Genomic DNA, 111908 nt, shown 5'->3' with positions numbered 1-111908 from the left:
GCCCAGACGCTCCAGCTGAGCCGGCATCTGGCCCTGGCGGCCGTAGCGGATGGTCTGCTGCAGCTGGGCGAAGCTCGAACCGTAGATGAACGCGGCCGGGTGGGTCAGGTTCGGCGCGCCCATGGCGGCAGTACCTTTGCCTTCAGCACCGTGGCAAGCCACGCAGTTGGTCGCGAAGATCTTCTGGCCATTGGCTACCTGATCGTCGGTCACACCTTCGGGCAGCTTGCGGCCGTCCAGCTTGGTGGTGACGAAGGCGGCCACATCGTGAACGCCCTGGTCGCCGATGACTTCGCCCCAGGCCGGCATGGCCGCGTGACGACCGCCTTCGATGGTGGCGATGATGTCCTTCGGCTCGCCGCCCCAGCGCCAGTCGTTGTCGGTCAGGTTCGGGAAGCCGTGGGCGCCCTTGGCGTCGGAGCCATGGCAGACCGAGCAGTTGGAAGCGAACAGGCGGTTACCCATTTTCAGGGCCTGCTCGTCCTTGGCCACGTCCTCGATCGGCATGGCGCCGAACTTGGCGTACAGCGGGCCGTACTTCTCGTCGGCCTTGGCCATTTCCTTTTCCCACTGGTGCACACCGGTCCAGCCTTGTTCGCCGTTGGCGAATTCGGCCTTGTCCTGGTAGCCCGGCAGCAGGCCCTTCCAGTTGCCCAGGCCCGGGTACAGGACCAGATAGCCGAGGGCGAAGATGAAGGTGGCCACGAACAGCATGAACCACCACTTGGGCAGCGGGTTGTCGTATTCCTCGATGCCATCGAAGGCATGGCCGACGGTTTCATCGGTGGCTTCGTTGCGCTGACCGCGACGGGTGGCGAACAGCAGCCACGCCAGGGCGAAGATGGTGCCCAGGGTAAGTACGGTGACGTACAGACTCCAGAAGGTTGTCATTCTTTGTTGCTCCTAGAAGCTTGCTCTTGCTCGACGTGCTTTTTGGCGACCGGGTCATCCGCGAAGGGCAGCAGGGCGTCCTCGTCGAAGCGCTCCTTGCGTTTGCCGCCATAGGCCCAGAGCAGGACGCCGACGAAGGCGACCATCACTACTACAGTGCCGATACCGCGAATGGTCCCGATATCCATCACTGTCACCGTTTGCTCTTGATGATGGTGCCGAGGCCTTGCAGGTAGGCGACGACAGCGTCCATCTCGGTCTTGCCTTTGACGGCGTCACGGGCACCGGCGATGTCTTCGTCGGTGTAAGGCACGCCCAGCGTCCGCAGGACTTCCATTTTCTTCGCCGTGTCCTTGCCGTCGAGCTTGTTCTCCACCAGCCAGGGGTAGGAGGGCATCTTCGATTCCGGCACCACGTTGCGCGGGTTGTACAGGTGCGCGCGGTGCCAGTCGTCGGAGTAGCGGCCGCCGACGCGGGCCAGGTCCGGACCGGTACGCTTGGAGCCCCACAGGAACGGGTGATCCCAGACGCTTTCGCCGGCGACGGAGTAGTGGCCGTAGCGCTCGGTCTCGGCGCGGAACGGACGGACCATCTGCGAGTGGCAGCCTACGCAGCCTTCGCGGATGTAGATGTCACGGCCTTCCAGTTCCAGCGCGGTGCGCGGCTTCATGCCTTCCACCGGCTTGTTGGTGACGTCCTGGAAGAACAGCGGAACGATCTGGGTTAGACCGCCGATGCTCACCGCAATGACCATGAAGAAGGCCAGAAGGCCGATATTCTTCTCGACTACTTCGTGCTTCATCAGTGAGCTCCTACAGCGGGGATCTGGGCAGCGGCATCGGCATCAGCCTGTTTGAAGCCGCGCACAGTACGGAAGGTGTTGTAGGCCATCAGCAGCATGCCGGAGGCGAAGAAGGCGCCGCCCAATGCACGGACGATGAAGCCCGGGTGGCTGGCCTGCAGGGCTTCCACGAAGGAGTAGGTGAGGGTGCCGTCGGCGTTGATCGCACGCCACATCAGGCCCTGGGTGATGCCGTTGACCCACATCGAGGCGATGTACAGCACGGTACCGATGGTAGCCAGCCAGAAGTGCGCGTTGATCAGGCCCACGCTGTGCATCTGCTCGCGACCGAAGACCTTCGGAATCAGGTGGTACAGGGAGCCGATGGAGATCATCGCCACCCAGCCCAGAGCGCCGGCGTGTACGTGGCCGATGGTCCAGTCGGTGTAGTGCGACAGGGAGTTGACGGTCTTGATGGCCATCATCGGGCCTTCGAAGGTGGACATGCCGTAGAAGGCCAGGGACACCACCAGGAAGCGCAGGATCGGGTCGGTGCGCAGCTTATGCCAGGCGCCCGACAGGGTCATCATGCCGTTGATCATGCCGCCCCAGCTCGGAGCGAGCAGGATCAGCGACATCACCATGCCCAGGGACTGGGCCCAGTCCGGCAGAGCGGTGTAGTGCAGGTGGTGCGGACCGGCCCAGATGTACAGGGTGATCAGCGCCCAGAAGTGCACGATGGACAGGCGATAGGAGTAGATCGGACGCTCGGCCTGCTTCGGAACGAAGTAGTACATCATGCCGAGGAAGCCGGTGGTCAGGAAGAAGCCCACGGCGTTGTGGCCGTACCACCACTGGATCATCGCGTCGGTGGCACCGGCGTAGACCGAGTAGGACTTGAACCAGCTGACCGGCAGTTCCGCGCTGTTGACGATGTGCAGCATGGCGGTGACGAGGATGAACGCGCCGTAGAACCAGTTGCCCACGTAGATGTGCTTGGTCTTGCGCTTCATCACGGTGCCGAAGAACACCAGTGCGTAGGTGACCCAGACGATGGCCAGCAGGATGTCGATCGGCCATTCCAGCTCGGCGTACTCCTTGGAGGAGGTGTAGCCCAGCGGCAGGGTGATGCCGGCCAGCACGATCACTGCCTGCCAACCCCAGAAGGTGAAGGCGGCGAGGCTGTCGGAGACCAGGCGGGTCTGACAGGTGCGCTGTACGACGTAGTAGGAAGTAGCGAAGAGAGCACAGCCGCCGAAGGCGAAGATCACCAGGTTGGTGTGCAGCGGACGGAGGCGGCCGAAACTGGTCCAGGGAAGGTCCAGGTTCAACTGGGGCCAAACCAACTGTGAGGCGATGTAGACACCAACCCCCATTCCAAGTATCCCCCAGACCACCGTCATGATGGCGAACTGGCGGACGACCTTATAGTTATAAGCAGTCGGACTGATTGCTGTGCTCATTCTAAGGTTCCACGGTTTTTGGATTTTATGGACAAAAAAACGGCGGCAAGTATGTAGAAAGCAGGTAGCCAATGCAACGCGCCGGCCCTTGGCGCGGAGCCGGTTTGGCGCCTGTTGCAGAGCGCTTTGCGCCCTGATCTGCCGCTCGTTTCGGGTCGCTCGTACCAACCTGGGAAGTGGGTCAGGTTAGTCGTATTGCAGGTTTGCGAATGGAATCCAGCTTAGACGCGAACGGGGAGGGTGTGAAGAAAGGGGAGAGAGAGGGTGCGACACTTCGTCGCGATAATGCGGGGGAAGAAACTCGCGCCCGTTTCAAGGGGCGCGAGTCGGGGCGGGAGTTTACTTCGCCTGGCCGGAGATGTTGTAGATGTAACCGGCAAGAATGTGCACTTTGTCTTTACCCAGGTACTGCTCCTGCGCCGGCATCTGGCCCTGGCGGCCGTGGCGGATGGTCTGCTGCAGTTGCGCGTAGCTGGAACCGTAGATGAAGGCGGCCGGGTGGGTCAGGTCGGGGGCGCCCATGATCGGGTTGCCCTTGCCTTCCGGACCGTGGCAGGCGACGCAGGTGGTGGCGAACAGCTTGCCACCGTTGTCGACGTTCTCGGCGGTCACGCCTTCGGGCAGCTTGCGGCCGTCCAGTTGCGCGGTGACGAAGGCGGCGACGTCCTGTACGCCTTTCTCGCCCAGCACTTCACCCCAGGCCGGCATCGCCGCGTGGCGGCCACCGAGGATGGTGGTCTCGATGTCCTGGGCGGTGCCGCCCCAGCGCCAGTCGCTGTCGGTCAGGTTGGGGAAGCCGACGGCGCCCTTGGCATCGGAGCCGTGGCAGATCGAGCAGTAGGTGGCGAAGAGGCGCTCGCCCATTTTCATGGCTTGCGGGTCTTTCGCCACTTCTTCCACCGGCATGGCGGCGTATTTGGCGAAGATCGGCCCGTACTTTTCCTTGGCCAGGGCTTCTTCGCGCTCCCACTGCTTGTCCTGGGTCCAGCCGCCGTCGTAGCCCGGCAGGACGCCTTTCCAGTTGCCCAGGCCCGGGTAGAGCACCAGGTAACCGGCAGCGAACACGATGGTGCCGACGAACAGCAGGAACCACCACTTGGGCAGCGGGTTGTCGTATTCCTCGATGCCGTCGAAGGCGTGACCCATGGTCTGGTCGGTGGTGTTCGAGGACTGTCCGCTGCGGGTGGCGAAGACCAGCCACAGCAGGGCGATCAGCGAACCGACGGTGAGGACGGTGATGTACAGACTCCAGAAGGTAGTCATGCGTTGTTGCTCCTAGAAGCTTGCTCTTGCTCAGCGTGACGCTTGGCTGCCGGGTCATCCGCGAAGGGCAGTAGCGCGTCTTCGTCGAAGCGCTCCTTGCGTTTGCCGCCGTAAGCCCAGAGCAGTACGCCGACGAAGGCCACCATCACGATGACGGTGCCGAGGCCGCGAATGGTCCCGATATCCATGCTGTCACCGCTTGTTCTTGATGGAGGTGCCGAGGACCTGCAGGTACGCGACCACCGCGTCCATTTCGGTCTTGCCTTTGACGGAATCGCTGGCGCCAGCGATGTCGTCGTCCGTGTAGGGCACGCCCATGACACGCATCACTTCCAGTTTCTTCGCGGTGTCCTTGCCGTCGAGCTTGTTCTCGACCAGCCAGGGGTAGGCCGGCATCTTCGATTCCGGCACCACGTTGCGCGGGTTGTACAGGTGCGCGCGGTGCCAGTCGTCCGAGTAGCGGCCGCCGACGCGGGCCAGGTCCGGGCCGGTACGCTTGGAACCCCAGAGGAACGGGTGGTCCCAGACGCTTTCGCCGGCGACGGAGTAGTGGCCGTAGCGCTCGGTCTCGGCGCGGAACGGACGGATCATCTGCGAGTGGCAGCCCACGCAGCCCTCGCGGATGTACACGTCACGGCCTTCCAGTTGCAGCGCGGTGTAGGGCTTCATGCCTTCCACCGGGGTGTTGGTGACGTCCTGGAAGAACAGCGGGACGATCTGGGTCAGGCCGCCGATGCTGACGGCGACGGCCATGCACAGGGCCAGCAGGCCGACGTTTTTCTCGAGTACTTCGTGTTTCATGTCGGTCTCCTCAGGCCATCTGCGCCGCGGCTTGCATTTCAGCCGGCTTGGCGGCGGCTACGGTGCGCCACACGTTGTAGGCCATGACCAGCATGCCCAGCAGGAAGATGGCACCACCGATCATCCGCACGATGAAGCCGGGGTGGCCGGCGGCCAGGGCTTCGACGAAGGAGTAGGTGAGGGTGCCGTCGGAGTTCACGGCGCGCCACATCAGGCCCTGGGTGATGCCGTTGACCCACATGGAGGCGATGTACAGAACGGTGCCGATGGTGGCCAGCCAGAAGTGGGTGTTGATCAGGCCCACGCTGTGCATCTGCTCGCGACCGAAGACTTTCGGGATCATGTGGTAGAGCGAGCCGATGGAGACCATGGCAACCCAGCCCAGGGCGCCGGCGTGTACGTGGCCGATGGTCCAGTCGGTGTAGTGGGAGAGGGCGTTGACGGTCTTGATGGCCATCATCGGGCCTTCGAAGGTGGACATGCCGTAGAAGGCCAGGGACACCACCAGGAAGCGCAGGATCGGGTCGGTGCGCAGCTTATGCCAGGCGCCCGAGAGGGTCATCATGCCGTTGATCATGCCGCCCCAGCTCGGCGCCAGCAGGATCAGCGACATCACCATGCCCAGCGACTGCGCCCAGTCGGGCAGCGCGGTGTAGTGCAGGTGGTGCGGACCGGCCCAGATGTAGACGGCGATCAGCGCCCAGAAGTGCACGATGGACAGGCGGTAGGAGTAGACCGGACGCTCGGCCTGCTTGGGTACGAAGTAGTACATCATCCCCAGGAAGCCGGCGGTCAGGAAGAAGCCCACGGCGTTGTGGCCGTACCACCACTGGATCATGGCGTCGGTGGCGCCCGAGTACAGCGAGTAGGACTTGGTCAGGCTGACCGGGATTTCCAGGTTGTTGACCACGTGCAGGATGGCCACGGTCAGGATGAAGCCGCCGAAGAACCAGTTGCCCACGTAGATGTGCTTGGTCTTGCGCTTCATCAGCGTGCCGAAGAAGACGATGGCGTAGGAAACCCAGACGATGGTGATCAGGATGTCGATCGGCCATTCCAGCTCGGCGTACTCCTTGGAGGAGGTCATGCCCAGCGGCAGGGTGATGGCGGCGCAGAGGATCACCAGCTGCCAACCCCAGAAGGTGAAGGAAGCGAGCGGGCCTGCGAACAGGCGGGTCTGGCAGGTACGCTGCACCGAGTAGTAGCTGGTGGCGAACAGTGCGCAGCCGCCGAAGGCGAAGATCACCGCGTTGGTATGCAGCGGACGCAGGCGGCCGAAGCTCGTCCACGGTAAGCCGAGGTTAAGGTCCGGCCACACCAGTTGAGCGGCGATCAGGACACCGACGGCCATGCCGACGATCCCCCACACCACTGTCATAATGGCGAATTGGCGGACCACCTTATAGTTATAAGCGGTCTGATTGGTTGTGCTCATTTATGGGCTTCCATCCACGGTTATGGGCTATGCCCATCCCGGCAGGTTTTTTACGGCTTACGGCGTATGCCGCCCCTCCCCCTTGGGATAGGTACTAATTCGGAATTAGCGGAGTGAAGGATGGATAAAGGCCCCTCGCGGAATATTGATTCGGATCAATTGCCACCTGAGACCCCTGTCGCGGGCGCCTGCGGTGCTTTGTCGCTGCTGCGGAACCCGGCCCTGGGCGAGGTGTCGGCGACGCTGGTCCTGGCGCATGGCGCGGGCGCGCCGATGGACAGTCCATTCATGGACGACATGGCCGCGCGCCTGGCCGAACGAGGTATCTCGGTGGTGCGTTTCGAGTTCCCCTATATGGCTATGCGCCGCGCGGACGGAAAGCGCCGGCCGCCCAATCCGCAGAAGCAGCTGCTGGAATGCTGGCGACAGGTCTATGTGCAGATTCGCGCGGAGGTGCCGGGCAAGCTGGCCATCGGTGGCAAGTCCATGGGCGGGCGCATGGCCAGTTTGCTGGCGGACGAGCTGGGCGCCGACGCGCTGGTGTGCCTGGGCTATCCGTTCTACGCCGCCGGCAAGCCGGAGAAACCGCGGGTGGCCCACCTCGCCGAGCTGAAGACGCCGACCCTGATCGTTCAGGGTGAGCGTGATGCACTGGGGGATCGGCCGACGGTAGATGGCTACAAATTGTCCTCCGCGATCCAACTGCACTGGTTGGTCGCCGCCGATCACGATCTCAAGCCGCTGAAGGCATCGGGGCTGACTCACCAGCAACACCTGGAAAATGCCTCTGCGAGGATCGAAGCTTTCCTATTGTCCTAATCGGTCCTTAATGCTGGCCCGCCTATCTTCGCCGGCGTCGACTCCCCGCAGTCGACGCCCCGCTTCCCGAAGACAGGCCGAACGCTGCCATGAATCCCGATTACGCTGTACGCATTGCCACCCAACCCTCTCGCTTTTCCCCCGGCGCCGCGCACAGCCTGCTGCTGACTGGCGCCACCGGATTCCTCGGCGGCGCCGTGGCCGCTCACCTGATCGCCGACGGGCATACGGCGGCGCTGCTGTTCCTGGTGCGCGCGGAATCCCCCGCCCAGGGCCTGGAGCGCCTACGCGACAACCTGCGCCTGCACGACGTGCAGGAGACGGCGCTGGAAGCCCTTCAGGACAGCCAGATTGTCTGCGGCGATCTGCTCGACACCGCCTGGATGCAGGGCGAGCGCGCCCGCCTGATGCGCGTGGAGCAGGTGATCAACTGCGCCGCCGTCGCCTCCTTCTCGAAGAACCCGAGCATCTGGCCGGTGAACGTCGAGGGCACCTTCGCCTTCGCCCGACTGCTCAGCCAGTCGCGCAACCTCAAGCGTTTCCTCCATGTGGGCACGGCCATGTGCTGCGGTCCGCAGCGCGAGTCGCCGGTGCGCGAGTCGTGGGACTTCCCGGACAGCGAAGAGCAATTGGTGGACTACACCGCCTCCAAGGCCGAGATCGAACGGCGCATGCGCGAAGAGTTGCCGACCCTGCCACTGGTGGTGGCGCGTCCGTCCATTGTGGTCGGGCACAGCGAACTGGGCTGCCAGGCATCGGGCAGCATCTTCTGGGTGTTCCGCATGGGCTTTGCGCTGGAAAGCTTCACCTGCGGCCTGGACGAGCAGATCGACGTGATCCCGGTGGACTACTGCGCCGAAGCGCTGGTGGCCCTGGCACTCAAACCGACGCTGGGCCACAGCCTCTACCACATCTCCGCCGGCCACGGCTCCGCGTGCACCTTCGGTGAGATCGACCGCGCCTACGCCGACGCCCGTGGCGAGGAACCGGTGGGCGAGCGCTACCGCAAGGTCAGCAGCGAGGACCTGCGCGAGCTGGCCGGTAGTTTCGAGAGCCGCATCGGCAAGGCCAACCCGCGCCTGGTGCTGCGGGCGCTGCGCCTGTACAGCGGCTTCGCCGACCTCAACTACCTGTTCTGCAACCAGCGTCTGCTCGACGAGGGCATCGCCGCGCCGCCGCGCTTCACCGATTACCTGGACGTGTGCGTGCAGTCCTCGCGGGATGTCAGCATCCCGGCGCAGATGCAGTGGGATTTCAAGTAGCCCGTTGATCCAGGCCGTCGCGGCCGGATAGTCCGCGGATGGCTCTCAGCCCCTTGCCGGAAGGGAGCGGGGGATGGTTCGGGGCGTGATGGGGCACAGGCACGCAGCCCCGGTCTGGTTAATGGCTTTCCAGATCGGGGCCGTACTTTGCCGATGGCTTCGTACGCCCCCCTTCCTTCCGGGAAGGGGCTGGGGGCAGCGATTGAAGGAGCGTAGGGCGAATAACGCCCCAGGCGTTATCCGCCATTGCGGCGGATAACCCGTTCCGGGTTATGCGCCCTACGCGCTGAATACCGTGCCGGGGCGCTCCCTCTCCCTCCGCCCTGGCTGCGCGCCCCGCTCCAAAGGGAGAGGGAGCTGTCTGTGCCGGCTGACGCCATCGTTTCAACTTGCACCGAACGGTCCCCTCTCCCTTCAGGGAGAGGGTTAGGGTGAGGGCGAACCAGGCACAGATTTCCGCAACAAAGACAGTTGCTCCTGCATTCGGCTCCACGCGATCCAGGAGGAGCGTAGGGCGAATAACGCCTCAGGCGTTATCCGCCATTACGGCGGATAACCCGTTCCGGGTTATGCGCCCCACGTGCTGCGCATCCGAATCAGCGGTTGAACCGCTCCACCAGCGAATACTGGCGCTGCGCGGTGTGGGTCAGTTCTTCGCTGAGCAGGGCGGTGCGCTGGGCTTCGCCGGAGGTCTGGTCGGCGAGGTTGGCGATGGTGCTGATGTTGCGGTTGATCTCCTCGGCCACGGCGCTCTGTTCCTCCGCCGCCGCGGCGATCTGCGTGGCCATCTCGGTGATGTTGGCCACCGCGTCGCTGATGCCCACCAGGGCGTTGTCCGCCTGCAGTACGCGATCCACGCCTTCGTCGGCCTGACGGCGGCCGGACTCCATGGCGCGCACCGCCTCGGTGGCGGTGTTCTGCAGGTTGGCGATGAGCTGGTGGATCTGCCCGGTGGACTCGGTGGTGCGCTGGGCCAGCTGGCGAACCTCGTCGGCCACCACGGCAAAGCCGCGACCCATCTCGCCCGCCCGTGCCGCCTCGATGGCGGCGTTGAGCGCCAGCAGGTTGGTCTGGTCGGCGATGCCCTTGATCACATCCACCACGCCGCCGATCTGCTCGCTGTCGCGGGCCAGTTGGCTGACCGCTTCACCGGTCTCGCCCACCGAGCTGGACAGGCGCTGCATGGCTTCGCGGGTCTCGGCGGCGATCTGCCGGCCCTCGGTGGTCAGGTCGTTGGCCTGGCGGGTGGCGTCGGCGGTGCGCTGCACGTTGTCGGCCACTTCCTGGGTGGTGGCAGCCATCTGGTTGACGGCGGTGGCCACCTGCTCGGTTTCCTGACGCTGGCGGTCCAGCCCGGCGGAGCTGTGGTGGGCCAGCGAGTCGGCTTCGCGGGCCTGTTCGGTGAGGGTTTCGGCGGTGTCCTGCAGACGGGTCAGGCAGGTCTTCAGCCGTGCTTCCTGGCTGAGAATGGACATTTCCAGGCGTGCCTGGGCGCCACGGCTGTCGGTGTACATCTGTGCGATCAGCGGGTCGGAGGTGGTCTGCTCGGCCAGGCGCAGCAGGCGCTTCAGTCCTCGCTGCTGCCAGCCCAGGCCGGCGAGGCCCAGGGGGATGGAGAGCAGGGCGGCGAGTGCGAAGCCCCAGTGCGAATTGAGCCACACGCCGATGAGGAAGCCGATCTGGCCGATCAGGATGAACGGCAGCCAGTCCAGCAGCACCGGCAGCCAGCGGTCGCGGGCGGGAACAGCCGGCTTGCCGGCGTTGATCCGTGCGTACAGCGCTTCGGCGCGGCGCACCTGCTCGGCGGTGGGCTTCACCCGTACCGATTCGTAGCCGACGATTTCGTTGCGTTCATAGATGGGCGTGACGTAGGCGCTGACCCAGTAGTGGTCGCCGTTCTTGCAGCGGTTCTTGACGATGCCCATCCACGGGCGGCCTTTCTTCAGGGTCGTCCACATGTGCGCGAACACCGCCGAGGGCACGTCCGGGTGGCGCACCAGGTTGTGCGCCGCGCCGACCAGTTCCTCGCGGGAGAAGCCGCTGATGGCGGTGAAGGCTTCGTTGACGTAGCTGATCACCCCACGCTCATTGGTGGTGGAGATCAGCCGCTGTTCGGCGGGGAAGGTGCGTTCACGCTGGGTGATCGGCTGGTTGTTGCGCATCAGGCTGGCATCTCGGAAAAAAGGCGAATTGGCACGTCTGTCCAGCTTATCGGCCGCCAGATCGGAAATTTGATGGCAATCACAGAAAAATGTCAGAAGAGTGACGCCGGGAGAATGACGATAGCGTATCGCCATCGGTCACGGAAATGAAACCGGAGAAGGAGGGCGGCGGCCCGTTGCAGGCCGCCGCACCGCTTTAGATCAGGCTGCGCAGCACGTAATGGAGGATGCCGCCGGCCTTGAAGTACTCGACTTCGTTCTGCGTATCGATGCGGCAGAGGACTTCGAAGCTGTCCTGGCTACCGTCCTCGCGCTTCACTGCGACCTTGAGGTTCATGTGCGGTTTCAGCTCGCCGGACAGGCCGCTGATGCTCAGCACCTCCTTGCCAGTCAGCTTCAGCGCCTTGCGGTCCTGGCCGTCCTTGAACTGCAGCGGCAGCACGCCCATGCCCACCAGGTTGGAACGGTGGATACGCTCGAAACTCTCGGCGATCACCGCCTTCACGCCCAGCAGGTTGGTGCCCTTGGCCGCCCAGTCGCGGGACGAGCCGGTGCCGTATTCCTTGCCGGCGACGATGACCAGCGGCGTGCCGTCCTGCTGGTAGCGCATGGCGGCGTCGTAGATCGCCAGCTTCTCGCCCTTGGGCACGTAAAGCGTGTTGCCGCCTTCCTCGCCGCCAAGCATCTCGTTCTTGATGCGGATGTTGGCGAAGGTGCCGCGCATCATCACCTCATGGTTCCCACGGCGCGAGCCGTAGGAGTTGAAGTCGGCGTAGGCTACGCCGTGCTCGCTGAGGTAGCGCCCGGCCGGGCTGTCCTTCTTGATGTTGCCGGCGGGGGAGATGTGGTCGGTGGTCACCGAGTCGCCCAGTACCGCAAGGATGCTGGCGCCCTGGATGTCGGCGACTTTCGGCGGTGCCTCGGCGATGTGCTCGAAGAACGGCGGATGCTGGATGTAGGTGGAATCGTCCTGCCAGGTGTAGGTCTTGCCGTCCGACACCTGGATCGCCTGCCATTTCTCATCGCCCTGGAAGACTTCGGCGTATTCCTTGTGGAACATCGCCGTGTCGACTTTCTGTACGGCGTCGGCGATTTCCTGCTGGGTCGGCCAGATGTCCTTCAGATAGACCGGCTGGCCATCCTTGCCGGTACCCAGCGGATCTTTCGTCAGATCGGTGCGGACGGTTCCGGCAAGGGCGTAGGCGACGACCAGTGGCGGCGAGGCCAGCCAGTTGGTCTTCACCAGTGGGTGCACGCGACCTTCGAAGTTGCGGTTGCCGGAGAGCACCGAGGCGACGGTCAGGTCGGCCTGCTGGATGGCCTTCTCGATGGGCTCCAGCAGCGGGCCGGAGTTGCCGATGCAGGTGGTGCAGCCGTAACCGACCAGGTCGAAGCCCAGTTCGTCCAGGTAGCGGGTCAGGCCGGCGGCCTTGAAGTAGTCGGTAACCACCTTGGAGCCGGGGGCCAGCGAGCTCTTCACCCAGGGCTTGCGCTGCAGGCCCTTCTCCAGCGCCTTCTTGGCCAGCAGGCCGGCGGCCATCATCACGCTGGGGTTGGAGGTATTGGTGCAGGAGGTGATGGCGGCAATGACCACGGCGCCATTCTTCAGCCGGTGGGTCTGGCCCTCGTGCTGGTAATCGGCTTCGCCCTTGGCCGCGGAAGCGCCGACCGCGGCGCCACCGCCCCCTTCGCTGAGCAGGCGGCCTTCCTCGGTAGAGGCGGGTTTGATCTGCAGGCCGAGGAAGTCATCGAAGGCCTCGCTGACATGACCCAGCGCCACGCGGTCCTGCGGGCGCTTGGGCCCGGCGAGGCTGGCTTCCACTTCGCCCATGTCCAGCTGCAGGGAATCGGTGAACACCGGCTCGTGGCCTTTTTCGCGCCACAGGCCCTGGGCCTTGCTGTAGGCCTCCACCAGTTTCACCGCATCCTCCGGGCGGCCGGACAGGCGCAGGTAGCCCAGGGTGATCTCGTCCACCGGGAAGAAGCCGCAGGTGGCGCCGTATTCCGGGGCCATGTTGGCGATGGTGGCGCGGTCCGCCAGGGGCAGGTCGGCGAGGCCGTCGCCGTAGAATTCGACGAATTTCCCTACCACGCCCTTCTTGCGCAGCATCTGGGTGACGGTCAGCACCAGGTCGGTGGCGGTGATGCCTTCCTTCAGCTTGCCGGTGAGCTTGAAGCCGATCACCTCGGGAATCAGCATCGACACCGGCTGGCCGAGCATGGCCGCTTCCGCCTCGATGCCGCCCACGCCCCAGCCGAGCACGCCCAGGCCGTTGATCATGGTGGTGTGCGAATCGGTGCCCACCAGGGTGTCAGGGAAGGCGTAGGTGCGGCCGTCCTCGTCCTTGGTCCACACCGTGCGCCCCAGGTACTCCAGGTTGACCTGGTGGCAGATGCCGGTGCCCGGCGGCACCACGCGGAAGTTGTCGAAGGCGTTCTGGCCCCAGCGCAGGAAGGCGTAGCGTTCGCCGTTGCGCTCCATCTCTATCTCGACGTTCTGGGCGAAGGCCGACTGGCTGGCGAACCGGTCCACCATCACCGAGTGGTCGATGACCAGGTCGACCGGCGACAGCGGGTTGATCTTCTGCGGGTCGCCGCCGGCCTTGGCCATGGCGTCGCGCATGGCGGCCAGGTCGACCACCGCCGGCACGCCGGTGAAGTCCTGCATCAGCACACGGGCGGGGCGGTACTGGATCTCCCGCTCGGAGCTGCGGGTCTTCAGCCAGCCGGCCAGGGCCTTGAGATCGTCGCCGGTGACGGTGTTGTCGTCTTCCCAGCGCAACAGGTTTTCCAGCAACACTTTCAGGGACATCGGCAGCTTGCCCAGGTCCCCCAGGCTCTTCGCCGCTTCGGGCAGGCTGTAATAGTGATAGGTCTTTCCGGCGACCTCCAGGGTGCGCAGGCTGTTCAGGCTATCCACTGCGGGCATGACATTCTCCTCAGGCTTGGATTCTGCTCGTGATCGGCAGCGCGCCGGGTAGGCGTGCGCTAGCGATACTTGGCGAAGGCGGGCGCTAACGTCCTGATCCATCGCAGGCTTACTCCATTTGGGCAGGCCGCGACGGGTGGCAATCTTCGCCCTGCAGGGCAATCACCGGGCAGTCTTCCGGCGGGCTGGGCCGGAACACTCAAGCTAGACCGCCCGATGGGGTCTTGCCATCTGTTCTGGACCGTTCGTCCTGCCGGCGGGTTCAGATCAAATGCCTTCGACCAATGGATGATTCTTGCGAATTTGTAGGAACCTTCTCGGGTTATCTCTATAGTGCGCGGCCGAGGAGACACCCCGATGAATACCCTGTTACTGCACTGCCGCCCGGGCTTCGAGAACGAGGTCTGCGCCGAACTGTCCGAGCACGCCGCGCGCCTGGACATTCCCGGCTACGCGCGAGCCAAGCCGGCCACTGCCTATGCCGAGTTCATCTGCACGGATGCCGACGGCGCCGACCGCCTGATGCGCCAGCTGCGCTTCTCCGAGCTGATCTTCCCGCGTCAGTGGGCGCGTGGTGCAGGCTTCACCGCGTTGCCGGAAACCGACCGTATCGGCGCGATCCTCGAAGCGCTGGCCGACTTTCCGCCGTGCGGCAGCCTCTGGCTGGAGGTGTTCGACACCAACGACGGCAAGGAGCTTTCGACCTTCTGCCGCAAGTTCGAGAAGCCCCTGCGCGCTGCGCTGGTGAAAGCCGGCAAGCTGGTCGAAGACCCCAGCCTGCCGCGGCTGCTGCTGACCTTCCGCTCCGGCCGCGAGGCCTTCATCGGCCTGGCCGAGTCGCGCAACTGCGCCATGTGGCCGATGGGCATCCCGCGCCTGAAGTTCCCCCGCGAGGCGCCCAGCCGCTCGACGCTGAAGCTGGAAGAGGCCTGGCACCATTTCATCCCGCGCGCCGACTGGGACCGCCGGCTGGCGCCGGACATGCTCGCCGTAGACCTGGGCGCTTCTCCCGGCGGCTGGACCTGGCAACTGGTGAACCGTGAGATGCGCGTGGTCGCCGTGGACAACGGGCCGATGGCGGAGAACCTGATGTATTCCGGGCTGGTCGAGCACCAGCGCGTCGACGGCTACGCCTTCCGCCCGCGCCAGCGCATGGACTGGATGGTCTGTGACATCGTCGAGAAGCCGGCGCGCACCGGCGCCATGATCGAAACCTGGATCGGCGAGGGGCTGTGCCGCGAGGCCATCGTCAACCTCAAGCTGCCGATGAAGCAGCGCTACGCCGAGGTGCGACGCATCCTCGATCGTCTGGAAGAGGCATTCCGCGAGCGCGGGCTGAAGGTGCAGATCGGCTGCAAGCAGCTCTACCACGACCGCGAGGAAGTGACCTGCCACCTGCGGCGCCTGGAGAAAGGCGAGCGCTGACGACTCGGAAGCGTCTGGCAGCGCCACCCGACCTTCGGTGACTTGTCGTGCCGCCCGGCTTTGCCCATGCTGTGCGGCGCGAGATCTTCCGGAGACCTTCGTGAAGCGAAAGTTGCCCTCCCTGCTGGGCAGTTACAGCCGCATGCTGCTGCCGCGCCGTGGCCTCGGCCAGGGCGAGCGCGTGCCTTACCTGGCAATGGACAGCCGGACCCTGAAGTTCGACCTGCGCCACCTGCGCGCCTACCGCCAGCACTTCGGCCTCGATCCGGCGCTGGGCGTGCCGCTGCTCTACCCGCAGGTGATCAGCCTGCCGCTGCACCTGCGCCTGCTCAGTCGCTCGCGCATGCCTCTGTCGGTGGTCGGGCTGATCCACCTGCGCAGCCATATCCAGCGCTACCGCATGCTCGACGAGCACGAGCCGCTGCAGTTCGATTGCCGCATCCTGACCAGCCGGCGCAGCGCGCTGGGGCTGGAGGTGGACGTGGTGACCGAGGCCTGGCACCACGACATGCTCTACTGGCAGTCGATCACCACCTACCTGCGCCGCGGCGATTTTCTCGACTCCGGAACCGAGGCCGACCCGCTGCCCGAGCGTGCCCAGTGGCACACCCTGGAAGCGCCGGTGCATTCCGGCGTGCAGTGGCGCGTGCCGAAGATCGTCGGCTGGCGCTATGCCGGGCTGAGCGGCGACTTCAACCCGCTGCACCTGTCGCGGCTGATGGCCTCGCACTACGGCTTCGGCAAACCCTTCGCCCATGGTATGTGGGGCCTGGCGCGCAGCCTGACCGGCCGCCGCCTGGCCGAGAACGTGCGCCTGGATGCCCACTTCAAGGCGCCGCTGCCGCTGGGCAGCCAGGTGAAGCAGAGCTATCGCCGGCTTGGCAGCAAGGAGCAATGGGCATTGCTGCCGGCGGAGGGCGATGGCCAGCCGATGCTGCTGGCGCAGCTGGATGAGGCGCCGGTGAGGCCGTTGCGCTGATTGCCGGCTTCGGAGCCGATTCTGTTCGCGAGCAAGCTCGCTCCTGCAGTCTGGCCGGGCGCCGCGCTGAATGAACGCCATGCTCGGGTTGCACGGGTAGGTGCGGAGAGGCTCCGCTCCTACGAAGAGCGAACGGGCGCGCTTTTCGTAGGAGCGAGCTTGCTCGCGAACCGCACGGCAGAGCAGTCAACGGTTCGCGGCGACGCGCGGCTGCAACGGTAAGAGGCTGGGCAGTTGCACTGCACCCTGCAACGTCACCGGCGCAAACCGCCAGGAGCTGTTGAACAGGTATTGGTCGCTGAATCCACTCACCAGCAAGCCAATCTCATCCCCCGGCACCAGGCTGGCGCTGACCGCGCTCAGTCGCGTGGCACCGTGGTTTGCCAGCGGCTTCACCTGTTCGTCCAGGCGCCGGGTGCGGCCGTCGGCGCTACGGATCGCCAGGGCGGCGAACACCTGGGCGTCGGGGCGTTCGGTCAGGGGTTGATCCAGGCGTACTTTGGCACTGCCCAGCAGGGCGCTGTGCTCGCTGACGCGCTGTAGCGCAATGAAGCGGGACGGTTGCAGCAGGCCGCTGACTGCCGGGCGGAGGGTCGTCGTCGGTAGCGCCACGGTGGGGCCTGGCGGTGGCAGGTCGTCCAGCGCCACGCCCTGGTCGAGATCCAGGCTGATGCACAGGTCCGGCACGCCGTCGGCGGCGCCAGGGCGCTTGCGCAGCTTCTCCTCGTACCAGGCGATGATGCCGGTGTAGAGGTTGATCGCCCGCGATCCACAGTGGATCACCGGCTCATTGTTGAACGGTGGCAGCCCGCTCCAGGCCTGCATGGGCGGCGGCAATATATGCCCGCCCTGCATGCCCAGCAGGCGCACGTCGGCCGGGCCCTGTTTCAGACACTGGCGGATCTGCAGGCCCTGGTCCAGCGGGAACAGCGTGTCGCGCAGGCCCTGGATCAGCAGGGCGTCGGCGTGGGGCAGGCGGCCGGCCGCGCAATAGCTGGCCAGGCTGTTGGCGTGCAGTTCGGCCTGTACCGGCGCGGCCATGCGCCCGCCGGTGGTGTGCAGGTAATCGGCCTGGACGAACTTGCCCAGGTCGTAGCCGGTGGCCAGCCCCAGGCTGACCAGCACGCCGCCCCAGCCGATCTTCAGCTGGCCGTCCGGCGCCAGGGCGTCGGCCAGGTCGTACCAGGTGGCGATGGGCACGATGGCGTCGATGCGCGGGTCGTCCGCCGAGGCCAGCAGTTGCACGGCGCCGCCGTAGCTCTCGCCGAGCATGCCGACGCGCGGATCGTTCGGACCGTCCATGTCCAGCCGCGCGAGGTGGGTGGCCGCCCAGCCGATCACCGCGCTGGCGTCCTGCACCTCGAACTGCGGGTTCATCATCTCGATGCGCCCGTCGCTGCCGCCCCAGCCGCGCTGGTCGTAGCTGACCACCCAGAACCCCGCCTTCCAGGCGCGCAAGGCGGCGCGGCCGGACATCATGTTCCTGCCGTAGTAGCCGTCCGGCCCGGTGACCCGCCAGCCGCCCCAGCCGTGGGTGTGGACGATCAGCGGCGCGGTTTCGCCGGCTTTCAGCGCGGGTTGGAACACGGTGGCGGAGAGCTTGGTGCCGTCGCGAGCGGTGATGACGGCTTCGAACCAGGTGGCCGGCAGGTCCTGGCCCTGGGTCGCCTTGAAGTCGGGGACCTGGTCGCGGGCGGCGCAGCCGGTGAGCAGCACGAGGCACAGGCAGAGTAGGGCGCGCATCGTCATTCCATCTGAGGCAGGCAAGTGCGCCAGCATGCCCGGCGCCTGCAGCGCCCACCCCCAACCAAGGTTCGGTGACCCGGACGGACGCGGGGTGACCGCGCGGTGCGCTTTGCGCGAGAATACGCCATTGGTTTTTCTGGAGTGACGTGATGTCCCAGCCTGTCGATGCGATTCTCGACGCCACCGGCCTCAACTGCCCCGAGCCGGTCATGATGCTGCACAACAAGGTCCGCGACCTGCCGGCCGGCGGCCTGCTCAAGGTGATCGCCACCGACCCTTCCACCCGCCGCGACATCCCCAAGTTCTGCGTCTTCCTCGGCCACGAGCTGGTGGAACAGCAGGAAGAGGCGGGGACCTACCTTTACTGGATTCGCAAGAAGGCGGAGTGATCGTCCTGCCGATATCGGAATGTGCGTAGGAGCGGACTCTGTCCGCGATGTCTTGGCTCCGCTCCATTCTTGCCGGGAGTGGCCGGTGCGCGATCGCGAACGGAGTCCGCTCCTACCGAATGGGATACTCCTCTGTGATGCAGCCCCTCACCCTAACCCTCTCCCGGAGGGAGAGGGGACTGGTCGGTGCAGGGGGAGACCATGGCACAACTGGCAGGCTCTGCTCCCTCTCCCTCTGGGAGAGGGCTGGGGTGAGGGCATTCAGCCGCACCGAAGTTTCAGACAGTCTTCTGGGTCAGCTGCCGACCGGCCGCGCCGCGATACGCTGGGCGATCATCCGCCCGATCAGCGCAACGAAGGTCAGGGCGATCAGCACCACCGAGATGGCCGCTACGGCCGGGTCGATGTTGTCGCGCAGGCCGGACCAGATCTGCCTGGGCAGAGTGTTGACCTCGGTGCTGGTGACGAACAGGGTCACCGCGATCTCTTCCCAGCTCAGCGCAAAACACAGCAGCGCCGTGCTCGCCACGCCCAGCTTGAGGTTCGGCAGCACCACCATGAAGGTGGTCTGGCCCAGGCTTGCGCCAAGGTTGCGCGCGGCCAGTTCGATGCGCCGGTCCAGTTGGCTCAGCGCCACCAGCATGGTCACCACGCCGTAGGGCACCACCATCACGATGTGCGCGATGGTCAGGCCGAACAGGGTGTCGTAGCCCAGGCCGGGGGCGAACTGGCTGACCTTGGTCTCCATGAAGTACAGGACCATCGCCGAGATCATCGGCGGGATCGCAATGGGCAGCAGCACCAGGCCGATCAGCAGAGTCGCCATGCGCGAGCGCAGGTACCAGATGCCGAGGCTGAAGCTCACCGCCAGGGCGGTGGCGATGATGCAGGTGGCGGTGGCGACCATCAGGCTCTGGCCGATCGCCGAGAGCCATTCGGGGCTGTCCAGCAGCGCCTGGTAGTGGCGCAGCGACCAGTTGCCGTTGGGCATCGAGAGGAAGCGCTTGCTGGTGAAGGACACCGGGATCACCGCCAGCAGCGGGAAGACCATGAAGATCATCGCCATGGTCGCCAGCAGGCGGCTCGGTGCCTTGGTTTCGTGTGCGTTCATCGTTGAGTCCTCAGCCGACCAGCTTGTCGACGCGGGTCATGCGCAGCAGCGCCCAGATCATCCCGCTGACCAGCGCCAGCAGCACCACCGAGAGCGCCGCGCCCAGGCCCCAGTTGCTGGTCTGGAACATCTGCAGGTAGACGTATTCGGCCACCATCACGGTCTGCCCGCCGCCGAGGATCGCCGGGGTGATGAAGAAGCCCAGGCAGAACACGAAGACGATGATGAAGGCGCCGAGGATGCCGGGGATGGTCTGCGGCACGAAGATGCTCCAGAAGGTGCGCATCTGCCCGGCGCCCAGGCCGCGGGCGGCCAGCAGTACGCGCGGGTCGAGGCGACGCATGGTCGACACCAGCGGGAACAGCGCGAAGGGCACCATGAAGTGGACCATGCCGATCACTACGCCCATTTCATTTCGCGTGAGCTGCAATGGCTCGCTGGTGATGCCCAGGTACTGCAGCCACTCGTTGAGCAGACCGTTGCTGCGCAGGGCGATCAACCAGCCGAAGGCGCGCACCAGCACCGACAGCCAGAACGGGATGAACACGCAGATTTCCACCACGCGCTGCCAGAACGGCGGGCTGTAGACCCAGCAGTAGGCCATCAGGTAGGCGATCAGCAGGGAGATCACGCTGACCGTGGTGCACAGGCGGAAGGTCCGCCAGAGCACGTCGTGGATCGCCGGGTCGGTGATGATCCGCTGGTACTGCTCGATCCCCGGCTCCGGCAGGGTCACGCTCCAGCCGAGCACGCCGAGGAAGGGCAGTACGTAGAAGACGATCAGGACCACCGGCAGCGGCAGCAGCAGGGCGCCCAGCTTGAGCCGCGAGGGGGCGTTATCGGCCATGACCTGCGCTCCGCGTCACTTGGAAATGTGGGTCAGGTACTGCTCCAGGGTCGCCGCGTAGTGGTCGGTGTACCACTCGTGGCTGAGCATCACCTGCTTGGGCAGGTTGGCCGGGTCGGTGCAGTTCAGGTGCTTGCGATCGTCCGGGATCAGTGCGGCGGCGGCGGGGTTGGCCGGGCCGTTGCCGAACATCTTGAACAGCTCGACCTGGGACTGCGGGTCCTGGGCGTAGGCGATGAACTTCATCGCCGCCTCGGTGCCGGCCGGGTTGCCCTTGAGCACGCCCCAGTTGCTGCAGCCCAGCAGGGCGTTGTCGAAGGTCCACTTGATGCGGCCTTCGCTGTCCTCGGTGATCACCTGGGCGCGGGTGTTCCAGATCGCCCCCATGGACACTTCGCCCTCGATCAGCAGTTGCTGGGTTTCCGCGCCCGAGCCCCAGAAGGCCAGCACGTGGGGCTTGAGCTCGTCGATCTTCTTCATGGCACGCGCCACGTCCAGCGGGTAGAGCTTGTCCGGCGCCACGCCGTCGGCCAGCAGCGCGGCCTCGAGCATGCCGTTCATCCATTTGTAGAGGGTGCGCTTGCCGGGGAAGGTCTTCACGTCCCAGAAGTCGGCCCAGGTCTTGGGCGCCTTGTCGCCGAAGCGCTCGCTGTCATAGGCGATCACGTAGCTGAGCATGTAGTCGGCGATGCCGTATTCGTAGGCGAAGCCGGGCAGCACTTTGTCTTTCGACACGACGTTGTAGTCGATGGGCTGCACCAGGCCTTCCTTGCCCAGGTTCTGCAGGATCGAGCTTTCCGCGTCGACCACGTCCCAGCTCACCCGGCCGCTGGACAGCTGGGTGCGGATGGCGCCCTCGGTGGGGCCGCTGCCGTCGATCTTCACCGGGATGCCGGTGGCCTTGCTGAAGCCCTCGGTCCAGGCCTTGCCGAACGCCTTGATCGCATCGCCACCCCAGTTCACCACCACCAGCGGTTTATCGCCGGCGGCGAAGCTCACGCCGTTGCGCAGCGCCAGCGGCAGGGCGGCCATCAGGCCCATGCCCTTGAGGAAGGTGCGGCGGTCGATCTGCCCGCGGCGGGCTTTTTCGATGAGGGTTTCGATGCAGTCTTGCTGGTGCAGATTGAACATGGAGGCAGCTCCCGATCAGGTGGGAAAGCAAAAAAGGGACGAACGCGTTCGGCGACTCAGGCGATCAGCAGGCTTTTTTCGATGGGCCAGCTCAGCCAGACCTTGGCGCCCTGCTCCAGGCGCGAGGCCTGGTGGTCGGCGTGCACGGCCAGGCTCATCGGCTGCTTGCCCTCGCTGCCGGCGCCCAGGCACAGCTCGGTGCTGGCGCCCTGGTAGGTCTTGGCGGTGAGTACGGCCTGCACCACGTTGTGGCCGCTCACCTGCGGCGGGGCGCTGTGCAGCTGCATGTGTTCCGGGCGCACCGCCAGCAGCGGCGCTTCGGCCTGCATGGCGTTGGAGTAGCTGGCGCGCAGCTCGGCCTCGCCGAAGCGCCCGCAGGCCAGCTCGCCGGCACGGCCCACCTGGCTCAGCGGGAACAGGTTCATCTTGCCGAGGAATTCGGCGACGAAGCGGTTGCTGGGCTGGTTGTAGATGGTCTGCGGATCGTCCACCTGGGCCAGTTGGCCGCGGTTGAAGATGGCGATGCGGGTGGACAGGGCGAGGGCTTCGTTCTGGTCGTGGGTGACGAAGACGAAGGTGGTGCCGACCTGGCGGTGGATGCGCTGCAGTTCCGCCTGCAGCTGCTCGCGCAGGTTCTTGTCCAGCGCCGAGAGGGGTTCGTCGAGCAGCAGCATGTCCGGCTCGAACACCAGCGCTCGGGCGATGGCCACGCGTTGCTGCTGGCCGCCGGAGAGCTCGCCGGGGCGTTTGCCCAGGTGCTCGCCGAGGCCGACCACATCGAGCATGTGGCGCACGCGGCGGTTGCGCTCCTCGGCCTTCACGCCACGGATCTTCAGCGGGAAGGCGACGTTGTCCTCGATGCTCATGTGCGGGAACAGGGCGTAGCCCTGGAACACCATGCCGAAGTTGCGCTTCTCGGCGGGGCGTTTGGTGATGTCGGCGCCGCCCTCTTCGAGCTTGCCGCGGGATGGGTCCTGGAAGCCGGCGAGGATCATCAGGAAGGTGGTCTTGCCGGAGCCCGAAGGGCCGAGAAGGGTGAGGAACTCGCCCTGCTGGATGTCGATGGACACATTGTCCAGCGCGTTGAAACTGCCGTAGCTCTTGCCGATGCCGATGGCACGTAGTTGGGGCTGTCGCTCCACTGCACTTACCTCGATTTCTTGTTCTTGTTCGAGCGGCCGCCGGGTGAGGATCGGGGTAAAAATCAGCGGCCTTTTTTTAACGCAGTATTGTCAAATCTCTCTCCGCTTCAATCGCGTTTTTTCGCCCTCATTGTTCGAATTCACTCACCAATCAGTGCGTGGCGTGCATTCTGGCGGAACTGCTCGGACATCCGCAGCTCGGCCTTCATCCAGGCCTTGAAGGCCCGTACGTCGGGGCGTTCGGACTTGGCCGGGTCGGTAACGAAGTAGTAGCGGTTGGGCGGTTCGATGGCGACGTTGAACAGCCGCACCAACTGCCCCTTGGCCATGGCGTCGCCGCTGACCAGCGCATCGCCCATGGCCACGCCTTGCCCGGCGATGGCCGCCGACTGCACCAGGTGCGCGTCGGAGAAGACGATGCCGTTGCGCACGTTGAGGTTCTTCACCCCGGCGGCGGCCGTCCACAGCAGCCAGTCGGAGTGATCGACCATGTGCAGGAACGGCAGGCTGGCGAGGTCCTCCGGCGAGTCGAGGCCGCCCACCGAGTTGATCAGCGACGGGCTACAGACCGGGAAGGTGTCCAGGGTGGCGATCAGGTCGACGTGCAGGTCGGTCCAGTCGCCCACGCCGTAGGCGATGAACAGGTCGACGTCGCGGTCGCTGACGTCGTCCGGTACCCGTGGCGAGACCAGGTTCAGCTCCACCTGCGGGTGGGCGCGCTGGAACTTGCCGATCTGGTGGCACAGCCAGTAGGTGGCGAAGCCCGGCGTGCAGCTCACGCACAGGCGGCCGGAGACTTCCTCGGCATTGGCGAAGCGCCGCGCCTCGTTGAGGATCGCCAGGGCGCGCTGGGTCTCGCGGGCGAAGCATTCGCCGTGGTAGGTCAGCGCGATGCCGCGACCGACCCGCTCGGTGAGCGGGATGCCCAGGCAGTCTTCCAGGCTGTGCAGCTGGTGGCTGACGGCACTGCGGGTCAGGCTCAGCTCGCTGGCCGCACCGGACAGGCTGCCCAGGCGGGCAACGGCGTCCAGCACGCGCAGGGCGGTCATCGAGGGGAAACGCATGGCTCACTCCCAGGGCGAGGAGGAGCCTTTATCCCTGAGCGCGGCTGTGGTGTCGAGTGGCTGCGGGTACGGGCGGAGAGGGTGGGTGTTTCGGGGCGTTTCGTCGTGGCGCTGCGGCTGGCCTGTAGGAGCGAGCTTGCTCGCGAACCACATGGGAGCCCACCAATGGCTTGAAAGCCAGCTCGTGGGGTGATGACGCGCCAGCTAGTAGGGCGAATAACGCGCCAGCGTTATCCGCCGTTGAAGTGTCGGCGGATAACCTGTTTCGGCTTATGCGCCCTACGGTCTGCAGAACGCCGGCGTCGGCGCCTGCGTAGGAGCGGACTCTGTCCGCGATGTGTCTGCCTCGCTCCGGGTTTCCCGCGCCGTTTCAACGAGGCCTCCTGAATGGGGCGTTCGGAGTGCGCGGATGTTTCTCTGGAAGACTTTTTAAAGCCAAGGCCAAGGACAGATTCAGAGCCAGATTGGCGCAGCAGGTTCTTCGTAGCAGCGGACTCCGTCCGCGATCAGAGCTCCAACCCGCATCGATATCTCGCCGGTGCACGAACGTAGGATGGGTGGAGCTTGCGATACCCATGCTGCCCTCACGCGGGAATCGATGGGTGCCGCAAGACCCAAGCGTTCATCGGGAGTGCCGGCAGAGTGCGGTTCGCGAGCAAGCTCGCTCCTACAATCGGGCGCTGTACATCGGTGTTACCTGGGAAGATTGAATTCTGCCGCGAAGGATTTCGCGGACAAGGTCCGCTCCTACGCCACCGGGAAAGTCTTGACCTCGTAGGGTGCATAACGCGCCAGCGTTATCCGCCGGGAGGGAAACGGCGGATAACCCGTGCCGGGTTATGCGCCCTACGTTCTGGCTCTGGCTCTGGCTTTGAAGTCTTCCAGCGAAACATCCGCACGCGCCGAAGTGCCCCTTTCAGGAGGCCGAAGGTGATCGGAGTTTCAGGGGGAGAGCGGCATGGATGCCGCGCAAGCCGCGACTGGCCATGGATGGCTCTTCGCGGCGGCCCCCTGAAACTCCGAGGAACCGAGGGTACTTCTCGCGAAGCGAAAAGCCGGATGGCTGGGGCAAGCCTTCTTGGTTACTTCTTTGGCGTTTGAAAGAAGTAACTCGCCCGAGGGGGCGAAACACGAGGCCCGCGCGCACGCCGAAGCGACGCTGAAACACCCAACTACAAGCAAGAGCATCGCGGACAGAGTCCGCTCCTACGTAAAGTTCTTCGCGGGGACTGCCCTCTCCCTAACCCTCTCTCTGAAGGGAGAGGGGAAATCCGAGGCATGAAGTTGCTCCTACCCAGCCGGAAATGCCGGTGCAGATTCGCAGGAGCGCCCCGAGGGTGCGCTCCTGCAGGTCGGTCTGCAGCTGCCTGTCAGCGCAGCTTCTCCATCATCTGGTAGTACCACATGCCCGCCGCCAGCATCGGGTTGCCGAACACGTCGCCCATGGGCACGCGGATGTGCTTGCACTGGGCGAAGGTGTCGAACTTCTCCAGGTCGCCGGTCATCGCGGTGGCCATGATCTCGCCCATGATGTGGGTGGTCGCCACGCCGTGGCCGGAGTAGCCCTGGCAGTACCAGACGTTCTCCGACAGCTTGCCCAGCTGCGGGATGCGGTTCATCACGATGCCCATGGCGCAGCTCCACTGGAACTCGATGTCCACGCCCTTGAGCGCCGGGAAGGTGCGCTCGATGCACGGGCGCAGCTCGCCGGCGATGTCGCGCGAGTCGCGGCCCGAGTAGTTGGCGCCGCCGCCGAACAGCAGGCGGCCGTCGCCGGTCATGCGGTAGTAGTCGAGCACGAAGCGGCAGTCGTAGACCGCCAGGTCCTGCGGGTTGATGCGCTTGGCCAGCTCGCCCAGCGGCTTGGTGGTGACGATGCCGCCCATGGCCGGGAAGATCATGCCCTTGAGCTGCTTGCGTTCGAGCTTGTGGTAGACGTCGCCAGCCAGCATCACTTGCGCTGCATTGATCCGCCCGCCCGAGGTGACCACTGCCGGGCGCGGGCCGTGGATGATGTCCAGTACCTCGGAGTGCTCGAAGATCAGCGCGCCCAGGCTGGCGGCGGCCTTGGCCTCGCCGATGCACAGGTTGAGCGGGTGCAGGTGCATGTTGCGGGTGTTCTTGATGGCGCCGCAGTAGAGATCGCTCTCCAGGTGCGCGCGCACGCCGGCGCCGTCCAGCAGGCTGATCTCGTCGCCCATGCCGCGGCGCTTGGCATCATCGAAAGTGGCTTTCAGCTCGTCCATGTGCGACTGCTTCATGGCCGCGTGCAGGTGACCGAACTTCAGGTCGCACTGGATGCCGTATTTCTCCACGCGGCTCTTGATGATCTCGTGGCCGCGCCAGCGCAGGTGCCAGATGAAATCTTCGACGTCGTCGCCCAGCCACTGGCGCATCTGCTTCTCCATGGCGGAGTCGCCGGAGAGGCTGCCGGTGACCTGGCCGCCGTTGCGCCCGCTGGCGCCCCAGCCGACCTTGTTGGTCTCGACGATGGCCACCTTGTAGCCGCGTTCGGCCAGCTCCACGGCGGTGGCGACGCCGGTGAAGCCACCGCCGATGATGGCGATGTCGACGTTCACCTCGCCTTGCAGCGTGGGGTAGCTGGTCTCTTCGTTGAGGCTCGCGGAGTAGTAGGACTTCGCGCGCTCGGGGGCGGGGGTGGCGGGGTTAAGTGCAGCGTTCATTTTTCGTGTTTCCTTGTTGTTCCTTTCCCTCTCCCTAGCCCTCTCCCTGAAGGGAGAGGGGACTGTTCGGAGCGGGTCGATAAATCGTCGTTTGCCGGTGGCCATGATGTTTCCAGGAGCTCCGGAATAGTCTCGGCACGGGCGGCCCCCTCTCCCTTCAGGGAGAGGGCTGGGGAGAGGGGCTCTTGAGCGGCACCCATCTGTCACGCCTGCGTCAGATACCAGCGCCAGTCCTGCTCGCCGACCTCGCCCATGAACTGGCGGTATTCGGCCTGCTTGACCTTCAGGTAGACGCCGAGGAATTCGTGGCCCAGCGCATCGCGCGCCCAGCTGGAGCGCTCCAGTGCGCGCAGCGAGGTGAGCCAGTCGGTGGGCAGCAGTTCCTTTGCCTGGGCGTAGCCGTTGCCTTCCACCGGCGCGCCCGGATCGATCTCCTCGCGGATGCCGCGATGGATGCCGGCGAGAATCGCCGCGGCGGCCAGATAGGGGTTGGCGTCTGCGCCACAGATGCGGTGCTCCACGTGGCGGGTATTGGCCGGGCCGCCGGGCACGCGCAGGCTCACGGTGCGGTTGTCGCAGCCCCAGGTCGGTGCCAGTGGCGCGTAGCTGTTGGCCTGGAAGCGGCGGTACGAGTTGGCGTTGGGGCAGAACAGCAGCAGCGAGTCGAGCAGGCTTTTCAGCATGCCGCCCACGGACTGGCGCAGCAGCGGAGTGCCGGCGGGGTCTTCGCTGGCGAACAGGTTGTTGCCCTCGGCATCGGCCAGGGAGACATGCATGTGCATGCCGGTGCCGGCGAGATCGTCGAACGGTTTGGCCATGAAGCACGCCTGCATGCCGTGCTTGTGCGCCACGCCCCTCACCAGGCGCTTGTAGCGCACGGCCTGGTCCATGGCGAGCAGTGCGTCGCCGTGTTCCAGGGTGATTTCCACCTGGCCCGGCGCATATTCGGAGATGGCCGTGCGCGCCGGAATGCCCTGGGCCTTGCACGCGGCATAAAGGTCGGCGAGGAAGGGTTCGATCTGCTCCAGCTCGCGCAGGCCATAGACCTGGGTGGCGCGCGGGCGGCCGCCGTCGGCATCCAGCGCTGGTTGCGGGCGGCCGTTGGCGTCGCGCTTGGCGTCCAGCAGGTAGAACTCCAGTTCGCAGGCCATCACCGGGTGGTAGCCGTCGGCCTTGAGGCCGTCGATCACATGGAGCAGCACATGGCGCGGGTCGGCGATGTCCGCCGGCTTGCCTTCCTCGGGGTGCATGCTGACCTGCACCGCCGCCGTGGGAATCTGCCGCCAGGGCAGGCGCACCAGGCTGCCGGCCAGCGGGTAGGCGCGGCAGTCGATATTGCCGACGTCCCAGACCAGTCCGGAATCCTCCACATCCTCGCCATGCACGGTGAGGCCGAGGATGGTGCTGGGCAGCGGGCGGCCCGACTGGTACACGGCGAGCAGTTCCTCGCGGTGCAGCAGCTTGCCGCGCGGCACGCCGTTGGCGTCGAGGATGAACAGCTCGACCATCTCGATGTCGGGGTTCTGGGCCAGGAAATACTGGGCTTCTTGCACGGAGGCGAAATTCATGGGGCTCTCGTTAGCATCCACGCGGATGCGCTGACGACCTGCAGGCCAGGGCCGCGCCGAAAGGCACGGGGATAAAGGCAGGCAAGCGATGCAACGGGCTGCGTCTTGTTCTGAAGGCGCGCGGCCTAGAGTGAGCGCAGCTCCGTCGGGCGAGTGCGGGCGGGGTGCCCGGTCAGCAGCTGGCGCTATCGGGCGGGCGCGCGTGGCGGCAATGCCAGAGCGCCCAGAAGGCCAGTTCGAGAGGAAGGGTCAGCGGTTGCAGATCGAGCCAGCGGGCATGTTTGCGCGGCAGGCGGACGACGCTGCCGGCCTTGCGGGCGGCGACGGGTTCCAGCGGTGCGGGCGAAACGAGCAGGTGCATGTCGAAGGTTTTGGCTGACGATTGGAGCAGCCTCGCACGGCGTATGGGTTTGTTAAATGTGATTTTCACGACCTTTGGTTTTGCCGAATCGAAACTGAATGCCGGGCGCTGATCGCCGCGAAGGCCGTTGCAGAGCCTTTCCGACTACCCTGGATGCCGTGCTACCAACGTCCGGCTCCTGCCGGTGGTGGAGCGTGGCAAGCCGGCGAAGCGGCCTGCCGCGCTTTTCTATACTCATCGGCGATTCCTGCGAGCCTGGCTCGCCGACAGCCGGGAGACAGCATGAGCGTTCGCATCCAGCCATTCTTCGATGAAGCCACCTCCACCTACAGCTACGTGGTGGCGGATCACAGCACCGGTCATTGCGCGATCATCGATCCGGTGCTGGATTACGATGCCGCCGCCGGTCGCATCGGCAACGCCAGTGCTCGGCGCATCCTCGACTACGTGCGCGAGCAGGCGCTGGCGGTGGAGTGGCTGCTGGAGACCCACCTGCATGCCGATCACCTGTCGGCGTCGGCCTGGTTGAAGAGCGAATTGGGCGGCAAGCTGGCCATCGGCGCGAGCATTGCCCAGGTCCAGCGGACCTTCGCCGGCCTGTTCAACCTGGGAGAGCGCTTCCCCTGCGACGGCAGCCAGTTCGATCATCTGTTCGAGGACGGTGAGCACTTCCGCATCGGCGAACTGCAGGCCCAGGCCCTGCACACGCCCGGCCACACGCCGGCCTGCATGACCTACCTGATCGGCGACGCGGCTTTCGTCGGCGACACGCTGTTCATGCCCGATTACGGCACCGCCCGCTGCGATTTTCCCGGTGGCGATGCGCGCCAGTTGTATCGCTCGATCCAGCGGCTGTTCGCGTTGCCGGACGGGACGCGCCTGTTCCTCTGCCACGACTACCTGGCGCCTGGGCGTGACGAGCACCAGTACCAGACGACCGTGGCACGTGAGCGCGAGGCCAACGTGCATGTGCATGCAGGCGTGGACGAGGAGGCTTTCGTCAGCATGCGCAACGCGCGGGACGCGACGCTCAGCGCGCCGGCGCTGATCTGGCCGTCGATCCAGGTCAACATGCGCGGCGGTGTGCTGCCGGAGGCGGAGGACAATGGCGTGCGCTACCTGCGGATTCCGCTGGACCGGATGTGAGGCGGGTTCGTTCCTGCGCGGGCGCTGGACGATGGTGTTGACCGGTGGCAACCCATTCATTCGCGCAGGATTTCGCGGACAAGGTCCGCTCCTACAACACCTGACGAATCGGTGTGCGTCGGTAGAAGCAACTGTCTTTCTCTGACAGACCGTGCCTGGGATTTCCCCTCTCCCTAACCCTCTCCCGCAAGCGGGAGAGGGGACCGTTCGACGCAGGATGAAACCGTGGCGTCAGCCGGCACGGACGGCTCCCTCTCCCTCCGGGAGAGGGCTGGGGTGAGGGGCATTCAGAGGCACGGACTCAGCCCGAAGATGATGGTTAGTCCTGTGTGAAATCCCGCGCAAAGGCCTCCTTAACCCACCTCCCTGACGGGAAAGAGGAAATCCCGGATACGGACTTTCGGAAAGGTGACAGCTGCTCCGACAGGTGCCCCGCCGGGCGAATAACCCGGAACGGGTTATTCGCCACGCGGGCGGACAACGCCTCCGGCGTTATGCGCCCTACGTTGCGTCAGGGCCTACAGCAACAGACTGCGGATATCCTCCAGTACTTCCCCCAGCCGCCGGGTGAATCTGGCCGCTGCCGCACCGTTGATCACCCGGTGGTCGTAGGACAGCGACAAGGGCAGCATCAGCCGTGGCTGGAAGACCTTGCCGTCCCACACCGGCTGCATCGCCGCCTTGCTCACCCCGAGGATCGCCACTTCCGGCGCGTTGACGATCGGCGTGAAGCCGGTGCCGCCGATGTGCCCGAGGCTGGAAATGGTGAAACAGGCGCCCTGCATGGCATCGGCGGAGAGCTTCTTGGTCCGCGCCTTCTCCGCCAGTTCGGCGGCTTCGAGGGCCAGCTGCAGCAGCCCCTTTTTGTCGACGTCGCGGATCACCGGCACCAGCAGGCCGTCCGGGGTGTCCACGGCAAAGCCAATGTGTACGTACTGCTTGCGGATCAGCGCCTTGCCGCTGGGTGCCAGCGAGCTGTTGAAGTCCGGCAGTTCGCGCAGCAGGTGGGCGCAGGCCTTGAGCAGGATCGGCAGGATGGTCAGCTTGGTCCCGGCCTTTTCCGCGGCGGCCTTCTGGGCGATGCGGAAGGCCTCCGCCTCGGTGATGTCGGCGGACTCGAACTGCGTCACGTGGGGCACGTTCAGCCAGCTGCGGTGCAGGTTGCTGGCGCCGACCTGCATCAGCCGGGTCATCGCCACTTCTTCGATTTCGCCGAACTTGCTGAAGTCGATTTCCGGAATCGGCGGGATGCCCGCGCCGCCGGTTGTCCCCGTCGGCGCGCCAGACTTGCTGCGTTGCAGCTGCTCTTTCACGAACAGCTGCACGTCTTCCTTGAGGATGCGTCCCTTGGGCCCGGTCCCGGTCACCTGAGCGAGGTCGACGCCGAATTCACGGGCAACCATGCGCACCGCGGGGCCAGCGTGGACCTTGCTGCCATCGCGGCTGGGCGCGCCCACTGGCGCGGCCTGCGGCGCCTTGGCCGGCTCGGTCTTTGCGGTGGGCGCGGCGGGTGCGGCGGCGGGCTGCTCGGTCGATGAGGCGGCCGCCGGGGCGGCGCCCGCCACTTCCAGCTCAAGGATTTCGTCACCCTCCTTGAGCGTGTCGCCGATCTTCACCTTGATCGCCTTCACCACACCGGCTTTCGGTGCGGGAATCTCCATGCTGGCCTTGTCCGACTCCAGCGTCAGCAGGCTCTGGTCGGCCTCGATGCTATCGCCCACCTTGACCATCAGCTCGATGACATTGCCCTGGCCGTTGCCGATATCCGGCACGCGGATGGTTTCCACACCACCGCTGGCTGCCGGCGCGGCAGCGGGCCGTTCAGCTGCCTTCGCCGGTTCCGGAGCAGGGGCGGCGGCTGCCGGCGCACTGGCCGGCGCAGCGCCGCCTTCGGTTTCCAGTTCGAGGATGTCGTCGCCTTCCTTGAGCGTGTCGCCGATCTTCACCTTGATCGCCTTCACCACGCCCGCCTTGGGCGCGGGAATCTCCATGCTGGCCTTGTCGGATTCCAGGGTCAGCAGGCTCTGGTCGGCCTCGATGCGGTCGCCGACCTTGACCAGCAGCTCGATGATCTCGCCCTGGCCGTTGCCGATATCCGGCACCTTGATGGTTTCCACGCCGCCACCGCCGCTTGAAGGCGCGGGTTGTGGTGCAGGCGCGGCGGCAGGCCTGGGGGCTTCGGCAGCGGGTTGGGCCGGTGCTTCGGCCCTGGTCTCGCTGGCACCCTCGGTTTCCAGTTCGAGGATTTCATCACCCTCCTTGAGGGTATCGCCAACCTTGACCTTGATCGCCTTCACCACGCCCGCCTGGGGCGCGGGAATCTCCATGCTGGCCTTGTCGGATTCCAGCGTCAGCAGGCTCTGCTCGGCCTCGATGCGGTCGCCGACCTTGACCAGCAGTTCGATGACTTCGCCCTGGCCGTTGCCGATGTCGGGTACGCGAATGGTCTCGCTCACGGTGCCTCTCCTCAGCAGTCCAGCGGGTTGGGTTTTTCCGGGTCCAGGCCGAATCTGGCGATGGCCTCGGCCACCACCTTCGGCTCGATGTCGCCGCGATCGGCCAGGGCCTCCAGTGCGGCGAGCACCACCCAGTGGCGGTCCACCTCGAAGAAGTGCCGCAGTTTGGCGCGGGTATCGCTGCGGCCGAAGCCGTCGGTGCCCAGTACCTTGTATTCCTTGGTCGGCACCCACTGGCGAATCTGTTCGGCATAGACCTTCATGTAGTCGGTGGAGGCGATCACCGGCCCGCGGCGTCCGCCCAGGCACTGCTCGACGTAGCTGGGCCGCGGCTTCTGGCCCGGATGCAGGCGGTTCCAGCGTTCCACCGCGAGGCCGTCGCGGCGCAGTTCGTTGAAGCTGGGCACCGACCAGACGTCCGCGCCGATGCCGAAGTCCTCGCGGAGGATTTTCGCCGCCGCTTCCACCTCGCGCAGGATGGTCCCTGAGCCGAGCAGCTGCACATGGTGCGCGGCGGCCTTCTTGTCTTCGTCGAGCAGGTACAGGCCCTTGATGATGCCTTCCTCGGCGCCCTGGGGCAGCGGCGGGTGAGGGTAGTTCTCGTTCATCACGGTGATGTAATAGAAGACGTCCTGCTGCTCCTGCATCATCTGCCGCACGCCTTCCTGGATGATCACCGCCAGCTCGTAGGAGTAGGTCGGGTCATAGGTGCGGCAGTTGGGGATGACCGACGCCAGTACGTGGCTCTGGCCATCCTCGTGTTGCAGGCCTTCGCCGTTGAGCGTGGTGCGCCCGGCCGTGCCGCCCAGCAGGAAGCCGCGGGTCAGGCTGTCGCCGGCCGCCCAGGCCAGGTCGCCGATGCGCTGGAAGCCGAACATCGAATAGAAGATGTAGAACGGCAGCATCGGCTGGCGGTAGTTGCTGTAGGCCGTACCAGCGGCGATGAACGAGGACATGGCACCGGCCTCGGTGATGCCCTCTTCGAGAATCTGGCCCTTCTTGTCCTCGCGGTAGAACATCAGCTGTTCCTTGTCGACCGGCTCGTACAGCTGGCCCACCGAGGAGTAGATGCCGAGCTGGCGGAACATGCCTTCCATGCCGAAGGTGCGCGCCTCGTCGGGGATGATCGGCACGATGCGCTGGCCCAGCTCCTTGTCCTTGACAAGCTGCGAGATGATCCGCACGAAGGCCATGGTGGTGGAAATCTCGCGGTCGCCGGAGCCGTCCAGCAGCGCCTTCAGGGTTTCCAGCGGCGGTGCTGGAATGGCCTGGCTGTTGCCGTGGCGATGGGGCATGAAGCCGCCCAGGGCGGCGCGGCGTTCCTTCAGGTAGCGCGCCTCGGCGCTGTCCTCCTCGGGGCGGTAGAAGGGCAGCCCGGCCAGGTCGTCGTCCTTGATCGGGATGTCGAAGCGGTCGCGGAAGGCGCGCAGGCTGTCGACGTCGATCTCGTGGATGTTGTGGGCGATGTTCTTCGCCTCGCCGGTGCCGGTGCCGTAGCCCTTGATGGTCTTGGCCAGCACCACGCTGGGCTGGCCCTGGTGGTTCACCGCCGCGTGATAGGCGGCGTAGACCTTGTACGGGTCATGGCCGCCGCGGTTGAGCTTCCAGACTTCCTCGTCGGAGAGGTCCTTGACCATCTCCAGCAGTTCCGGCCGCGCGCCGAAGAAGTGCTGGCGGACGAAGGCGCCGTCCTTGGCCTTGTAGTTCTGGTAGTCGCCGTCCACCGCCTCGTCCATCCGCGCCTGCAGCAGGCCGGCCTCGTCCTTGGCGAACAGCGGGTCCCACAGGCGCCCCCAGATCACCTTGATGACGTTCCAGTTGGCGCCGCGGAACACGCCTTCCAGTTCCTGGATGATCTTGCCGTTGCCGCGCACCGGGCCGTCCAGGCGCTGCAGGTTGCAGTTGACCACGAAGATCAGGTTGTCGAGCTTCTCGCGCCCGGCCAGGGAGATCGCTCCCAGGGATTCCGGCTCGTCGGTCTCGCCGTCGCCCAGGAAGCACCAGACCTTCTGCTTGCCGGCGGGAATGAAGCCACGACTCTCCAGGTACTTCATGAAGCGCGCCTGGTAGATCGCCTGGATCGGCCCCAGGCCCATGGACACCGTGGGGAACTGCCAGAAGTGCGGCATCAGGCGCGGGTGCGGGTAGGAGGAGATGCCCTTGCCATCCACTTCCTGGCGGAAGTTCTCCAGCTGCTGGTCGCTGAGCAGGCCTTCGATGTAGGCGCGGGCGTAGATGCCGGGCGAGGCGTGGCCCTGGAAGTAGATCAGGTCGCCGGCGTGTTCGTCGGTAGGGCCGTTGAAGAAGTAGTTGAAGCCGATGTCGTAGAGGGTCGCCGAGGAGGCGAAGGTGGAGATGTGCCCGCCCAGCGACGGGTCCTTGTGGTTGGCGCGCATCACCATGGCCAGGGCGTTCCAGCGCACCAGCGAGCGGATCCGCCGCTCCATGAACAGGTCGCCGGGCATGCGGGCTTCGTGGGTGACCGGGATGGTGTTGCGATAGGGCGTGGTGATGGCGTAGGGCAGTTGCGTGCCGGTACGACTGGCCAGCTCGCCGAGGCGGGTCATCAGGTAGTGGGCGCGCTCTTCGCCTTCTTTCTCCAGTACGGATTCCAGCGCGTCCAGCCATTCCTGGGTTTCGACGGGGTCGATATCGTGCATGGTCAGGGGTCCTGGTTACGGGGTCGGCTCTACGCAGTGCCGGCTCCGGGCCAGGTGATCCAGCGGTATGGCGCAGTGGGCGGCAGCCCTCTTGAGGCCGCCGCGCTGCCGCCGGCATGCGCGTGTGGCTATAGAGCTTAGACAGCTCTGACGCCGGCGCCTGTCCGCTTGGTCGAGTCAGGACGTCGCACGGCTGTCAGCGCACCGAATCCCGCCGCAGGTCATCGCCGCGTTCCCACTGCGCCGCCACCAGGCGGTCGCGTCCGGCCTGCTTGGCCTGGTAGAGCAGGCGGTCCACCGCCGCGACGAAGTCCAGCGGACGGTCGCTGGAGGAGGGCACGGCGGTGCCGACCCCCAGGCTGATGGTCAGCAGGTCGGAAACCCCGGACTTCTCATGGACGATGCGTTGCTCGCGCAGTGCGTCGCGGCAGCGTTCGGCGATCTGCTGGGCGGCCTCGTTGTCGGTCTCCGGCAGCACCAGCACGAACTCCTCGCCGCCGAAGCGCGCGATGAAGTCGCGCGGGCGGTGCAGGGCAAAAGCCAGGGCCTTGCCGACGATGCGCAGGCAGTCGTCGCCGCGGATGTGCCCGTAGTGGTCGTTGAACTGCTTGAAGTAGTCGATATCCAGCAGCACCAGCGAGAGTGGCTGGCCACTGCGCTGGGCGCTGCCCCATTCGGTGTCCAGCACCGAGTCGAACATGCGCCGGTTGGCCACGCCGGTCAGGCCGTCCTTATAGGAATACTCCTCCAGCTGGCGCTGCAGCATGATCAGCTGTTCCTCGGCGCGCTTGCGTTCGCTGATGTCGAACATGAAGCCCACCAGCGAGTCCACCTCGCCCTTGTCGTCGCGCACCACGTGCACCACGTCGCGGATCCACACGTAGTCGCCGGTGGTGGTCAGCGCGCGGTAGTCCGCCTCGTGGTCGGTGCCTTCGCGGGACTGCGAGATGCAGAAGTTCACCACCCGTTCGCGGTCCTCCGGGTGCATGCGGTCGGCCCAGTCGTTGGCGCTGACCCAGCTGGCCTGGCTCCAGCCCAGCAGCTCTTCGATCTGCGGGCCGATGTAGGCGAAGGTCATGGTTTTCCAGTCGATCTTCCACGGGATGGCGCGGGTGGATTCGAGCAAGGTCTGGTAGACGGGATTCTCGCTGACGGTGTCGTACGGCATGGACTGACCCCTTGATGGCACTGTGCCTTGTTTCTACCACAGTCGGATGTCACGGCGCCCCGCGCGAGGCGTCAGTTGGCTGCTCTCCTGGCGACAGGGCGACGGACGGTCATCGGCGTGGCCGTACGGATTCTTCAGCAATTCATAACGGGATCTTCACGATTGCGGCGATAGGGTTTGTTCGCCCGCCATCTGACAACCCGCAGTGCGATGGAAAGCCCAGGGATGGGCCGGGTCACCTGCCCTGTGCAGGCCTGGAATGGACGAATGCAGTATCCCCTTGCCGTACGGCGGAGCCCCATGCCGATTATCCCGTCCCTCAGTTCGTTGCCCCGGCGCCTCCTGCCGCTGCTGGCGATCCTGGCCCTGATCGGCCTGCTCAGCGGCTTCCTGCCGCTGGACGGTTCGCGGCCGCAGGACCTGAAGGGCAACGCCGCGCTGCAGGATCAACTGCGCGAGCACTGGCGCCAGGGCGACCTGATCGTGCTGGTGCGTCATGCCGAACGCTGCGACCGCTCCAGTTCCCCTTGCCTGGCGGCGGAGGAAGGCATCACCGTGCGCGGCAGCCAGAGCGCCCGGGAGCTGGGCCGTGGGTTCGCCGCGCTGGGCCTGGGCAATGCCGATGTGCTGAGCAGCGACCAGTTGCGCGCGGCGCAGACGGCGCAGTGGATGTTCGACCAGGCGCCGGTCGAGCAGAACTGGCTGTACCGCTGCCAGGGCTCGATGCTGGACGAGGCGCTCAAGCACAAGGTGGCGCACCGCAACCTGATCCTGGTGACCCACAGCGAATGCATCGAGGACCTGGAACACTCGGTCAGCGTGGCGGACCCGGCGACCCCGGACTACGCCTCCTCGCTGTTCGTGCTCAGCGACGGTAGAACTGCAACCCAGTTGCTGGGCTATCTGGACGCTGATCGTTGGCCGACGCGGTAGCGCGCGGGCTGACCTGGGCCGTCGCGGCGGACAGGCCGTAGCGCTGCAGTTCCGCCGGGGAGAGAACCCGCATGCTGCGCGGATCGATGCCCTGCATGGTATCGGCCAGTTCCACCGGCACGTTCATCTCCCGCAGGTAGCGCCGGGCATCGTAGCCGCCGCTGGACTGCGCCGAATCGCCAGCGGGGTAGTAGGGCCGGTGCAGGCCGACATAACCGCGCACGGTCTTGCGCTTGCCGGCCGCCAGCAGGTAGACGCAGGAGCCCTGGCAGACGCTGTTGGTCGGCACCAGCGTCTCGAAGCCGGCTTCGCGCAGCAGGCGGCCCATGCGGATCGATTCCGCCGCGCTGCCGCCGATGCTGTCCAGCAGTGCCACCTTGCGCGCGTACTTGCCGGGGTTGGCCAGCAGACCCTTGAACAGGCGGTCGTAGTCGCCCGGCGCGATGTCTTCGCTGATCTTCACCGCCAGCACGGCACCGACCTTGGCATGCTGCACCGGTTTCACCTCGACCTGGGCAAGGGCCAGGGGCGTGCAGAGTGCGGTGGCGCAGAGCAGGGCGGCGCGAAGCATGGGAAAGCGATCCTGGGGGCTGGCGGAAAAGGCGTGAAGATAGCACGCCTCCCCGTGCTCCCGGCTACATGCCGTTGGCGTAGGCCGGATCGAAGACCCCGCTCAGTTCGCGCAGCCCGCGGGTGGCGCTGGCGTAATGGCAGAGCATGCGCAGCGCCCAGTCGGCGCGCTCGCGCAGGCGCTCATCGTCCTCGTCGTGGGGCGGGCCGTCGTTGAACATGCATTCCACCCGCCGCACCACCAGTTGCTCGGGCAGGTAGGCGATGCGGCTGTTCTTGTAGCTGGAGGCGCGCAGCTCAGTCAGCGGATAGGCGCCGCCCAGGCCGGCGGAGACGCCCACCGGCAGCGCCGGCTTGTGGCCCAGCTCGCGCAGCCCGGCATAGAGGAAGAAGTTCTTCAGCGCCGGGCAGGCCATGCCGTGCCATTCAGGGGCAATCACCACCAGTGCGTCGGCTTCGCGCAGCAGGTCGCGGTGCTGCGGCCAGGTCTGTTCGGTGTCGGGTGCCGGCCACAACGGCAGCGGCTGGGCGCCGAGATCGATCACCTGCGCCCAGCCGCAGAGGGCCAGGCTTTCCAGGCGCGCGGCGAGGTAGCGGGCGACCTTGGCCGACTGACTGTCCAGCTGGCTGGAGCCGGCGACCAGCACGATATTCGGGCTCATTGTGCGGCCTCCGGCGACGCGCCTTTCTGCGCTGCGCTCTCCGGGGCACGGACCAGCGGCCAGAACAGCTCCTCCTTCCAGCTCGCCGGCGCCAGGTGCTCGATGCCGTAGGTCTCGGGGCGACGGCGGGTGATCTTCGCCGTGCCGAACAGCACGTCCCAGAAGAACAGCAGGTTGCCGAAGTTGCCCTTGTAGTGAGTCACGCCATCCTCGGCGCTCAGGCCGTGGTGCGCGGAGTGGGTGGCGGGGGTGGAGATGGTGCGCTCCAGCAGCCACATCAGCGGACGCAGGGCACGGATGCGATACAGCTTGTCGTCCCAGGCGAGGTTGCTGTGGGCGCCGAAGATCACGCACATCTTCAGGATCAGGTAGACGTAGTAGACGTTCGCCAGGCCCATGTGGATCAGCGCGCCGGAGAACCAGATGCCCGGCATCAGCAGGTAATAGAAGCTGTTGTTGCGGTAGACGATGCGGATGCTCATATACGGCGCCGAATGGTGGGCGCGGTGCAGGGCGTAGAGGAACGGTACGCGGTGGGTCAGGCGATGCCACCAGTACTGGGTCATGTCGTCGAACAGCAGGAACAGCGCAAAGCCCGCCAGCCAGGGGATGCCGGCCAGCGCGCCGTGGGCGGCGGGGGCGAAGGCGTCGAGCAGGGCGCCGCTGGCCCACATCACCAGCGGGAAGGTGACGCCCAGCAGCAGGCTGGAGCCGATCACCTCGATCAGCGCATCGCGGCGCTGGCCGCGTGGTTGGCGAAAGGTGGCGAAGGACAGTTCGAGCAGGATGAAAGCGAGGAAGATTCCCGCGACGATCACGGTTGGATTCTGAAGGAGCATTGTTGTTGTAGTCATGGCACTCTCGGCTCAGGCACGGTGGGCAACGCCTGGCCATCAAACCCCAGCCCTGGATTTCGCCCCATGCTCGAAGCGGACACAATCACCCGAGAATCGGCCAACCTGGCCAGCCGGCGTTTTCACCGCGGTCCGCTCGGGCAGGTGCTGGAGCGCTATCTGAACAGCCAGCGGCCACGCCGGCAGACCGACTACAACCTGGTGGAGCTGGAGCAGCTGTGGATCGAGGCGGCGCGCCTGGAGCCGGCCATCGGGCTGCAGCTGTTCGGTCATTTCACCGCGCAGGACTGGCACGTGATCGCGCACCTGGCGCAGTTCTGCGCGGACGTCCGCCAGGCCATCCACTGCTGGGTGCGCTACGCGCCGCTGGCGTCGGATACCGATGCCTTCGCGCTGATCGAAGAGGGCGGCTCAGTGGCCGTGGAGCTGCGCATCGACGCGCCCGAACCGCTCAACCGCTATCTGGTGGAGCACTACGCGGTGATGGCCGTGACCCAGTTGCGCCGTGGCACCGGAGCGGCCGTACAGCCGCTGCGCGCCTGCTTCACCCATGCACGGCCGGCCTATCACGAGCAGTACCGCGACTGGTTCGGCGAGCGGATCGAATTCGCCAGCGCGCGCACGCGCCTGTACTTCGATGCCGCCACCCTGGAACTGCCGCTGCTGGGGCGACATGCCGGCCTGGTCGACCTGCTCACCCAGGAGCTCGACCGCCGTCTGGCCCGGCTGCGCCAGCTCAGCGGCTGGGCCGCCAAGGCCGCGGCGATCATCCGCCGTCTGCTGGAGCAGGGCGAGGTGCCCGCGCTGGAGAGCGTCGCTGAGCGCCTGCACCAGAGTTCCCGCACCCTGCGCCGACGCCTGGGCGAGCAGGGCATGACCTTCCGCGAGCTGCTCGGTCAGGTGCGCGCCGAACTGGAGCAGCACCTGGAACTGCAGGGCGAAACGCGCACGCGGATCGCCGAGCGGCTGGGCTACGCGGACCTGGCAGCCTACCTGCACGCGCGCAAGCGCTGGAGCTCGGCTGCCGAGTCATGACAATCCCCCGTAGGGCGCATAACGCGCCAGCGTTATCCGCCGGGTTGGCGGATAACCTGTTCCAGGTTATGCGCCCTACGCGGCTGCAGGAGCGAGCTTGCTCGCGAACCGGGATTGCACGGTGCCAAGAGGTTCGCGAGCAAGCTCGCTCCTACAAGGGCTGATGCGTTACGCAGGCGAGGCTGGAGAGGAAAGGCACCAACTGCTGAACAATGACCGTCCATCGTAGGGCGCATAACGCGCCAGCGTTATCCGCCGGGGTTGGCGGATAACCTGTTCCAGGTTATGCGCCCTACGCGGCTGTTTTCTTCTGATCGTTCGTGCCTCGGATTTCCCCTCTCCCTGAAGGGAGAGTGCAGCCCTCGCGAAGAACTTCACGTAGGGCACGAGACTGGGCCCTTCCCATGAGAAGCGCTGGCCGCAGTCAAATGAACGGGATTACGGCGTCAGCCGGCCTCTTTGCTCAGGCAGGAGCGCAACAGGCGGCGTACCGACTTGTTGATGTTGCGTCCCTTGAGGTCATCCGGGCTGAACCAGCGGCAATCGGCGATCTCGTTCAGCGGCGTGGGTTGCTGGGTGGGATCGATGGGCGTTTCGAACACGTAGTGCAGCGTCTGGTACAGCTCCAGCGGAGCGATGTAGCTGAGCTGCACGGTGTTCAGCCCGGTTTCCTCGATCAGCTCGCGCACGGCGGCCTGACCGGGACGCTCGTCGGCCTCGATGCGGCCGCCGGGGAGGTTCCATTTCGACTTGGGCTTGCGCACGAAGAGGATCTTGTCTTCGTGCCGGCAGATCACCGTTGCGCGCTCTTTGATGTTCTTGGCCATGGCGCTAGATCCCCCACCCACCTCGTACAGTTTTCAGCTTAGACATTTACCAATCAATTCCAATCGGAAGAAGCAGTTACGGCTGCAATGTCGATAAATGGTAAGGATCTGTCGGCAAAACGGTCTGTCAGGCAATTCTGAAGAGCACGCCGTCATCCTCCCGACTTATCAGCCGCTTCAGGGTGGACCGGCGGTCCGCAGCGAAGTGCGAACTTTATCGGCCACCGCGCCAGCAGCGAGACGGCCGCGTTGACCGTGCTTCGGCAATCGGGCGTCTCAGCCCGGATAGCGATACTTGCGCGGGCCCGGCGTGATCCAGCGGGTGCCAAGCGACCACTGCGGCACACCGTGCCGGGCCTCCTGCAGCAACTGGAAGAAACGGATCAGATAGCCGGCCTCGAAGCACTGGCGGGCGATTCCCGCGCGGTATTGCTGGCGCGCATGGAACAAGGCGTTCCAGGGGGCCGCACGGGAGTCCGGTGCGAGGCTGTCCTGCGCTTCGAGCATGCCGGCCCGCAGCAGGTCGAGATTGCCGGCCTGGCTCCGCGTCAGGGGAATGCGTCGGCAGTACGGCGTCGCAGCGATTTCCCGCACATTGCTCAGCACCTGCAGGTGGGCCAGCCAGAAGCCGCTCTCGAAGTGGTCCTGCACGCTGGCCAGCAGGCTCAGCAGCAGTGGGTCGTGGTGTTGCCGCAGCAGCGGGCGCAGCGCTTCGATGGCGTGTTGGGCGGCCTGGTAGTGGTCGATAGCCGAGTGGGCGGTGCTGTTCATCGTTCCGTCGGCCCCGCTATGTAGCCGGGGCGCTCCAGGGCCAGTTCATAGAGCTGGCGGGCCTCGCTGACCAGCGGGGCGAGGGCGGCCGCGAAGCGGGCGGTGGCGTGGATAAGCCCAGGGTCGCTGCCGTCCTCCATCAGTTGCAGCAGGTCCTCCACGGCCGTGAGACGGCGCAGGGCGGCTTCGCGCAGATGTTCGGCGGGTGCCAGGGCATTGATGAAGAGAACTTCCTCGCCGAACTGGCCGGTCAGTGCGACGGGCAGGAATTCACGCATGGAGCACCTCCGGAGGGAGGCTGAAGCGGTGATACGGAAGTGGGTGGTGCGCGGGGGAGAAAGGGGGATAGTTCATCGGTTCCTACCTAGTAATGGTGGGAGCCGCCAATCAACCTTTCCTACGGGAAGAGAGGCGACCGTGCGAGGGTAGGAAACGCCGGTACTAGGCACCCGGTAGGCCCGAAAGCCTCCCCGCACGGTCGCCATAGAAACACGACTTCACAAACGGCTTTCACCTGCGAATCGTGGCTACAGAGCGACCGTGACCTAATACGTGTTGCTCGGGTTTCCTACGCCCGACCGCGATGAAACTGCGGCAGACAAAGGCTAGGGACGGCGCTTGTAGGCCCGCAAGGCTAATGACCCGTGAGACTTTTCGGTTGATGGGCGCGATGCCGTGGCAGGGCATTGCCGACAGAATGAAGCGGGTCTCATCCCTTTTCCCAACACCTGGGGCTACCCGCCGCTGTACTCGCGAACCGCCCGGCACGGCTCCCGCGCGATGACAGCATGGGTATCGCGAGCTCGCGGTACGCCGCCCGACGCGTCTGGCAAAGACGTTGACCGGTTGGGGCGGTGGGGTGCGGTCCGCGAGCAAGCTCGCTCCTACAGTCCGGCCGGGGTGGGGATTGCACTACCGCAGGCAGGCGGAGGAGGGGGATGTCCGCCGGGCAATCGGCTGAAACCTTCGGGGCGGCCTCGCGTCCACCGTCATGCCATTACCCGAATCGCTGGAGGTGAACATGAAAGGCCACGGTGAAATCAGACAGCGTCCGACGATTGCCCCCGAGCGCTGGCCGTCGCAGACCGGCCCCGGTGCCAGTCGCGGCTTGCCCGGCTACCCGCAACGCCAGGGGCCGCTCGGCGGTTCGCGCAAGGTGGACCCGGAGTTGGGTTTCGACCCGGATTCGCCGGACCTGGCCGATCCGCAGATCGATCCGCCGCATCCGCCCCACGTGCCGCAGGACGGCCCGGACCCACAGGGGCAGCGTCGCGTGCCGGGGGATCAGTATCCGCCTTACTCGCGCTCCTGAACCGCTGCGCTCAGAGCGCGTCGGAGGCGTTGCACAGGCGGGTGTCCTGCAGGCTGCCGCTGAGGTTGCGGCCATCCCCCAGGCGCACCAGCCGCGCCAGGCACTGGCCGCTTTCCATCAGCAGCAGTTCGTAGTCCTGCCCGGCTTGCGGGGTGAAGGTCATGGACTGCTGGCAGCTGTAGGAGTAGCCGCTGCTGACCATGCCCTGGCTCTGGAAATTGACGGCGAAGGGCTGGCCAGCTGGCACCAGAACTTCGCTGCGGGCGAAGCCGCCCTGGCGCAGTTGCTCGGCCTGGCGGCTCGGTGGCATGCCCAGGCTCTGGTCGTTGCGGCTGGCGAAGCCGGATTGCGCCACGGCGATCACGCCGGCGCCGGCGCGTCGCCAGTCGATGCAGGCGCTGCCAGGGACGCCGCGCGCCATGCCGTTGGTGATGACCCGCAGGCGGGCGGTTTCGCCGCTCGTAGGGGGCGAATACGGTGTCGAATAGGACTGCACGTTGGCAAGGTTGCCGCAGCCGGCGATCAGCAATGCCACCAGCGCCACGGCGCTGGTGTGGGGTAGGCGGATGGCGTGCATGGAGATTCCTGGGTTCAGTGCTGCCCGGCCGCCCTGGGTGGGGCGCAGCAGTTCTGCGTGTCGATGACCTTGCCGCGGCAGGCTTGCAGCATGGGCGGGTTCCTGCACAGCAGGCTGTTGGCCGGCCGGGTGAAACGGAAGCCACGGTCGAGCATGCACAGCTGCGCGGCGGCGATGTCGTTGAGCAGCATGTCGTCGATGGGCTCGATGACCGTGGTGTAGCCGCAGGCCTGCATGGCCTGCTGCACGCTCTGGCTATCAGCGCCAGCTTGCGTCCATTGCGTGTAGGCGGGTGGGCGCTGCGTGGAGCTGCTCTGCGGCGTACTGCCGGCTGTTTTGCAGGCCGCCAGCTGCGGGCTGGTGTCGCAGAGGGTGTAGCGGTCCTGGTAGACGAAACCCTTGCCGAGCATGCACTGCTCGGCGCGGGCGTAGTCGTTGCTGGTGATGCTGTTGCTGTCGACGTAGGCGGCGTCGGGGAAGCCGCAGTCCAGCAGGGCGCTGCGCACGCCCTGCTGGTCGACGCCGGATTTCGCCCACAGCTCGAAGAGCGGTGGCGGCGGCTGCAGGGGCCTGGCCTGGCTGCAGGCAGCCAGGAGCAGGCAGGGCAGGAGCATGGCCAGGGCGCGGTGGCGCTGCAGCGGAGTGCTCATGGGGTCTGCGGGTAGGTCTTCACCGGGGTCAGCTCCGGTTTCTTCTCGGGCATGTCCTGCCAGAACTTCTGGCAGGCGGGGTCGCCGTTGCCATAGCAGTTGTGCACGGTGTATTTGCCGCCCGCCACGTTCTTGATCTCCTTGAGGGTGTTGCTGTCTTCGGGGATGGTGCCGCCGGTGGCGGGGTTCCAGCCGATCCAGCCGCCCACCGGGTCGGTCTTGTGGTTCTGCAGCTGGACGACCATCTCGTTCTTCTTCTCGTCGCTCATGGCATCGCGATTCTGCAGCATGGCCAGCAGGTCGTCAGCCTTGGCGGCATTGTAGGCCGGGCCATAGAAGTTGAGGGTGGTGTTGCTCAGGCTGCCGCTGGGATCGGGCAGGCGGGCGATGGACTCCATGGCGTTGCCGGTGGTCATCGAGCCGCGGCTGTGGCCGTCGATGTGCAGACCTGTCTCGCCATAGCGCAGCAGGGCGTCGCGGGTCTCGACGGTGGCGTTGGCCAGGCCCCAGAAGTCGTTCTCCAGGTACTTCTGGTAGCCGGCGATGAGCAGCTCGGAGACGCTGTTGCTGGCGTCCGGGAACCAGATGAAGTACTGCGGGCCGTCGGCGGTGCTGTGCTGGGCGGCATACCTGGCCGCGCCGTTCTCGTCGTTGAAGATGCCGTTGTTGGCGATGTGCACGCGGCCGTCGGCGCCGGCCTGGAGGTTGGCCTTCTCGCTGTCGTCGAGCTCGCGGCGCAGCGGCACGCCGTCCTTGTCGCGCAGGACGTTGCCCTGGTCGTCGGTGAGGATGACGAACATCCGCGCCTTCTCCAGGAACATCTTGCGGTAGGCGTCGTCGGTGAACTGTACGGCCTGGCGGTAGGTTTCGTTCTTGATCGCCTGCTCGGCCTCGGCGGTGCGGCGCATCTCGTCGACGTCCTGGCGCTCGGCGGCGGTGTGGGCGTTGGCGGTGTCGCGGTTGAGGCCGGCGACGGTGTCCGCCGCGTTGCTGCCGGTGAGCTGCTGCTGCAGGGCGTCGTCGGTGATGACCACGGTGCCGGCGCTGATGGCGCTGCGGGTGTCGCCGGACGAGGAGCCGGAGTCCTTGCCCGAGTTCAGGGCGCTGCCGACGATGGCCTTGCCGACGCCGTACTTGCCCTGGGTGAGCATGTCGCTGCTGAGGTTGACGCCGCTGCTGGTGGCCTTGGCGTCCGCCGCGTTGTGGATGTCCGACTGGGTCAGGGTGGCGGTGCTGAGCCGGTTGCGGCCGGCTTCGATGGCGGCGTCGCTGCTGGCGATCAGGCCGCCCTTGAGGTCGGTGTTGCCGTTCACGCGGATATCGAAACCACCGTCACCGGCCTTGATCCCCGATTGCTCGGTGACGCTGGCGTAGTTGGAGTTCTGCTTGGCGGTGTTGCTGCTGACGCTGCCGCTGGAGGCGCCGTAGCAGAACGGCGGGATGCACAGGCTGACGCCGACGCCCTTGCTCGACTGCTTGGCGTCGTAGGTGCTGGTGTCCTGCAGGCTCTCGATGCTGAGGTTGCCGCCGACGTCGGCGGTGACCTGCGGTGCGCTGACCAGCGCGCCGCGCAGCTGGGTGTCGCCGCCCGATTGCAGGTTGACCTGGCGCCCGCCGTCGACGTGGGTGTTGCTCCAGACCAGGTCCTTGCCGTCGGCGTTGCCACGGCTCTGCGAGGCCCCGGCATTGATGGTGAAGCCGTTCTGCGTGCCGCCCACGGCGAAGCCGATGCCGATGCTGGCGCTGCTGCCCTTGCTGGTGCTGTGCTGCTCGACGGTGTTCTGCGCCGCCAGCAGGGCGATGTCGCCCTCGGCCTTGAGGTTGGCGTCGCGCCCGGCGCTGATCTGGCTGCCCTGCACGGTGATATCGCTGTCCTTGCCGGCGCCGCTGGCGACGATGTTCACATCGCGTCCGGCGCTCACGCTGGAGCCGGCGGCGGTGCTGCCGCGCTGCTCGCTGCGGCTCTCGTTCTTGCTCGCGCCGATGGAGATGCTGATGTTGATGCCGCCGGCCTGGGCCGGGTTGGCCATGACGGCGGAGGCGGCGCCGGCGCCTTCCATGGCGACGTTGGCCGCGGCCAGGGCCTTCATGCGGTTGTCGTCGGTGCGCTCGGCGGACTTCTTCATCTGCTGCGCGGTCTGCACGGCGCTGATGATCGGGTTGGTCAGGGTGACGGAAAGCCCGCTCTGCTTGAACTTGCTTTCCTGGGTGCTGAGGTGGGCCTGCTGCGCCTCGACGATGTCCACCGTGCGGCCTTCGATGTTGACGTCGCCGCTGGGCGCGCTGACCTTGCTGCCGACCTGGCGGTAGGCCTCGCCGGCCTTGATGTTGACGTTGCCGTTGATCGAGCCGACGGTGCTGGCGGCGGCCGTGTCGCCATCGTCGGTGTTCTTCACCGATTGCTGCTGGCTGCCGATGGTGAAGCCGATGCCGCCACCGCTGAACAGGCCGCTCTTCTTCTCGTCGCGGCTGTGTTCCTCGTTGAGGTGGTCGGTGGCCGAGGCGATGGTCACGTTGCGGCCCGCTACCAGGGTGGTGTCGCCGTTGGAGACGACGTTGCTGCCTTCCACCTTGAGGTCATTGCCGGCGCTGACGTAGGTGGTCTCGCCGCTGAAGGTGGTGCCCTGGGACAGGGTCTCGTTGACCGTGTCGCGGGTCACGATGGTCTTGGAGGAGAACCAGCCGGTCTTGCTCTTCACCTTGTGCGCCTCGTCGGCCATGGCGCTGTTCTGGCTGGCGGTGAGGTTGACGTCGTGATCGGCGGAGGCCTGCACCGCGCCCTGTTCGCTGGTCACGCTGGCGCCACGGGCGTTGAGGTCGTGGCCGGCGATCAGGCGCACGTCGCCCTGGCCCTGCACGCTGCTGGCCACTTCGCCGGCGCTGGATTCCTTGCGCCAGTTGCTGCCGTTCCAGGTCATGCTCTGCTGTTCCTGGACGGCCACGGTGCCGAGGTTGATGTCGTTGCCGGCGCCCAGGGTGGTCTTGCCGCCGGCGCCGCTGTTGACCACCTGCGCGGCATTGAGGTTGAGGTCCCGTCCGGCGGTGGCGATCAGCTCGCCGGCCGGGTCGGAGACGAACAGCCCGGCGACCCGCGAGACGCGGGTGGCGCTGCCCTGGGCGCTCTGGGTGTCCTGGGTGCTGGAGGTCAGGTTGATGTCGCGCCCGGCCACCGCGGTGAGGCTGTGGCTGGCGTCGATCAGGCCGCCGAGGTTGTCCAGGTCGCCGCGGGCCTTCACGCCCACATCGGTGCCGGTCAGGCGGCCGCCGAGGTTCTGGATGTTCTGCGAGGTGATCGACAGCACGTTGCGCCCGGCCAGGGTGCCGCTGTTGACCAGGTCGTTCTGGATGTTCAGGTCGACGTTCTGCCCGGCCATCAGTGCGCCGGAGCCGTCGATGTCGCCCTGGCGCACGCGCACGTAGACCTGCGGCACCAGCGCGCGGGTCACGCTGCCATCGGGAAGGGTGACGTCCTTGGCCACCAGCCAGACGATGTCGCTGGTGAGCTGCGCCATCTGCTCGGGGGTGAGGGCGACGCCGGGCACCAGGTTCCAGGCGTTGGCGTAGGTCAGGCCGTTGTCCAGCAGGGCCTGGTACTGGGTTTCGTCATTGCCGTAGCCATCGAGGAAGCGCCGCCCGGTGAGCTGGGCGATCTGCTCGCGGATCAGCTTCTGCTCGTAGAAGCCATCGCCCAGGCGCGTCAGGGTCAGGCCGGGGTCCAGGCTCAGGCGCTGCAGCATGTAGTCCGAGGACAGCCAGGCGCGGTAGTTGGTAAAGCGTGGGTCGCTTTCGATCAGGTAGCCGCTGGTGGCCTGCGGGTTGACGTGGAACAGGCTGTTGTCCGGCACACGGCTGTCGATGCCGCCGGTGCGGATGGTCTCGGCGACGCCGGCGGTGTTCTTGGTCTGCACGGCGGTGACTTCCAGCACCGGGCTGATCACCCGGCCGTTGCCGACGCTGACCTGGGCGGCGCCAGCACCGGAGGCCGGCTGGTCGACACGGCCCAGGTTGAGGTCGCCGACCTGGGTGCCGCTGCCGACGTGGGCGGTGTTCTGCTGGTAGGCGCCGGGCTTGAGGAAGATGTCAACGATGCTGGCCGCCGGGTTGTAGGCGGCGCCGTCGGCGCCCTGCTTGTCGCGCCCCTTCTTCTGGATGCGGTAGAAGTGGGTGACGATGCCGCTCTCGGTGGTGGTGCGCGCACCGGGCTCCTCGGTGTTCTCCAGGCGGCCGAGGTTACCGCTGATGGTGCCGCCGGCGATGATCCGGCTCTTGTCGTTGAGCGCGTCGGCGACATCCAGGCGCAGGTTGCCGCCGGCAAGGATCTGCGCCGGGTCGGAACTGAGGATCTGCGTCTCGCGGGTCACGCGGGTGTAGCTGTAGAGGTTCCAGTCGTCGCGGATACCTTCCGGGGTGACCAGGTGATCGACCTCGGAGTTGTAGATGGAAATCTGCTCGGGCTTGTAGCGGGTGGTGGAGCCGGTGAGCTGGTACTCGAGGACGCTCTCGCGGCCGACTTCCACTTCCTGGGTGCTGAAGTGCTCGTTGGTGTTGCGCAGCACGGCACTGGCCAGGCCCATCTCGCCCAGCGCCTCGATGGTGGCGCTGGCGTTGCGGATCTCACTGGCACTGCCGGTGGCATGGCCGTCGACGTCCAGGGCGCCGCCGATGAAGAGGTCACCGGCGCTGAAGAGCAGGGCGTGCTCGCGGTTGAGCAACGAGCCGACACCGATGTCCAGGCGGTTGCGCGCGGCGATCACCGCGGCCTTGCCGTCCTCCACATCGTTGCGCAGAGTGCCGGCGGAGACCGACAGCTGGTCGCCGTAGATGCGCCCGCTGCCGAGGTTGTTCAGGGTGCCGGCGTTGACGCGGGTGGTCTGGCCGTCGAGCAGGCCGCGGTTGGTCAGGGTGCCGCTGGTGTCGACGGTGAGGTTGGTGGCGCTGAGCTCGCCGGTCGCGGCGTTGTTCACGTCGGCGGCTTTCACCTTCAGAGCCTGGCCCGCGACGAGGCGGGCCTGGTTTTCCAGGTTGCCGGCGGTCTGCAGGTCGATGGTGCCGTTGGCCTGCAGCTGGCCGCTGTGCACGTAGCTGTCGCGCAGTTTCAGGCTGATGTCGCCCAGGCTCAGGGTCTGGCCGTCGCCGCCGAGGTTCCTGGCGTCGATGGACAGCTTCTGCCCGGCGATCAGCTTGCCGTCGTGGTTGAGGATGGCCAGGGACTGGCTGGCCGCACCGTCGAGGATGTTCAGGTCCTTGCTGGAGCTGATCAGGCCTGCGCTGTTGTCCAGCTGGCCGCTGCTGTTCAGGGTGAGGGTTTCGTCGGCACGCACGGCGCCGGACTGGTTGTCGATCTGGCCGGCGGTGAGCGTCAGCCAGTGGCCTTCGAGGCCCTGATCGGCACCCAGGGTGTTGCGGTTGTCGACTGTGCCCGCCGTGACGACCAGCTTGCCGCCGGCGCGCAGCAGGCTGCCGGCGTTGTCCAGGCGCCCGCTGGCGAGGTCGAGCACGGCGTCGCCGAGGGTCTGCAGCTGACCGCCGCGGTTGTCCAGGCCGCTGGCTTTTACCCGCACGTTGCCTTCGCTGGTCAGCAGGCCGCCGCGCTGGTTGGCGATCTGCGCGGCCGTGAGGTCGAGATCGCCCTTGCTGCCGATGAAGCCGCCGCTGTTGTCCAGGTTGCCGCCGGCGAGGATCACCCCAGCCTTGCCGAGCAGGCCGCCGCTGGCGCCGGAGTCGGTGTTGGTGATGGCCTGCCCGTGGCTGTCGATGCGCAGCAGGCCGTCGGCCTGGATCAGTCCGGCCTGGTTGCCCAGCGCGCCGGTCTGCAGCTCCACGCCGTCGGTGGCGATCAGCACGCCGTTCTGGTTGTCGAGGCTGGCGCGGTTGCTGTCGAGCTTGAGGTTGCCGGCGCTGATCAGGCCATTGCTGTTGAACACGCCCTGGCCGGAGAGGGTGAGCTGGTGCTGGCCCTCGATACGGCCGTTGCGGTTGTCGAGGGTGCCCTGGGTGGCATCGACGGCCACGCTGCCGTCCACCGAGCCGAGGGTGCCGCCCTGGTTGCTGATCGAGCCGCCACGGGCGCTGAGGTTGCCTTTGGCGGCCAGGGTGCCGGTGTCGTTGTTGAGCTTGCCGGCATTGACCTCCAGCGTGCCGCTGGCAGTGACCTTGCCCTTGGCGTTGACCAGCTCGCTAGCCTCCAGGCGCGAGTTGCCCGTGGCGGCGAGGGTGCCGGAGCTGTTGTCCGCCTTGGCCTTGACCTTGGCCTGCAGGTCGCCGCCGGCGGCCTGCACGATGCCGGACTGGTTGAGCAGCGTGCCGGCGTCCAGTTGCACGCCGCCGTTGCCGGCAAGGGTGCCGCCGCTGTTGTCCAGCAGGCCAGTGGTGCTGACGCGCAGGGTGCCGGCGCCGGTCTGCAGGATCTCGCCCTGGCGGTTGGACAGCGAGGCGGCGTCGATGCCGATCTGCCGCGCCACGGTGCTGGCGCCGTCGAGCAGGGCGTCGTGGAACTTCGCCTGCAACTGGCCATTGCTGGCCAGCGAGCCGTCGCGGCCGTCGAGGGAATTGGCGTTGACCTTCAGCGTGCCGCTGCCGGCGTGCTCGACCTTGCCGCGACGGTTGTCCAGGTTCAGCGCGTCGAGGCTGAGGTTGGTGGCGTTGCTGGCGATGCGTCCGTCGCTGTTGTCGAGGGTGCCGGGGAGGGCGATCGCCATGTCGCCCGTGCCGGTCTGGATGATCTCGCCCTTGCGGTTGGACAGGTCGTGGGCCTGCAGTTGCACGCTGGCGCCGGCCAGCCTGGCGGAGTCGCTGGTGAGCTTCTGCGAAGCGCTGAGCGCCAGCGCAAGGCTGGCATCCACCTGGGCGCCGCTCAGGTCGGCGTTGCCATTGCCGGCGCTGAGGCGCACGTTCTGCGCGCTGGCCTTGCCCTGTTGCAGGTCGAGACTGGCGCCGGCGATGTCGAGGTCGCCACCGGCGAGGGTCGCGCCCTGGCTCTTCACCTGGTTGCCGGCCTTGATGTCGAGCCGGCCGCTGGTGCCGATGCTGCCGTCGGCCTGGACGCCGGCGGCGAGGGTGGCGGCGCTGTCGTTGACGATGCCGCTGGCGCTCAGGCTGACATTCTGTTGCGCCGCCGCGATGCCGCTGTTGTGGATGTCGCCGCGACTGCTCAGGGCGGTGTCGCCCTTGGCGTAGAGCGAGCCGCTGTTGTCGATGCCGCTGTTGCTGTCCAGGCGCACGCCGGCGGTGGCGTTGATCTGGCCGCTGTTGCCGATGCGGCCGTCGGCGCTGATCACCACGTCGCCGGCGCTGGCGCCGATCTGCCCGGCATTGCGCACGTCGACACCGGACTCGCTGCCCACCAGCATGATCTTGCCGGCGTACATGCCGCCGAGCTGGGCGACGTCGATGGCCACCGAGGGCTTCTCGCCGTCGCCGTCGATGGGCCGCACGCTGCTGTTGTCGGCGTTGACCTGGTTGGCCCCGGCGGTGACGCGCAGGTCCTTGGCCCAGACCCCGGCATTGACCTCCACGGAGCGGGCGATCACGTCGGTGAAGTCGGTCTGGCTGGCGTCCAGGCCCTTGCCGGTGATGGCGATGCGGCCGCCGCGCACCTCGTAGCCCTGCAACTGGCCATCGACGATCTGCGCCGTGCCGGTGGTGAGCGTGGCGCGGTTGGCGTTGATGAAGCCGCAGCCGTCACAGGCAATGCCGGCCGGGTTGGCGATCACCACCTGGGCGCGGTCGCCGGCGACTTCCACGTAGCCGCGCAGCTGGCTGGGGTTGCTGCCGTTGACCTCGTTGAGGATCACCCGTGCGGTGCCGTTGGCGAGGTTCTGGTTGCCGTCGACCCAGCCGCCGAGCTGGGTCTGCACGCTGGTGCGCGAGTTGTTGAGGATCGCGCCCTGCTGGTTCACGTCGAACTGGCTGTAGGTGTTGCGCGAAACACCTGCGGCGCTGGGCGTCTGGATGTTGACCTGGGGCACGCCGTTGGCCGAGTTGATCACCCCCGGCTGCTGGCCGGGCGGGGCGCCATGGTCGGCGACGATATCGGCATGGGCCAGCGGCACGGCCAGGCTGACCAGCCCGAGGGTCGCCATCAGCGCGAAGCGCAGCGGACGCAGGCTGACCAGCAGCGAGGCGCCGCCGCTGCCCTGCGGGCCATCGGTGGTACCCGGCGCCTTGCCCTGGCTGCTGACGTTCTCGGCGACGACCATCAGCTGGCCACGGGCCTTGTTGAAGACGATGCGGTAGAGGTGCTTGTTCATACAAATCCCTTTGTCGGTTCAGGGCGCAGGCCGTGGGGCGCGCTCAGAGCTGGATGGCCAGCGGGTGGTCGGAGAACCATGCGCGCCCTTCGGCGGGCATGACCGCGACACCCTGGAACTTCTTGATCCTCAGGCCGCGTTGTTCGCCACGGTGGTACAGCGCCCGGCCGCAGCGGTTGGCGAAGAAGTGCCGCTGCAGCACGCGCGACACCGGCACGGAGTGGCCGAACGGCGCCACCCAGTCGTTGAACCAGATGCGCTCGCCGCTGTTCCAGTCCTCGGCCGGCATGCAGATCGCCGGTTGGCTCAGGTAGCGCGCCTCGGCCTCCAGGCTCAGGTTGCTGAAGGCGACGTAGAACACCGGTCGGCCGTTCTGCCGGCCGAGGATGAACTGGCGATGGCTGATCGCCGGCAGCAGCAGGGCGTTGAGGGCATGCAGCGGGACGTCGCGGTGGGACGCCGAGTGCAGCCACAGCCAGACCGCCGAACCCAGCGCCTCGGCTTCGCTCCAGGGCTCGTCGATGAAGCCCGGCGCGGTGATGTCGAATCCGTCGATATGCATGGCGCCTCCTCAGAAGGACCAGGTCAGGTTGAAGCCGCCGGTGGTGCTGGCCGTGTCGAAGCCCTTGGGCTTGCTGATCGGCTGCCCGACGAAGACGTCGTAGGACACGCTGCGATAGCCGCCGCGCAGGCCCAGCACGTAGCCGGCCAGGTGGGTGCCGATCAGGTACTTGCTCGACTGCCCGCCGACTTCGCCGTAGTCCATCCCGACGTAGGCTTCCTGGCCGGTCTGGCCCAGCGCCAGGCCGAGGTCGTTGCGGGTCAGCCAGCCACGATCGGCGGAGAGAATCTGTTCGCCATCGAAGCCGCGCACGCTGTAGCGCCCGCCGATGGTGAAGCGGTCCTGCGGCACCAGTGGAGTACGGTTCCACTGCGCGCGCAGCGTGTTGCTGTAGCGCAGGCGCTGGTCGCCCAGGGCGAAGGGCACGTTGAGCTGGGCTTCGGCGGTGATGATCTTGGAGCGCGAGGTGCCTTCGTCGAACGGCTCCTCGGGCGCCGCCAGGGCGTGCCGCGCGCCGGTGCCGCGACGGTAGCCGGTGCTGAGGTAGAGCGTGGAGGCGCCCAGGTATTCGGTGTGGGTCAGGCCGAACGACCAGCCGGCCATGCGCCGGCGCTGGATCTCGATCTCGGTGTCGTCGATGAAGTTCTTCGAGCGCCGGCTCCAGCCGCCCAGGCTGGCCGTGGTCTTGCGCGTGGCATCGCGGTAGAGCATGCGCGTCAGGCTGATCTCGTCGTTCTTGCTCTCGCCGCTGTAGCTGTAGTCCTGGTTCGCCCCGGAGATGGTCTGGTGGTAGTCGTATTCGCTGGAGGTCACCGCCAGTTGCCAGTAACCGAAGGGCACCGAGTAGTGCAGGGTGTGCCCCTTCGAGCCGCGGTCGCCGGAGTCGCCGCCGCCCAGGTCATGGTTGTAGCTGAAGTAGAAGAGGTCGCTCAGGGTCATGAAGTTGTCGAGCGAAACCGAGGTGGTGCCCAGGTACTTGCCGGTCTGGTCGGTCCCGGAGTCGTCCACCGAGAGGCTGAAGCGGATCGGGAACTTCTGCTGCCAGGCGATCACCAGGTCGCTCTCGCCCGGCTGCGCGCCAGCGCCCTCGGCGGCCGTGATCTGGATGTCGGCGTCGGCGCTGGGCACGCGCTTTAAGTTCTCCAGCGCCTGTTCGATGTCGCGCAGGTTGAGCAGGTCGCCCGGCTTGGCCGGCACCGTGTTCCAGGCGTTGGCGCGGTGCGAGGTGCCTTCGGCGAAGCGGATGCTGCGGATGCGTCCCGGCAGCAGGGTCAGCTCCAGGGTGCCGCTTTTCAGGTCCTGGGGCTGCGCCAGCACGCGGGAGGTGACGTAGCCGCGCTCGATGATCGCGTTCTGGATGCGCTTCATCGTCAGGTTGATGCCATTGGCGCCCAGGCACTGGCCGGTGGCCGGGTCATCCTGCGGGTCGGCGGCGCGCAGGGCCCACTGGAAGCGTTCGGCGGCATCGCCCACCAGGGTGATGTGGCGGATGGCGAAGCAGGGCGCTTCGTCGCGGGGCAGGCGATTGGCGTCCAGGCCGTTGGGCGGCAGCTTCAGGCGCACGTCCGGGGAGGGTTCCAGCTGTTCGCGCAGGGCGCGTTCGCGTTCCTGCTGCTGCAGCAGTTGCTGGGCGGGCAACGGATCGGCGGCGAGGGCGGCGCCGCTGCAGGCACTCATCGCCAGGGCGGCCAGGATGGCCAGGCGCAGTGCGTTTCGAGGGGGGAGACCAACGCCCGTCCATGGGGCTTGCGGAGCAACGCCGGCAGCGGCCGGAAGCTCTCTACGGCAAGAGAGAAGAGCCATTTCGCATCCTTGTGAAATATCTTGCAAAAACTCGTCGAATTATGACGACCCGTTCGGATCGAGACCGTGAATCCGTTCTAATCGTTGTAAATCTGCTGATACAGCGCTGTCAGACGTGTAACGCACGCATGACACTTCCGACGGTTCGAGATGAAGGACGGAAAATTTGTTCCGAAGTTTTACCCAGGGCTGACGAACGGTTAAAAATGCTATTGCGGTGATATCATCGGGCCTGCGCCCGGCTCTTTCCCTGCATCACCGGTCGCGGGTTATCCTGCGGCCCCGCTGTTGTCATGAGGCCGTCATGTCGTCCGCTTCCGCGCCTGCCTTGCAGCGAGCCGACCGAGATTCGCGCAACTCCGCCCAGGTGCTCGGCCTGTGCCTGCCCAGCGACGTACTGCTGTACCTGCTGCTGCCGATGTACGCCGCCGATTTCGGCGTGACCCTGGTGGAGGCGGGCATCCTGCTGGCGGCCAACCGGCTGGTGCGCATCGTCGGCTACGGCTGGGTGGTGCGCTTCTACGGCCGCCATGGCGACCGCGCCGCCTGCAGCCTGGCGGCCTTCGCGGCGGCAGCCTGCGCGCTGGGCAACGCCACGCTGTCCGGCTTCGCCGCGCTGCTGGGTCTGCGCCTGGTCTGGGGCCTGTGCTTTGCCACCTTCAACCTCAGCACCCAGACCCTCGCCACCGCCGAGGCGCAGGGCGCTGCCCGGCGCGCCGGGCGCTCGCGGGCGACGCTGTCCATCGGGCCGATGCTGTTCCTGCCGCTGGGCGCGGTGATGGCTCAAACGCTGGGCCCGCGCAGCATCTTCTTCGTCCTCTGCCTCAGCGCCCTGTGCGGCCTTTGGCGCGCCCGCGCACTGCCCGACAGGGGGCACGACATCCCCTCGAACAGCGGCCGCCGTCTGCGCCTGCCGGACAGCATCGCCACCTGGTCCTTCATCGAGGGCGTGACCCTCGACGGCCTGTTCATCTTCGGCCTGTCGCTCTACGCGCAGACTCACCTGGGCGGCACCGGCGTGCTGGTGGCGGGCATCCTGATGGCGGTGCGCTACCTGAGCGAGATGCTCTTCAGCCCCTTCGGCGGACGCCTGGCCGATCGCTTCGGCGCGCTGCGCATGCTGGTGGTGCTGTCGCTGGCTACCTCGCTGGCGCTGCTGATGTTCGGCAGCTACTGGCTGTTCGTCGGCGCCTTCTTCGTGCTGGTCCTGCGCGCGCTGCAACTGCCGCTGGTGGTCACGCTGGTGGCGCAGCGCAATCCGCAGGGGCGCATCCAGGCGCTGGCGGGCAACGCGGTGTGGCGCGACATCGGCGCGGGCCTCGGGCCCATCCTCGCCGGTGTGCTGCTGCCGCAGGTGCCTGCGCTCTGGGCCTATGCGGGGGCGGCTGCAATACTGGCGCTCAGCGCGTTGGGCTGCGCCTGGCGGCGTTGAGCCTTACACGACTCTCATGCAAGGAAGGGAACATGGACAGTGAACGACCGGTTGCCGTCATCGTCGGCAGCTCCTCGGGGATCGGTGCAGCACTGGCGCGGCAGCTGGCTGCCGAGGGCTGGCGGCTGGGTCTGCTGGCACGGCGCGTCGAGCGCTTGCAGGCACTGGCCGGGGAGCTGGGAGAAGGTACGGAAATTCGCGCGCTGGATATCGGCAACGTCGAGACCGCGCGGGAGGAGTTCGAGGGGTTTCTCGCGGCTTTGGGGCGGGTCGATCTGGTGGTGATCAGCGCCGGCACCGGGCAGCTGAACCACGAGCTGGCCTGGGCGCAGGATGACCAGACCATCCGCGTCAATGCGTTGGGATTCGCGGCCATTGCCCAGGCGTCGATGCGCTTTTTCCTCGCTGCCGGGCACGGGCATCTGGTGGGCATCTCCTCGGTCGCCAAGCTGCGCGCCAATGGCGGTGGTGCGGCGTACTGCGCGTCGAAGGCCTTCGTGTCGAGCTATCTCGACGGCCTGCGCGACCTGGCGCGGCATCATGGCAAGGCCATCCATGTCACCGAGGCCTGTCCCGGCTTCGTCGCCACCGACATGCTCAAGGCCAGCAAACCCTTCTGGGTTGCCTCGCCGGAACGTGCGGCGCAGTGCATCCGCCGGGCCATCCAGCGGCGCGCCCGACATGTCTACGTGACCCGTCGCTGGGGGCTGATCGGCGCCGTACTGAAGCTGTTGCCCGCACCGGGCTGAATGCGCGGATTGTTCAAGCGCAACCGGCAGCACGATGGGAACACTGGCGACTCCCACTGCACTGGAGTCGCCCCATGCGCTACCTCTACGCCCCCGCGTTCTTCTTCGGCTTCATCGGCCTGGCCCTGTACCTGATCGGTGCAGGCGTCTCGCTGCTGTGCCTGCCGGCGCTATTGCCGCTGGCGATCCTGCTGGCCTTCCTCGCCGAGCGGTTCTGGCCCTACCGCACGGGCTGGAACCAGGACCACGGCGATGGCGCCCGCGACCTGATCCACGCGCTGGTCAACGAGACGCTGAATGCCCTGGGGATTGCCGCTATTCCCTTGCTGGCCCTGTGGCTGCCGCACTTCGCGCTGTGGCCGGTGGATTGGCCGCTGGCGCTGCAGCTGCTGGCGGCGCTGCTGATCGCCGACCTCGGCATCACCCTGGTGCACTACGCCAGCCATCGTTCGCCGCTGTTGTGGCGGCTGCATGCGGTGCACCACAGCGTCACGCGCATGTATGGTTTCAACGGGCTGATGAAGCATCCGCTGCACCAGATGCTCGAAGCCCTGGGTGGCACGCTGCCGTTGCTGTTGCTGGGTATTCCCGTGGAGATTGCCGCGCTGCTGGCGTTCGCCATTGCTATCCAGCTGTTGCTGCAACACAGCAATGTGGACATGCGCATCGGTGCGTTGCGCCACCTGTTCGCCTGGGCGCCGCTGCATCGCCTGCATCACCTGAAGTACGGCACGGCGGGAGACGTGAATTTCGCGCTGTTCTTCAGCTTCTGGGATCGCCTGCTGGGCACCGCGCTGCACCTGCCGGACTACCACCTGGCGGAGGATGACCTGGGAATCGGCGACCGCCCCGACTACCCGCTGGCGTATCTGGCTCAGCTGGCTGAGCCGTTCCGTCGTACGGCTACGGCGCACCCGCCGGCGCCGTTGCCGACGGAGTTGCGGCGTGCGGGAATTGGTGTGCGCTGAAAATTCGGTTCGCGAGCAAGCTCGCTCCTACAGGTGCGCTCCGTCGTTGCCATCGGCTTAGGAGCAACGGTCTTCTTCTGATCGTTCGTGCCTTGGATTTCCTCTCTCCCTAACCCTGGGGGGGAGAGGGCTGTCCCCGCACAGAACTTCACGTAGGAGCGGACCTTGTCCGCGAAATCCATCGCGGCGGAATCTCCTCCCAACGGGAGATATCGAACGGTAGCCGCCATTTGCAGGAGCGCGCCATGCGTATGAGCGTGGACAGAGTTCGCTCCTGCCAGTCGGCCCAGCCGAAGCGATCCCTAGCTGAGCAAGCGCAGCTTCAGCTGACGCAACGTCAGGTCCGCCCGAATCCCGAACTGGCTGCGCACGCTGCGGGAGAAGTGCGCGGAATCGGCAAAGCCCGCCGCGATGGCGGCGCTGGTCAGGCTGTCGCCGGCCATGGCCAGTCGCAGTGCCTGGCGCAGCCTTTGCCAGAGCACCAGGCGGCGCACCGAGAGGCCCAGCGTGCCGCTGAACAACCGCTCCAGCTGGCTCAGCGAGAGCGAGGCTGCCTCGGCCAGCGCCTGGGCGGGCAGGGCGCCGTCGTCCAGGGCGCGGATGCGTTGCAGGGCTTTCTCCAGGCGCGGGTCGAGCTGGCGCCGTGGCAGTTCGCCCAGGCCGTCGGCCAGCCGTTGCAGGTGCGGCCCGACGTCGTGGCAAAGCCGTTGCAGATCGGCCAGTTCGAAGGCCAGCGGCTCGGCGAACAGGGTGACGACGCGCTGGTCGCTGTCGAGGATCGCGTGGCGCTGGTTGGAGGCGATCACCAGCAGGGAAGCCTGCTGCGGCTGGTCGTCGATCAGCGCTTTCACTTCGCCCTCGCAGGCCATCAGCAGCTGGTGCGCGTAGTGGGCGTGGGCGCGTGCGTGGCCGGTGGTGCCGGCCACCAGGCAGAAGTCCGTGCCCAGCCAGAGTTCGCCGTGCCAGGCCTGCTCGCGCCCGCTCATGGGCGACGACCGAAGGCAGCGCTGGCGAAGTCGAGGAAGCTGCGCAGTTTGGGCGTGAGACGCCGGTCCGGGGCATAGAGGATGTGCATCGGCGAGGTCGGCACGCTGTACTGCGGCAGCAACTGCACCAGCGTGCCGCTGCGCAAGGCATCGCCGACCAGCTCCTGCGGCTGCAGCACCACGCCCAGTCCGGCCACCGCCGCCGCCAGCAGCGGGTCGCCCTGATTGATCGTCAAACGGCTTGTAATCGGCACCTCGATGCGCCCGTCCGGACCGTCGAAGGTCCAGCTGGAGCGGCCGTCGGAAAAGGCGAAACCCAGGCACTCGTGCTGGCTCAGGTCTTCCGGTGTGCGGATCGCCGGGCGCCGAGCGAGGTACGCCGGCGCGGCGCACAACAGCAGCCGGTAGGGCGCCAGCGGCACGGCCTTGAGACGGCTGTCGGCCAGCTCGCCGATGCGGAACACCACGTCGTAGCCGTCGTTGACCAGGTCCACCAGTTCGTTGGACAGGGTCAGGTCCACCGACACCTGCGGGTAGCGCACCATGTACTCCAGCAGGCGCGGCGACAGGGTGCGCATGCCGAAGGTCACCGGCGCATTGATCCGCAACCGCCCGCTGGGCGTGCCGCGGGTAACGGCGGCGAGGTTCTCCGCCGCCTCCATGTCCGCCAGGATCAGCTTGGCGCGCTGGTAGAAGGCCCGGCCGAAGTCGGTGAGGCTCTGCCGGCGCGTGGTGCGGTTGAGCAGCGACAGGCCCAGGTGCTGCTCCAGCATCTTCACCTGCTTGCCGACCAGCTGGGAGGACAGCTGCAGCTCTTCGGCGGCGGCGCTGAAGGAGCCCAGCTCCACCGCCTTGGCGAAGACGGCCATCTGTTCGAGGCGGTCCATTGCAAACCCTGTGTTTCAAGTGTCCGGCCATCCTAGGCCTTTATCCGGCCCCGGCCAACGCCTAGATTTCCCTGCATGTCGCGGACGGTCGAGCACCGTTGCCGGGACTTTCTACACTCCCATTTCGGCCGGCGCCTGGTGCCGGCCCCGAGCAGAAAGAGGTTGCCATGGCCCGCATTGTCAGAATCCACGAATACGGTGACGCCAGCGTCCTGAAACTGGAGGCGCTGGACGTACCCGCCCCGGCGGCGGACGAGGTGCAGATCGCGGTCAAGGCCTTCGGCCTGAACCGCGCCGAAGTGATGTTCCGCAACCACGCCTACCTGCAGGAAGCCGAGTTTCCCAGCCGCCTGGGTTACGAAGCCGCTGGCGTGGTCAGCGCAGTGGGCAGCGCCGTGAAGGAGATCCAGGTGGGCGATGCGGTGAGCCTGATTCCGCCGCTGGATATCGCCCGCTGGGGCACCTACGGCGAAGTCGCCAACGTGCCGGCGTACCTGCTGGTGAAGCATCCGCAGAACCTCAGCTTCGAGCAGGCCGCCGCGTCCTGGATGCAGTACGTCACTGCCTGGGGCGCGCTGGTGGAGCAGGCGAAGCTGTCGAAGGGCGACTTCGTGCTGGTCACCGCGGCCTCCAGCAGCGTCGGTCTGGCCGCGTTCCAGATCGCCCGCATGGTCGGCGCCACCTCCATCGCCGTGACCCGCACCCAGGCGAAGAAGCAGGCGCTGCTGGAGGCCGGCGCCGATCACGTGATCGTCAGCGATGAGGAAGATATCGTCGAGAAGGTCATGGCGCTGACCAGCGGGCAGGGCGCCCGTGTGGTCTTCGATCCCATCGGCGGCCCCGGTTTCGAGGTGCTGACCCAGGCCATGGCGCGCGGCGGCATCCTCCTCGAATACGGCGCACTGAGCCCGGAGCCGACGCCTTTCCCGCTGTTCACTGTGCTGGGCAAGAGCCTGACGCTCAAGGGCTACCTCTACGCCGAGATCGTCGCCGACCCGGCAGCGCTGGAGCGCGCCAAGGCCTTCATCGTCAAGGGCCTGGAGTCCGGCGCGCTGAGCCCGGTGATCGCGCGGACCTTCCCGCTGGAACAGATCCAGGAGGCGCATCGCTTCCTGGAAGCCAACCAGCAGGTGGGCAAGATCGTCGTCACGGTCTGAGAGCGGACGGGCGGAACGGGCGCTCGGCATAGTTGCCGGGCGCCCGTTTTTTTTACCGGTCGATCAGCGTGACGGCCGCTCCCACGGCGCACCGTCGACGAACTGTTCCTCGATCCAGGCCTTGAACACCTCGCCCGTGGCGGAACTGTAGCGCGCTGACGGGCGTACGAAGTAGATGCCGCCGGCGGCGCCCAGTTGCCATTGCGGCAGCACACGCACGAGGCGGCCGGCATCCAGGTCGTGTTTCATCAGCCATTCGCCGCCGGCGAGGATGCCCACGCCCAGGCGGGCGGCGGAGAGCAACGCCTCGTTGTCATTGCTGTGCAGGTTGCCGCTGACCCTGACCGACTGCTGCTTGCCGGCGCTGGCCAGCTTCCAGTCCGGCCAGGAGTGCAGGCCGGTGAAGCCCAGGCAGTTGTGGTCGGCCAGCTCCGCCGGGTGGCGTGGTGTGCCGTGGCGCTCCAGGTAGTTGGGCGCCGCGCAGAGGATGCGCCGCAGATCGCAGAGTCGCCGGGCCAGCAGGCGGCTGTCGGCCAGTTCGCCGATGCGGATGGCGGCGTCGAAGCCCTCGGCGACGATATCCACGAAGCGCTCCGAGTATTCCACCTCCAGCGTGACCTGCGGATGTTCGAGGACGAAGCGCGAGAGGATCGGGCTCAGCCACAGGCGCCCCATGGCTGCCGGGACGGCGACTTTCAGGCGGCCCTGCACCTGGGCGGCGCTGCGAGCGGCCTGGTCCTGGGCCTCGGCGATTAGGCTGGCAGCCTGGCGCAGGCGCTCGCTCAGGCGCAGGCCCTCGTCGGTGAAGCGCAACTGGCGGGTGGTGCGTTCCACCAGGCGCACCCCCAGGCGCTGTTCCAGGGCGCCAAGGCGCTTGGACAGCACCGAGGGATGGCGCTGCAGGGCGCGGCCGGCGGCGGCGAAGGAGCCGTGCTCGGCCAGCGCCAGGAGGGTGGCGAGCTGGTCGGCCTGGTGACTGTCGAACAGATCCATGGAGCTCCCGGTTCGGCGGCTTCGCCCCGGCGGCGGGACGTTCAGGGGATGAGCACGATGGCTCCTTCGGAGCGGCCATCCTGCAGGTCGGCGTGGGCCTGGGCGACTTCCGCCAGCGGGTAACGGCGCCACACGCGAGGCTGGATGATACCTTGGACGACGGCTTGCAGGACGTCCTGCGCGCGCTGCTGGTATTCCTCCACCGTGGCGGTGTGCGCGGCCAGTGAAGGGCGGGTGAGGAACAGCGAGCCCTTGGCGTTGAGCGTGGCCACTTCCACCGCCGGCGGCACGCCGGAGGCCATGCCGAAGCTGACTAGCAGGCCGCGTGAGCGCAGGCAGTCCAGCGAGGCGTCGAAGGTCGCGCGGCCGATCGGGTCGTAGACCACGTCGACCTTCTGCCCGGCAGTGATCTCCAGCACCTGCCCGGCCAGCGTCCCGGCGTCGAATACCAGTACCTCGTTGCAGCCGGCGGCGCGGGCGCGCTCGACGCTGGCGGCTTTCGACACCACGCCGATGACGAAGGCGCCCAGGTGCCTGGCCCAGGGCACCAGCAGCTGTCCCAGCGCGCCGGCGGCGCCGTAGACCAGCACGCGGGAGCCGGGGCCGACCGGCCAGGTGGACTTGATCAGGTACTGCGCGGTAATGCCCTTGAACAGGACGGCGGCGGCCGCTTCGAAACTGACCGCGTCGGGCAGCTTCACCAGCCGTTGCGCCGGGTACAGGCGGGCGCTGGCATAGGCGCCGAGCGGCCCGGTGGCGTAGGCGACGCGGTCGCCGAGCTGCAGGTTGTCCACGCCCGCGCCGATGGCCGCCACGGTGCCGGCGCCTTCCAGGCCGAGGCCGGAGGGCAGGGCGATCTTCACCGCGCCGCTGCGCTGGCTCAGGTCCAGCGGGTTGACGCCGATGGCGGCCTGCTCCAGCCAGACTTCGCCGGGTCCTGGCCGTTGCCGTTCAGCCTGGTCGAGGCGAAGGACCTCCGGGCCGCCGAAGACGTCGAGCGAGATGCGGTTGATCATGGTGTTCCCCTGGCTGGTGATGGAAACGCCAGTCTAGGGATGTGATCGCTGTGCACCAGACGGGGCCAGTGCAGGACATTGCTGCGCCGGGTGCAGCAATGCCGGGCCTGGATCAGGCGCTGGTCGGCTGGGCGAACGCCAGGTGGTAGCCGTTGCAGTCGCGCACGCCGAATTCCCGCGAGCCATAAGTCATGTCCTGCAGCGGCCAGGCGATCTGCGCCTGGTCCTTCACCTGCTCGAAGTAGCGATCGACCCCGCTGATCTGCAGGTACAGCGTGCCCGAGCTGCCGACCCCGGCGGACCACAGATCGTCGACGGTGAACAGCAGTCGGCAGTCCTGCAACTGCACGGTCAGCGTGCCCTGGGCGGAGTCCTCGACGCTGAAACCGAGGACGTCGCGGTAGTGGGCGCGGGTGAGTTCCAGGTCGTGGCAGCGCAGCAGGACGGTAAGCGGCATGGAAAACTCCGAAGGCAATGAAGGGCGGGTCGATCATCACCCGGATCTGCTCACGGCGCCAGATAGGGGCCGATCTGCGCGCTGAACCATTCCAGGAACACCGCCAGGCGCCGCGAGCGCTGGCGGCGGTGGGGGTAGAGCAGCGCTACCGGCATCGGCGCCGGGCGGTGCTCGGCGAGTACTTCCACCAGCGCTCCGGCGTCGAGCAGGTGCTGCACGTCGAACAATGGCACTTGGATCAGGCCCAGGCCCGCGCAGCAGCTGGCGATGTAGCTCTCCACGTTGTTGACGATCACCCGGCTGGGCAACGGGCAACTCTGCTCGCCGGTTGTGCTGGTGAACTCCCAGGGCAGCGCCTGGCCGCCGGGCAGCGGCGTGTAGCCGACGCACAGGTGGCCGACCTGCAGCTCGTCGGGGTGCTGCGGGTGGCCGTACTCGGCCAGGTAGGCGGGGCTGGCGCAGTTCACCAGCAGCACCTGGCCCAGCGGCTTCACCACCAGGCTGCTGCTGGCCAGGCGGCCGAAGCGGATCACGCAGTCCACGCCTTCGCCCACCGGATCGATCAGCCGGTCGCTGGAGCCCAGCCCCAGTTGCAGGCGCGGGTACTGGCGCAGGAACTCCGGCAGCGCGGGGATCAGCAGGCGCCGGGCGATGCGGCTGGGCACGTCGACGTCCAGGCGGCCGCTGACCTGGTGCGGATGGGTCTGGAACAGCTGGTCGACCTCGTCGTAGTCCTGCAGCAGCAGGCGCGCGCGGTCGAGCAGCTGCAGGCCGTCGGCGGTCAGGCTCACGCGGCGCGTGGTGCGGTGCAGCAGGCGCGTGCCGATGCCGGCTTCCAGCTGCTGGACCGCCGCCGAGACCGTGGCGCGCGGCAGCTTGAGCACCCGCGAGGCCTGGATGAAACTGCCCAGCTCGGCGACCTGGATGAAGATGCGGTACTGCTCGATGCGCTCCATCGGGCCCTCAGTGCTGCGCCGGCGCGGCGTTCTGGCGAGCGCGCAATTGGCGGGTGACGCGAGCCTCGATCAGACCCACGGCGAGCAGCACCAGAGTGGTCAGCACGCCCATCATCAGCAGGTCGGTGACCAGGGCCACGGGGATCAGCGCCAGCAGCACCAGCATCCCCGCCAGGTGGGATTTGGCCAGCACCTGGTAGACCACCCGCTTGTAGAGCACGTTGCCCAGCAGGTAGAGCAGCGGCCCGGCGACCAGGGTGAGCGCCTGGGCGCTGGACAGGCGAGCGTCCGGGTGAGCCATCACCAGGTCGTTGCCCACCGCCGTGACGATGATGCCGGCCACCAGCAGCGCGTGGATGTAATGGAACCAGGCGCCGATGCGACCCGGATCGTCGGAGTGGGTGATGCGGTGGGTGGCGTCCTTGCTCGCGGTGCCGAAGTACAGCCACCACATCGCCAGGGTGCCGAGGAAGGTCGCCAGCAGGCCGATCAGCACCGGCAGTGTCCAGTGCTCGGTCTCGGCCAGGGACGCGCCGCTGGCCAGCAGGGTCTCCCCCAGTGCGACGATGACGAACAGCTGGCAGCGCTCGGCCAGGTGGCCGCCCTCGATGGTCCAGTCGCGGGTCCGCGAGCGGCCAAGGCCCGGCAGGGCGAAACCGAACATCGGCGAGACGTACTCGCAGAGCACCGCCGCCAGCCACAGCAGGATGCGCGCGGGGCCTTCGGCGAAGGCGCCGGCGATCCACAACAGTGCGGCGATCGACACCCAGCCGAACATGCGGCGGAAGTTGGCCGCCAGCGGATGGGCCGCCGGCAGCTGCGCGAGGATGAACGCCGTGCGCCCGACCTGCAGGGTGACGTAGGCCAGCGCGAAGACGAGAGCAGATTCGCCGAAGGCATGCGGCAGGCTGGTGGACATCAGCAGCGCCGGCAGCATGATGGCGAACACCAGCGTGCGCACCGCCGGTGTCTCGGGATTGAACCAGTTGGTCACCCAGCAGGTGTACTGCCAGCCCAGCCAGACCGCGAGCCAGAGGATCAGCGTCTGCACCACTCCGAGCAGGTCCAGGTGGTGCAGCAGGGTGTGGCTGAGCTGGGTTACGGCGAACACGTAGACCAGGTCGAACAGCAGTTCCTCGTAGGTCACCCGCGCGTGGTGGCCGTCGCGCTGGCGAAGCAGCGGGTGATGTGCATCGGGGCTGTGGGGCATGGTCGATCCCGGCAGGTCGTGGTGGGCCTACTTGGTGGTATAGCCGCCATTGATCAGCAGCGTCTGCCCGGTGATCCACCAGCCGTCGCTGACCAGGTGGCGGATGAAGGGCACCACGTCCTCGATGTCGGTCAGGCCGGTCTTCGAGAAGGGCGACAGGGCGGCCGCGCTCTTGTGATAGTTCACCGCGTCCTGGCCCTCGGCGGGGTAGAAGAACGGTGTGTCCATCGGCCCCGGCCCCACCGCGGTGACCGATATGCCGCGCTCGCCCAGCTCCTTGGCGGCGGCGCGGGTGAAGTGCTCCACCGGCGCCTTGCCACCGGCGTAGGCGGCGTAGAAGGGAGTGAAGGCGCCCAGCAGCGAGGTGACGATGGTGCAGATCTTGCCGTTGTCGTTGAGGTGCCGGCCGGCTTCCTTGATGAAGAAGAACGCGGTCTTGGCGTTCACCGCCATCATCTGGTCGTACTCGGCCTCGCTGATCTCGGCCATGGGCTTCTTCAGCACCTTGCCCACGGTGTTGATGGCGATGTCCGGCTTGCCGACGGCGGCGACGGCATCGGCGAACAGCTTCTCCACCGCGCCGGCGCTGGTCAGGTCGGCCTGCAGCGCCACGGCGCGGGCGCCCAGGGCCTGGAGCGCGGCGACGGTCTGCTCGGCGTCGGCCTGGCTGGCGGCGCTGTTGTAGTGCACCGCCACCGCGGCGGCCCCTTGCTCGGCGAGGTCACGGGCGATCAGCCCGCCGAGGTTCTTCGCTCCTCCGGCGATGAGTACCACTTTCCCCTTGATCGAATGGTCAGCCATGGCGCTTGTCCTGCTTGGTTGAAGGCAGGACTGAGTCTAGAGCGGGATACGCCCTGGATAATTCCCGCCGGACCGGATGGACTGTCCAGCGCAGCTGGACAATCGTCGGTGGCGGTTGCCCGGAAATTCCTTCCGCGGTTCGGGCGATGCTCACGCAGCCGTTGCGCAGAAGCTTGTAGGAAGCCTCTCCTAGTGCAACACTAATGTTGCTATTTTCTGGTGTGTCCCTAGGCTCGACTCATCCGGTCAGGAAGAGATGAGCTGATGAAGTTCAGCGAATTCAGGCGATGGCTGAAAGCCCAGGGAGTGATCTTCGAGGCGGGCAAGGGCAGCCACTTCAAGCTCACTGCACGCAACGGCAGGAAGAGTACTTTCGCCGACCATGGGGCCAAGGAAATGCCCGAGGGAACCCGCCAGGCCATCATTCGGCAACTGGGCCTGTGACTGCGTCACCAGGCTGGAGGCAACGATGTACGACTACGCCATACGCTTTGAGGCAGACCCGGGTAGGCCCGGCGTCGCTGTTTACTGCCGTGACCTGCCCGAGCTCAACAGCTACGGCGACGACCGGGAGCATGCGATCCGGGAGGCGCTGGATGCCATCGAGACCACCTTGTCGATCCATGTCGACGAGCGCCGCGCGATTCCGCCGGCCAGTGCGGCGCAGCCCGGCGAGCAGGTCGTGTATCTGCCGAGCGTTACCGTCGCCAAGATCGCGCTATGGAACGAGATGCTCCGGCGTGGCCTGCGCAAGGCCGATCTCTGCCGCCTGCTGGACGTGAACCCGGTGCAGGTGGATCGCCTGGTGGACTTCCTGCACGGCTCGAAAATGGAGCAGCTGGAAGCGGCGCTGGCCGCTCTCGGCCTGCGTCTGTCGATCCGCGTCCTTGCCGCTGCGTAACCTGGCCTGGCCCGGGCGTCAGACGCCCCACGCTCCGGTTGAGCTGCGCTTTCGGGGGCTGGTTGCGCGCACAGTCGACCGCACGAACATCCGCCTTGTCCCCGCCGCGACGGCCATTTTTTTCTTAAGGCCGGAGCATATTTTTACTAATTTTCCTCGGCCCCGAGCTCACGCACCATGCGCCCGCATTTCGAGCCATGAGTGAGCCATGAAAAAAACAACAAGCGCTTCCGAAACTTCCTTGCCTGCCCATCCAGCCCACACCGGTTCCCCGTCGTCACGCGGGTTTCGCCAGTCACTGGGGATTCCCGCGCTGGTCCTCTTCGGACTGGCCTACATGGTGCCGCTGGCGGTGTTCACCACCTACGGCCTGGTCACGCGGATGAGCATGGGGCACCTGCCCACGGCCTACCTGTTCACCCTTGCCGCCATGCTGCTGACCGCCTACAGCTACGGCCGCATGGTGCAGGCACACCCGTATTCGGGCTCGGTCTACAGCTACACGCGCAAGACCTTCGGCGCCGCTTTCGGCTTCCTGGCCGGCTGGACGCTGCTGCTGGACTACATCTTCCTGCCGCTGCTCAGCTACCTGCTGATCGGCATCTACATGACCGACTACTTCCCCTCGGTGCCGCTGGCGGTGTGGATCCTCGGCTCCATCGCGCTGGTGACGCTGCTCAACCTGGTGGGCATCGAATCGATCACCCGGGTGAACTGGGTGCTGATCGTCGCGCAGATGGTCTTCGTGGTGGTGTTCATCGCGCTCTCGATCAGCCACCTGGGCGAGCAGGCGCAGCCGGTGGCGCTGGTCCAGCCGTTCTACGACGATCACTTCAGCCTGCCGTTGGTGATGTCCGGGGCGGCGGTGCTGTGCCTGTCGTTCCTCGGCTTCGATGCGGTGTCGACGATGGCCGAGGAGACCCCCGAGCCGCGCCGGCAGATTCCCGCGGCCATCATGCTGGTGACCCTGATCGGCGGCGTGCTGTTCATCGTCATGGCCTACTTCGGCCAACTGGTGTTCCCCGAGTGGCAGGCGCTCACCGATGCCGATTCCGCCTCGCTGGACGTGCTGCGGCGCATCGGCGGCGAGTGGCTGGTGACCTTCTTCACCGCCACCTACGTGGCCGGCTGCTTCGCCTCGGCGATGGTGTCCCAGGCCAGCGTGTCCCGCGTGCTGTTCGCCATGGGCCGCGACGGCGCGCTGCCGCGTGTGTTCGGCAAACTGGTGACGAAGAAGCGCGTACCGGCCACCGCCATCCTGCTGATCAGCGCGCTGTCGCTGATCGCCCTGTTCGTCACCCTAGACACCGTCGCCAACATGATCAGCTTCGGCGCGCTGTTCGCCTTCTCGGCGGTGAACCTGGCGGTGATCAAGCACTACCTGATCGACCGCAGGCTGGCGGGTTCGCGCAACTACCTGTGCTATGGCGCGCTGCCGGCGCTGGGCTTCCTCAGCACCATCTGGCTGTGGTCGAGCCTGTCGGGGCTGTCGTTCACCATCGGCCTGGGCTGGATGGCGCTGGGCTTCGTCTGCCTGCTCAGCGCCACGCGGATGTTCCAGGTGCCGCTGCCGGACCTGCAGATGGCGGAATGATCGCCCGCGGATGGCCGAACGCAGTCTGCGCTCGGTCATCCGCACTCCATCGCCAACTGGCCGAATGGGCATCCTGAGGGTTATCTTGCGCTCCCCTGGCGGCTATCCGCGCCGGGGACCGGATGGCCATGCCGGCCGTCACCAGGCAAAGGAGTGACCTGCCATGAAGACCCTCGATCGCGTCCTGCTGGGAGCCGGGCTGCTGATTCCGTTCTGGTTGTTGATCGGCGTGACGCTGACCGCGCTGGCCTATCCCGGCTACAGCCATCTGGACCAGGCCATGAGCCAACTGGGTGCGCAGGGCGCGCCGACCCAGGGGTTCTCCGCCTGGGTGAACAACTATCCGCTGGGGCTGCTGTTCATCGCCTTCGCCATCGGCGTGGCGCGCCGCTTCGCCGGGTCGCGCCTGGCCCTGCTCGGCGCCGCGCTGATCCTGCTGCACGGGCTGGCCAGTGGCGCCACCGGGCACTTCTCCTGCGACCCGGGTTGCGCCCCGGCGCAGCCATCCGTCTCGCAACAGCTGCACAACCTGGCGGGGCTGCTGATGTTTCTCTCCCTGGCGCTGGCCAGCGCGCTGTGGATCGTGCTCGGCAAGCGGCTGCTGGCCTCAGCGGGCTTCGTCGGGTTCTCCACGCTGTGCCTGGTGCTGTCCATCGCGACCCTGGCGATGATGGCCAAGGCCTTCGCCGACGGGCACGCTTTCGGTCTCTACCAACGCCTCAACTACGGCGTCGCCGTGATCTGGGTCGCCGCCCTGGCTGGCCTGGCGCTACGTCGCGAGCCGGCGCTGTCCGCAACGCTGGCGCAGTGATCGCGACAGCGCGCTGGCCAGCGGACGCTGCGGGCGCTTCGGCCCCGTCCTCGACTGCTGCGTTGCCGAAGACCTGGCGACGCCCAGCGTGTTATCCCGGCAGCATTCCTGGCGCAGCCCGATAAAAGTCTGAACTCGAGGCAGCGGCCCGACTCAACCGCAACGATCGCGAGTTCGTCGCGCCGCGCGTCGTGCTCGCCGGGCCCGCCCCTGGGGCGAGCCATCGTCGACGAGGAGCCGCGAGCCATGGCACATGCATCCACCCTCAAGGAATACGCCCGCAAGCGCGATTTCGGCGGCACCCCCGAACCCAGTGGCGAGGGGGCGCGCGACGCCGGCGCGGAGGCCGTCTTCGTGGTGCAGAAGCATGACGCCAGCCACCTGCACTACGACTTCCGCCTGGAGATCGACGGCGTCCTGAAGAGCTGGGCGGTGCCCAAGGGACCGTGCCTGGACCCCGGCGTGAAGCGCCTGGCGATCCAGGTGGAGGACCACCCGCTGGATTACGCGCAGTTCGAGGGCCACATCCCCGAAGGCCACTACGGCGCGGGGGACGTCATCGTCTGGGACGAGGGTCGCTGGTCGCCGATCGGTGATCCGCGCCAGGGCCTGGCCAGCGGTCACCTGAAGTTCCGCCTGCACGGCAGCAAGCTCGCCGGCAGCTGGAACCTGGTGCGCACCCGCATGCCTGGCCGCCAGCCCCAGTGGTTCCTGATCAAGGGCCGGGACGAGCAGGCGCGGGACTATCCGCGTTTCGACATCCTCGCCGAGCAGCCGCTGAGCGTGCTCAGCGGACAACCGCTGCCCGGCGAAGCCGCCGCGCTGGAGCCGGCGCCGGCCCGGCGTGCCAGGCCGGCAGCGGCGCGCCAGCGCAGCAGGGCGAGCCCCGCTAAGAAAGCCGCCGGGGACGAGTTGCCCGCCGCGCTTTCCCCGCAGCTGGCCACCCTGGTGGACGCTCCGCCGGCCGGCGACTGGCGCTACGAGATCAAGCTCGACGGCTATCGCCTGCTGGCCCGGCTGGAGGGCGGCAAGGTGCACCTGCTGACCCGCAATGGCCACGACTGGTCGAGGAAACTGCCGCAGCTGTGCCAGGCGCTGGCCGCGCTCGACGTGCGCAACGCCTGGCTGGATGGGGAAATCCTGGTGATGGACGAGGAGGGCCGGCCGGATTTCCAGCGGCTGCAGAACGCCTTCGACGCCCAGCTCTGCGACGACATCCACTACACCCTGTTCGACCTGCTCTGGCTCGATGGCACGGACTACCGCCGGCAGCCGCTGGAGGAACGTCGCCAGGCCCTGCAGCAGCTGCTGCGCGGCAATCACAACGAACTGTTGCGCTACTCCGAGGACTTCACCGACGACCCACGCAGCATCCTCGACAGCGCATGCCGCCTGGGCCTCGAAGGGCTGATCGGCAAGCGCGTCGGCAGCCCCTACAGCGAAAAGCGCACGTCCGACTGGATCAAGCTCAAGTGCAAGCGCCGCCAGGAGTTCGTCATCGTCGGCTTCACTGCGCCGAAGGGTTCGCGCGCGCATTTCGGCGCCTTGCTGCTCGGCCTGCACGACCAGGAAGGCGCGCTGCGCTACGCCGGCAAGGTCGGCACCGGCTTCAGTGGCGCCAGCCTGGAAGCGCTGCACCGGCAGCTCAAACCCCTGCAGCGCAAGACCAGCCCATTGCCGGAGCCGCCCCGCGGCGCCGAGGCCCGCGGCGTGACCTGGCTGCGCCCGGAGCTGCTGTGCGAGGTCGCCTTCGCCGAAATCACCCAGGAAGGCCTGGTACGCCAGGCGGTATTCCACGGCCTGCGCAGCGACAAGCCGGCCACCACCATCGTCGAGGAAAAGCCGCAGAAGGCGGTCGGCCGCAAGGCGGCGGGAAGATCGCGGGAAACAGGCGTGTCGGAAAAAGGCGGCACTACCCTCGAAGGCGTCACCATCACCCATCCGCAACGGGTGATCGACGCCACCAGCGGCCTGCGCAAGATCGATGTCGCGCGCTACTACGCCAGGGCGGCCGAGCGCCTGCTGCCCTGGCTGGGCGATCGGCCGGTGTCCCTGGTGCGCGCCCCGGATGGCGTCGGCGGCGAGCAGTTCTTCCAGCGCCATGCCTCGCGCACCGCCATACCCGGCGCCGAGCAGCTCGACCCGGCGCTCGACCCCGGCCACGCCGCGCTGCTGCGTATCGCCAGCGCCAGGGGGCTGATCGGCGCCGCGCAGATGGGCGTGCTGGAACTGCATACCTGGAATGCCGCCATCGATGACCTGGAGAAGCCCGACCGCTTCGTCCTCGACCTCGACCCGGACCCGGCGCTGCCCTGGTCGCGGATGCTCGAAGCCACCCAGCTCACCCTGACCCTGCTGGACGAGCTGGGCCTGCAGGCCTTCCTCAAGACCAGCGGCGGCAAGGGCATGCACATCCTCGTGCCGCTGCAGCGCCACCACGGCTGGGACGAGGTCAAGGAGTTCGCCCACGCCATCAGCCGGCACATGGCTCGGTTGATGCCCGAGCGCTTCAGCGCCGTGTCCGGGCCGAAGAACCGCGTCGGCCGGATCTTCATCGACTACCTGCGCAACAGCCGTGGCGCCAGCACCGTGTGCGTCTGGTCGGTACGCGCCCGCGAAGGGCTGCCGGTTTCGGTGCCGGTGAGCCGCGAGGAATTGCCCAGGCTCACGGGCGCCAATGCCTGGACCCTGGCCAACGTCGACGAACGCCTGGCTGCTGCCGACCCCTGGGCCGCCTGGGCGAAGACCCGGCAGCGCCTCACCCGCAGGATGCGCGAGCGCCTGCAGGGCTGAGGCACGGTACCGGGCAGCGCCGTCGACCGCTGGCGAAATAGCCTGAACTCAGTGCGCCGCAGGCCTGCCTATTCAAGACAGCCGCCAGCCCGCGGGGACAGCGCAGCACAGCACTGCCACCCGGGCTCATTGCGCAGGAGTGACTTGCGCAGGAGTGCCAGCGATGTTCCGAGAGTTTCCCCGCGCCTGCGCCTGGACCGACGCGATGCACGAGGCGGGCCGCTACACCGGCCTGATCGAATACCAGGTGCTGCGCGAAGGCGCCGCCGTGGCGGTGCTGTGGGTCTACGCGCCGGGCTGCCGGAGCATGACCGAGGCGGAGGATGCGGCCCAGCGCATGCTGGCGCGGGTGCGCGACATCGACAGCGACGGCCGCGTGCATTTCGACGACGGCGTCGCCCTGCAGGAGGATTGTCCATGGCCCGTGTGATCTGGAAAGGCGCCATCAGCTTCGGCCTGGTGCACGTGCCGGTGGCGCTCAACAGCGCCTCGCGCTCCAGCGGCACCGACTTCGACTGGCTCGACGAGCGCAGCCTGGAACCGGTGGGCTACCTGCGGGTGAACAAGATCACCGGCAAGGAGGTGCCCAGGGAGCACATCGTCAAGGGCGTGGAGCTGGAGAAGGGCCGCTACGTGGTGATCAGCGAGGAGGAAATCCGCGCCGCGCGGCCGGAAGCCACGCAGACCATCGACATCCTCAGCTTCGTCGATATCGACGAGATCCCGCAGCCGTTCTATGACTCGCCCTATTACCTCACCCCCGAGAAGCGCGGTGAGAAGGTCTACGTGCTGCTGCGCGAGACCCTGAAGAAAACCGCCAAGGCCGCCATCTGCCAGCTGGTGATGCACAGTCGCCAGCACCTGGCGATGCTGCGCGAGGACGGCGACGCCATCCTGCTGATGACCCTGCGCTGGCCGGCGGACGTGCGCGAGGTGGATGAGCTGGGCCTGGCGCTGGGCAAGGTGAAGCTGGACAAGCGCGAGACCGACATGGCCGAGCGGCTGGTCAAGGGCATGAGCGGGCACTGGCAGCCGGCGGATTACCAGGACAGCTTCAGTGAGGAAATCCATCGGCTGGTGGAACAGAAGGCCGCCAAGGGCCAATTGGAGAACGTCCCGCAGGCCCGCGAAGAGGGCGGCGAAGGCGCCGAGATCATCGACCTCACCGAACTGCTCAAGCGCAGCCTCAAGGGTGGCGGCAGGGCGGCGAGCGCCAGGAGCGGCGCTTCCGGCAAATCCGCGAGCAGCGCAGCCGGGAAGAAAACCGCCGCCGGGAAGAAGACCAGCGCTGCCAAGGCCAAGCCGGCCAGCAGGCGCAAGCCAGCGGCCAAGGCCAGCTGAGGCTCAGGCCGGCTCCTGCTGCGCATTGCGTCGGCGCAGTTTCTTCGTGTGGCGTTCCAGCCACAGGTAGACCAGGCACGCCAGCAGCAGCGGGATGAGGAAGTACAGCACCCGGTAGCCGATCAGCGCCGCCACCAGCTCGCCGCGGGAGAACTGCTCGCGCAGCACGGTGATGAACACGGTTTCGATCACCCCCAACCCCGCCGGCACGTGCAGCACCACGCCGGCGATGCTGCTGATCAGCAGGGTCGCCAGCACCGCCGGGTAGCTCGCCGAGTCCGGCAGCAGGCTGTAGATCAGCAGCGCCATCATCGACCAGTTGCTCGCCCCGACCACGCCCTGCAGGGCGGCCAGGCGCCAGGACGGCAGTTTCAGCCGATAGCGCTTCCAGCCCCAGGCACGACGGCGGGCGAAGCGGCACGCCAGCAGGTAGCCGGCGCCCAGCAGCAGGAGCAGCACGCCGATGGCGCGCAGGCCGCTCTGCCCCAGGGTCCAGCTGTCCGGCAGGTTCGGGTAGCCACTGATGAACAGGGCCGCCGCCAGCAGCAGGTAGCCGTACCAGTTGGTGATCAGGCTGAAGGTGAGGATGCGGGTGATGTCGCCGGTGCTCAGCCCCAGGCGGCCATACAGGCGGTAGCGCATGGCGACGGCGCCGACCCAGGAGCTCAGGTTGAGGTTGAACGCGTTGCACACGAAGGCCACGCTCAATACCCGCCGCACCGGCAGCGGATGGCCGATGTAGTAGCGGCTGAGCACGTCGAAGCTGCTGAAGATGGCGTAGCTGGCCAGGGCGATCAGCATGCCCAGGGCCAGGGTGCTCAAGCGGTATTCGCGCAGCAGGCGCAGTACCTCGTGCCAGTCGGTGGCGCGCAGCAGCAGGAACAGCAGTACGGGCAGGGCGACCAGCAGGGCAATGTTGAAGACGCGGTTGGCGCGTTTCCAGAAGCGCTTGTTCTTCATGGCTGCACCTGCGACTGGCCGTTTGGCGTGTCCAGGCTGGCCGGGTGCAGGGTCTGCCGGTGCGCCGGCAACTGCCCGGCGATGGCGGGGAAATGGCGCAGGAAGTGGAAGCTGAGAAATACCAGCGGCGCCCGCCACCAATAGCCACGCCGGGCGTACTGGCGGGTGACGCGACGGCAGCTGTCGAGCGCCAGGTGTTCCAGGTGGTCGTCCAGGGCGCCGGCGAAGGCCGGGTCCTCGATCATCAGGTTGCCTTCCAGGTTCAGCGACAGGCTCAGCGGGTCGAGGTTGCTCGAACCCACGGTGGCCCAGTGGCGGTCCACCACCGCGACCTTGCCGTGCAGCGGGCGGTCGCAGTACTCGTGGATTTCCACGCCGTCGCGCAGCAGGGTGTCGTAGAGCAGCTTGCTGCACAGGCGCACCAGTGGCATGTCCGGCAGGCCCTGGAGGATCAGGCGCACCTTCACGCCCCGCCGCGCGGCATCGCGCAGGGCGCGCAACAGGCGGTAGCCGGGGAAGAAATAGGCATTGGCGATCAGCAGGCGCTCCCTGGCCTGGCCGATGGCGCGCAGGTAATGCTGCTCGATGTCGGTGCGACGCTGCAGGTTGTCGCGGATCGCCAGGCAGGTGCGGCAGCTGCCCGCGCGGCCGCCGGGGTGCACGGCGTCGGCAGCAGGGATGTCGCCGTACTGACTCAACAGCTCCAGGCAGGCCCGGCGGATGTCTTCCACGCTGGGCCCCTCGATCCTCACCGCGTAGTCCTGCTTGGCCATGGGGCCGTAGTCGGCCAGGTGATCGGCGCAGAAATTGATGCCGCCGACGAACGCCACCGCCCCGTCGACCACCACGTGCTTGCGGTGCAGGCGGCGGAACAGGTTGGTGCGCATGCCCAGCAGCAGCGGCTGCGGGTCGAACAGGTGCAGGCGTACGCCGGCCGCCAGCAGGGCGCCCAGGTAGCTCTCGTCGAGGTCCGGGGTGCCGTAGCCGTCGGCGATCAGCTCCACCCGCACCCCGCGCTGGGCCGCCTCGATCAGCACCTGGCGCAGCGTGCGGCCGACCTTGTCGTCGCGGATGATGAAGGTTTCCAGCAGGACCTCGCGGCGCGCGCCGGCGATGGCGGCGTAAACGCTGGGGTAGAACTCCTCGCCGTTGATCAGCAGGTCGACGCGGTTACCCTCACGCCAGCATTCGTTCATAGGCATACCTCGGCCAGCAGGGGCAGGTGGTCGGACAGGTGCGGCCAGGGCTTGCGATGGAGGACCTCGCTCAGCGTGACCTTGAGGTGGCGCACGTAGATGCGGTCCAGGCGCAGCAAGGGCCAGCGCGCCGGGAAGCTGCGCGGTGCCCCGCCCGGTTCCGGGAAGGCCGCCTGCAGGCCGCAGCCGGCCAGCACCGCGCCGGCCCGGCAGCGCCAGTCGTTGAAGTCGCCGGCGACCAGCACCGGCGCGTCGGCAGGCAGTTCGTCCACCAGGCTGCACAGCAGCCGCAACTGCTGCTGGCGCTGCGACTCATGCAGGCCCAGGTGCACGCAGACGGCGTGCAGGTCGCGGCCATCGGGCAGTTCGATCTGCGCATGGAGCAGGCCGCGCTCCTCGGTGCCGGCCACCGACACGTCGCGGTTGTCCCAGCGGCGGATCGGCAGGCGCGAGAGCAGGGCGTTGCCGTGGTGGCCTTCGGGATACACCGCGTTGCGTCCATAGGCGAAGGCCGGCCACATGCTGTCGGCGAGGAATTCGTATTGCGGCCGCGGCGGCCAGTCGGGCTGGCGCTCGGCGTGCAGCTGGTGCTCGCCATGGACTTCCTGGAGGAACACCAGGTCGGCCGAGGTGGCGCGCACCGCGTCGCGCAGCTCGTGGAGGATGAAGCGGCGATTGAAGGCGTTGAAGCCCTTGTGGGTGTTCACCGTGAGCACCCGCAACAGGGTCACCGCCTGGGCTGGCCGCAGCCCGAGCGGCGCGGCTTCGGCGCGGCTCATGCCCAGTCTCCCACTGGTTCGCCGGGCTGCTGGCGGCCCGGCAGGCGCAGGTCGAGCAGCGCCATCAGATGACTGGCATCGAAGGGCGCGCGGACCTTGATGTCATTGTCGAAGTAGCAGAACACCTCGCGCGAATGCCGGTCGCCGCGAGTGGACGCGTCGAGCAATTGGGCGTCGGCGGGTTGCAGCCCGCGCCGCCAGCGACCGATGCGCTCGCGCCAGCGCTGCAGCGCCGCCTCGCCATAGCCACTGGCGTACAGCTGCTGGTCGCCGTGCAGGCGCAGGTAGATGAAATCCTTCGCCGTCAGGTCCTCGGCATAGGGCCACTTGCGCGGCGCATCGGCGAACACCAGGGCGACGCCATGGCGGCGCAGCTGCTCGGCGAATCCGGCGCAGGCAAAGCTGGCGTGGCGCACTTCCATGGCGTGGCGCAACGGCCGCTGCTTCAGCCCTTGCGGCCAGGCGTCCGGCCGGCGGGTCGCGGCGGCCCTGGCCAGCTTCAGCGCCGCGTCGGTGTGCCGGGGCAGCAGGGCGAGGAAGGCTTCGAGCACCTCGGCGTCGTACTTCAGGCTCGGCGGCAGTTGCCAGAGCAGCGGCCCGAGCTTGTCACCCAGCTCCAGCGGACCGGAGGCGAAGAAGTTGGCGAGGCCTTCCTCGGCCTCGCGCAGCCGCTTGATGTGGGTGATGTAGCGCGGCGCCTTGAGGCTGAAGACGAAGCCGTCGGGGGTGTCTGCCGCCCACTGGCGGTAGCGCTGGGGTGTCTGCAGGGCATAGAAGGAGCCGTTCAGCTCGATGCTGTTGAAGGCCCGCGAGGCGTAGCGCAGCTCGTCCTTCTGGCGCAGCCCCGGTGGATAGAACTCGCCGCGCCAGGGCACGTAGCGCCAGCCGGAGATGCCGATGTGCAGTCCCTTCATCGCGCGACGTGGCGGGGTGGCGCCGGTGCTCATGGGGTTCTCCTGGCGGGGCGGTGCGGGGTTCTGGTTCGGGCTACTCAAGGTTCCGACTGGAGGAGCCGGCGGGCGTTCCGCCGCATTCGTCGGCGGCGCCAGGACGCCCCCAGGCCTCGCGGCGGGGATGCTGCTTGCCCTTGTAGTCCAGGTCCTGGGCTCGCTCGATGGGCAAGGACTGGCCCAGGCTTTCCTCGGCCTCCTTCCAGTGGCGTGCCTCCTGGCCGGCGGGTTTGCCTTCGGCGATCCAGAGGTCGTGGGCCTTCTGGCGGATCTGCGCTTCGCGGTCGTGTTGCATGTTGCTCTCCTGGCCGGGCGGCTCTGTTCGTCACCTGTGTAGAACCGATGACCGCCTGGCCAGTCGAGTGTTCATACAGCCTGACCGAGGGATGCCCCGATGCACGACGCTGATCCTTTACGCCTGGTGGTTGCCTGCGCACTGGATGCGCAAGCACAGGCCGCCGACCAGATCACTCACCGAGCGCTGGCCGCCTGGCTGGCGGAAATCCAGGGCCTGGAGTTCGCCAGCCGGGCGCCCGGCGAGTGCGCGCCCGGCCAGCGTCCCTACTGGGTGCCCGACGCCACGGTGGTCGGTCGCGAGCAGGCGGCCGAGCTGGGCATCCAGGGGCCGCTGGACTTCTTCGGGGGTTACGTGGAGCGCGCCTGGCAGGCCGGCAAGGCCATCGTCCACCCGCTGATCGAGCGGCCGACCCTGACCCCGCGTGGCTGGAGCGAGGCGTTCGCCGCACGGGTCAAACCGCTGGTGCTCGACGGTCACAGCGTGTTCTGCCACCACGATGCTCTGCGCGGCGCCAGCGCCCGCCTGCAACGCGGCCCGCAGCGCCTGAAGCCGGCGGGGAGCCGGGGCGGGCAGGGGCAACAGGTGGTCGCCGATACCGAGCAACTGGCCGAGGCGCTGGGCCGTTACACCGAGGCGGATTACCGCGAAGGCCTGGTGATCGAGGACGAACTGGACGATCCGCAGACCCACAGCGTTGGCCAGGTCATGATCAACGGCGTGCTGCTCAGCTATCACGGCGTCCAGCAGCGCAATCGCAACCCGCGCGGGGAACTGGTCTACGGCGGCAGTGACCTGCTGGTGGTGCGCGGCGATTTCGACTGCCTGCTCGCCCTGGACCTGGTGGCGTCGGTGAAACAGGCGATTGGCCAGGGCCGGCAGTTCGACCTGGCCGCGCATCAACTGTTGCCCGGTTTCTACGCCTCGCGGCGCAATTACGATATCGCCCAGGGGCAGGACGCACAGGGCCGCTCCTGTTGCGGCGTGCTGGAGCAGTCCTGGCGCATCGGCGGTGCCAGCGGTGCCGAACTGGCGGCGCTGCAGGCTCTGGTTGCCGACCCGACGCTGTGCGTGGTGCGCGCTTCGACCTTCGAGGTATTCGAGGACAAGCCGCTACCACGCAACGCCCGCGTGCTGTATCGCGGCCCCGATGCGAACGGCGATTTCCTGATGAAGTACGCCATGGTGGAACCCTATGAATTCGGATGACGAGCTGTTTCGGGGCGCGGCCATCGAGGCCAGCGACGAACCCGTCGACATCGATGTCGGCAGCCTGCGCCTGCAGGGCAACTTCCTCAGCCCGCGCACCCACGTGCCGGGCGTACTCTTCGTGCATGGCTGGGGAGGCAGCCAGCAACGCGATCTCCGGCGCGCCCGCGGCATCGCCGGGCTGGGCTGTGTCTGCCTGACCTTCGACCTGGCCGGCCACGGTGCCGGCGAGGCCCAGCAGGCCAGCGTCACCCGCGAGGACAACCTGCGCGACCTGCTCGCCGCCTACGACCGCCTGGCGGCGCATCCGCGCATCGACTCCGGCGCCATCGCGGTGGTGGGCACCAGCTATGGCGGCTATCTCGCGGCGATCCTCACCGAGCTGCGCGCGGTACGCTGGCTGGCCCTGCGGGTGCCGGCGATGTACCGCGACGAGGACTGGCACGTGCCCAAGCGCGAATTGCCGCGCGAGGACCTGATGGCCTACCGTTCGAGCCTGATCCCCGCCGCCAGCAACCGCGCACTGAAAGCCTGCTCGGGGTTCCGCGGCGACGTCCTGCTGGTGGAGTCCGAGCATGACGACTACGTCCCGCACTCGACCATCATGAGCTACCGCGCCGCCTTTCAGCGCACGCATTCGCTGACCCACCGGATCATCGACCAGGCCGATCACGCGCTGAGCAGCGAGACTTCGCAGGCGGCTTACACCGACATCCTGGTGCGCTGGATCACCGAGATGGTGGTGGGCGAGCGGGCCAACCGGCTGGTTGTCGGTTGAGCCTCAGGGTGCCGCGAGCTGGTCGAGGAACTCGCCGAAGCCGTGGCGTGCGCGGCAGTCGCGGCGGGCGCTGGTGGTGACACAGGTCTGGTGCGTCCAGACGATGTGCGCGCCGCTGCGCTCCAGGTCGCGGACCAGATGGACGTCTTCGTCCACCGGCAGCGGGCGGAAGCCGCCGACGCGCCGGTAGGCCTGGGCGCAGACGCCCAGGTTGGCGCCGTGGATATGCCGATGACCTTCACCGGCCTGGTAGTGCTCGGCATGGCGCAGGCGTACCTGTTCCGAGCGCGGCGACCAGTCGGCGACCCGCACCGTGCCGCACACCGCTTCCGCGCCGAAGGCCAGCTGGCGCACCAGCCAGTCGTGGTCGACGCTGCTGTCTGCATCGGTACAGGCCAGCCAGCGCGCGCCCTGTTCCAGCAGCCGGGCGGCGCCGGCGCGCCGGGCATGGCCGACGTTGCGTTGTTCGACCCGCAGCACCGCGACACCGCAGGCGTTGGCCACGGCCTCGCTGTCATCGGTGCAGGCGTCCAGCACCACCAGGATGCACACCGGTTCGGCGTCCAGGCCCGGGTGCAGGGCCGCCTGCCGCAGCGAGGCCAGGCAGGCTCCGAGCAATTGCGCCTCGTTGTGCGCGGGTACCAGTACGCCGATCATCGCGCCTCCTGGTCGAACCACAGTTCCAGGCGGAAATCCCGTTCGACATGACTGACCGCTGGCGGCGCGGCCATTGCCCGTTGCAGCAGCCCGTGCACGGCGTCGCCGGCCAGGGCGCAGCCCTCGATGGGGTGTCGCCAGTGGCAGGCGACCAGCACGCCGTCGGGCGCCAGGCTGGCCGCCGCGCGCTGGCAGGTGTGCAGCCAGTCCCCTGGCGCGAGGTAGTAGCCCAGCTCGCCGAGCACGATCAGATCGAAGCCTCCCGCCGGCCAGTCCGCCGGCAGGTCATGGCGATCGAGGCGCACGTTGTCCAGGCCGGCGAGTCGCTGGCGAGCCAGGGCCAGGGCTTCGGCGCTGAAGTCGCTGCACAGCAGCGTGTCGCTGCGGCCGGCCAGTTCGGCGCTGGTCTCGCCGTTGGCGCAGGCCGGTTCGTAGGCGCTGCGAAAGCGCTCGCGCGGCAGGCTGGCGAGCAGCAGGCCGCGCTTGCGCCGTTCGTACCACGAGCGGCGGAATGCCCAGGGGTCCGGGTCGCCGCGGTACAGTTCGTCGAAGTAGCCGGCCGTCACGGAGTTCACAGGAAGTACACCTCGAAGGGTTGCAGCAGGGTGTCGAGCAGGCGCGCGTCGAGGATCGGCTGCGGGCCTTCGAGCTGGCTGGCATGGGCCTGGATGGCCTGACGCTTGCGCTGCAGCGCGGCCTCGTCGAGGTCCAGCCGCCGTGCCCTGGCCCAGGGCAGGCGCGGGTCGCCGGGCAGGGCCCAGTGCCAGGCCCAGATCGGCGTTTCGAAATGCCGCGCCGAGCAGCGCGCGGCGACCTGGGCGCAGGCCAGCCCGGTTTCCTCGTGGTCGCGATGGCCGTCGCGGCGCCAGGTACTGATCAGCCGGTCGCCGGGGCGCACCCACTGGCCAAGGGCTGCGGCCAGCGGCGCGGCCTGCACGCCGCTGTCGGGCAGGTGCAGGCGCTGCCATTGCCACTGCTGTGCATCGAGCCCGAGTTCGGCCAGCGCCCGCCGGCTTTCTTCCTGACGTGTGACGCGCAGGCGCTCCGGGGTCCAGCGCGGCGAGCCGGGGTGGCTGCCTTCGCCATCGGTGACCGAGATCAGCAGCCCGCAGGCCTGCGCACCGAGGCTGGCGAGCAGGCCGCCGCAGGCCAGTACCTCGTCATCCGGGTGCGGCGCGACCACCACCAGGCGCCGGCCCGGCGGCAGCAGTTCGCTCTTGTCGATACGCGGCAGGCGCTGCAGTTGCACGCAGGTGCGCCAGGCCGAGGCGGGAGTGCCGGTCGCCCCGGCGATCAGGTTGCTCATAGCGCCCACCGCTCTTCCTGGTGCCTGGCCAGGTGCAGGCCGAGATGCGCCAGGTCGCGTTCGCCGTGGCTCTGCCGGAGGAACACCGGCAGGTCGGCGGCGATCAGCGCGAAGCGGCGGTCCCGGCAGAACGGGGTGGCGCCCAGGGCATGGCCGACGTGCCATTGGACAGCCTCGACCGAGCCCTCGACCTGGGCGCGCACGCGTCGCGCGGCGAGTTCCGAATCGGCCGTGGGGTTGTCGTCGATCCACTGCGCGCATTCGCGCAGCGCGCCGGCGGCGCCGGCCAGGGCGGCATCCACGGCCCCCAGGTGGGCCATGGCGTGGGGGTCGTCGGTGCGCCCGTTGCGCAGGTAGCTGGCCAGACGGCTCGCGGCTCCGTACCAGCAGGCGGCGATGCCGGCGCCGCCGTGCCAGAAGCCGGGACGCTGCAGATAGGCCTGCGGGGCACCGACGCACTGCGCCTGGGCATTGTCGAAGTCCACCGTGGCGCTGCGGGTGGCTGCCATGCCGACGGCATTCCAGTCGCCTTCGCCGATGTCCACACCGGGTTGGTCGAGGGTCACGGCGATCAGCTGGGGCCGATCCTGTTCGTCCCTGGCGGTCACCAGGGCGTGCTCCACCAGGGCTGCGCCGGAACACCAGGGCTTGCTGCCGCTGACCCGCACGAAGCCGGCCTCGCGGGCGACGATCTGCACGCTGGCGCCCGGCGGCTCGGCCGCCCACACGGCCCAGGTACCGGGGCGCGCCTGGGCCTGCAGTTCGTCGAGGATGGCCAGCGCGTCGGTGTGCCCCTCGTACAGCTTGAGCAGCGACAGGTCGCTGCCCGCCACCGTCGCCAAAGCTTGCCAGCGGCGCAGGGTGGCGCCGCTGCCCGGGCTGGGCAGCAGGTCCAGCCCGCTGTCGCTGAGGTTGCGCAGGGCCCGGCCCAGCGTGGCTTGTTGGTAGTCGCTGTCCAGCGGCAACTCGAAGTCCTGGACCAGCTCGTGCAGTGCATTGAGGCCGTCTCGGGTCATGGCGGTTTCCAGCGTGGGGGTTATTCATCCGGACTGGCCGGGGGGGCCGCAGGTTCAAACCCGTTGCATGCCGTTGGTAGGAAGCCGTCGCGGAGGTTCCGCTGGCGAATTGTTCTGAACCCGCCCCGGCGCCACCGGTCGGTGCAGACAAGGGGGTCGAGCCGACGCCCATCCCGCCAACGCAGATTCCAGAAGGAGCCAGGCATGTCCCAGACGGTCGCCGATCAATTGCTCGAACGCCTCTCGCAGTGGGGTATACAACGCGTCTTCGGCTATCCCGGTGATGGCATCAACGGGATCATGGGCGCGTTCGGCCGGCGCGCCGAAGACTTCGACTACATCCGTGTGCGCCATGAGGAAATGGCCGCCTTCATGGCCGGCGCCCATGCCAAGTTCACCGGCGAAGTGGGCGTCTGCCTGGCCACTTCCGGTCCGGGCGCCATCCACTTGCTCAACGGCCTGTACGACGCGCGCATGGATCACCAGCCGGTGCTGGCCATCGTCGGCCAACAGGCGGTGACCGCCCTGGGCAGCGACTACCAGCAGGAGGTCGACCTGCACACGCTGTTCCGCGACGTGAGTAACTACGTCGAGACAGTCGCCAGCCCCGGCCAGTTGCTGCACGTGATCGACCGTGCGCTGCGGGTGGCCTGCAGCGAGCGCCAGGTCGCCACGGTGATCATTCCCAACGACGTGCAGCAGATGCCGGCGCAAAAGCCGCCGCACAAACATGCTCACGTCTATTCCGGCGTCGGTTTCATCGTCCCGCGGCCTTACGCGCGTGACGACGAACTGGCGGCTGCCGCCGACATCCTCAATGCCGGGCGCAAGGTCGCCATCCTGGTCGGCGCCGGCGCGCTGGGCGCCCATGCCGAAGTTGCAGCGGTAGCCCAGGCCCTGTCCGCCGGAGTCGCCAAGGCCCTGCTGGGCAAGATGGTGGTGGATGACGAGCTGCCCTACGTCACCGGCTCCATCGGCCTGCTCGGCACACGGGCCAGTGCCGAACTGATGCAGCGCTGCGACACGCTGCTGATGATCGGCACCACCTTTCCCTACAGCGAGTTCCTGCCCAGGCCGGGGCAGGCCAGGGCGGTGCAGATCGACCTGCAGGCGCGCAACGTCAGCATGCGCTATCCCATCGACCAGGTGCTGCTGGGCGATGCCGGCGAGACCCTGCGCCGCCTGTTGCCACTACTCAAGCCCAAGCGCCATGGCACCTGGCGCATCCGCATCGAAAAGGCCGTGGCGGACAGCTGGAAGGAGCTGCGCGAGCAGGCGATGAAGCCCGCCGAGCCGATCAATCCGCAGCGGGTGTTCTGGGAGCTTTCGCCGCAGTTGCCCGCGGACGTGATCCTCGCCGGCGACAGCGGCTCGCACACCAATTGGTATGCCCGTGACCTGCGGGTGCGTCCCGGCATGCTCGGTTCGCTGTCGGGCAAGCTGGCCAGCATGGGCAGCGGGGTGCCTTACGCCCTGGCGGCCAAGCTGGCGCATCCCGGACGGCCGGTGATCGCCATGGTCGGCGACGGCGCCATGCAGATGAACGGCAACGCCGAGCTGGTGACGGTGCAGCAGTACTGCCGGCGCTGGAAGGACAACCCGACCTTCATCGTGCTGGTGCTCAACAATGGCGACCTCAATCAGGTCACCTGGGAGCAGCGCGCGCTGGCCGGTGATCCCGAGTTCGCCGCGGCGCAGGAAGTCATCGATTTCCCCTATGCGCGCTACGCCGAGCTGCTGGGTTTTCGCGGCATTCGTGTGACCGACGCGGCGCACCTGGCTGCCGCCTGGCAGGACGCCTTCGAATCCGACCGCCCGGTGTTGCTGGAAGTACTCACCGACCCGGACGTGCCGCCGCTGCCGCCGCACATCAGTTTCGAGCAGGCGCGCAACCTGCTCGGCGCCTTGCCCGGCGACCCGCGTCGCTGGGGCGTGTTGCGCCAGAGCGCGCGGCAACTGCTCGCGCGCAAGTGATCCCGATCACGAGCTTCAACCTCAGTCAAAACCCAGCCCCACCACAGGAGCCACCCATGACCAGACTCATTTGCCGCAAAGCCGCCCGACCTTTCGCTGCCGTCCTGCTGGCCTGGCTGTCCATCGGCCTGGTTCCGGCCTACGCCGCCGAATCCACCCCGCAGGTGCCGACCAACGAGAAACCCCACGGCCAGAGCCCGGGCCAGGCTCCCACGCCGCCCGCCTCGCAGCAGAAGCAGAAAGACGAGGGCCGCACCGATGACAACAGCCAGGTGCAATCCACGCAGAGCCGCGAGAAACAGCAGCACAAGGATCACGACACCACCCACGGCAAGGGCACCACGCCCGAAGCTGACTAGCCTGACCGGGTGGAGTGGGGCGGCCGCACGCGGGGTTTTCTGAACTTGCCGTACCAGGGCTCCTCTACCCATCAGGCCCCTCGTGGAGTACCTGCCATGTCCCGCTTATCTTCGGCTTGCCCCGGCAAGCCGGGTTCTGCCAAAAGTCCGCGTCGCCAGCCGGGCACCCCGGCCACGCCGCCGCGCGAAGTCACCATCGTCGTTCCGCTGGGCGTCGAGCATGGCCAGCGAAGCGCCTGAGGCTCGCGCGCAACGGCCGGGCAAACAACGGCCAGGCGATAGGCAGCGCCCCGGCGAGCGGCGGACAGAGCAGAAGAGCCCAGCCGAGCAGCAGCCCAGCGCACCGCCACACGGCGGCGCCGGCTTCTCGCGCTTCGCCCAGGCCCTGTCGCAATGGGCCGGACGGCCGCTGACCTTTGCCCTGGCCTGCGTGCTGCTGGTGGGCTGGGCGCTGAGTGGGCCGTTCTTCCACTTCAACGACACCTGGCAACTGGTGATCAATACCTCGACCACCATCATCACCTTCCTCATGGTGTTCCTTATCCAGAGCACCCAGAACCGCGACACCGATGCGCTGCACATCAAGATCGACGAGCTCCTGCGCACCACGCACCACGCCCACCGCGTACTCATGGGGCTGGACGACATGGGTAGCGAGGAGTTGCAGAAGCTGCGCAAGACCTACGAGGAAATGGGCGAGGACAACGCTGGCGAAGGCTCGCCGCAGAGCGTCGCCAACCGCGAGGAGCGGCAGCAGGACGGCGGCCGGGACGATTGAGCGTTGCCTCTGCACACCCATCCACATCCCATCCCAGGACCACCACAATGGAGGACCCGTCATGAGAGACCAAGCCCGAAGTGACCGCATCGCCGAACGCAAGGCGATGGCCGTGCGCGAGATCATGAGCCGCGAGGTGCGCACCGTCAGCCCCGCTACCACTCTGCAGGAAGCCGCTTTGCTGATGCGTCAGATCGACGTCGGTGCCTTGCTGGTGAACGACAACGACCACCTGAGCGGCATCCTCACCGACCGCGACCTGGTCGTCCGTGCCCTCGCCGAGGGCCTGGACCTGCAGACGCCGGTGAGTCGGGTGATGAGCCCGCAAGTGCACTACTGCTTCGAAGACGAATCCGTCGACCACGTGGCCAGAAACATGGCGCAGATCGAAATGCGCCGCCTGGCCGTGGTCAACCGCGAGAAGCGCCTGGTGGGCATCGTGTCCCTGGCCAACGTGGCCAGCTGCAACGCCGACAAGCTCAGCGCCAATCTGCTGCGGGGTGTCGCGCGGGCCCATTGAGGCGCGACGTGCGTCATCTCCCTCTCACCCAGGAAATCGGCGCCGGCGGCCATTCGTGGTCACCGGCGTCGGAGGAGTCATGTTCATGAGTCACGATCTCAAAGGCAGGAACGTCCTGATCATTACCGCCAATACCGGCATCGAGCGCGACGAGCTGCTCGAACCGATGCTCGCGCTGCGCGAGCAGGGCGCCACCGTTACCCATGCCAGCCTCAAGGGCGGGACGGCGCAGACCTGGGTGCACGACAGCGAGAAGGATGTCGCCGTGGAGTCCGACGCCAGGCTGAAGGGCCTGAAAGCTATCGACTACGACCTGCTGGTGATTCCCGGCGGTACGGTGAATGCCGATACCCTGCGCCAGGACAGCGACGCACAGCGTCTGGTGAAGGAGTTCAGCGCGGCTGGCAAACCGGTCGCCGCGATCTGTCATGGTCCCTGGCTGCTGATCGACGCCGGCGTGGTGTCGGAGAAGTCCCTGACCTCCTATGCCAGCGTGCGCACCGACCTGGTGAATGCCGGCGCCGACTGGCGCGACGCCCAGGTGGAGGTCTGCCCGGCCAAGGGCTGGACGCTGATCACCTCGCGCAACCCCGGCGACCTGCAGGCCTTCAACCGGGCCCTGGGCGAAGCATTGCAGGCAGCCTGAACCGCGCGGTGTGAGCGCGAGGTGAGCTGGGCGTCGGGCTTCGCCCGTGCAGGCTGCCCAAGGGGCTGGGGTCAATCGGCCAGGCTCACTGGGGTACCCGCGGAGTGCTCCCCACGCCGGTCAGCGCCAGCGTGCGACGCAAGGTCAGTGCCAGGCCGGCGACCGCCGTGACGTTGGCCCAGTGCTCGGGCTGGATATGTGCGGCGGACAGCAGCATTTCGCGGGTATCGAGCGCCATCAGCCGCACTGTCAGGGTGGTGTCCTGCTCCAGCATGCATTCGCAGTCCAGGTGCGCGAAGCACGCCTCCAGGACGTCTTTGGCCAGCATGAATTCGTGCATCTCTGCTCCCCCTTTCTTGTTGTGCTGTCTTATCCAAGGGTGCCTGCAAGTGAGGCCCTGACTTCAGGCTTCAGCAGTTTTCGGGCCGGGCCTGCGGGCCGCCATCGCCGAACGGCAAAGCCGGTTCTGCTTCGCCGTTGGCGCAGGACTCGGGTGCTGCCGTGCCTAGTCGCTGGCAGGACTGCGGGTGCGGCGCCCGCCCTTGCGGCCGGCCTCCGAAGCGCGCTGCGGATCGTTCCTGAAGTTGCCGCCGCTGTTGGAGCCGCCTTTCCTGCCGGCCTCGGCTGCGCGCTGGGGGTCTTCCGCGAAGTTGCCTTCTCCGCCTCTGTGTTCGGCCATGGTGATTCTCCTGGTGCAGGTGGGAAAGACGGACGGACAGCCCGCCTCGGGAGTGCGTCGCCGCGGCGGCGCCGCTGGCGACGAAGATGCTCGGCGCCTCAGGCGCGCAGCTCGTGGCGTGCGCCGGCGAGGCGACGCAGACGATCGCCGGCCACGACGATCTTGCGTTGGCGATGCTCGCCATGGCCGGGCTGGAAGGTGGGCAGCGGGATGCGCTTGGTGAAGACATCCACCTGCTCTTCGGGCAGGGGGCCGCCCTCCAGGATCAGGTCGCGCTGGATGCGGCCGAGCAGGTCGTCCAGCAGGTGCTGGTGCTGCAGGTCCTGGCGCGGGATGACGCGGTCGAACAGGTGCGCGCCGGCCGGACTGCGGAAGGAACAGAGCAGCCCCTGGTCGGGGCGCTGGGAAAAGCTGATGGTGTAGCCGGGTAGTGCCTGGCAGATCAGGGCCTGGCAGATCAGGTCGCGGGTGGTCTGGCTGTCGCGTTGCATGGGCAGGGTCCTCCTGATGGTTACCTTTCAGGCAGCAACCGGCGGGCCAGCGTCAAGCCCTCGCAAGTCATTGATCTGTCGTCGAGCGCATCGGGAAAATGCACGCGTGGGCGGCTGCGGCCGTGCAATCTGCTACTGGCCAAGTGCTAAGCGCAGCGGCTGGCTCGCGGGTTTGCGCCACTCCGCTGATCGCTTGCGGGGAATCGGCAGGAACATCGCGGCGAGTAATCTTTCGAATCGGGTAAGGGGAGCGTATCTGCGGTTCCGTGCTGGTCGAGCGTTCAGGCCAGCCACTCGCGCCGTGTTGAATGCGGCAGCGACCCCGCCATCCCCGCCTGTAGCGAGGCCCGATCCAGGCCGCGAACCTGACCAACAGAGGAGTGAACCATGGATAGCGACCGTACCGCCGGCAGCTTCGATCTGTTCCCTGGCGAGGGTCGGCGCCAGGCAACCCCAGCCTCTCGCGGCGCCACAACGGCTGGCGGCAGCCTGCAGCCGGTGGCCGACCAGCGCCCGCAGGAAAGCGTCAACCAGGCGCTGATCGATGAACTGGCCCTGCTCCTGGCCGAACTGCAGCGACAGTCCGAGCTCTGAAAGCCGCACCACAGCCCCGCCATTCCCAAGCCTTGCCATTATCGAGGAGGTGCCCATGAGCATCTGGGTGATCAGCTACCACAAGGACAACAACACCAGCACCCTGGACATGCCCCAGGCCACGCAGCCCAGCGTGGAGGAGGCGAGCAGCTTCCTGCTGGCGTGGGTCCGCCGCAACCTGCCGGCGGGCGACTACGGCGCCGCCCAGGACGAACACGGCGACGCGCCGACCACCGAATTGCTGCGCCGCTACGGCATCACCCTCAGCGGTATCACCAGGCAGTGAGCCGGCCCGGTCGCAGACGACAGCCTGACAAGGTGCCGCAGCTTGCCGCGGTCGAGCAGTTTTTCGAACTCTTCGCCCGCTGTCCCGGTCAATCGGCAAACAAGGCCGGGTGGCCCGATCCGACAAGGGAGACGCGAAGGTGAACTGCTTTATCTGTGGAAGCCAGGCGCAGGTTTTCGACGACAGCCATTGCACCCATCTGTCCTGCCCGCAGTGCGGCGCCTACCGGATTTCCCAGGCGGCCGCCCAGGAGATGGCGCGCGACGGCCTGCGCCTGGATGTCGAACTGTCGCGGCGGTGGATTTCCAGCTACCGGGGCAGCGTCAGCACGCCGATGTTCAGCGTGCTGGTGGTACGCCAGCGCGCCCAGGCGGGCTGCGCAGCCCGTCTGTAGCAGGGCGCGCGCAGTCTCCCGATCAGGCTGCGCGGTGACGCAGGCCTCGCGTAGTTTCGCCTTGCGCTCGCCCATCCGGAGATCGGCTTACGCCGTCAAGGCTGCTACTCTTCGGCCTGCCGTCGAACAGGCCGAGTGACTCCAAGGAACCGAGCGCCATGAGTGAAGAAATCCCCGCCGCAGAAGGCCTGAAGCTGAAGGTACAGCCCAGCCATCTGAACTTCCCGGTGATCGGCATCGGCGCCTCGGCCGGCGGCCTGGGGGCCTTGCTGCGGCTGTTCGAGAACATGCCCAACGACAATGGCATGGCTTTCGTGGTGGTGATGCACCTCTCGCCGAATCATGAGAGCAGCGCGCACCATATCCTCCAGAAGGTCACCAAGATGAAGGTGCGGCCGGTCACCGAGCCGCTGCCCATCGAGCGCAACTGCGTCTACCTGATCTCCCCGGCGATGCAGCTGACCATGAACGACGGCTACTTGCGGGTGACCGAGCTCAGCCCCGGACAGCCGCGCCACATCGCCATCGACATCTTCATGCGCACCCTGGCCGACGCCCATGCCGAGCACGCGGTGAGCATCGTCCTCAGTGGCAATGGCAGCGACGGTTCGGCCGGCCTGTCGCGGGTCAAGGAGCAGGGCGGGGTGACCATCGCCCAGGCGCCCGACGACGCCGAGTACGACGAGATGCCGCGCAGCGCCATCGCCACCGGGCAGGTGGATTTCGTCCTGCCGGTGGGCGACATCCCGCAGAAGCTCATCGACCTCTGGCAGAGCATGCGCGAGATGCAGCTGCCGGCCGACGCCGACGTGGCGACGCCGTTCCGCTCCATCGAGGACCCGGAGCAGGCGCGGGCCGCCGAGACCGCGCTGAAGGAAATCCTCAGCCTGCTGCGCACCCGCACCGGCCACGATTTCAAGCACTACAAGCGCGCCACCGTGCTGCGCCGCATCGAGCGGCGCATGCAGGTCAACCGCCTGGCCGACCTGCCGTCCTACCGCGCGTTCCTCCAGGGCGCGCCGGAGGAGACCAAGGAACTGCTGGCGGACATGCTGATCGGCGTGACCAATTTCTTCCGCGACCGCGAAGCCTTCGAGGCACTGGAGCGGGAGATCATCCCGCGACTGTTCGAGATGCCGGTCTCGGGCGATTCGCCGGTGCGCGTCTGGAGCGCGGGTTGCTCCTCCGGCGAGGAAGCCTATTCGCTGGCGATGCTGCTGGCCGAGTACGTCGAGTACCGCGAGAGCGACCGGCAGTTCCAGGTGTTCGCCACCGACATCGACGAGCACGCCATCTCCATCGGCCGCAGCGGCGCCTATCCCGAGGCGATCCTGCCGGACATCACGCCCCAGCGCCTGCGCCAGTACGTCACCAAGGAGCAGACCCGCTACCGGGTGAAGAAGGAGATCCGCGAGCGCGTGCTGTTCGCCATGCACAACCTGCTGCGCGATCCGCCATTCTCCAAGCTGCAACTGATCAGTTGCCGCAACCTGCTGATCTACCTCGATCGCGAGGTGCAGGCCGACATCCTGCAGATGTTCCACTTCGCCCTGGCGCCGGGCGGCTACCTGTTCCTGGGCAGCTCCGAGTCGGCCGACGTGTGCCTGGAACTGTTCACCCCGATCGACAAGAAGAACCGTATCTACCGCGCCAAGGCCGGCGCGGTAATGGGCCGCCCGGCCTCGCCGCTGCCGATCATGCCCCATGCCGATGCGCCGCAGGCCAGCAGCGAGCGGCCGGCCGAGCGTCGCCGCATCTCCTTCGCCGACCTGCACCAGCGCGTGCTGGAGCAGTACGCGCCGCCCAGCGTGGTGGTCAACCACGATTCGAGCATCGTGCACATGTCCGACCAGGCCGGCCGCTACCTGCGCTATGTCGGCGGCGAGCCGTCGCACAACCTGCTGTCGCTGGTCCACCCGTCCTTGCGCCTGGAGCTGCGCACCGCGCTGTTCCAGGCCTTCCAGACCGGCAAGAGCGTCGAGGCGCGACGGGTCAAGCACGAGCGCGACGGCACCACGTCCTACATCAACATGGTCATCCGGCCTTTCCGTGACCAGGATGCCGACTTCGCCCTGGTGATCTTCGACGAAGTCGAGGAGACCATGAGCAGCGACGCCAGCGGCCACCAGCCCAACGTCAAGGACAGCGTGCTGTCGCAGCTGGAGAGCGAGCTGCAGCGCAACAAGGAGCAGCTGCAGGCGACCATCGAACAGGCCGAGACCTCCACCGAGGAGCTCAAGGCTTCCAACGAGGAACTGCAGGCGATCAACGAGGAGCTGCGCTCGACCACCGAGGAGCTGGAGACCAGCAAGGAAGAGCTGCAGTCGATCAACGAGGAGCTGATCACGGTCAACCAGGAGCTCAAGACCAAGGTCGAGGAAACCGGCAAGATCAACGACGACCTGCAGAACCTGATCGCCTCCACCGACATCGCCACCGTCTTCGTCGGCCGCGACATGCGCATCAAGTCCTACACGCCGCGCGCCACCGCGATCTTCAGCATCATCGCTTCGGACACCGGGCGCTCGCTGCTGGACATCACCCACCGCCTGGACTACCCGGACCTGGCCCGCGATGCGGCGAACAGCTTCGAATCCCTGCGCACCCTCGAGCGCGAAGTCGCCAGCCAGGACGGCAGGCGTTACCTGGCGCGGATGCTGCCGTACCGCACCACCGACAACATCATCGACGGCGCGGTGCTGACCTTCATCGACATCACCGAGCGCCGCCTGGCCGAGGACAAGGCGCGGGAGAGCGAGGAGCGCCTGCGCCTGGCAGTGGAAAGCACCCAGGACTTCATCATCGTCACCCTCGACCGCAACGGCCGGATCACCGGTTGGAACAAGGGTGCCGAGCGCGCCTACGGCTTCCGCGAGGCAGAGGTGCTCGGGCAGAGCCTGGACCTGCTGCACAACGAGGAAGACCAGCGCAGCGGCGTGCTTCGCGAGGAGCTGCGCGTAGCCCGGCAGATGGGCCGGGTGGAGACCGACCGCTGGCACCTGCGCAAGGACGGCAGCACCTTCTTTTGCAGCAGCGTGACCACTGCGCTGCCCAATGGTGGGCCCCACGGCTACGCCAAGATCGGCCGCGACGTGACCAGCAAGAAGCGCGCCGAGACCGAGCAGGAAAGCCGCCTGCAGCAGGGGCAGGCGAAGATCCGCCTGCGCGACGAGTTCTTCGCGATGATGTCCCATGAGCTCAAGCACCCGCTGAACATCATCCAGCTCAACGCCGAGCTGATCGCCCGCCTGTCGGCGGTGCGTTCCCATGCAGTGGCGTCGCGCGCCGTCGAAGGCATCCAGAGCTCGGTGCGCAGCCAGGCGCGGATCATCGACGACCTGCTCGACCTGTCGCGGGTCAACACCGGCAAGCTCAAGCTCAACCTGGCGCCGGTGATCCTGCAGAACGTCATCGAGGAAGTGGTCAGCGCCCTGGCCGCCGAGGCCCATGACAAGGACCTGGCGCTCGACCTGCAACTGCCGCCGCGCGGCAGCGACCCGCTGGTGGCTGAGGCCGATCCGGTGCGCGTCGAGCAGATCGTCTGGAACCTGCTGAGCAACGCGGTGAAGTTCACCCCGGCCAGCGGCAACATCCAGGTGCGCCTGGACCAGGACGACGGCATGCTGCGCATCCAGGTGCGCGACGACGGCCAGGGCATCCCCGTGGACGAGCTGCCGCGCATCTTCGAGCTGTTCGGCCAGGGCAGCGAGGAGCGCCAACCCACCCACAAGCCGGGCCTGGGCATTGGCCTGGCGCTGGTGCGCGAACTGGTGGAAGCCCAGCAGGGACGGATCGAGGCCTCGTCCGCCGGGCGCGGGCAGGGCGCGCTGTTCAGTGTCTGGCTGCCGCTCTACCGCCAGTTCGATCTGCCGGTGGACACCGCGCAGGACTCCGCCGGCCCCTTCGCCGGCGCGCGCCTGCTGCTGGTGGACGACTCGCCCGACATCCGCCTGATCATGCAGCAGCTGCTGGAAATGGAAGGCGCCGAGGTCGTTACCGCCGAGGACGGCGCCGCCGCGCTGCAGTGCCTGGGGGCCTCAGCTTTCGACCTGATCCTCTCGGACATCGGCATGCCCGGCATGGATGGCTACGAGCTGATGCGCCGTGTGCGCCAGATGCCAGAGCACGCTGCCACGCCTGCGGTAGCCCTGACCGGCTACGGCGCGGCCGCCGACGCGGAGCTGGCCGGCGAGGCCGGCTACAACGCCCACGTCAGCAAACCGGTCACTTTGGAAACGCTGCAGCGTGTCGCCCGCGAGCTGGGCGTCGGCGCTGGGAAATCCACGCCGGGCGCCTGAGCCCGGCTCAGAGCTGGAGAGCGCCGCGCAACAGCAGGCGCAGGGGTTGCGCGCTGCTCGCCGGACTGTTGCCCAGAGCGACAATGGGCAGCCCCGCGGCCGAGCCGGCGATGCCTTGCGCCGCTTCGCCGAGTAGCGCCAGCGGGCATTCGACGGCCATCTGCAGGCGCTCCAGGCGCCTGAGCGCCTCACCCGGCAGGGCCACCTCGGCCAGCAGTACCAGGGCCGCCGGGCGCACTCCCGCGCAGACCAGCGGCAGTTCATCCAGCGGCATGCCCGGGGCCAGGGCCTGCACCCGCAGATCGTCGCCGCCCAGCAGCAGCGCGGCCGCCAGCAGCTCCAGTTCGTGCAGCGTTCCGCTGGCATCGGCCAGCAGCACGGCGGCACCCTCCGCACGGCTCATCTGCAGGCGCAGGAGCACGCGGGCACGCAGGAAGGCGTCGAGAAATCCCCACTGGCTACGGGCGCCGAAGGCGTTGAGGGTGAGCAGGGAGCGCCACAGCGGCAGGAGGATGTCGTCGAGCAGGGTCGCTCCGGGGAAGATGCTGTAGGCCTGGCCGTAGAGGCGTTCCAGTTCGCCCTGGTCGAAGGCGGCCGTGGCGCGGGAGAACGCCTCGCGCCAGTGCTCGCGCTCATCGTCGCTGCGAGCGGGCTGCGGACGCTGGCGCTGGGCGAGCAGCTCGCCGATCTTGCCCACGGCCATGCCCCGTCCGGACCACAGCAGGATGTCCTGGATGGTCTGCAGGTCCTGGGGCGTGTACAGGCGGTGGCCACCTTCGGTGCGCAGCGGGCTGACCAATCCGTAGCGGCGCTCCCAGGCCCGCAGGGTGACCGGGTTCACCCCGGTCAGGCGCACCACCTCGCGCATGGGCAACAGGTCGCTGGGGGGAGTGTCGAGGATGTCGTTCATGGCGCAGCCAGGCGGCGAAGAAGCCTGGATTGTAAACCACCGCGCGCCGGGCGGACGCGCTAGGCAGCACCGGGTCACCCGTCTACCCTAGGCGGATCGCACCGTACCGGAGGAACCCCATGATCAACGCCAAGCTCCTGCAATTGATGGTCGAAGCCTCCAACGACGGCATCGTGGTGGCCGAGCAGGAAGGAGAGGACAGCATCCTGATCTATGCCAACGCCGCCTTCGAGCGCCTCACCGGCTTTGCCGCCGACGACATCCTCTACCAGGATTGCCGCTTCCTCCAGGGCAGCGAACGGCAGCAGGCGGGGCTCGCGGCGATCCGCCAGGCAATCCGTGCGGGCCAGCCCTGCCGCCAGGTGCTGCGCAATTTCCGCAAGGACGGCACGCCGTTCTGGAACGAGCTGTCGATCTCCCCCGTGCGCAACGAGGCGGACCAGCTGACCTACTTCATCGGCATCCAGCGCGATGTCAGCCGGGAGGTCGAGGCGATGCAGCGGGTGCGCGAACTGGAGGCGGAAGTGGAGGCACTCAAACGCCGGTTGGCTGAGGCGGGCGAGGAAAACTGAATCGTTAAAAATTGTACAAGCCGCCTTGATTTGTACAATTAATGCCGTAGGCTTCGCTTATACCTGTACAAAAAATCTTTCTTGTACAGGATCAGACGGAGCCCGAGATGTCCGCCTTCCTGCAGTCCTTCGCCGAGCGCTTCGCCGCGCTCGACGCCAGCAGCCTCGACCGCCTCGGTGAGCTGTACAGCGCCGACGTGCAGTTCCAGGACCCGCTGCACCGGGTGGACGGCCTGGTCGCCCTGCGCCGCTACTTCGAGGCGCTCTACGCCAACGTGCGCGAGGTGCGCTACGACTTCCACGGCTTCGACGAGGTGGCCCAGGGTCGCGGCTACCTGCGCTGGACCCTGACCTTCCGCCATCCGCGCCTGGCCGGCGGCGCCCCGATCGCCGTGGAGGGCTGCAGCCATCTGCGCTGGGGCGAGCGGGTGGAATTCCACCGCGACTATTTCGACGCCGGCGCGCTGCTCTACGAACACCTGCCGGTCATGGGCGGAGTGATCGGCTGGCTGAAGCGGAGACTGGCATGAGCCGCCTCTGGCTGACCGGCGCCAGCAGCGGCCTGGGCGCTGCCCTGGCCGAGCAGCTGCTCGCCGAGGGCCACCGCCTGGCGGTGACGGCGCGCCAGGCTGCGCCCTTGCACGAGCTGGCCGAGCGGTTCGGCGATCGCGTGCTGGTGGTGCCGGGCGATATCGCGGACAGCGGGCAGGTCCGCGACATCCTGCAGCGCATCGAGCAGGACTGGGGCGCGCTGGACCGCGTCATCCTCAATGCCGGCACCTGCGAATACCTGGAGCCCGGTGCGTTCAGCGCCGCGCTGGTGCAGCGGGTGCTGACCACCAATGTCCTGGGCACCGCGCACTGCATCGAAGCCTGCCTGCCGTTGCTGCGGCGCGGCGCGCAGCCGCATCTGGTGGTGGTCGGCAGCGCGGTGACCTGGCTGGCCTTGCCGCGCGCCGGTGCCTACGGCGCTTCCAAGGCGGCGCTGCGCTACCTGCTGGAATCCCTGCGCATCGACCTGGCGGGCGAGGGGATCGATGTGACGCTGGTCAGCCCCGGCTTCGTGGATACGCCGCTGACCCGGCGCAACGACTTTCCCATGCCCGTGCTCTGGCCGGCGCCGCGCGCCGCCGGACACATCGTCGCGCGGCTGGATTCGCGTCCGCTGGAGATCGCCTTCCCGCGCCGCTTCGTCCTCGCCCTGCGGCTGCTGGGTGCACTGCCGGCAAGCTGGCGCCTGGGCCTGGGGCGCCGGCTGGCGCGCCGGCCGACGGAGGCCTGAAGCATGCGCATCGCGATCATCGGCAGCGGCATTTCCGGGCTTACCTGCGCGTACCTGCTGGCCCGTCGGCACGAGGTGAGCGTGTTCGAAGCCTCCGACTGGATCGGCGGCCACACCCACACCGTGGATGTCGACTGGCAGGGCCGGCGCTATGCGGTGGACACCGGCTTCATCGTCTTCAACGACTGGACCTATCCCTGTTTCATCCAGCTGCTGGAGCGCCTGGGCGTCGCCTCGCGGCCGACCGAGATGAGTTTTTCGGTGCACGATCCGGCCAGCGGCCTGGAGTACAACGGCCACGACCTGGGCACCCTGTTCGCCCAGCGGCGCAACCTGGTTTCGCCGGGCTTCTGGGGCATGCTGCGGGATATCCTGCGCTTCAATCGCGAGGCCCTCGAAGACCTGGCCGCGCAGCGCATCCCTCCCGCCCTGACCCTGGGCGACTACCTGCGCAGCGGTGGCTACGGCCAGCGCTTCGTCGAGCATTACATCGTGCCCATGGGCTCGGCCATCTGGTCGATGTCGCGGGCGCGCATGCTGGATTTCCCGCTGCAGTTCTTCGTCCGCTTCTTCGCCAACCACGGCCTGCTGTCGGTCAGCGACCGGCCGCAATGGCGGGTGGTGGAGGGCGGTTCGCGCAGCTATGTGGCGCCCTTGAGCGAAGGGTTTCGCCAGCGCATCCGCCTGAGTTGCCCGGTGCACCGGGTGAAGCGTGACGGGCAGGGCGTGGAGGTCCTCAGCGCCGCGGGGAGCGAGCGCTTCGACAAGGTGGTGTTCGCCTGCCACAGCGACCAGGCCCTGGCGCTGCTGGAGGCGCCCACGGTGGACGAGCAGGGCGTGCTCGGCGCGCTGCCCTACGCCAGCAACGAAGTGATCCTGCACACCGATACCCGCCTGCTGCCGCGCAGGCGGCGCGCCTGGGCCAGCTGGAACTACCGGCTCGGCGGCCCGGAGCACGCGCCGGCCGCGCTGACCTACGACATGAACCTGCTGCAGGGCATCGACGCGCCGGTGACCTTCTGCGTCAGCCTCAACCAGGGCGAGCGCATCGACCCGGCCAAGGTCCTGGCGCGCTTCGACTACGCCCATCCGCAATTCAGCCTGCCGGGTATCGCCGCACAGGCACAGCGCGGCCAGCTGCAAGGGCGGCAGCACAGTTACTTCTGCGGAGCCTACTGGGGCAACGGCTTCCACGAGGACGGCGTGGTCAGCGCGCTGGAAGTGGCCGACCATTTCGGAGAGCGGCTGTGAACAGCTGCCTCTGTCGTGGTTGGGTGATGCACCGGCGGCAGTCGCCGCGCGTGCACGGCTTCCGCTATCCAGTGGGCATGATCCTGCTGGACCTCGCCGAACAGCAGTCGCTGCTGCGCCTCTCGCCGCTGCTGCGCGCCTCGCGCTTCGCGCCGCTGGGCTGGCGCGAGGGCGACTACCTGCCGGCCTGGACCAGCCAGGGCATGCCGCTGGCCGACGCCGTGCGCGCGCTGCTGGGCGAAGCGCTGGGAGAGGTGCCTGGCGGATCGATCCAGCTGCTTACCCAGCTGCGCAGCTGGGGCCTGTGGTTCAACCCGGTGAGCTTCTATTTCTGCCACGAACGCGACGGCCGGCTGGCGGCGATCCTCTGCGAAGTGCGCAATACGCCCTGGCGCGAGCGCTTCTACTACGTGCTGCCGGTGCAAGCGGACGCGCCCCGCGAGTTCGCCGTGGCCAAGGCCTTCCATGTCTCGCCGTTCCTGCCCAGGGACATGGAATACCGCATGCGTTTCCACCTCGACGCCGAGCGCGTGCAGGTGCACATGGAGAACTGGCGTGACGGTGAGCGGGTGTTCCAGGCCAGCCTCGATCTGCGCCGCCAGGCGCTGAACGCCCCGTCGTTGCGCCGGCACCTGCTGGCGTTTCCCTGGATGAGCCTGCGCACCGCCGCGGCCATCTACTGGCAGGCGCTGCGCCTGCTGCTCAAGCGCATTCCCCTGCACGATCACCAGGCGAGCGAGCAGCGCCTGAGTGTCGGCCAAGCCATTGCCGAGGAGCCCGACCATGTCCGATCCCACCCTGAGCGCGGCTAAGGCCGGCGCCGCCGCGCCGCTGGCCGGCAACCTGTTCCGCCAGGCGGTGATCGCCCGCCTGCGCCAACTGCGGCACGGCTGCCTGCAGGTGCGCCGGGGTGACAGCCAGCTGGAGTTCGGCGATCCGCTCAGCCCGCTGCACGCGGTGATCGATGTGCAGGACGATGCGGTGTGGGCGATGGTCGCCTGCAACGGCTCCATCGGTGCGGGCGAGGCCTATATCCACGGTTACTGGAGCAGCCCGGACCTGGCAGCGGTGACCCGCCTGTTCGTCGCCAACCTGGAGGCGCTGGATGCCCTGGAGGGCGGCCTGGCGCTGCTGGCCAGGCCCGCGCTACGTGCGCTGCACTGGCTCAACCGCAACAGCCGCCGCGGTTCGCAACGCAACATCAGGGCCCACTACGACCTGGGCAACGACCTGTTCGAGCGCCTGCTCGACCCGACGCTGATGTATTCCTCGGCGCTGTTCGAAAGCCCCGCGCAGAGCCTGGAACAGGCGCAGCTGCACAAGCTGGAAAGCATCTGCCGCAAGCTCGACCTGCAGCCCGGCGACCACCTGCTGGAGATCGGCAGCGGCTGGGGCAGCCTGGCCCTCTACGCCGCGACGCATTACGGTTGCCGCGTGACGACCACCACGCTGTCGCAGGAGCAGTACGCCTTTGCCCAGGAGCGCATCCGCCAGTTCGGCCTGCAGGACCGCGTGACCCTGTTGCTGGAGGATTACCGCGAGCTGAGCGGGCGCTACGACAAGCTGGTGTCCATCGAGATGATCGAGGCGGTCGGGCACCGCTACCTGCCCGAATACTTCCGTCGCTGCGCCGCGCTGCTCAAGGACGACGGGCTGATGCTGCTGCAGTCCATCACCATCCGCGACCAGCGCTACGAGCAGGCGCGGCGGTCGGTGGACTTCATCCAGCGCTACATCTTCCCCGGCGGCGCGCTGCCGTCGATCACCACCCTGTTGCAGACCGCCACGCAGCACACGGCGCTGAACCTCGTGCACCTGGAGGACTTCGCCGGCGACTACGCGCTGACCCTGCGGCATTGGCGGAACAACCTGCGCCAGTCCCGCGCCGAGCTGCTGGAGCTGGGCTATGACGAGAGCTTCCAGCGCCTGTGGGAGTTCTACCTGTGCTACTGCCAGGGCGGTTTCGAGGAGCGCGCCATCGGCGTGGCGCACCTGCTCTGGGCTGGGCCGGCGGCGCGCCGGGCGAGCCTGGTGGATCACCTGGAGGCCTGATGCCGCGGTGGCTGCCGCTGCTGGCCAACGCACTGTGGCTGCAGGCGGGCTGGTGGGGCTGCGTGCTGGGGGCGCAGCGGCCGCCGTTGCTGGCTGCGGTGGCGGTCGGGTTGCTGCTGCACCTGGCGTTGTGTCGGCAACGCAGGGCGGAGGGCGTTGCTCTGGTCAGCGTCGGCCTGGCCGGCTGCGCCCTGGATGCCGCGCTGGGGCTGCTCGGGGTGTTCGATTTCCACGGTGCGCTGTTGCCGCCCTGGCTGGCCTTGCTCTGGCTGGTGTTCGCCAGCGGGCTGCGGCACAGCCTGGCCTGGGCGGCGCAGCCGGCGTGGCGCGGTGCCCTGTTCGGCGCCCTGGGCGGGCCGCTGGCGTACGCCGCGGGGGCGCCCTTGGCGGGCGTCGGCCTGCCGTTGGGGCTGGGCCTTTCAGTGCTCCTGCTGGCGTTGCTGTGGGCTGTCTGGCTGCCGCTGATGCTGCGTCTGGCGCTGCGCTGCTGAGCGTCGACAGCGCTCGGAGCAGTAGCGCACTTCTTCCCAGCAGCGCGCCCAGCGCCGCCGCCAGGTGAAGGGGCGGCCGCAGGCGACGCAGACCTTCTGCGGCAGCTGCGACTTCTTCACAGCGACTCGCCGGCGTCCAGCCGTGCCAGCAGGGCCTCGCCGCGTTGCCAGAGGGCGAGGCCGCGCTCGTCGCCCATGCGCTGCAGGTTGCGGTAGGCCATGGCCAGGCGCGGATTGCTGCCGAGCCGGTCGCGGTGGCGCATGAGGAAGTGCCAGTACAGCGCGTTGAAGGGGCAGGCGTCGTCTTCGCTGGCGTGGTCCACCCGGTAGCGACAGGCGCCGCAGTGGTCGGACATGCGCTGGATGTACTTGCCGCTCGCGCAATAGGGTTTGGAACCCAGGTAGCCGCCGTCGGCGTGCATCACCATGCCCAGGGTGTTGGGCAGCTCGACCCAGTCGAAGGCATCCAGGTAGACCGCCAGGTACCAGTCGCAGATGGCCGGCGGCGCGATGCCGGCGAGCAGGGCGAAGTTGCCGGTGACCATCAGCCGCTGGATATGGTGGGCGTAGCCCAGCTCCAGGGTCTGGCCGATCGCCTGGGCCATGCAGCGCATGTCGGTGCGGGCGGTCCAGTAGAACTCCGGCAGCGGCCGGTGGTTGCCGAGGAAGTTGAGCTGCGCGTAGTCGGGCATGCGCAGCCAGTAGATGCCGCGCACGTACTCGCGCCAGCCGATCAGCTGGCGGATGAAGCCTTCGGCGGCGTTCAGCGGCACCTGTCCCTGCTGGTAGGCCTGCTCGACGTCGCTGGCGAGCTGGCGTACGTCCAGCAGGCCGATGTTCAGCGCGGCGCTGATGCGGGCGTGGAAGAGGTAGGGTTCGCCCTCGGCCATGGCGTCCTGGTAATCGCCGAAGGCGGGCAGGGAGAAGTCGAGGAAATGCTGCCAGAGCTCCTCCGCCTGGGCGTGGCTCACCGGGTAGTCGAAGCCGTCGAGCCGGCCGTAGTGGTCGCCGAAGCGGGCGCCCACCAGTTGCATCACTTCGCGGGTGATCGCGTCCCTGCCGAAGCGCGCCGGGAAGGGCCCGCGCAGGCCGCGGGGCAGTGGTTTGCGGTTGTCCGCGTCGAGGTTCCAGCTGCCGCCCACCGGCTGGCCATCGGGTTCCATCAGCAGGCCGGTACGCCGACGCATCTCGTGGTAGAAGTTTTCCATGCGCAATTGCCGGCGCGTGCCGGCCCAGCGGGCGAATGCCTGGCGCGAGCAGAGGAAGCGGGTGTCCTCATGGGTGACCAGCGGCAGCGGTGCTGCGCGCAGCGCTTCCTGCAGCCGCCATTCACCGCACTCGGTGACGTGTACCTGGGGCGCGCCGAGGGCGACCTGCCAGCGCTGCAGTTCACCGACGATGCTGCCACTGTTGTCGGGGTCGTCCAGGGTCACGTAGATCACCCGCCAGCCGCGTTCGCGCAGTGCCTGGGCGAAGTGGCGCATGGCGCTGAAGATCAGCACGATCTTCTGCGGGTGATGCGGCACGTAGCGCGCCTCATCGTTCACCTCGGCCATCAGGATGGCGTCGCAGGCAGGGTCCAGCGCCTCGAACAGGGACAGCTCGAAGCTGAGCTGGTCGCCCAGCACCAGCCCCAGACGGCGGGCCTTGTGCGTCACCAGGGACGCTCCAGGGACAGCGGTATGCGCAGCGGTTCGGGTGCGCTCGCTGGCGCCGCGCCGATTTCGTCATGCGCGCAGTGCTGGACCAGTTCGCAGGGCAGCGGCGCCAGCTCGGCCAGCAGCTCGCGCACCTGGGTGGTGGAGCGCAGGTGCAGCACCCGGCCGTGGTCGTCGCAAACCGGCCGTGTGGCGCTGGCCAGGCGCGCCTGCAGGACGTAGAAGCCGCCCTCCAGCGAGATCACCTCGATGCCCTGCACCTGTCCCGTGGCGGCAGCCTGGGCGAGTTTTTCCAGGGTCATGGCGTGCTCCCGGCCGCGGCGCCGTCGCGGCGGAAGAACAGGGTCACCTCGCCCAGCGCGATACCGAACTTGCTCATGCTCGAACGGTTGATCAGGGTGTCTTCGTCCATCAGGTACATCCAGTCGTCGAGGCTCACTTCCCAGGTGCGGCCGTCCACTTCCAGGTTCAGCCGGTAGCGCCAGCGCAATGCGTTGCCAGCGATCTCGCCCTGGGCTTCACCCACCACGTCGGCGGCGCGCCCGCGCCAGCGCCCGGCGCCGTCTGGCGTGAGGGTCCAGACCCGTTGCTGGCGGGTGCCGTCGCTGTACTGGAAGCGTTCGTCGAGGATCAGCCGCTCACCGTCGCGGCGGCTGCTGATCTGCACCTTGAAGCGCTTGACCACCTCGCCGGAGGGCTTCTGGAAAATGCCCCAGGCCTGTACCGGCCGGGAGAAGAAGGCTGGCAGGTCGAGCGCCGGGCGCTCCTTTGCGTAGTGCTCGACGCCGACATTGCCGCAGCTGCCCAGCAGCAGGCAGGCGGTGAGCAGGAGCAGGCGCGGGTTCAGGCTGAGGTTCATGGTTGGTCTCCGTTCAGGCCCAGCAGCTCGCGGCGCAGTTCGGGCTTGCGCGTGCGCGGGTCCAGCCAGATGGCAAAGAACGCGCGGGCGAAGCGCGCGTCGGTCACCTCATGGCGAAACTGGCCGTCGACGTAGAAGCGACAGCCTTGGTCGGGGTGATAGAGCCCGGTGATCCGCTGGCCCTCGCGCACGTCGACGAAGGCCTGGCGCATTTCCCCGGCCCAGTCGGCCAGCAGCGGTTCATCGTGGTTGCCCAGGCGGCGCATCTCGTCGACGCTGGCCTGGACCAGGGTGTCGCGGGACAGTGCCCTGCGGTAGATCAGTTCCAGGGCGAAGGGCTGTTGCCACTCCACGGGACGCCCGGCGCTCCACAGGCGCGCCTCGTACACCGTCAGGCCGAACCAGGTGAAGCGGCCCTGGCCGATCATCACGGCCCCCGGCAGCTCGCTGCGCCAGTCGGCCTGGCTGGTCGAGGCCCAGAGGCTGCAGAGCAGGGCAATGCTCCAGCAGAGGGCAGTGGAGGTGGTGAATGCGCGCATGGGGACGGCCTGCCGGTATCTGTCCTGATACTTGTACAAAAAATCAATCTTGTACAGTTATTGCTGAGGCCGGTCGTGATGAGGTGGTCGGCAGGGCCGCTGCGAATCTCCCGTTCAGGGCGTACCGGGCGGCTCTCCGGGCACTTCCCAGACGCCGCCGTCGCCGACCACGAACAGGCGCTGGCCGGGCTGCGCGTCGAGGGTCATGGCGCCGGTGAAACTGCCGAATGCAGGCAACAGGCTCAACCTTTCGCCGATGACGAAGCAGGGCAGGCGCACCTGTTGCCGGCCGCGGCCGCGCAGCCGGTAGGCCGGGTGCAGGTGCCCGGCCAGCACGTGGCGGTCGGGGTGCAGGTGGGGTTCGTGCTGCAATGCGAACGGGCCGAGCAGCAGCGGCTCCTCGACCACCTCGATGCCCAGGCCGGGCGGCGGATCGCCGGCGTGACGGTCGTGGTTGCCGCGCACCAGGGTGATCGCCAGGGCGGCATGGCGGCTCCGCCATTCGGCGAGGGCGTCGAGGGTGGCGGCGCTGCGCGCCTGGGCGCTGTGCAGGAAATCGCCGAGGAAGATCAGTCGCTGGCAGGGCAGGCGCGCCAGCAGGGCGTCCAGGCGCTGCAGGTTGCCGGCGGTGGTGCCGGCCGGCACCGGCTGGCCCAGCGCCCGGTAGCTGGCGGCCTTGCCGAAGTGGATGTCGGCGACCAGCAGCACTCCCGGCTCGGGCCACCAGACGGCCTTCTCCGCCAGCAGGCAGAGTTCGCTACCGGCCACGCGGATGCTCAGGCCGTCGGGATGGCAGGGATTCATGGGTTTTCCGGCCGTGGTTTCGCCGGGCGCGGGCGGCCGTCCCTGGTCCGCCGCGGCGCTCGTGGCCGGGCTGGCCGAGGGTCGCTGTCGAGTGTGAGCGGTAGCGTCGGGTCGCTCGCCACGCCACCGGGGCCGGCCGCTTCTTCGAGGTCGGCGAGCATGCGCCGGATGCGGTCGGCGAGCTTTTCCGAACTCAGGCTCTCACGGAAGCGTTCCACCAGCAGCGGGAAGGCGAAGGGTGTGGCGCGGCGGATGGCGTGCACGTCCAGGCGCAGTGCCTGCATGCGTTGCAGGGTCTGCTGCAGGCGCTGCACGTCCAGCTCCTGGCGCAGCACCTCCTGGCGCGCCTGGGTCAGCAGCAGGTTGTCCGGGTCGTACTGGTTGAACACGTCGAAGAACAGCCCGCTGGAGGCCTGCAGCTGGCGGGCGCTCTTCGGCGCGCCGGGGTAGCCGGTGAACACCAGGCCGGCGATCCGAGCGATCTCGCGGAAGCGCCGCCGCGCCAGTTCGCCGGCGTTGAGGCTGGCGAGCACCTCCGGCAGCAGGTCGTCGCTGTCGAATAGAGCGGGGCCCAGGGCCGCGGCGAAATCCACCGGGCTGGCGCTGAGCAGCTCCAGGCCGTAGTCGTTGACCGCGAGGGAGAAGCTCAGCGGCGCCTGCCGTGCCAGGCGCCAGGCCAGCAGGCTGGCGAGCCCCAGGTGCACCGAGCGGCCGGCGAAGGGGTAGAGGAACAGGTGCCAGCCCTCGCGGGACTTCAGGGTCTCGGCCAGCAGCGTCGCCTGGCCGGGCAGCGCCGACCAGGCCTTCTGGATCTCCAGCAGCGGCCGCAGCAGGCGCATCTCCGGGCCGCTGTAGTGCTCCCGGGCGGCCTCGTCGAGCCGCGCCAGCATGGCCTCGGCCAGCTCGCCGGAGAGCGGCATGCGCCCGCCGTTCCAGCGCGGGATGGCAGCCTTGCGGCTGGCGGCGCGGCGGACGTAGACCGTCATGTTGTCCACTTCCACCAGTTCCAGGGTGCGGCCGGCGAACAGGAAGGCATCGCCGGGGCGCAGGCGGGCGATGAAGCCTTCCTCGATGCTGCCCAGCGATCCACCGCCGCCGCGACCCCAGAAGCGCACCGTCAGGCTGGCGTCGCTGACGATGGTGCCGATGCCCAGGCGGTGACGCCGCGCCAGGCGCGCGTCGGGTACCTGCCAGAGGCCGCTGGCGTCGGGCTCGGCGCGGCGGTAGTCGGGGTAGGCGGTGAGCGAGTGGCCGCCGTGGCGGATGAAGGCCAGCGCCCATTGCCACTCCTCGTCGCCCAGCTCGCGGTAGGACCAGGCACTGCGCACCTCGGCGAGCAGTTCCTGAGCGCGGAAACCGCCGCCCAGGGCCATGCTGACCAGGTGCTGGACCAATACGTCCAGCGGCTTTTGCGGGGCCAGGCGGGCTTCCACCCGGCCTTCGGCAACGGCGGTGCGTGCGGCGGCGGCTTCCAGCAGTTCCAGGCTGTGGGTAGGCACCAGCGTGGCCCGCGATGGCCGCCCCGGCGCATGCCCGGAACGTCCGGCGCGCTGCATCAGCCGCGCCACGCCCTTGGCCGAGCCGATCTGCAGGACCCGTTGTACCGGCAGGAAGTCCACGCCCAGGTCGAGGCTCGAGGTACAGACCACGGCCTTGAGCTGGCCCTGCTTGAGCGCCAGCTCGACCCAGTCGCGCACTTCCCGTGACAGCGAACCGTGGTGCAGGGCGAGCAGCCCGGCCCAGTCCGGCCGCGCCTGCAGCAGCGCCTGGTACCAGGTTTCCGCCTGGGAGCGGGTATTGGTGAAGACCAGGCTGGAGGCGCAGCTTTCCAGTTCCTCGACCACTTGCGGCAGCATGCGCAGGCCGAGGTGGCCGGCCCAGGGGAAGCGCTCGATGGCGGCCGGCAGCAGGGTATCGATGCGCAGGTCCTTGGCGGTCCTGCCCTGCACCAGGCGTCCGGCGGGCATCAGCACTTCGCGGGCGTGCTCGAGGTTGCCCAGGGTGGCGGACAGCCCCCAGACCTGCAGCTGCGGTTGCCAGTGGCGCAGGCGGGCGAGGGCGAGTTGCAGCTGCACGCCGCGCTTGTTGCCGAGCAGTTCGTGCCATTCGTCCACCACCAGCATGCGCAGCTGGGCGAAGGCCTGTCGGGCGTCGGCGCGGGTCAGCAGCAGGGTCAGGCTTTCCGGGGTGGTGATCAGCGCGCTGGGCAGGCGGCGCTCCTGGCGGGCGCGCTCGGCGCTGGCGGTATCGCCGCTGCGCACGCCGACGCTCCAGGCGATGCCCAGTTCGTCCAGCGGCGCTTGCAGGGCGCGGGCGGTGTCGGCGGCGAGGGCGCGCATGGGGGTGATCCACAGCAGGGTCAGGGGTGCCATCAGCGGCCTGCGCCGCGCTGCCTGTTGCTCGGCGGCCGGCTCGCTACGGGCGAAGCGGTCGAGGGCGGCGAACCACACCGCGTAGGTCTTGCCGGCGCCGGTGGAGGCGTGCAGCAGCCCCGACTCGCCGGCTTCGACGGCGCGCCAGACTTCCTTCTGGAAGGCGAAAGGCTTCCACTGGCGGGCGCTGAACCAGAGGGCCGACGGGCGCGCGGTGCGGCTCGACGTCGGCGGCATCAGAGCAGGCCCTGCAGGGTGGCCAGGGTGTCGGCCTGTTCCACGCTCTTGTCGGTGCGCCAGCGCAGCATGCGCGGGAAGCGCACGGCGACGCCGCTCTTGTGCCGTTTCGACAGCGCGATACCCTCGAAGCCCAGCTCGAAGACCAGGGTCGGGGTGACGCTGCGCACCGGGCCGAACTTCTCCACGGTGGTCTTGCGGATGATCGCGTCGACCTTGCGCATCTCCTCGTCGGTGAGCCCCGAATAGGCCTTGGCGAAGGGCACCAGGACGCGCTCGCCGGGGCTGGAATCGTCCCACACGGCGAAGGTGTAGTCGCTGTAGAGGCTGGCCCGGCGGCCGTGGCCGCGCTGGGCGTAGATCAGCACTGCGTCAACGCTGAACGGGTCGATCTTCCACTTCCACCACAGCCCCAGGTCGCGGGTGCGGCCGACGCCGTACAGCGAGTCGCGGCGCTTGAGCATCAGGCCTTCGACACCCAGCTGGCGCGAGGCTTCGCGCTGGAGGGCGAGGTCGTGCCAGTCGCTGCCGTGCAACTGCGGGGAGAGTCGCAGGTGCGGCTCGCCGATCTCCGCCACCAGCAGTTCCAGGCGCGCGCGGCGCTCGTCCTGGGGGCGGTTGCGCCAGTCTTCGCCGCGCCATTCCAGCAGGTCATAGGCGAGCAGCGCGGCCGGTACTTCCTCCAGCAGTTTCCGGCTCAGGGTCTTGCGGCCGATGCGCTGCTGCAGCAGGGCGAAGGGCTGGATGCCGAAGATGACGTCACTGCCCGCTGCGGGCTCCTTCCACACCACCAGTTCGCCATCGATCACCGTGCCGTCGGGCAGCTCGGCGCCCAGTTCGTCCAGCTCCGGGAAGCGCTCGGTGATCAGCTCCTCGCCGCGCGACCAGAGCCAGGCGCGACCATCGCGCTTCACCAGCTGGGCGCGGATGCCGTCCCACTTCCACTCCACCAGCCAGTCCCGCGCCGGGCCGAGCAGCTCGGCGAAACGCTCCGGCGGCTCCTGCAGCGGGTGGGCGAGGAAGAACGGGTAGGGCTGGCCGCCGCGCTGGGCGTGTTCCTCGCTCGACTCGGCGGCGATCAGCGCCTGGTAGCGTTGCGCAGTGGGCCGGTGCGACAGGTCGGTGTAGCCGACCATGCGCTGCGCCACGCGCTTGGCGTCGATCCCGGCGAGGGCGGCGAGGGCGCGGGTCACCAGCAGCCTGGAGACGCCGACGCGGAAGGCGCCGGTGAGCAGCTTGATGCTGACCATCAGGCTCTGCCGATCCAGGCGCGCCCACAGGTTCTGCAGGCGTTCGCTCAGCTCCTCGGGTGGCAGGCCGCGCAGGGGCAGCAGCTGTTCCAGCCACCACTGCAGGCCTTCGTCGGAGTCCTGGGTGGATTCGGGCAGCAGCAGCGCGATGGTTTCGGCGAGGTCGCCGACGGCCTGGTAGCTCTCCTCGAACAGCCAGTCGGGCAGGCCGGCCAGGCGCGTCGCCAGCTCGCGCAGCAGGCGCGTGGGTACGACCTGGCGCGGTCGGCCGCCGGCGAGAAAGTACACCGCCCAGGCGGCATCTTCTGCCGGGGCGGCGGCGAAGTAGTCCTGCAGCGCCGCCAGCTTGGCGTTGCTCGAGGTGGTGGCGTCGAGACGGGCGTAGAGTTCGGCGAAGGCTTTCATCGGGCGGGCGGCTCCGGGCTGTCGTCTTCCTCGCCGTATTCGGTCTGGAAGGCGCGGGCGTCCAGGCCTCGCTCGCCCAGGTAGCGCACCAGCACGTTGACCTGACCATGGGTGACCATCACCCGCTCGGCGCCGCTCTGCTCGATGGCCCACAGCAGGCCCGGCCAGTCGGCATGGTCGGAGAGCACGAAACCGCGGTCGACACCGCGCCGGCGACGGGCCCCGCGCAGCAGCATCCAGCCGCTGGCGAAGGCGTCGCTGTAGTCGCCGAAGCGGCGCATCCAGGTGCTGCCGCCGGCCGAGGGCGGGGCGAGGATCAGCGCCTGGCGCAGCCGCGGATCGTTGCGGGCGATCTCGGTGGCCAGGGCGGTGGGCGGGATGTGCACGCCGGCGGCCCGATAGACCTGGTTCAGCGGCTCGACAGCGCCGTGCACCAGGAGCGGACCGATGCTCGCGTCGATGCCGTGGAGAATCCGCTGGGCCTTGCCGAAGGCGTAGGCGAACAGCACGCTGGCGCGCCCGGCGGCGGCGTTGGCGCGCCACCAGGCGTCGATCCCGGCGAACAGCTGCGCCTGGGGTTGCCAGCGGTAGATCGGCAGGCCGAAGGTCGATTCGCTGATGAAGGTGTGGCAGCGCACCGGCTCGAAGGCCGCGCAGGTGCCGTCGGGCTCCACCTTGTAGTCACCGGACGCCACCCAGACCTCGCCGCCGTGCTCCAGGCGCACCTGTGCCGAGCCCAGGACATGCCCGGCGGGGTGGAAACTCAGCGTCACCCCGTGGTGCTGCACGCGCTCGCCGTAGGCCAGGGTCTGCAGGTCGATGTCCTGGCCCAGCCGCGAGCGCAGGATGCCTTCGCCGGGCGCCGCCGCCAGGTAATGGCGATTGCCCCAGCGTGCGTGATCGCCGTGGGCGTGGGTGATGACGGCGCGCTCCACCGGGCGCCAGGGATCGATGTAGAAATCACCGGGCGGGCAATACAACCCCTCTGGGCGAGCGATGACCAGGTCCATGCCAGTACCTTGCGTGGGCGGTTAAAGCTCAGAGCACCTTGGTGGAGCCGAGGTTCCTTGTTTGATTGCGCGGTGCCTGCCGCCGGTGGCTCGCGCTGGATGCCGTGTATGGGCCGGTGCTGGCGCGATGCGGGGCTGTTGCAGCTTTGGCGTGGCGCTTCCAGTGCTTCACGTCACTGCTGAACGAAGCGCTTTGTTTGCAGATAGGACTGTTCGGGGATGCGGTGATACGGAACGGCTTCGCCGACAGCAGGGAGCAAGGTGAAATGACTCAGTTGAGCCACTTCTTCCAGGTCCGCCGAGACGCTGGCTCGGGTTGCGGAGGTGTTGGCAACACCTCTGATCGGCGGTCCTTGAGGGCTGCCCGTACAGCGAAAACTAGCGACTCGCCGCGTGGCCGATTGCAGTCCCAGGCGAGAGTCCACTACCGACCCAGAGCGGGAGCCGGCTCCACTCCGCGCTTGAGGCATCCGAGCAAGATGCCCCACTGGGTGGGGCATCTTTCGCGCTGGAGTGGGGGTTTCTGCCAACCGCGCCTTTCAGGTGCTCAGCTGGTTAAAACTCGTAACGCGTACTCAGCATGAAGTTGCGTGGATCGCCCCAGGATCCGCTGTAGAAGTTCTCGTCGAGTGAGCTGATGTACTTCTTGTCGAACAGGTTGTTGACTGTTGCAGTGGCTGACCATTGGCGGGTGATGTCATAACGGCCCATCAGGTTGACGGTGGCATAGTCACTTTGCTTGACCTTCGCTGGCCCAGGCAGACGCCAGGAATCCACGGTCATGTGGATGCTGCTCTGCCAGTTGACCCCTCCACCGACGGTCAAGCTATCCAGTTCACCGGGTAGGCGGTAGGTAGTGAAGACCTTCACGAGATCGGTGGGAATGGTGGTTTTCACTCGCTCGTGGTCGGCGTCCTTGACCACGCTATGGCTATAGCTGGCTGCCAGATTCCAGCCCGGCAGCAGCTCTCCGCTGGCTTCCAGGTCGATGCCCTTGGTGGTGGTTTTCGAGGCGCGGTAGGCGGTGATCAGATCATAGCCTTCCACGGTACCGTCGGCGATGGCGTCGTTGTCCAGCTTGACCTCGAACAGTGCCGCCGAGGTATTCAAGCGGCCGCCGTAGAACTCGCTTTTCAGGCCGATCTCGTAGTTGTCGCCCCGACGTGGATCGAGCAGCTTCCCGGAGCGATCGCGGTAGGGTTGCGGCTTGAAGATGCTGGTGTAGCTGGCATACACCGAGTGGTTGTCGTTGAGGTCGTAAACGATGCCGGCGTAAGGCGTTACTTCGCCGTGGACGCGCACCTGATCGTCGGTGCCGTACGGCACCAGACTGGCAACGTGGTAGACCAACTCAGCATCGTAACGGTAATCGGAAACCCGAGAACCGAGGATCACCGAGAGGTCGTCGGTGGGCTTGAGCCGCGTCGCCAGGTACACGCCGGTCTGCCACTGGTCGATATTGTCATCCTCACGGTTGAAGTTGTAGCTGGCGGTCGGTGCGTAGTTGTCCCAGGTGTAGATGTTGACCGGCTTGCCGCTGACTCCATTGTTGCTGGTGCCATTGGGCAACAGATTGCCGAAGCCGTTACGGCGGTTCTCGTAGTCCTGGAGGTTGAAGCCGAAGACCAGTTCGTGCTCGCGACCCAGCCATTGGAAGGGGCCGCTGGCCATTACATCCAGCCCTTTCTGCTCCTGGGTGTTGTCGCCCTTGGTCGCGGTATAGGTCAGGCCGTTGCCGGTCTGGGCGTTCACGAATCCGGTGGTGGTGCCGACAATGATCGAGTCGTAATCACGGGTGCCGTACAGGTAGTTGGCTGAAACCTTCAGCTTCCAGTCGTAGGCCAACTTGCGCTCCAGCGAGGCGAAGGCATTGACCGACTCCTGCAGGTTGGTGCTGTCGCGACTGGCAGGGTTCGCATGGCGGGATGCCTTGAACTGGTTGCCCAGGCTGTCCACCACGGGCAGGCCGGTGGTGGAGAAACCACGTGGGTCGCTGCGCAGGTAGTCAAGGCCGACGGTCAGCAGGGTGTCTTCGTCCAGATCGGCTTCGAGCACTCCGTAACCGATGGTCTTCTCCTGCTGCAGATGGTCGGTGAAGCTGTTGCCCTGCTGATAAGCCGCCACCGCGCGACCTCGCACTGATGCGCCGGCGTTGAGCGGGCCGGAGACATCCACCTCGCCCCGATACAGATCCCAGGAGCCGATGCCAGCCTCGATATGTCCCTGGAAGGTGCTGGTGGGTTTCTTGCGCACCAGGTTGACCGTACCGGACGGATCACCACTGCCCGACAACAGGCCGGTCGCCCCGCGCAGTACTTCCACCCTGTCGTAGATGGCCATGTCCGACAGTGCCTGTGGCAACGCCTGGGTAAAGGCGAAGGAAGTCGTTGGCATGCCGTCGTACTGGTAATTGTCCGTAAGCGCTTGATTGACGACGTCCTTGCGATGCGAGTAGGCGCAGTTACTCAGTCGCGTTGAGGATCCAGGGCAGCAGGGCTTCATAGTCCTCGA

At 67.5% G+C, this 111908-nt stretch carries 102 protein-coding genes and 1 pseudogene (1 of these 103 running past the window's edge); 39 read left to right on the top strand and 64 right to left on the bottom strand.

Going from position 1 to position 111908, the window contains the following annotated elements:
• From ccoP (HNP46_RS05300) to ccoN (HNP46_RS05265), 8 genes are all read right to left on the bottom strand, one after another.
• A protein-coding gene (gene ccoP / locus HNP46_RS05300; protein WP_184586514.1) for a cytochrome-c oxidase, cbb3-type subunit III crosses the window boundary here: on the bottom strand, positions 1–891 show its 5' portion. Its footprint begins 75 nt before the window's first position; only the first 891 of its 966 coding nucleotides appear in the window; the start codon lies at positions 889–891; its stop codon lies off the left edge, out of view.
• Positions 888–1079 (bottom strand): cbb3-type cytochrome oxidase subunit 3, encoded by a 192-nt coding sequence (locus HNP46_RS05295; RefSeq protein WP_024763940.1) that lies wholly within the window; start codon positions 1077–1079, stop codon positions 888–890. Before HNP46_RS05295 ends, ccoP (HNP46_RS05300) begins: the two co-directional genes overlap by 4 nt.
• A gap of 5 nt (positions 1080–1084) precedes the next feature.
• Complete coding sequence (gene ccoO, locus HNP46_RS05290) at positions 1085–1693, bottom strand: cytochrome-c oxidase, cbb3-type subunit II (protein WP_184586512.1); 609 nt, start codon at positions 1691–1693, stop codon at positions 1085–1087.
• Entirely contained in the window at positions 1693–3135 is a 1443-nt protein-coding gene (gene ccoN, locus HNP46_RS05285) for a cytochrome-c oxidase, cbb3-type subunit I (protein ID WP_184586510.1), read from the bottom strand. The genes ccoO (HNP46_RS05290) and ccoN (HNP46_RS05285) overlap by 1 nt, the downstream gene beginning before the upstream one ends.
• A gap of 339 nt (positions 3136–3474) precedes the next feature.
• Positions 3475–4398 (bottom strand): cytochrome-c oxidase, cbb3-type subunit III, encoded by a 924-nt coding sequence (gene ccoP, locus HNP46_RS05280; RefSeq protein WP_184586508.1) that lies wholly within the window; start codon positions 4396–4398, stop codon positions 3475–3477.
• Entirely contained in the window at positions 4395–4586 is a 192-nt protein-coding gene (locus tag HNP46_RS05275; protein WP_017516305.1) for a CcoQ/FixQ family Cbb3-type cytochrome c oxidase assembly chaperone, read from the bottom strand. The genes ccoP (HNP46_RS05280) and HNP46_RS05275 overlap by 4 nt, the downstream gene beginning before the upstream one ends.
• A 4-nt stretch (positions 4587–4590) precedes the next feature.
• Positions 4591–5199: a cytochrome-c oxidase, cbb3-type subunit II gene (gene ccoO / locus HNP46_RS05270; protein ID WP_017516306.1), complete on the bottom strand. Its 609-nt coding sequence runs from the start codon at positions 5197–5199 to the stop codon at positions 4591–4593.
• Between the two features lie 10 nt (positions 5200–5209).
• Positions 5210–6634, bottom strand: coding sequence for a cytochrome-c oxidase, cbb3-type subunit I (gene ccoN, locus HNP46_RS05265; RefSeq protein ID WP_088420918.1), 1425 nt, complete (start codon positions 6632–6634; stop codon positions 5210–5212).
• A 120-nt stretch (positions 6635–6754) separates the two neighbouring features.
• Here ccoN (HNP46_RS05265) and HNP46_RS05260 point away from each other — a divergent pair, with 120 nt between their 5' ends.
• Positions 6755–7453 carry an alpha/beta family hydrolase gene (locus HNP46_RS05260; protein WP_260403093.1) on the top strand — a complete coding sequence of 233 codons (699 nt, stop codon included), beginning with the start codon at positions 6755–6757 and terminating at the stop codon, positions 7451–7453.
• Between the two features lie 89 nt (positions 7454–7542).
• Positions 7543–8715, top strand: coding sequence for a cationic peptide resistance protein CprA (cprA, locus tag HNP46_RS05255; protein WP_260403092.1), 1173 nt, complete (start codon positions 7543–7545; stop codon positions 8713–8715).
• 596 nt (positions 8716–9311) lie between these two features.
• On the opposite strand, the gene HNP46_RS05250 is transcribed toward cprA, so the two are convergent.
• Positions 9312–10877 (bottom strand): methyl-accepting chemotaxis protein, encoded by a 1566-nt coding sequence (locus HNP46_RS05250; protein WP_184586506.1) that lies wholly within the window; start codon positions 10875–10877, stop codon positions 9312–9314.
• 196 nt (positions 10878–11073) lie between these two features.
• A complete protein-coding gene (gene acnA, locus HNP46_RS05245; RefSeq protein ID WP_184586504.1) occupies positions 11074–13806 on the bottom strand; it encodes an aconitate hydratase AcnA in 2733 nt (910 codons plus the stop codon).
• 357 nt (positions 13807–14163) lie between these two features.
• On the opposite strand from acnA, the gene rlmM reads away from it, so the two are divergent.
• Both rlmM and HNP46_RS05235 read left to right on the top strand, forming a co-directional pair.
• Positions 14164–15231 carry a 23S rRNA (cytidine(2498)-2'-O)-methyltransferase RlmM gene (gene rlmM, locus HNP46_RS05240; RefSeq protein WP_184586502.1) on the top strand — a complete coding sequence of 356 codons (1068 nt, stop codon included), beginning with the start codon at positions 14164–14166 and terminating at the stop codon, positions 15229–15231.
• A 100-nt stretch (positions 15232–15331) separates the two neighbouring features.
• Entirely contained in the window at positions 15332–16210 is an 879-nt protein-coding gene (locus HNP46_RS05235; protein WP_184586500.1) for a MaoC family dehydratase, read from the top strand.
• Positions 16211–16396: 186 nt separating this feature from the next.
• On the opposite strand, the gene HNP46_RS05230 is transcribed toward HNP46_RS05235, so the two are convergent.
• A complete protein-coding gene (locus HNP46_RS05230; RefSeq protein WP_184586498.1) occupies positions 16397–17953 on the bottom strand; it encodes an alpha/beta hydrolase in 1557 nt (518 codons plus the stop codon).
• Positions 17954–18105: 152 nt separating this feature from the next.
• Here HNP46_RS05230 and tusA point away from each other — a divergent pair, with 152 nt between their 5' ends.
• Positions 18106–18345 carry a sulfurtransferase TusA gene (tusA, locus tag HNP46_RS05225; protein WP_015477744.1) on the top strand — a complete coding sequence of 80 codons (240 nt, stop codon included), beginning with the start codon at positions 18106–18108 and terminating at the stop codon, positions 18343–18345.
• Between the two features lie 295 nt (positions 18346–18640).
• On the opposite strand, the gene HNP46_RS05220 is transcribed toward tusA, so the two are convergent.
• The 8 genes from HNP46_RS05220 to HNP46_RS05185 form a co-directional block, all read right to left on the bottom strand.
• On the bottom strand, positions 18641–19456 hold the full coding sequence (locus tag HNP46_RS05220; protein WP_184586497.1) for an ABC transporter permease: 816 nt from the start codon (positions 19454–19456) through the stop codon (positions 18641–18643).
• A gap of 10 nt (positions 19457–19466) precedes the next feature.
• On the bottom strand, positions 19467–20303 hold the full coding sequence (locus HNP46_RS05215; RefSeq protein ID WP_184586495.1) for an ABC transporter permease: 837 nt from the start codon (positions 20301–20303) through the stop codon (positions 19467–19469).
• A gap of 15 nt (positions 20304–20318) precedes the next feature.
• Positions 20319–21434: an ABC transporter substrate-binding protein gene (locus tag HNP46_RS05210; RefSeq protein ID WP_184586493.1), complete on the bottom strand. Its 1116-nt coding sequence runs from the start codon at positions 21432–21434 to the stop codon at positions 20319–20321.
• A gap of 56 nt (positions 21435–21490) precedes the next feature.
• Positions 21491–22576, bottom strand: a complete 1086-nt coding sequence (locus tag HNP46_RS05205; protein WP_184586491.1) for an ABC transporter ATP-binding protein — start codon at positions 22574–22576, stop codon at positions 21491–21493.
• A gap of 140 nt (positions 22577–22716) precedes the next feature.
• Entirely contained in the window at positions 22717–23640 is a 924-nt protein-coding gene (locus HNP46_RS05200; RefSeq protein WP_184586489.1) for a LysR substrate-binding domain-containing protein, read from the bottom strand.
• A gap of 1370 nt (positions 23641–25010) precedes the next feature.
• The gene (locus tag HNP46_RS05195) at positions 25011–26324 is read right to left on the bottom strand and encodes an NAD(P)/FAD-dependent oxidoreductase (protein ID WP_184586487.1); all 1314 of its coding nucleotides are present in this window, start codon (positions 26322–26324) and stop codon (positions 25011–25013) included.
• Positions 26325–26527: 203 nt separating this feature from the next.
• The gene (locus HNP46_RS05190; RefSeq protein WP_184586485.1) at positions 26528–27892 is read right to left on the bottom strand and encodes a glutamine synthetase family protein; all 1365 of its coding nucleotides are present in this window, start codon (positions 27890–27892) and stop codon (positions 26528–26530) included.
• A 172-nt stretch (positions 27893–28064) separates the two neighbouring features.
• The gene (locus HNP46_RS05185; RefSeq protein WP_184586483.1) at positions 28065–28253 is read right to left on the bottom strand and encodes a hypothetical protein; all 189 of its coding nucleotides are present in this window, start codon (positions 28251–28253) and stop codon (positions 28065–28067) included.
• 282 nt (positions 28254–28535) lie between these two features.
• On the opposite strand from HNP46_RS05185, the gene HNP46_RS05180 reads away from it, so the two are divergent.
• On the top strand, positions 28536–29399 hold the full coding sequence (locus HNP46_RS05180) for an MBL fold metallo-hydrolase (protein ID WP_184586481.1): 864 nt from the start codon (positions 28536–28538) through the stop codon (positions 29397–29399).
• A 518-nt stretch (positions 29400–29917) separates the two neighbouring features.
• Here HNP46_RS05180 and aceF read toward each other — a convergent pair.
• From aceF to HNP46_RS05165, 3 genes are all read right to left on the bottom strand, one after another.
• Positions 29918–31855, bottom strand: coding sequence for a dihydrolipoyllysine-residue acetyltransferase (aceF, locus tag HNP46_RS05175; RefSeq protein WP_184586479.1), 1938 nt, complete (start codon positions 31853–31855; stop codon positions 29918–29920).
• Between the two features lie 11 nt (positions 31856–31866).
• The gene (aceE, locus tag HNP46_RS05170) at positions 31867–34515 is read right to left on the bottom strand and encodes a pyruvate dehydrogenase (acetyl-transferring), homodimeric type (protein ID WP_184586477.1); all 2649 of its coding nucleotides are present in this window, start codon (positions 34513–34515) and stop codon (positions 31867–31869) included.
• Positions 34516–34711: 196 nt separating this feature from the next.
• Positions 34712–35683, bottom strand: a complete 972-nt coding sequence (locus HNP46_RS05165; RefSeq protein WP_184586475.1) for a sensor domain-containing diguanylate cyclase — start codon at positions 35681–35683, stop codon at positions 34712–34714.
• A gap of 300 nt (positions 35684–35983) precedes the next feature.
• Here HNP46_RS05165 and HNP46_RS05160 point away from each other — a divergent pair, with 300 nt between their 5' ends.
• Positions 35984–36616 carry a histidine phosphatase family protein gene (locus tag HNP46_RS05160; RefSeq protein ID WP_260403091.1) on the top strand — a complete coding sequence of 211 codons (633 nt, stop codon included), beginning with the start codon at positions 35984–35986 and terminating at the stop codon, positions 36614–36616.
• 28 nt (positions 36617–36644) lie between these two features.
• Here HNP46_RS05160 and HNP46_RS05155 read toward each other — a convergent pair.
• The 3 genes and pseudogenes from HNP46_RS05155 to HNP46_RS05145 form a co-directional block, all read right to left on the bottom strand.
• Positions 36645–37187, bottom strand: a pseudogene (locus HNP46_RS05155) (hypothetical protein); the annotation flags it as partial.
• Between the two features lie 64 nt (positions 37188–37251).
• Complete coding sequence (locus HNP46_RS05150) at positions 37252–37848, bottom strand: NADPH-dependent FMN reductase (protein WP_184586471.1); 597 nt, start codon at positions 37846–37848, stop codon at positions 37252–37254.
• Entirely contained in the window at positions 37845–38702 is an 858-nt protein-coding gene (locus tag HNP46_RS05145) for a sterol desaturase family protein (protein WP_260403089.1), read from the bottom strand. Before HNP46_RS05145 ends, HNP46_RS05150 begins: the two co-directional genes overlap by 4 nt.
• 66 nt (positions 38703–38768) lie before the next feature.
• On the opposite strand from HNP46_RS05145, the gene HNP46_RS05140 reads away from it, so the two are divergent.
• Positions 38769–39737, top strand: coding sequence for an AraC family transcriptional regulator (locus HNP46_RS05140; RefSeq protein WP_184586469.1), 969 nt, complete (start codon positions 38769–38771; stop codon positions 39735–39737).
• Between the two features lie 446 nt (positions 39738–40183).
• Here HNP46_RS05140 and HNP46_RS05135 read toward each other — a convergent pair whose 3' ends face one another.
• The 3 genes from HNP46_RS05135 to HNP46_RS05125 form a co-directional block, all read right to left on the bottom strand.
• The gene (locus HNP46_RS05135; protein ID WP_184586467.1) at positions 40184–40564 is read right to left on the bottom strand and encodes an NUDIX hydrolase; all 381 of its coding nucleotides are present in this window, start codon (positions 40562–40564) and stop codon (positions 40184–40186) included.
• Positions 40565–40840: 276 nt separating this feature from the next.
• Complete coding sequence (locus HNP46_RS05130; protein ID WP_184586465.1) at positions 40841–41335, bottom strand: hypothetical protein; 495 nt, start codon at positions 41333–41335, stop codon at positions 40841–40843.
• The gene (locus HNP46_RS05125) at positions 41332–41613 is read right to left on the bottom strand and encodes a hypothetical protein (protein WP_184586464.1); all 282 of its coding nucleotides are present in this window, start codon (positions 41611–41613) and stop codon (positions 41332–41334) included. Before HNP46_RS05125 ends, HNP46_RS05130 begins: the two co-directional genes overlap by 4 nt.
• A gap of 743 nt (positions 41614–42356) precedes the next feature.
• Here HNP46_RS05125 and HNP46_RS35665 point away from each other — a divergent pair.
• On the top strand, positions 42357–42647 hold the full coding sequence (locus HNP46_RS35665; RefSeq protein ID WP_260403088.1) for a DUF6021 family protein: 291 nt from the start codon (positions 42357–42359) through the stop codon (positions 42645–42647).
• Positions 42648–42657: 10 nt separating this feature from the next.
• Here the strand turns inward: HNP46_RS35665 and HNP46_RS05115 are convergent, their stop codons facing one another.
• The 5 genes from HNP46_RS05115 to HNP46_RS05095 are packed head-to-tail and all read right to left on the bottom strand — an operon-like array spanning position 42658 to position 54488.
• Positions 42658–43224, bottom strand: coding sequence for a hypothetical protein (locus tag HNP46_RS05115; RefSeq protein WP_184586462.1), 567 nt, complete (start codon positions 43222–43224; stop codon positions 42658–42660).
• A 14-nt stretch (positions 43225–43238) separates the two neighbouring features.
• Complete coding sequence (locus tag HNP46_RS05110; RefSeq protein ID WP_221454668.1) at positions 43239–43874, bottom strand: hypothetical protein; 636 nt, start codon at positions 43872–43874, stop codon at positions 43239–43241.
• The gene (locus tag HNP46_RS05105; RefSeq protein WP_184586460.1) at positions 43871–52123 is read right to left on the bottom strand and encodes a hemagglutinin repeat-containing protein; all 8253 of its coding nucleotides are present in this window, start codon (positions 52121–52123) and stop codon (positions 43871–43873) included. The genes HNP46_RS05110 and HNP46_RS05105 overlap by 4 nt, the downstream gene beginning before the upstream one ends.
• A gap of 43 nt (positions 52124–52166) precedes the next feature.
• Positions 52167–52685 carry a toxin-activating lysine-acyltransferase gene (locus tag HNP46_RS05100; protein ID WP_184586458.1) on the bottom strand — a complete coding sequence of 173 codons (519 nt, stop codon included), beginning with the start codon at positions 52683–52685 and terminating at the stop codon, positions 52167–52169.
• 9 nt (positions 52686–52694) lie between these two features.
• Positions 52695–54488 carry a ShlB/FhaC/HecB family hemolysin secretion/activation protein gene (locus HNP46_RS05095; protein ID WP_260403087.1) on the bottom strand — a complete coding sequence of 598 codons (1794 nt, stop codon included), beginning with the start codon at positions 54486–54488 and terminating at the stop codon, positions 52695–52697.
• A gap of 304 nt (positions 54489–54792) precedes the next feature.
• Between HNP46_RS05095 and HNP46_RS05090 the strand changes: the two genes are divergently transcribed.
• The 3 genes from HNP46_RS05090 (at position 54793) to HNP46_RS05080 (ending at position 57637) form a co-directional block, all read left to right on the top strand.
• Positions 54793–55920, top strand: a complete 1128-nt coding sequence (locus HNP46_RS05090) for an MFS transporter (RefSeq protein ID WP_184586456.1) — start codon at positions 54793–54795, stop codon at positions 55918–55920.
• Positions 55921–55952: 32 nt separating this feature from the next.
• Positions 55953–56669: an SDR family NAD(P)-dependent oxidoreductase gene (locus HNP46_RS05085; RefSeq protein WP_184586454.1), complete on the top strand. Its 717-nt coding sequence runs from the start codon at positions 55953–55955 to the stop codon at positions 56667–56669.
• A gap of 74 nt (positions 56670–56743) precedes the next feature.
• Complete coding sequence (locus HNP46_RS05080) at positions 56744–57637, top strand: sterol desaturase family protein (RefSeq protein ID WP_184586452.1); 894 nt, start codon at positions 56744–56746, stop codon at positions 57635–57637.
• A 302-nt stretch (positions 57638–57939) separates the two neighbouring features.
• Here the strand turns inward: HNP46_RS05080 and HNP46_RS05075 are convergent, their stop codons facing one another.
• Positions 57940–58623: a helix-turn-helix domain-containing protein gene (locus HNP46_RS05075; protein WP_184586451.1), complete on the bottom strand. Its 684-nt coding sequence runs from the start codon at positions 58621–58623 to the stop codon at positions 57940–57942.
• Positions 58620–59510, bottom strand: coding sequence for a LysR family transcriptional regulator (locus HNP46_RS05070; RefSeq protein WP_184586449.1), 891 nt, complete (start codon positions 59508–59510; stop codon positions 58620–58622). The genes HNP46_RS05075 and HNP46_RS05070 overlap by 4 nt, the downstream gene beginning before the upstream one ends.
• A 167-nt stretch (positions 59511–59677) precedes the next feature.
• On the opposite strand from HNP46_RS05070, the gene HNP46_RS05065 reads away from it, so the two are divergent.
• Entirely contained in the window at positions 59678–60667 is a 990-nt protein-coding gene (locus HNP46_RS05065) for a zinc-dependent alcohol dehydrogenase family protein (protein ID WP_184586447.1), read from the top strand.
• Between the two features lie 63 nt (positions 60668–60730).
• Here the strand turns inward: HNP46_RS05065 and HNP46_RS05060 are convergent, their stop codons facing one another.
• From HNP46_RS05060 to HNP46_RS05035, 6 genes are all read right to left on the bottom strand, one after another.
• Entirely contained in the window at positions 60731–61660 is a 930-nt protein-coding gene (locus tag HNP46_RS05060) for a LysR family transcriptional regulator (RefSeq protein WP_184586445.1), read from the bottom strand.
• A gap of 41 nt (positions 61661–61701) precedes the next feature.
• Entirely contained in the window at positions 61702–62676 is a 975-nt protein-coding gene (locus HNP46_RS05055; protein WP_184586443.1) for a quinone oxidoreductase family protein, read from the bottom strand.
• A gap of 112 nt (positions 62677–62788) precedes the next feature.
• Positions 62789–63133, bottom strand: coding sequence for a bleomycin resistance family protein (locus tag HNP46_RS05050; protein ID WP_184586441.1), 345 nt, complete (start codon positions 63131–63133; stop codon positions 62789–62791).
• A gap of 50 nt (positions 63134–63183) precedes the next feature.
• The gene (locus HNP46_RS05045; protein WP_184586439.1) at positions 63184–64089 is read right to left on the bottom strand and encodes a LysR family transcriptional regulator; all 906 of its coding nucleotides are present in this window, start codon (positions 64087–64089) and stop codon (positions 63184–63186) included.
• A 7-nt stretch (positions 64090–64096) separates the two neighbouring features.
• Positions 64097–65299, bottom strand: a complete 1203-nt coding sequence (locus tag HNP46_RS05040) for a low temperature requirement protein A (RefSeq protein WP_184586437.1) — start codon at positions 65297–65299, stop codon at positions 64097–64099.
• 27 nt (positions 65300–65326) lie between these two features.
• The gene (locus HNP46_RS05035; protein ID WP_184586435.1) at positions 65327–66100 is read right to left on the bottom strand and encodes an SDR family oxidoreductase; all 774 of its coding nucleotides are present in this window, start codon (positions 66098–66100) and stop codon (positions 65327–65329) included.
• Positions 66101–66364: 264 nt separating this feature from the next.
• Between HNP46_RS05035 and HNP46_RS05030 the strand changes: the two genes are divergently transcribed.
• From HNP46_RS05030 to HNP46_RS05000, 7 genes are all read left to right on the top strand, one after another.
• Positions 66365–66544 (top strand): type II toxin-antitoxin system HicA family toxin, encoded by a 180-nt coding sequence (locus tag HNP46_RS05030; protein WP_184586433.1) that lies wholly within the window; start codon positions 66365–66367, stop codon positions 66542–66544.
• A 25-nt stretch (positions 66545–66569) separates the two neighbouring features.
• Positions 66570–67001, top strand: a complete 432-nt coding sequence (locus HNP46_RS05025; RefSeq protein WP_184586431.1) for a type II toxin-antitoxin system HicB family antitoxin — start codon at positions 66570–66572, stop codon at positions 66999–67001.
• Positions 67002–67209: 208 nt separating this feature from the next.
• Positions 67210–68595 carry an APC family permease gene (locus tag HNP46_RS05020; RefSeq protein WP_184586429.1) on the top strand — a complete coding sequence of 462 codons (1386 nt, stop codon included), beginning with the start codon at positions 67210–67212 and terminating at the stop codon, positions 68593–68595.
• Positions 68596–68758: 163 nt separating this feature from the next.
• Positions 68759–69406, top strand: a complete 648-nt coding sequence (locus HNP46_RS05015) for a DUF998 domain-containing protein (protein ID WP_184586427.1) — start codon at positions 68759–68761, stop codon at positions 69404–69406.
• A 246-nt stretch (positions 69407–69652) separates the two neighbouring features.
• Positions 69653–72199 carry a DNA ligase D gene (gene ligD / locus HNP46_RS05010; RefSeq protein ID WP_184586425.1) on the top strand — a complete coding sequence of 849 codons (2547 nt, stop codon included), beginning with the start codon at positions 69653–69655 and terminating at the stop codon, positions 72197–72199.
• A gap of 163 nt (positions 72200–72362) precedes the next feature.
• The gene (locus HNP46_RS05005) at positions 72363–72629 is read left to right on the top strand and encodes a hypothetical protein (RefSeq protein ID WP_184586423.1); all 267 of its coding nucleotides are present in this window, start codon (positions 72363–72365) and stop codon (positions 72627–72629) included.
• Positions 72617–73540: a Ku protein gene (locus tag HNP46_RS05000; protein WP_184586421.1), complete on the top strand. Its 924-nt coding sequence runs from the start codon at positions 72617–72619 to the stop codon at positions 73538–73540. The genes HNP46_RS05005 and HNP46_RS05000 overlap by 13 nt, the downstream gene beginning before the upstream one ends.
• A gap of 3 nt (positions 73541–73543) precedes the next feature.
• On the opposite strand, the gene HNP46_RS04995 is transcribed toward HNP46_RS05000, so the two are convergent.
• The 5 genes from HNP46_RS04995 to HNP46_RS04975 all read right to left on the bottom strand — a co-directional run bounded on the left by HNP46_RS04995 (position 73544) and on the right by HNP46_RS04975 (position 77720).
• Positions 73544–74500, bottom strand: coding sequence for a lysylphosphatidylglycerol synthase domain-containing protein (locus HNP46_RS04995; RefSeq protein WP_184586419.1), 957 nt, complete (start codon positions 74498–74500; stop codon positions 73544–73546).
• Positions 74497–75696, bottom strand: a complete 1200-nt coding sequence (clsB, locus tag HNP46_RS04990; RefSeq protein ID WP_184586417.1) for a cardiolipin synthase ClsB — start codon at positions 75694–75696, stop codon at positions 74497–74499. Before clsB ends, HNP46_RS04995 begins: the two co-directional genes overlap by 4 nt.
• The gene (locus HNP46_RS04985; RefSeq protein ID WP_184586415.1) at positions 75693–76475 is read right to left on the bottom strand and encodes an endonuclease/exonuclease/phosphatase family protein; all 783 of its coding nucleotides are present in this window, start codon (positions 76473–76475) and stop codon (positions 75693–75695) included. Before HNP46_RS04985 ends, clsB begins: the two co-directional genes overlap by 4 nt.
• On the bottom strand, positions 76472–77389 hold the full coding sequence (locus HNP46_RS04980) for a DUF72 domain-containing protein (protein ID WP_184586998.1): 918 nt from the start codon (positions 77387–77389) through the stop codon (positions 76472–76474). Before HNP46_RS04980 ends, HNP46_RS04985 begins: the two co-directional genes overlap by 4 nt.
• A 73-nt stretch (positions 77390–77462) precedes the next feature.
• Positions 77463–77720: a DUF2934 domain-containing protein gene (locus HNP46_RS04975; RefSeq protein ID WP_184586413.1), complete on the bottom strand. Its 258-nt coding sequence runs from the start codon at positions 77718–77720 to the stop codon at positions 77463–77465.
• A 99-nt stretch (positions 77721–77819) separates the two neighbouring features.
• On the opposite strand from HNP46_RS04975, the gene HNP46_RS04970 reads away from it, so the two are divergent.
• Complete coding sequence (locus HNP46_RS04970; protein WP_184586411.1) at positions 77820–78929, top strand: DUF3182 family protein; 1110 nt, start codon at positions 77820–77822, stop codon at positions 78927–78929.
• Positions 78916–79707 (top strand): alpha/beta hydrolase family protein, encoded by a 792-nt coding sequence (locus HNP46_RS04965; RefSeq protein ID WP_221454660.1) that lies wholly within the window; start codon positions 78916–78918, stop codon positions 79705–79707. Before HNP46_RS04970 ends, HNP46_RS04965 begins: the two co-directional genes overlap by 14 nt.
• Positions 79708–79710: 3 nt before the next feature.
• Here the strand turns inward: HNP46_RS04965 and HNP46_RS04960 are convergent, their stop codons facing one another.
• From HNP46_RS04960 to HNP46_RS04945, 4 genes are read right to left on the bottom strand one after another with little or no spacing between them, the layout of a single operon-like run.
• On the bottom strand, positions 79711–80364 hold the full coding sequence (locus HNP46_RS04960) for a glycosyltransferase (RefSeq protein ID WP_184586409.1): 654 nt from the start codon (positions 80362–80364) through the stop codon (positions 79711–79713).
• Positions 80361–80939: a class I SAM-dependent methyltransferase gene (locus HNP46_RS04955; RefSeq protein ID WP_184586407.1), complete on the bottom strand. Its 579-nt coding sequence runs from the start codon at positions 80937–80939 to the stop codon at positions 80361–80363. Before HNP46_RS04955 ends, HNP46_RS04960 begins: the two co-directional genes overlap by 4 nt.
• Positions 80936–81670, bottom strand: coding sequence for a PIG-L deacetylase family protein (locus HNP46_RS04950; RefSeq protein ID WP_184586405.1), 735 nt, complete (start codon positions 81668–81670; stop codon positions 80936–80938). The genes HNP46_RS04955 and HNP46_RS04950 overlap by 4 nt, the downstream gene beginning before the upstream one ends.
• A complete protein-coding gene (locus tag HNP46_RS04945; RefSeq protein ID WP_184586403.1) occupies positions 81667–82686 on the bottom strand; it encodes an acyl-CoA dehydrogenase family protein in 1020 nt (339 codons plus the stop codon). The genes HNP46_RS04950 and HNP46_RS04945 overlap by 4 nt, the downstream gene beginning before the upstream one ends.
• Before the next feature lie 204 nt (positions 82687–82890).
• Here HNP46_RS04945 and HNP46_RS04940 point away from each other — a divergent pair, with 204 nt between their 5' ends.
• The 6 genes from HNP46_RS04940 to HNP46_RS04915 all read left to right on the top strand — a co-directional run bounded on the left by HNP46_RS04940 (position 82891) and on the right by HNP46_RS04915 (position 86963).
• The gene (locus tag HNP46_RS04940; protein ID WP_184586401.1) at positions 82891–84660 is read left to right on the top strand and encodes a thiamine pyrophosphate-requiring protein; all 1770 of its coding nucleotides are present in this window, start codon (positions 82891–82893) and stop codon (positions 84658–84660) included.
• Positions 84661–84716: 56 nt separating this feature from the next.
• Positions 84717–85019: a hypothetical protein gene (locus HNP46_RS04935; protein ID WP_184586399.1), complete on the top strand. Its 303-nt coding sequence runs from the start codon at positions 84717–84719 to the stop codon at positions 85017–85019.
• A gap of 96 nt (positions 85020–85115) precedes the next feature.
• Positions 85116–85259 (top strand): hypothetical protein, encoded by a 144-nt coding sequence (locus HNP46_RS04930; protein WP_184586397.1) that lies wholly within the window; start codon positions 85116–85118, stop codon positions 85257–85259.
• On the top strand, positions 85240–85797 hold the full coding sequence (locus HNP46_RS04925) for a low affinity iron permease family protein (protein WP_184586395.1): 558 nt from the start codon (positions 85240–85242) through the stop codon (positions 85795–85797). The genes HNP46_RS04930 and HNP46_RS04925 overlap by 20 nt, the downstream gene beginning before the upstream one ends.
• Before the next feature lie 106 nt (positions 85798–85903).
• A complete protein-coding gene (locus HNP46_RS04920; protein ID WP_184586993.1) occupies positions 85904–86317 on the top strand; it encodes a CBS domain-containing protein in 414 nt (137 codons plus the stop codon).
• A gap of 85 nt (positions 86318–86402) precedes the next feature.
• Positions 86403–86963 carry a type 1 glutamine amidotransferase domain-containing protein gene (locus HNP46_RS04915; RefSeq protein WP_184586393.1) on the top strand — a complete coding sequence of 187 codons (561 nt, stop codon included), beginning with the start codon at positions 86403–86405 and terminating at the stop codon, positions 86961–86963.
• A gap of 85 nt (positions 86964–87048) precedes the next feature.
• On the opposite strand, the gene HNP46_RS04910 is transcribed toward HNP46_RS04915, so the two are convergent.
• The 3 genes from HNP46_RS04910 to HNP46_RS04900 form a co-directional block, all read right to left on the bottom strand.
• Positions 87049–87303 (bottom strand): DUF1652 domain-containing protein, encoded by a 255-nt coding sequence (locus HNP46_RS04910; protein WP_184586391.1) that lies wholly within the window; start codon positions 87301–87303, stop codon positions 87049–87051.
• A 165-nt stretch (positions 87304–87468) separates the two neighbouring features.
• A complete protein-coding gene (locus tag HNP46_RS04905) occupies positions 87469–87642 on the bottom strand; it encodes a general stress protein (RefSeq protein ID WP_184586389.1) in 174 nt (57 codons plus the stop codon).
• 98 nt (positions 87643–87740) lie between these two features.
• Positions 87741–88133, bottom strand: coding sequence for a DUF3509 domain-containing protein (locus tag HNP46_RS04900; RefSeq protein ID WP_184586388.1), 393 nt, complete (start codon positions 88131–88133; stop codon positions 87741–87743).
• Positions 88134–88520: 387 nt separating this feature from the next.
• On the opposite strand from HNP46_RS04900, the gene HNP46_RS04895 reads away from it, so the two are divergent.
• From HNP46_RS04895 to HNP46_RS04880, 4 genes are all read left to right on the top strand, one after another.
• The gene (locus HNP46_RS04895) at positions 88521–88727 is read left to right on the top strand and encodes a hypothetical protein (RefSeq protein WP_184586387.1); all 207 of its coding nucleotides are present in this window, start codon (positions 88521–88523) and stop codon (positions 88725–88727) included.
• 55 nt (positions 88728–88782) lie between these two features.
• Positions 88783–89013: a hypothetical protein gene (locus HNP46_RS04890; RefSeq protein ID WP_184586386.1), complete on the top strand. Its 231-nt coding sequence runs from the start codon at positions 88783–88785 to the stop codon at positions 89011–89013.
• A gap of 139 nt (positions 89014–89152) precedes the next feature.
• Positions 89153–89407: a hypothetical protein gene (locus tag HNP46_RS04885; RefSeq protein ID WP_184586385.1), complete on the top strand. Its 255-nt coding sequence runs from the start codon at positions 89153–89155 to the stop codon at positions 89405–89407.
• 158 nt (positions 89408–89565) lie between these two features.
• Entirely contained in the window at positions 89566–93705 is a 4140-nt protein-coding gene (locus tag HNP46_RS04880; RefSeq protein ID WP_184586384.1) for a CheR family methyltransferase, read from the top strand.
• A gap of 7 nt (positions 93706–93712) precedes the next feature.
• Here HNP46_RS04880 and HNP46_RS04875 read toward each other — a convergent pair whose 3' ends face one another.
• Entirely contained in the window at positions 93713–94615 is a 903-nt protein-coding gene (locus HNP46_RS04875) for a MerR family transcriptional regulator (RefSeq protein ID WP_184586383.1), read from the bottom strand.
• A 119-nt stretch (positions 94616–94734) separates the two neighbouring features.
• Here HNP46_RS04875 and HNP46_RS04870 point away from each other — a divergent pair, with 119 nt between their 5' ends.
• The 7 genes from HNP46_RS04870 to HNP46_RS04840 all read left to right on the top strand — a co-directional run bounded on the left by HNP46_RS04870 (position 94735) and on the right by HNP46_RS04840 (position 100263).
• Entirely contained in the window at positions 94735–95187 is a 453-nt protein-coding gene (locus tag HNP46_RS04870; RefSeq protein ID WP_184586382.1) for a PAS domain-containing protein, read from the top strand.
• Positions 95188–95294: 107 nt separating this feature from the next.
• A complete protein-coding gene (locus tag HNP46_RS04865) occupies positions 95295–95717 on the top strand; it encodes a nuclear transport factor 2 family protein (RefSeq protein ID WP_184586381.1) in 423 nt (140 codons plus the stop codon).
• On the top strand, positions 95714–96469 hold the full coding sequence (locus tag HNP46_RS04860) for an SDR family NAD(P)-dependent oxidoreductase (protein WP_184586380.1): 756 nt from the start codon (positions 95714–95716) through the stop codon (positions 96467–96469). Before HNP46_RS04865 ends, HNP46_RS04860 begins: the two co-directional genes overlap by 4 nt.
• A 3-nt stretch (positions 96470–96472) precedes the next feature.
• On the top strand, positions 96473–97720 hold the full coding sequence (locus HNP46_RS04855) for an NAD(P)/FAD-dependent oxidoreductase (protein WP_184586379.1): 1248 nt from the start codon (positions 96473–96475) through the stop codon (positions 97718–97720).
• Positions 97717–98532: a DUF1365 domain-containing protein gene (locus tag HNP46_RS04850; protein ID WP_184586378.1), complete on the top strand. Its 816-nt coding sequence runs from the start codon at positions 97717–97719 to the stop codon at positions 98530–98532. Before HNP46_RS04855 ends, HNP46_RS04850 begins: the two co-directional genes overlap by 4 nt.
• Positions 98504–99772, top strand: a complete 1269-nt coding sequence (locus HNP46_RS04845) for an SAM-dependent methyltransferase (protein ID WP_184586377.1) — start codon at positions 98504–98506, stop codon at positions 99770–99772. Before HNP46_RS04850 ends, HNP46_RS04845 begins: the two co-directional genes overlap by 29 nt.
• Positions 99772–100263, top strand: coding sequence for a DUF2878 domain-containing protein (locus tag HNP46_RS04840; RefSeq protein WP_184586376.1), 492 nt, complete (start codon positions 99772–99774; stop codon positions 100261–100263). The genes HNP46_RS04845 and HNP46_RS04840 overlap by 1 nt, the downstream gene beginning before the upstream one ends.
• Here HNP46_RS04840 and HNP46_RS04835 read toward each other — a convergent pair.
• From HNP46_RS04835 to HNP46_RS04790, 10 genes are all read right to left on the bottom strand, one after another.
• Entirely contained in the window at positions 100192–100383 is a 192-nt protein-coding gene (locus tag HNP46_RS04835) for a DUF2256 domain-containing protein (RefSeq protein WP_184586375.1), read from the bottom strand. The genes HNP46_RS04840 and HNP46_RS04835 overlap by 72 nt on opposite strands.
• Positions 100380–101921: a cryptochrome/photolyase family protein gene (locus HNP46_RS04830; RefSeq protein ID WP_184586374.1), complete on the bottom strand. Its 1542-nt coding sequence runs from the start codon at positions 101919–101921 to the stop codon at positions 100380–100382. The genes HNP46_RS04835 and HNP46_RS04830 overlap by 4 nt, the downstream gene beginning before the upstream one ends.
• On the bottom strand, positions 101918–102223 hold the full coding sequence (locus HNP46_RS04825; protein WP_184586373.1) for a DUF6482 family protein: 306 nt from the start codon (positions 102221–102223) through the stop codon (positions 101918–101920). The genes HNP46_RS04830 and HNP46_RS04825 overlap by 4 nt, the downstream gene beginning before the upstream one ends.
• Positions 102220–102780, bottom strand: coding sequence for a DUF3833 domain-containing protein (locus tag HNP46_RS04820; protein ID WP_184586372.1), 561 nt, complete (start codon positions 102778–102780; stop codon positions 102220–102222). The genes HNP46_RS04825 and HNP46_RS04820 overlap by 4 nt, the downstream gene beginning before the upstream one ends.
• The gene (locus tag HNP46_RS04815) at positions 102777–103319 is read right to left on the bottom strand and encodes a chalcone isomerase family protein (protein ID WP_184586371.1); all 543 of its coding nucleotides are present in this window, start codon (positions 103317–103319) and stop codon (positions 102777–102779) included. Before HNP46_RS04815 ends, HNP46_RS04820 begins: the two co-directional genes overlap by 4 nt.
• A gap of 114 nt (positions 103320–103433) precedes the next feature.
• Positions 103434–104123, bottom strand: coding sequence for a ligase-associated DNA damage response endonuclease PdeM (pdeM, locus tag HNP46_RS04810; RefSeq protein WP_184586370.1), 690 nt, complete (start codon positions 104121–104123; stop codon positions 103434–103436).
• Positions 104120–106732, bottom strand: coding sequence for a ligase-associated DNA damage response DEXH box helicase (locus tag HNP46_RS04805; protein ID WP_184586369.1), 2613 nt, complete (start codon positions 106730–106732; stop codon positions 104120–104122). The genes pdeM and HNP46_RS04805 overlap by 4 nt, the downstream gene beginning before the upstream one ends.
• Entirely contained in the window at positions 106732–108387 is a 1656-nt protein-coding gene (locus tag HNP46_RS04800) for an ATP-dependent DNA ligase (protein ID WP_184586368.1), read from the bottom strand. The genes HNP46_RS04805 and HNP46_RS04800 overlap by 1 nt, the downstream gene beginning before the upstream one ends.
• Positions 108384–109397, bottom strand: a complete 1014-nt coding sequence (locus HNP46_RS04795; RefSeq protein WP_184586367.1) for a ligase-associated DNA damage response exonuclease — start codon at positions 109395–109397, stop codon at positions 108384–108386. Before HNP46_RS04795 ends, HNP46_RS04800 begins: the two co-directional genes overlap by 4 nt.
• 555 nt (positions 109398–109952) lie before the next feature.
• On the bottom strand, positions 109953–111899 hold the full coding sequence (locus HNP46_RS04790) for a TonB-dependent siderophore receptor (protein ID WP_260403098.1): 1947 nt from the start codon (positions 111897–111899) through the stop codon (positions 109953–109955).
• Positions 111900–111908: the final 9 nt, after the last annotated feature.

Source organism: Pseudomonas nitroreducens (assembly GCF_014204515.1).
Taxonomy (GTDB): domain Bacteria; phylum Pseudomonadota; class Gammaproteobacteria; order Pseudomonadales; family Pseudomonadaceae; genus Pseudomonas; species Pseudomonas nitritireducens_A.
This window is presented reverse-complemented; position numbering and strand designations above follow the sequence as displayed.

Coding starts and splice junctions, on each gene's coding strand:
- HNP46_RS04920 (WP_184586993.1), top strand. CDS start 85,904: ATGGCCGTGCGCGAGATCATGAGCCGCGAGGTGCGCACCGTCAGCCCC.
- HNP46_RS04895 (WP_184586387.1), top strand. CDS start 88,521: ATGGATAGCGACCGTACCGCCGGCAGCTTCGATCTGTTCCCTGGCGAG.
- cprA (WP_260403092.1), top strand. CDS start 7,543: ATGAATCCCGATTACGCTGTACGCATTGCCACCCAACCCTCTCGCTTT.
- HNP46_RS04790 (WP_260403098.1), bottom strand. CDS start 111,899: ATGAAGCCCTGCTGCCCTGGATCCTCAACGCGACTGAGTAACTGCGCC.
- HNP46_RS05275 (WP_017516305.1), bottom strand. CDS start 4,586: ATGGATATCGGGACCATTCGCGGCCTCGGCACCGTCATCGTGATGGTG.
- HNP46_RS35665 (WP_260403088.1), top strand. CDS start 42,357: ATGAAAGGCCACGGTGAAATCAGACAGCGTCCGACGATTGCCCCCGAG.
- HNP46_RS05085 (WP_184586454.1), top strand. CDS start 55,953: ATGGACAGTGAACGACCGGTTGCCGTCATCGTCGGCAGCTCCTCGGGG.
- acnA (WP_184586504.1), bottom strand. CDS start 13,806: ATGCCCGCAGTGGATAGCCTGAACAGCCTGCGCACCCTGGAGGTCGCC.
- HNP46_RS05130 (WP_184586465.1), bottom strand. CDS start 41,335: ATGAACAGCACCGCCCACTCGGCTATCGACCACTACCAGGCCGCCCAA.
- HNP46_RS05070 (WP_184586449.1), bottom strand. CDS start 59,510: ATGGACCGCCTCGAACAGATGGCCGTCTTCGCCAAGGCGGTGGAGCTG.
- HNP46_RS04935 (WP_184586399.1), top strand. CDS start 84,717: ATGACCAGACTCATTTGCCGCAAAGCCGCCCGACCTTTCGCTGCCGTC.
- HNP46_RS05140 (WP_184586469.1), top strand. CDS start 38,769: ATGCTCGAAGCGGACACAATCACCCGAGAATCGGCCAACCTGGCCAGC.
- HNP46_RS05210 (WP_184586493.1), bottom strand. CDS start 21,434: ATGTTCAATCTGCACCAGCAAGACTGCATCGAAACCCTCATCGAAAAA.
- ccoP (WP_184586508.1), bottom strand. CDS start 4,398: ATGACTACCTTCTGGAGTCTGTACATCACCGTCCTCACCGTCGGTTCG.
- HNP46_RS05000 (WP_184586421.1), top strand. CDS start 72,617: ATGGCCCGTGTGATCTGGAAAGGCGCCATCAGCTTCGGCCTGGTGCAC.
- HNP46_RS05220 (WP_184586497.1), bottom strand. CDS start 19,456: ATGAACGCACACGAAACCAAGGCACCGAGCCGCCTGCTGGCGACCATG.
- HNP46_RS05190 (WP_184586485.1), bottom strand. CDS start 27,892: ATGAATTTCGCCTCCGTGCAAGAAGCCCAGTATTTCCTGGCCCAGAAC.
- HNP46_RS04800 (WP_184586368.1), bottom strand. CDS start 108,387: ATGAAAGCCTTCGCCGAACTCTACGCCCGTCTCGACGCCACCACCTCG.
- HNP46_RS05025 (WP_184586431.1), top strand. CDS start 66,570: ATGTACGACTACGCCATACGCTTTGAGGCAGACCCGGGTAGGCCCGGC.
- HNP46_RS05065 (WP_184586447.1), top strand. CDS start 59,678: ATGGCCCGCATTGTCAGAATCCACGAATACGGTGACGCCAGCGTCCTG.
- HNP46_RS04875 (WP_184586383.1), bottom strand. CDS start 94,615: ATGAACGACATCCTCGACACTCCCCCCAGCGACCTGTTGCCCATGCGC.
- HNP46_RS05150 (WP_184586471.1), bottom strand. CDS start 37,848: ATGAGCCCGAATATCGTGCTGGTCGCCGGCTCCAGCCAGCTGGACAGT.
- ccoN (WP_088420918.1), bottom strand. CDS start 6,634: ATGAGCACAACCAATCAGACCGCTTATAACTATAAGGTGGTCCGCCAA.
- ccoO (WP_017516306.1), bottom strand. CDS start 5,199: ATGAAACACGAAGTACTCGAGAAAAACGTCGGCCTGCTGGCCCTGTGC.
- HNP46_RS04940 (WP_184586401.1), top strand. CDS start 82,891: ATGTCCCAGACGGTCGCCGATCAATTGCTCGAACGCCTCTCGCAGTGG.
- HNP46_RS04915 (WP_184586393.1), top strand. CDS start 86,403: ATGAGTCACGATCTCAAAGGCAGGAACGTCCTGATCATTACCGCCAAT.
- pdeM (WP_184586370.1), bottom strand. CDS start 104,123: ATGAATCCCTGCCATCCCGACGGCCTGAGCATCCGCGTGGCCGGTAGC.
- HNP46_RS05180 (WP_184586481.1), top strand. CDS start 28,536: ATGAGCGTTCGCATCCAGCCATTCTTCGATGAAGCCACCTCCACCTAC.
- HNP46_RS04805 (WP_184586369.1), bottom strand. CDS start 106,732: ATGCCGCCGACGTCGAGCCGCACCGCGCGCCCGTCGGCCCTCTGGTTC.
- clsB (WP_184586417.1), bottom strand. CDS start 75,696: ATGAACGAATGCTGGCGTGAGGGTAACCGCGTCGACCTGCTGATCAAC.
- tusA (WP_015477744.1), top strand. CDS start 18,106: ATGTCCCAGCCTGTCGATGCGATTCTCGACGCCACCGGCCTCAACTGC.
- HNP46_RS04860 (WP_184586380.1), top strand. CDS start 95,714: ATGAGCCGCCTCTGGCTGACCGGCGCCAGCAGCGGCCTGGGCGCTGCC.
- HNP46_RS05145 (WP_260403089.1), bottom strand. CDS start 38,702: ATGACTACAACAACAATGCTCCTTCAGAATCCAACCGTGATCGTCGCG.
- HNP46_RS05030 (WP_184586433.1), top strand. CDS start 66,365: ATGAAGTTCAGCGAATTCAGGCGATGGCTGAAAGCCCAGGGAGTGATC.
- HNP46_RS05115 (WP_184586462.1), bottom strand. CDS start 43,224: ATGCACGCCATCCGCCTACCCCACACCAGCGCCGTGGCGCTGGTGGCA.
- HNP46_RS04950 (WP_184586405.1), bottom strand. CDS start 81,670: ATGAGCAACCTGATCGCCGGGGCGACCGGCACTCCCGCCTCGGCCTGG.
- HNP46_RS05135 (WP_184586467.1), bottom strand. CDS start 40,564: ATGGCCAAGAACATCAAAGAGCGCGCAACGGTGATCTGCCGGCACGAA.
- aceE (WP_184586477.1), bottom strand. CDS start 34,515: ATGCACGATATCGACCCCGTCGAAACCCAGGAATGGCTGGACGCGCTG.
- HNP46_RS05125 (WP_184586464.1), bottom strand. CDS start 41,613: ATGCGTGAATTCCTGCCCGTCGCACTGACCGGCCAGTTCGGCGAGGAA.
- HNP46_RS05090 (WP_184586456.1), top strand. CDS start 54,793: ATGTCGTCCGCTTCCGCGCCTGCCTTGCAGCGAGCCGACCGAGATTCG.
- HNP46_RS05040 (WP_184586437.1), bottom strand. CDS start 65,299: ATGCCCCACAGCCCCGATGCACATCACCCGCTGCTTCGCCAGCGCGAC.
- HNP46_RS05015 (WP_184586427.1), top strand. CDS start 68,759: ATGAAGACCCTCGATCGCGTCCTGCTGGGAGCCGGGCTGCTGATTCCG.
- HNP46_RS05215 (WP_184586495.1), bottom strand. CDS start 20,303: ATGGCCGATAACGCCCCCTCGCGGCTCAAGCTGGGCGCCCTGCTGCTG.
- HNP46_RS05260 (WP_260403093.1), top strand. CDS start 6,755: ATGGATAAAGGCCCCTCGCGGAATATTGATTCGGATCAATTGCCACCT.
- HNP46_RS05060 (WP_184586445.1), bottom strand. CDS start 61,660: ATGGATCTGTTCGACAGTCACCAGGCCGACCAGCTCGCCACCCTCCTG.
- HNP46_RS05200 (WP_184586489.1), bottom strand. CDS start 23,640: ATGCGTTTCCCCTCGATGACCGCCCTGCGCGTGCTGGACGCCGTTGCC.
- HNP46_RS05295 (WP_024763940.1), bottom strand. CDS start 1,079: ATGGATATCGGGACCATTCGCGGTATCGGCACTGTAGTAGTGATGGTC.
- HNP46_RS05045 (WP_184586439.1), bottom strand. CDS start 64,089: ATGGAGCGCATCGAGCAGTACCGCATCTTCATCCAGGTCGCCGAGCTG.
- HNP46_RS04930 (WP_184586397.1), top strand. CDS start 85,116: ATGTCCCGCTTATCTTCGGCTTGCCCCGGCAAGCCGGGTTCTGCCAAA.
- HNP46_RS04855 (WP_184586379.1), top strand. CDS start 96,473: ATGCGCATCGCGATCATCGGCAGCGGCATTTCCGGGCTTACCTGCGCG.
- HNP46_RS05230 (WP_184586498.1), bottom strand. CDS start 17,953: ATGCGCGCCCTACTCTGCCTGTGCCTCGTGCTGCTCACCGGCTGCGCC.
- HNP46_RS04905 (WP_184586389.1), bottom strand. CDS start 87,642: ATGGCCGAACACAGAGGCGGAGAAGGCAACTTCGCGGAAGACCCCCAG.
- HNP46_RS04820 (WP_184586372.1), bottom strand. CDS start 102,780: ATGAACCTCAGCCTGAACCCGCGCCTGCTCCTGCTCACCGCCTGCCTG.
- HNP46_RS05020 (WP_184586429.1), top strand. CDS start 67,210: ATGAAAAAAACAACAAGCGCTTCCGAAACTTCCTTGCCTGCCCATCCA.
- HNP46_RS04965 (WP_221454660.1), top strand. CDS start 78,916: ATGAATTCGGATGACGAGCTGTTTCGGGGCGCGGCCATCGAGGCCAGC.
- HNP46_RS04975 (WP_184586413.1), bottom strand. CDS start 77,720: ATGCAACACGACCGCGAAGCGCAGATCCGCCAGAAGGCCCACGACCTC.
- HNP46_RS04890 (WP_184586386.1), top strand. CDS start 88,783: ATGAGCATCTGGGTGATCAGCTACCACAAGGACAACAACACCAGCACC.
- ccoO (WP_184586512.1), bottom strand. CDS start 1,693: ATGAAGCACGAAGTAGTCGAGAAGAATATCGGCCTTCTGGCCTTCTTC.
- HNP46_RS05005 (WP_184586423.1), top strand. CDS start 72,363: ATGTTCCGAGAGTTTCCCCGCGCCTGCGCCTGGACCGACGCGATGCAC.
- HNP46_RS05080 (WP_184586452.1), top strand. CDS start 56,744: ATGCGCTACCTCTACGCCCCCGCGTTCTTCTTCGGCTTCATCGGCCTG.
- HNP46_RS05095 (WP_260403087.1), bottom strand. CDS start 54,488: ATGGCTCTTCTCTCTTGCCGTAGAGAGCTTCCGGCCGCTGCCGGCGTT.
- ligD (WP_184586425.1), top strand. CDS start 69,653: ATGGCACATGCATCCACCCTCAAGGAATACGCCCGCAAGCGCGATTTC.
- ccoN (WP_184586510.1), bottom strand. CDS start 3,135: ATGAGCACAGCAATCAGTCCGACTGCTTATAACTATAAGGTCGTCCGC.
- HNP46_RS05055 (WP_184586443.1), bottom strand. CDS start 62,676: ATGATCAACCGCATCTCGCTCGACGTCTTCGGCGGCCCGGAGGTCCTT.
- HNP46_RS05165 (WP_184586475.1), bottom strand. CDS start 35,683: ATGCCGTACGACACCGTCAGCGAGAATCCCGTCTACCAGACCTTGCTC.
- HNP46_RS04870 (WP_184586382.1), top strand. CDS start 94,735: ATGATCAACGCCAAGCTCCTGCAATTGATGGTCGAAGCCTCCAACGAC.
- HNP46_RS05050 (WP_184586441.1), bottom strand. CDS start 63,133: ATGCCGCTTACCGTCCTGCTGCGCTGCCACGACCTGGAACTCACCCGC.
- HNP46_RS04980 (WP_184586998.1), bottom strand. CDS start 77,389: ATGAAGGGACTGCACATCGGCATCTCCGGCTGGCGCTACGTGCCCTGG.
- rlmM (WP_184586502.1), top strand. CDS start 14,164: ATGAATACCCTGTTACTGCACTGCCGCCCGGGCTTCGAGAACGAGGTC.
- HNP46_RS05075 (WP_184586451.1), bottom strand. CDS start 58,623: ATGAGCGGGCGCGAGCAGGCCTGGCACGGCGAACTCTGGCTGGGCACG.
- HNP46_RS04960 (WP_184586409.1), bottom strand. CDS start 80,364: ATGATCGGCGTACTGGTACCCGCGCACAACGAGGCGCAATTGCTCGGA.
- HNP46_RS04985 (WP_184586415.1), bottom strand. CDS start 76,475: ATGAGCCGCGCCGAAGCCGCGCCGCTCGGGCTGCGGCCAGCCCAGGCG.
- HNP46_RS05100 (WP_184586458.1), bottom strand. CDS start 52,685: ATGCATATCGACGGATTCGACATCACCGCGCCGGGCTTCATCGACGAG.
- HNP46_RS05110 (WP_221454668.1), bottom strand. CDS start 43,874: ATGAGCACTCCGCTGCAGCGCCACCGCGCCCTGGCCATGCTCCTGCCC.
- HNP46_RS04845 (WP_184586377.1), top strand. CDS start 98,504: ATGTCCGATCCCACCCTGAGCGCGGCTAAGGCCGGCGCCGCCGCGCCG.
- HNP46_RS05185 (WP_184586483.1), bottom strand. CDS start 28,253: ATGCACCTGCTCGTTTCGCCCGCACCGCTGGAACCCGTCGCCGCCCGC.
- HNP46_RS05250 (WP_184586506.1), bottom strand. CDS start 10,877: ATGCGCAACAACCAGCCGATCACCCAGCGTGAACGCACCTTCCCCGCC.
- HNP46_RS05160 (WP_260403091.1), top strand. CDS start 35,984: ATGCCGATTATCCCGTCCCTCAGTTCGTTGCCCCGGCGCCTCCTGCCG.
- HNP46_RS04865 (WP_184586381.1), top strand. CDS start 95,295: ATGTCCGCCTTCCTGCAGTCCTTCGCCGAGCGCTTCGCCGCGCTCGAC.
- HNP46_RS04815 (WP_184586371.1), bottom strand. CDS start 103,319: ATGCGCGCATTCACCACCTCCACTGCCCTCTGCTGGAGCATTGCCCTG.
- HNP46_RS04900 (WP_184586388.1), bottom strand. CDS start 88,133: ATGCAACGCGACAGCCAGACCACCCGCGACCTGATCTGCCAGGCCCTG.
- HNP46_RS04910 (WP_184586391.1), bottom strand. CDS start 87,303: ATGCACGAATTCATGCTGGCCAAAGACGTCCTGGAGGCGTGCTTCGCG.
- HNP46_RS04925 (WP_184586395.1), top strand. CDS start 85,240: ATGGCCAGCGAAGCGCCTGAGGCTCGCGCGCAACGGCCGGGCAAACAA.
- HNP46_RS05035 (WP_184586435.1), bottom strand. CDS start 66,100: ATGGCTGACCATTCGATCAAGGGGAAAGTGGTACTCATCGCCGGAGGA.
- HNP46_RS05105 (WP_184586460.1), bottom strand. CDS start 52,123: ATGAACAAGCACCTCTACCGCATCGTCTTCAACAAGGCCCGTGGCCAG.
- HNP46_RS05195 (WP_184586487.1), bottom strand. CDS start 26,324: ATGAACGCTGCACTTAACCCCGCCACCCCCGCCCCCGAGCGCGCGAAG.
- HNP46_RS04995 (WP_184586419.1), bottom strand. CDS start 74,500: ATGAAGAACAAGCGCTTCTGGAAACGCGCCAACCGCGTCTTCAACATT.
- HNP46_RS04880 (WP_184586384.1), top strand. CDS start 89,566: ATGAGTGAAGAAATCCCCGCCGCAGAAGGCCTGAAGCTGAAGGTACAG.
- HNP46_RS04795 (WP_184586367.1), bottom strand. CDS start 109,397: ATGGACCTGGTCATCGCTCGCCCAGAGGGGTTGTATTGCCCGCCCGGT.
- HNP46_RS04970 (WP_184586411.1), top strand. CDS start 77,820: ATGCACGACGCTGATCCTTTACGCCTGGTGGTTGCCTGCGCACTGGAT.
- HNP46_RS04840 (WP_184586376.1), top strand. CDS start 99,772: ATGCCGCGGTGGCTGCCGCTGCTGGCCAACGCACTGTGGCTGCAGGCG.
- HNP46_RS04825 (WP_184586373.1), bottom strand. CDS start 102,223: ATGACCCTGGAAAAACTCGCCCAGGCTGCCGCCACGGGACAGGTGCAG.
- HNP46_RS04945 (WP_184586403.1), bottom strand. CDS start 82,686: ATGACCCGAGACGGCCTCAATGCACTGCACGAGCTGGTCCAGGACTTC.